The sequence below is a fragment of the Luteimonas yanweni genome (assembly GCF_039548475.1).
In the GTDB taxonomy this organism is placed as follows: Bacteria; Pseudomonadota; Gammaproteobacteria; order Xanthomonadales; family Xanthomonadaceae; genus Luteimonas.
Genome location: NZ_JBCLVC010000006.1, coordinates 1 through 113,098 on the forward strand (window position 1 = coordinate 1; position 113,098 = coordinate 113,098).

The 113,098-nt window shown below is 69.0% G+C and carries 102 protein-coding genes, 2 tRNA genes and 1 pseudogene (1 of these 105 cut by a window edge); 36 read left to right on the top strand and 69 right to left on the bottom strand.

Annotated features, from left to right (window positions below):
* The 6 genes from WCE39_RS01630 to WCE39_RS01655 all read right to left on the bottom strand — a co-directional run.
* A partial coding sequence (locus WCE39_RS01630) for an error-prone DNA polymerase (protein ID WP_343274974.1) occupies window positions 1-2,957 on the bottom strand: 2,957 nt, incomplete at its 3' end.
* Window positions 2,954-4,435, bottom strand: coding sequence for a Y-family DNA polymerase (locus WCE39_RS01635; RefSeq protein ID WP_343274975.1), 1,482 nt, complete (start codon window positions 4,433-4,435; stop codon window positions 2,954-2,956). The genes WCE39_RS01635 and WCE39_RS01630, both read right to left, overlap by 4 nt.
* A 7-nt stretch (window positions 4,436-4,442) precedes the next feature.
* Window positions 4,443-5,090, bottom strand: coding sequence for a translesion DNA synthesis-associated protein ImuA (gene imuA, locus WCE39_RS01640; RefSeq protein ID WP_343274976.1), 648 nt, complete (start codon window positions 5,088-5,090; stop codon window positions 4,443-4,445).
* Window positions 5,087-5,770, bottom strand: a complete 684-nt coding sequence (lexA, locus tag WCE39_RS01645) for a transcriptional repressor LexA (protein ID WP_343274977.1) — start codon at window positions 5,768-5,770, stop codon at window positions 5,087-5,089. Before lexA ends, imuA begins: the two co-directional genes overlap by 4 nt.
* 138 nt (window positions 5,771-5,908) lie before the next feature.
* Window positions 5,909-6,508 (bottom strand): YdeI/OmpD-associated family protein, encoded by a 600-nt coding sequence (locus WCE39_RS01650; protein ID WP_343274978.1) that lies wholly within the window; start codon window positions 6,506-6,508, stop codon window positions 5,909-5,911.
* A complete protein-coding gene (locus WCE39_RS01655; protein ID WP_343274979.1) occupies window positions 6,495-7,607 on the bottom strand; it encodes an alpha/beta fold hydrolase in 1,113 nt (370 codons plus the stop codon). Before WCE39_RS01655 ends, WCE39_RS01650 begins: the two co-directional genes overlap by 14 nt.
* A 196-nt stretch (window positions 7,608-7,803) precedes the next feature.
* On the opposite strand from WCE39_RS01655, the gene WCE39_RS01660 reads away from it, so the two are divergent.
* Window positions 7,804-8,127: a YnfA family protein gene (locus WCE39_RS01660; RefSeq protein ID WP_449283953.1), complete on the top strand. Its 324-nt coding sequence runs from the start codon at window positions 7,804-7,806 to the stop codon at window positions 8,125-8,127.
* Between the two features lie 4 nt (window positions 8,128-8,131).
* On the opposite strand, the gene arsH is transcribed toward WCE39_RS01660, so the two are convergent.
* Window positions 8,132-8,893: an arsenical resistance protein ArsH gene (gene arsH, locus WCE39_RS01665; protein WP_343274981.1), complete on the bottom strand. Its 762-nt coding sequence runs from the start codon at window positions 8,891-8,893 to the stop codon at window positions 8,132-8,134.
* Between the two features lie 17 nt (window positions 8,894-8,910).
* On the opposite strand from arsH, the gene WCE39_RS01670 reads away from it, so the two are divergent.
* The 3 genes from WCE39_RS01670 to WCE39_RS01680 are packed head-to-tail and all read left to right on the top strand — an operon-like array spanning window position 8,911 to window position 11,089.
* Complete coding sequence (locus WCE39_RS01670; protein ID WP_343274982.1) at window positions 8,911-9,243, top strand: ArsR/SmtB family transcription factor; 333 nt, start codon at window positions 8,911-8,913, stop codon at window positions 9,241-9,243.
* Between the two features lie 40 nt (window positions 9,244-9,283).
* Window positions 9,284-9,799 carry an arsenate reductase ArsC gene (locus WCE39_RS01675; protein ID WP_343274983.1) on the top strand — a complete coding sequence of 172 codons (516 nt, stop codon included), beginning with the start codon at window positions 9,284-9,286 and terminating at the stop codon, window positions 9,797-9,799.
* 3 nt (window positions 9,800-9,802) lie between these two features.
* Window positions 9,803-11,089, top strand: coding sequence for an arsenic transporter (locus WCE39_RS01680; RefSeq protein WP_343274984.1), 1,287 nt, complete (start codon window positions 9,803-9,805; stop codon window positions 11,087-11,089).
* Here WCE39_RS01680 and WCE39_RS01685 read toward each other — a convergent pair.
* On the bottom strand, window positions 11,049-12,350 hold the full coding sequence (locus tag WCE39_RS01685) for an amidohydrolase family protein (protein WP_343274985.1): 1,302 nt from the start codon (window positions 12,348-12,350) through the stop codon (window positions 11,049-11,051). The genes WCE39_RS01680 and WCE39_RS01685 overlap by 41 nt on opposite strands.
* Before the next feature lie 139 nt (window positions 12,351-12,489).
* On the opposite strand from WCE39_RS01685, the gene WCE39_RS01690 reads away from it, so the two are divergent.
* Window positions 12,490-13,539: an NAD(P)-dependent alcohol dehydrogenase gene (locus tag WCE39_RS01690; RefSeq protein ID WP_343274986.1), complete on the top strand. Its 1,050-nt coding sequence runs from the start codon at window positions 12,490-12,492 to the stop codon at window positions 13,537-13,539.
* A gap of 61 nt (window positions 13,540-13,600) precedes the next feature.
* Here WCE39_RS01690 and WCE39_RS01695 read toward each other — a convergent pair whose 3' ends face one another.
* Window positions 13,601-14,548, bottom strand: coding sequence for a glutathione S-transferase family protein (locus WCE39_RS01695; RefSeq protein WP_343274987.1), 948 nt, complete (start codon window positions 14,546-14,548; stop codon window positions 13,601-13,603).
* A 186-nt stretch (window positions 14,549-14,734) separates the two neighbouring features.
* On the opposite strand from WCE39_RS01695, the gene WCE39_RS01700 reads away from it, so the two are divergent.
* Window positions 14,735-16,327 (top strand): M20/M25/M40 family metallo-hydrolase, encoded by a 1,593-nt coding sequence (locus WCE39_RS01700; protein ID WP_343274988.1) that lies wholly within the window; start codon window positions 14,735-14,737, stop codon window positions 16,325-16,327.
* 16 nt (window positions 16,328-16,343) lie between these two features.
* Here WCE39_RS01700 and WCE39_RS01705 read toward each other — a convergent pair whose 3' ends face one another.
* Window positions 16,344-17,318 (bottom strand): NAD(P)H-quinone oxidoreductase, encoded by a 975-nt coding sequence (locus WCE39_RS01705; RefSeq protein ID WP_343274989.1) that lies wholly within the window; start codon window positions 17,316-17,318, stop codon window positions 16,344-16,346.
* Window positions 17,318-17,710, bottom strand: a complete 393-nt coding sequence (locus WCE39_RS01710; protein ID WP_343274990.1) for a hypothetical protein — start codon at window positions 17,708-17,710, stop codon at window positions 17,318-17,320. Before WCE39_RS01710 ends, WCE39_RS01705 begins: the two co-directional genes overlap by 1 nt.
* A 119-nt stretch (window positions 17,711-17,829) precedes the next feature.
* On the opposite strand from WCE39_RS01710, the gene WCE39_RS01715 reads away from it, so the two are divergent.
* Together WCE39_RS01715 and WCE39_RS01720 are read left to right on the top strand one after the other, a co-directional pair.
* Window positions 17,830-18,690 carry a hypothetical protein gene (locus tag WCE39_RS01715; RefSeq protein ID WP_343274991.1) on the top strand — a complete coding sequence of 287 codons (861 nt, stop codon included), beginning with the start codon at window positions 17,830-17,832 and terminating at the stop codon, window positions 18,688-18,690.
* 95 nt (window positions 18,691-18,785) lie between these two features.
* Window positions 18,786-19,361, top strand: coding sequence for a BON domain-containing protein (locus WCE39_RS01720; protein WP_343274992.1), 576 nt, complete (start codon window positions 18,786-18,788; stop codon window positions 19,359-19,361).
* A 132-nt stretch (window positions 19,362-19,493) separates the two neighbouring features.
* On the opposite strand, the gene WCE39_RS01725 is transcribed toward WCE39_RS01720, so the two are convergent.
* The 6 genes from WCE39_RS01725 to WCE39_RS01750 form a co-directional block, all read right to left on the bottom strand.
* On the bottom strand, window positions 19,494-21,332 hold the full coding sequence (locus tag WCE39_RS01725; RefSeq protein WP_343274993.1) for a DUF885 domain-containing protein: 1,839 nt from the start codon (window positions 21,330-21,332) through the stop codon (window positions 19,494-19,496).
* 78 nt (window positions 21,333-21,410) lie between these two features.
* Window positions 21,411-22,112 (bottom strand): ligase-associated DNA damage response endonuclease PdeM, encoded by a 702-nt coding sequence (gene pdeM, locus WCE39_RS01730; RefSeq protein ID WP_343274994.1) that lies wholly within the window; start codon window positions 22,110-22,112, stop codon window positions 21,411-21,413.
* Window positions 22,105-24,591, bottom strand: a complete 2,487-nt coding sequence (locus tag WCE39_RS01735; protein ID WP_343274995.1) for a ligase-associated DNA damage response DEXH box helicase — start codon at window positions 24,589-24,591, stop codon at window positions 22,105-22,107. The genes pdeM and WCE39_RS01735 overlap by 8 nt, the downstream gene beginning before the upstream one ends.
* On the bottom strand, window positions 24,591-26,282 hold the full coding sequence (locus WCE39_RS01740; RefSeq protein WP_343274996.1) for an ATP-dependent DNA ligase: 1,692 nt from the start codon (window positions 26,280-26,282) through the stop codon (window positions 24,591-24,593). The genes WCE39_RS01735 and WCE39_RS01740 overlap by 1 nt, the downstream gene beginning before the upstream one ends.
* A complete protein-coding gene (locus WCE39_RS01745) occupies window positions 26,282-27,277 on the bottom strand; it encodes a ligase-associated DNA damage response exonuclease (protein ID WP_343274997.1) in 996 nt (331 codons plus the stop codon). The genes WCE39_RS01740 and WCE39_RS01745 overlap by 1 nt, the downstream gene beginning before the upstream one ends.
* Before the next feature lie 11 nt (window positions 27,278-27,288).
* Window positions 27,289-27,774 carry a pyridoxamine 5'-phosphate oxidase family protein gene (locus WCE39_RS01750; protein ID WP_343274998.1) on the bottom strand — a complete coding sequence of 162 codons (486 nt, stop codon included), beginning with the start codon at window positions 27,772-27,774 and terminating at the stop codon, window positions 27,289-27,291.
* A gap of 215 nt (window positions 27,775-27,989) precedes the next feature.
* Between WCE39_RS01750 and WCE39_RS01755 the strand changes: the two genes are divergently transcribed.
* Window positions 27,990-28,262 (top strand): hypothetical protein, encoded by a 273-nt coding sequence (locus tag WCE39_RS01755; RefSeq protein ID WP_343274999.1) that lies wholly within the window; start codon window positions 27,990-27,992, stop codon window positions 28,260-28,262.
* Window positions 28,263-28,346: 84 nt separating this feature from the next.
* On the opposite strand, the gene WCE39_RS01760 is transcribed toward WCE39_RS01755, so the two are convergent.
* The 3 genes from WCE39_RS01760 to WCE39_RS01770 form a co-directional block, all read right to left on the bottom strand.
* Window positions 28,347-29,330, bottom strand: coding sequence for a ribonuclease H-like domain-containing protein (locus tag WCE39_RS01760; RefSeq protein ID WP_343275000.1), 984 nt, complete (start codon window positions 29,328-29,330; stop codon window positions 28,347-28,349).
* A complete protein-coding gene (locus tag WCE39_RS01765; RefSeq protein WP_343275001.1) occupies window positions 29,327-31,831 on the bottom strand; it encodes a DEAD/DEAH box helicase in 2,505 nt (834 codons plus the stop codon). Before WCE39_RS01765 ends, WCE39_RS01760 begins: the two co-directional genes overlap by 4 nt.
* Before the next feature lie 110 nt (window positions 31,832-31,941).
* Window positions 31,942-33,012 (bottom strand): sensor domain-containing diguanylate cyclase, encoded by a 1,071-nt coding sequence (locus tag WCE39_RS01770; protein WP_343275002.1) that lies wholly within the window; start codon window positions 33,010-33,012, stop codon window positions 31,942-31,944.
* 113 nt (window positions 33,013-33,125) lie between these two features.
* Here WCE39_RS01770 and WCE39_RS01775 point away from each other — a divergent pair, with 113 nt between their 5' ends.
* Together WCE39_RS01775 and dbpA are read left to right on the top strand one after the other, a co-directional pair.
* Window positions 33,126-33,395, top strand: a complete 270-nt coding sequence (locus tag WCE39_RS01775) for a hypothetical protein (RefSeq protein WP_343275003.1) — start codon at window positions 33,126-33,128, stop codon at window positions 33,393-33,395.
* A gap of 109 nt (window positions 33,396-33,504) precedes the next feature.
* Window positions 33,505-34,893, top strand: coding sequence for an ATP-dependent RNA helicase DbpA (gene dbpA, locus WCE39_RS01780; protein ID WP_343275004.1), 1,389 nt, complete (start codon window positions 33,505-33,507; stop codon window positions 34,891-34,893).
* On the opposite strand, the gene WCE39_RS01785 is transcribed toward dbpA, so the two are convergent.
* Together WCE39_RS01785 and WCE39_RS01790 are read right to left on the bottom strand one after the other, a co-directional pair.
* Entirely contained in the window at window positions 34,890-35,783 is an 894-nt protein-coding gene (locus tag WCE39_RS01785) for an ATP-grasp domain-containing protein (RefSeq protein WP_343275005.1), read from the bottom strand. The genes dbpA and WCE39_RS01785 overlap by 4 nt on opposite strands.
* 1 nt (window position 35,784) lies before the next feature.
* Complete coding sequence (locus WCE39_RS01790; protein ID WP_343275006.1) at window positions 35,785-37,293, bottom strand: amino acid permease; 1,509 nt, start codon at window positions 37,291-37,293, stop codon at window positions 35,785-35,787.
* 157 nt (window positions 37,294-37,450) lie between these two features.
* Between WCE39_RS01790 and WCE39_RS01795 the strand changes: the two genes are divergently transcribed.
* Together WCE39_RS01795 and WCE39_RS01800 are read left to right on the top strand one after the other, a co-directional pair.
* Window positions 37,451-38,224, top strand: coding sequence for a HipA family kinase (locus WCE39_RS01795; RefSeq protein ID WP_343275007.1), 774 nt, complete (start codon window positions 37,451-37,453; stop codon window positions 38,222-38,224).
* Window positions 38,211-38,606, top strand: coding sequence for a DUF3037 domain-containing protein (locus WCE39_RS01800; protein ID WP_449283945.1), 396 nt, complete (start codon window positions 38,211-38,213; stop codon window positions 38,604-38,606). The genes WCE39_RS01795 and WCE39_RS01800 overlap by 14 nt, the downstream gene beginning before the upstream one ends.
* Window positions 38,607-38,646: 40 nt before the next feature.
* Here WCE39_RS01800 and WCE39_RS01805 read toward each other — a convergent pair whose 3' ends face one another.
* The gene (locus tag WCE39_RS01805) at window positions 38,647-38,919 is read right to left on the bottom strand and encodes a hypothetical protein (protein ID WP_343275009.1); all 273 of its coding nucleotides are present in this window, start codon (window positions 38,917-38,919) and stop codon (window positions 38,647-38,649) included.
* A gap of 240 nt (window positions 38,920-39,159) precedes the next feature.
* Between WCE39_RS01805 and WCE39_RS01810 the strand changes: the two genes are divergently transcribed.
* Window positions 39,160-39,696 (top strand): hypothetical protein, encoded by a 537-nt coding sequence (locus tag WCE39_RS01810; protein ID WP_343275010.1) that lies wholly within the window; start codon window positions 39,160-39,162, stop codon window positions 39,694-39,696.
* A gap of 131 nt (window positions 39,697-39,827) precedes the next feature.
* The gene (locus WCE39_RS01815) at window positions 39,828-40,436 is read left to right on the top strand and encodes a flavodoxin family protein (RefSeq protein ID WP_343275011.1); all 609 of its coding nucleotides are present in this window, start codon (window positions 39,828-39,830) and stop codon (window positions 40,434-40,436) included.
* 21 nt (window positions 40,437-40,457) lie between these two features.
* On the opposite strand, the gene WCE39_RS01820 is transcribed toward WCE39_RS01815, so the two are convergent.
* The 4 genes from WCE39_RS01820 to WCE39_RS01835 all read right to left on the bottom strand — a co-directional run bounded on the left by WCE39_RS01820 (window position 40,458) and on the right by WCE39_RS01835 (window position 44,709).
* Complete coding sequence (locus tag WCE39_RS01820) at window positions 40,458-40,697, bottom strand: hypothetical protein (RefSeq protein ID WP_343275012.1); 240 nt, start codon at window positions 40,695-40,697, stop codon at window positions 40,458-40,460.
* Between the two features lie 99 nt (window positions 40,698-40,796).
* Window positions 40,797-42,461: a urocanate hydratase gene (hutU, locus tag WCE39_RS01825; RefSeq protein ID WP_343275013.1), complete on the bottom strand. Its 1,665-nt coding sequence runs from the start codon at window positions 42,459-42,461 to the stop codon at window positions 40,797-40,799.
* 153 nt (window positions 42,462-42,614) lie between these two features.
* Window positions 42,615-42,926 (bottom strand): hypothetical protein, encoded by a 312-nt coding sequence (locus WCE39_RS01830; RefSeq protein WP_343275014.1) that lies wholly within the window; start codon window positions 42,924-42,926, stop codon window positions 42,615-42,617.
* A gap of 82 nt (window positions 42,927-43,008) precedes the next feature.
* Window positions 43,009-44,709 carry a type IV secretory system conjugative DNA transfer family protein gene (locus tag WCE39_RS01835; protein ID WP_343275015.1) on the bottom strand — a complete coding sequence of 567 codons (1,701 nt, stop codon included), beginning with the start codon at window positions 44,707-44,709 and terminating at the stop codon, window positions 43,009-43,011.
* Window positions 44,710-44,794: 85 nt separating this feature from the next.
* Between WCE39_RS01835 and WCE39_RS01840 the strand changes: the two genes are divergently transcribed.
* On the top strand, window positions 44,795-45,292 hold the full coding sequence (locus WCE39_RS01840; RefSeq protein ID WP_343275016.1) for a hypothetical protein: 498 nt from the start codon (window positions 44,795-44,797) through the stop codon (window positions 45,290-45,292).
* Here the strand turns inward: WCE39_RS01840 and WCE39_RS01845 are convergent.
* Window positions 45,285-45,458, bottom strand: coding sequence for a DUF1328 family protein (locus WCE39_RS01845; protein ID WP_343253768.1), 174 nt, complete (start codon window positions 45,456-45,458; stop codon window positions 45,285-45,287). The two genes, WCE39_RS01840 and WCE39_RS01845, sit on opposite strands and share 8 nt — an antisense overlap.
* A 77-nt stretch (window positions 45,459-45,535) precedes the next feature.
* Window positions 45,536-46,393 (bottom strand): PA4780 family RIO1-like protein kinase, encoded by an 858-nt coding sequence (locus WCE39_RS01850; RefSeq protein WP_343275017.1) that lies wholly within the window; start codon window positions 46,391-46,393, stop codon window positions 45,536-45,538.
* Between the two features lie 168 nt (window positions 46,394-46,561).
* Here WCE39_RS01850 and WCE39_RS01855 point away from each other — a divergent pair, with 168 nt between their 5' ends.
* Together WCE39_RS01855 and WCE39_RS01860 are read left to right on the top strand one after the other, a co-directional pair.
* Entirely contained in the window at window positions 46,562-47,641 is a 1,080-nt protein-coding gene (locus WCE39_RS01855) for an Lnb N-terminal periplasmic domain-containing protein (RefSeq protein ID WP_449283944.1), read from the top strand.
* Complete coding sequence (locus WCE39_RS01860) at window positions 47,638-49,740, top strand: esterase/lipase family protein (RefSeq protein WP_343275018.1); 2,103 nt, start codon at window positions 47,638-47,640, stop codon at window positions 49,738-49,740. The genes WCE39_RS01855 and WCE39_RS01860 overlap by 4 nt, the downstream gene beginning before the upstream one ends.
* A gap of 112 nt (window positions 49,741-49,852) precedes the next feature.
* Here the strand turns inward: WCE39_RS01860 and WCE39_RS01865 are convergent.
* Together WCE39_RS01865 and uvrB are read right to left on the bottom strand one after the other, a co-directional pair.
* A tRNA-Val gene (locus WCE39_RS01865) sits at window positions 49,853-49,927 on the bottom strand.
* Between the two features lie 166 nt (window positions 49,928-50,093).
* Entirely contained in the window at window positions 50,094-52,130 is a 2,037-nt protein-coding gene (gene uvrB, locus WCE39_RS01870; RefSeq protein WP_343275019.1) for an excinuclease ABC subunit UvrB, read from the bottom strand.
* 196 nt (window positions 52,131-52,326) lie between these two features.
* On the opposite strand from uvrB, the gene WCE39_RS01875 reads away from it, so the two are divergent.
* Complete coding sequence (locus WCE39_RS01875; RefSeq protein WP_343275020.1) at window positions 52,327-52,854, top strand: GspH/FimT family pseudopilin; 528 nt, start codon at window positions 52,327-52,329, stop codon at window positions 52,852-52,854.
* 60 nt (window positions 52,855-52,914) lie between these two features.
* Window positions 52,915-52,991, top strand: a tRNA-Asn gene (locus WCE39_RS01880).
* Between the two features lie 76 nt (window positions 52,992-53,067).
* On the opposite strand, the gene WCE39_RS01885 is transcribed toward WCE39_RS01880, so the two are convergent.
* Together WCE39_RS01885 and WCE39_RS01890 are read right to left on the bottom strand one after the other, a co-directional pair.
* Window positions 53,068-53,991: a magnesium transporter CorA family protein gene (locus WCE39_RS01885; RefSeq protein ID WP_343275021.1), complete on the bottom strand. Its 924-nt coding sequence runs from the start codon at window positions 53,989-53,991 to the stop codon at window positions 53,068-53,070.
* A 302-nt stretch (window positions 53,992-54,293) separates the two neighbouring features.
* Window positions 54,294-54,494 (bottom strand): hypothetical protein, encoded by a 201-nt coding sequence (locus WCE39_RS01890; RefSeq protein WP_343275022.1) that lies wholly within the window; start codon window positions 54,492-54,494, stop codon window positions 54,294-54,296.
* 231 nt (window positions 54,495-54,725) lie between these two features.
* Here WCE39_RS01890 and WCE39_RS01895 point away from each other — a divergent pair, with 231 nt between their 5' ends.
* On the top strand, window positions 54,726-55,034 hold the full coding sequence (locus WCE39_RS01895) for a hypothetical protein (RefSeq protein ID WP_343275023.1): 309 nt from the start codon (window positions 54,726-54,728) through the stop codon (window positions 55,032-55,034).
* Window positions 55,035-55,068: 34 nt separating this feature from the next.
* Here the strand turns inward: WCE39_RS01895 and WCE39_RS01900 are convergent, their stop codons facing one another.
* A complete protein-coding gene (locus WCE39_RS01900; protein WP_343275024.1) occupies window positions 55,069-55,647 on the bottom strand; it encodes a COG4315 family predicted lipoprotein in 579 nt (192 codons plus the stop codon).
* A 130-nt stretch (window positions 55,648-55,777) separates the two neighbouring features.
* On the opposite strand from WCE39_RS01900, the gene WCE39_RS01905 reads away from it, so the two are divergent.
* Complete coding sequence (locus tag WCE39_RS01905) at window positions 55,778-57,466, top strand: ABC1 kinase family protein (protein ID WP_343275025.1); 1,689 nt, start codon at window positions 55,778-55,780, stop codon at window positions 57,464-57,466.
* A 40-nt stretch (window positions 57,467-57,506) separates the two neighbouring features.
* Here the strand turns inward: WCE39_RS01905 and WCE39_RS01910 are convergent, their stop codons facing one another.
* The 11 genes from WCE39_RS01910 to grxD form a co-directional block, all read right to left on the bottom strand.
* The gene (locus WCE39_RS01910; RefSeq protein ID WP_343275026.1) at window positions 57,507-57,974 is read right to left on the bottom strand and encodes a type IV pilin protein; all 468 of its coding nucleotides are present in this window, start codon (window positions 57,972-57,974) and stop codon (window positions 57,507-57,509) included.
* 8 nt (window positions 57,975-57,982) lie between these two features.
* The gene (locus WCE39_RS01915; RefSeq protein WP_343275027.1) at window positions 57,983-63,280 is read right to left on the bottom strand and encodes a PilC/PilY family type IV pilus protein; all 5,298 of its coding nucleotides are present in this window, start codon (window positions 63,278-63,280) and stop codon (window positions 57,983-57,985) included.
* Window positions 63,277-63,735, bottom strand: a complete 459-nt coding sequence (locus WCE39_RS01920; RefSeq protein ID WP_343275028.1) for a pilus assembly PilX family protein — start codon at window positions 63,733-63,735, stop codon at window positions 63,277-63,279. Before WCE39_RS01920 ends, WCE39_RS01915 begins: the two co-directional genes overlap by 4 nt.
* 14 nt (window positions 63,736-63,749) lie before the next feature.
* Complete coding sequence (locus tag WCE39_RS01925; protein WP_343275029.1) at window positions 63,750-64,982, bottom strand: PilW family protein; 1,233 nt, start codon at window positions 64,980-64,982, stop codon at window positions 63,750-63,752.
* Window positions 64,979-65,452: a type IV pilus modification protein PilV gene (gene pilV, locus WCE39_RS01930; RefSeq protein WP_343275030.1), complete on the bottom strand. Its 474-nt coding sequence runs from the start codon at window positions 65,450-65,452 to the stop codon at window positions 64,979-64,981. The genes WCE39_RS01925 and pilV overlap by 4 nt, the downstream gene beginning before the upstream one ends.
* On the bottom strand, window positions 65,449-65,988 hold the full coding sequence (locus WCE39_RS01935; RefSeq protein ID WP_343275031.1) for a GspH/FimT family pseudopilin: 540 nt from the start codon (window positions 65,986-65,988) through the stop codon (window positions 65,449-65,451). The genes pilV and WCE39_RS01935 overlap by 4 nt, the downstream gene beginning before the upstream one ends.
* A gap of 156 nt (window positions 65,989-66,144) precedes the next feature.
* Entirely contained in the window at window positions 66,145-67,536 is a 1,392-nt protein-coding gene (gene ppnN / locus WCE39_RS01940; protein WP_343275032.1) for a nucleotide 5'-monophosphate nucleosidase PpnN, read from the bottom strand.
* 145 nt (window positions 67,537-67,681) lie between these two features.
* On the bottom strand, window positions 67,682-70,897 hold the full coding sequence (locus WCE39_RS01945) for a TonB-dependent receptor (RefSeq protein WP_343275033.1): 3,216 nt from the start codon (window positions 70,895-70,897) through the stop codon (window positions 67,682-67,684).
* 155 nt (window positions 70,898-71,052) lie between these two features.
* Entirely contained in the window at window positions 71,053-71,652 is a 600-nt protein-coding gene (locus tag WCE39_RS01950; protein WP_343275034.1) for a YhgN family NAAT transporter, read from the bottom strand.
* Complete coding sequence (locus tag WCE39_RS01955; protein WP_449283951.1) at window positions 71,649-72,386, bottom strand: SDR family NAD(P)-dependent oxidoreductase; 738 nt, start codon at window positions 72,384-72,386, stop codon at window positions 71,649-71,651. The genes WCE39_RS01950 and WCE39_RS01955 overlap by 4 nt, the downstream gene beginning before the upstream one ends.
* A gap of 17 nt (window positions 72,387-72,403) precedes the next feature.
* Window positions 72,404-72,730, bottom strand: a complete 327-nt coding sequence (grxD, locus tag WCE39_RS01960; protein ID WP_343275036.1) for a Grx4 family monothiol glutaredoxin — start codon at window positions 72,728-72,730, stop codon at window positions 72,404-72,406.
* 73 nt (window positions 72,731-72,803) lie between these two features.
* Here grxD and WCE39_RS01965 point away from each other — a divergent pair, with 73 nt between their 5' ends.
* Complete coding sequence (locus WCE39_RS01965; RefSeq protein WP_343275037.1) at window positions 72,804-73,391, top strand: superoxide dismutase; 588 nt, start codon at window positions 72,804-72,806, stop codon at window positions 73,389-73,391.
* 241 nt (window positions 73,392-73,632) lie between these two features.
* Here the strand turns inward: WCE39_RS01965 and WCE39_RS01970 are convergent, their stop codons facing one another.
* Together WCE39_RS01970 and purE are read right to left on the bottom strand one after the other, a co-directional pair.
* Complete coding sequence (locus tag WCE39_RS01970; RefSeq protein ID WP_343275038.1) at window positions 73,633-74,790, bottom strand: 5-(carboxyamino)imidazole ribonucleotide synthase; 1,158 nt, start codon at window positions 74,788-74,790, stop codon at window positions 73,633-73,635.
* A gap of 40 nt (window positions 74,791-74,830) precedes the next feature.
* The gene (gene purE / locus WCE39_RS01975) at window positions 74,831-75,337 is read right to left on the bottom strand and encodes a 5-(carboxyamino)imidazole ribonucleotide mutase (protein ID WP_343275039.1); all 507 of its coding nucleotides are present in this window, start codon (window positions 75,335-75,337) and stop codon (window positions 74,831-74,833) included.
* 57 nt (window positions 75,338-75,394) lie between these two features.
* On the opposite strand from purE, the gene WCE39_RS01980 reads away from it, so the two are divergent.
* Together WCE39_RS01980 and nadC are read left to right on the top strand one after the other, a co-directional pair.
* Window positions 75,395-75,664, top strand: a complete 270-nt coding sequence (locus WCE39_RS01980) for a Trm112 family protein (protein ID WP_343275040.1) — start codon at window positions 75,395-75,397, stop codon at window positions 75,662-75,664.
* Entirely contained in the window at window positions 75,661-76,587 is a 927-nt protein-coding gene (nadC, locus tag WCE39_RS01985; protein WP_343275041.1) for a carboxylating nicotinate-nucleotide diphosphorylase, read from the top strand. The genes WCE39_RS01980 and nadC overlap by 4 nt, the downstream gene beginning before the upstream one ends.
* Here the strand turns inward: nadC and WCE39_RS01990 are convergent.
* Entirely contained in the window at window positions 76,584-77,090 is a 507-nt protein-coding gene (locus WCE39_RS01990; RefSeq protein ID WP_343275042.1) for an FHA domain-containing protein, read from the bottom strand. The genes nadC and WCE39_RS01990 overlap by 4 nt on opposite strands.
* A gap of 80 nt (window positions 77,091-77,170) precedes the next feature.
* Between WCE39_RS01990 and WCE39_RS01995 the strand changes: the two genes are divergently transcribed.
* On the top strand, window positions 77,171-77,503 hold the full coding sequence (locus WCE39_RS01995) for a DUF3301 domain-containing protein (protein ID WP_343275043.1): 333 nt from the start codon (window positions 77,171-77,173) through the stop codon (window positions 77,501-77,503).
* 40 nt (window positions 77,504-77,543) lie between these two features.
* Here WCE39_RS01995 and WCE39_RS02000 read toward each other — a convergent pair whose 3' ends face one another.
* The 6 genes from WCE39_RS02000 to WCE39_RS02025 all read right to left on the bottom strand — a co-directional run bounded on the left by WCE39_RS02000 (window position 77,544) and on the right by WCE39_RS02025 (window position 82,461).
* Window positions 77,544-78,089: a ClpXP protease specificity-enhancing factor gene (locus WCE39_RS02000; protein WP_343275044.1), complete on the bottom strand. Its 546-nt coding sequence runs from the start codon at window positions 78,087-78,089 to the stop codon at window positions 77,544-77,546.
* Between the two features lie 25 nt (window positions 78,090-78,114).
* Window positions 78,115-78,750: a glutathione S-transferase N-terminal domain-containing protein gene (locus WCE39_RS02005; protein WP_343275045.1), complete on the bottom strand. Its 636-nt coding sequence runs from the start codon at window positions 78,748-78,750 to the stop codon at window positions 78,115-78,117.
* Between the two features lie 16 nt (window positions 78,751-78,766).
* Entirely contained in the window at window positions 78,767-79,507 is a 741-nt protein-coding gene (locus WCE39_RS02010; RefSeq protein ID WP_449283943.1) for a cytochrome c1, read from the bottom strand.
* Between the two features lie 4 nt (window positions 79,508-79,511).
* Window positions 79,512-80,771, bottom strand: coding sequence for a cytochrome b (locus tag WCE39_RS02015; RefSeq protein WP_343275047.1), 1,260 nt, complete (start codon window positions 80,769-80,771; stop codon window positions 79,512-79,514).
* 3 nt (window positions 80,772-80,774) lie between these two features.
* Window positions 80,775-81,410, bottom strand: a complete 636-nt coding sequence (gene petA / locus WCE39_RS02020; RefSeq protein ID WP_343275048.1) for a ubiquinol-cytochrome c reductase iron-sulfur subunit — start codon at window positions 81,408-81,410, stop codon at window positions 80,775-80,777.
* A gap of 139 nt (window positions 81,411-81,549) precedes the next feature.
* Entirely contained in the window at window positions 81,550-82,461 is a 912-nt protein-coding gene (locus WCE39_RS02025; protein WP_449283950.1) for a lytic transglycosylase domain-containing protein, read from the bottom strand.
* Between the two features lie 299 nt (window positions 82,462-82,760).
* On the opposite strand from WCE39_RS02025, the gene miaB reads away from it, so the two are divergent.
* From miaB to WCE39_RS02070, 9 genes are all read left to right on the top strand, one after another.
* Window positions 82,761-84,236: a tRNA (N6-isopentenyl adenosine(37)-C2)-methylthiotransferase MiaB gene (gene miaB / locus WCE39_RS02030; RefSeq protein ID WP_343275050.1), complete on the top strand. Its 1,476-nt coding sequence runs from the start codon at window positions 82,761-82,763 to the stop codon at window positions 84,234-84,236.
* Window positions 84,237-84,353: 117 nt separating this feature from the next.
* Window positions 84,354-84,524, top strand: a complete 171-nt coding sequence (locus WCE39_RS02035) for a hypothetical protein (protein ID WP_343275051.1) — start codon at window positions 84,354-84,356, stop codon at window positions 84,522-84,524.
* 66 nt (window positions 84,525-84,590) lie between these two features.
* Window positions 84,591-85,616 carry a PhoH family protein gene (locus WCE39_RS02040; RefSeq protein WP_343275052.1) on the top strand — a complete coding sequence of 342 codons (1,026 nt, stop codon included), beginning with the start codon at window positions 84,591-84,593 and terminating at the stop codon, window positions 85,614-85,616.
* 9 nt (window positions 85,617-85,625) lie between these two features.
* A complete protein-coding gene (gene ybeY, locus WCE39_RS02045) occupies window positions 85,626-86,114 on the top strand; it encodes an rRNA maturation RNase YbeY (protein WP_343275053.1) in 489 nt (162 codons plus the stop codon).
* A 55-nt stretch (window positions 86,115-86,169) separates the two neighbouring features.
* Entirely contained in the window at window positions 86,170-87,048 is an 879-nt protein-coding gene (locus tag WCE39_RS02050; protein WP_343275054.1) for an HlyC/CorC family transporter, read from the top strand.
* A gap of 88 nt (window positions 87,049-87,136) precedes the next feature.
* Window positions 87,137-88,288, top strand: a complete 1,152-nt coding sequence (locus WCE39_RS02055) for a lipoprotein N-acyltransferase Lnb domain-containing protein (protein WP_343275055.1) — start codon at window positions 87,137-87,139, stop codon at window positions 88,286-88,288.
* Window positions 88,289-88,295: 7 nt separating this feature from the next.
* Window positions 88,296-89,294 carry a magnesium and cobalt transport protein CorA gene (locus WCE39_RS02060; protein ID WP_343275056.1) on the top strand — a complete coding sequence of 333 codons (999 nt, stop codon included), beginning with the start codon at window positions 88,296-88,298 and terminating at the stop codon, window positions 89,292-89,294.
* Between the two features lie 122 nt (window positions 89,295-89,416).
* A complete protein-coding gene (locus WCE39_RS02065; RefSeq protein WP_343275057.1) occupies window positions 89,417-91,492 on the top strand; it encodes a carbon starvation CstA family protein in 2,076 nt (691 codons plus the stop codon).
* The gene (locus WCE39_RS02070) at window positions 91,492-91,716 is read left to right on the top strand and encodes a YbdD/YjiX family protein (protein WP_343275058.1); all 225 of its coding nucleotides are present in this window, start codon (window positions 91,492-91,494) and stop codon (window positions 91,714-91,716) included. The genes WCE39_RS02065 and WCE39_RS02070 overlap by 1 nt, the downstream gene beginning before the upstream one ends.
* Here WCE39_RS02070 and WCE39_RS02075 read toward each other — a convergent pair.
* The 12 genes from WCE39_RS02075 to ssb form a co-directional block, all read right to left on the bottom strand.
* On the bottom strand, window positions 91,683-93,602 hold the full coding sequence (locus tag WCE39_RS02075; protein ID WP_343275059.1) for a hypothetical protein: 1,920 nt from the start codon (window positions 93,600-93,602) through the stop codon (window positions 91,683-91,685). The two genes, WCE39_RS02070 and WCE39_RS02075, sit on opposite strands and share 34 nt — an antisense overlap.
* A gap of 52 nt (window positions 93,603-93,654) precedes the next feature.
* A complete protein-coding gene (locus WCE39_RS02080) occupies window positions 93,655-94,371 on the bottom strand; it encodes a methyltransferase domain-containing protein (protein WP_343275060.1) in 717 nt (238 codons plus the stop codon).
* Entirely contained in the window at window positions 94,368-95,570 is a 1,203-nt protein-coding gene (locus WCE39_RS02085; RefSeq protein ID WP_343275061.1) for a glycosyltransferase family 2 protein, read from the bottom strand. Before WCE39_RS02085 ends, WCE39_RS02080 begins: the two co-directional genes overlap by 4 nt.
* Window positions 95,567-96,793: a DUF819 family protein gene (locus WCE39_RS02090; protein WP_449283949.1), complete on the bottom strand. Its 1,227-nt coding sequence runs from the start codon at window positions 96,791-96,793 to the stop codon at window positions 95,567-95,569. Before WCE39_RS02090 ends, WCE39_RS02085 begins: the two co-directional genes overlap by 4 nt.
* Before the next feature lie 207 nt (window positions 96,794-97,000).
* Complete coding sequence (locus tag WCE39_RS02095; protein ID WP_343275062.1) at window positions 97,001-99,079, bottom strand: dipeptidyl-peptidase 5; 2,079 nt, start codon at window positions 99,077-99,079, stop codon at window positions 97,001-97,003.
* Between the two features lie 102 nt (window positions 99,080-99,181).
* Entirely contained in the window at window positions 99,182-101,173 is a 1,992-nt protein-coding gene (locus WCE39_RS02100) for an OPT family oligopeptide transporter (RefSeq protein WP_343275063.1), read from the bottom strand.
* A gap of 123 nt (window positions 101,174-101,296) precedes the next feature.
* Complete coding sequence (locus WCE39_RS02105) at window positions 101,297-103,285, bottom strand: alpha/beta hydrolase family protein (RefSeq protein WP_343275064.1); 1,989 nt, start codon at window positions 103,283-103,285, stop codon at window positions 101,297-101,299.
* An 83-nt stretch (window positions 103,286-103,368) separates the two neighbouring features.
* Window positions 103,369-104,277, bottom strand: coding sequence for a dTDP-4-dehydrorhamnose reductase (gene rfbD, locus WCE39_RS02110; protein ID WP_343275065.1), 909 nt, complete (start codon window positions 104,275-104,277; stop codon window positions 103,369-103,371).
* On the bottom strand, window positions 104,274-104,831 hold the full coding sequence (gene rfbC / locus WCE39_RS02115; RefSeq protein WP_343275066.1) for a dTDP-4-dehydrorhamnose 3,5-epimerase: 558 nt from the start codon (window positions 104,829-104,831) through the stop codon (window positions 104,274-104,276). The genes rfbD and rfbC overlap by 4 nt, the downstream gene beginning before the upstream one ends.
* A complete protein-coding gene (gene rfbA, locus WCE39_RS02120) occupies window positions 104,828-105,715 on the bottom strand; it encodes a glucose-1-phosphate thymidylyltransferase RfbA (RefSeq protein ID WP_343275067.1) in 888 nt (295 codons plus the stop codon). The genes rfbC and rfbA overlap by 4 nt, the downstream gene beginning before the upstream one ends.
* The gene (rfbB, locus tag WCE39_RS02125; protein WP_343275068.1) at window positions 105,712-106,767 is read right to left on the bottom strand and encodes a dTDP-glucose 4,6-dehydratase; all 1,056 of its coding nucleotides are present in this window, start codon (window positions 106,765-106,767) and stop codon (window positions 105,712-105,714) included. Before rfbB ends, rfbA begins: the two co-directional genes overlap by 4 nt.
* Before the next feature lie 188 nt (window positions 106,768-106,955).
* The gene (gene ssb, locus WCE39_RS02130; RefSeq protein WP_343275069.1) at window positions 106,956-107,504 is read right to left on the bottom strand and encodes a single-stranded DNA-binding protein; all 549 of its coding nucleotides are present in this window, start codon (window positions 107,502-107,504) and stop codon (window positions 106,956-106,958) included.
* 169 nt (window positions 107,505-107,673) lie between these two features.
* Between ssb and WCE39_RS02135 the strand changes: the two genes are divergently transcribed.
* Complete coding sequence (locus WCE39_RS02135) at window positions 107,674-108,681, top strand: polyprenyl synthetase family protein (protein ID WP_343275070.1); 1,008 nt, start codon at window positions 107,674-107,676, stop codon at window positions 108,679-108,681.
* Window positions 108,682-108,753: 72 nt separating this feature from the next.
* Here the strand turns inward: WCE39_RS02135 and murD are convergent, their stop codons facing one another.
* The 3 genes and pseudogenes from murD to WCE39_RS02150 form a co-directional block, all read right to left on the bottom strand.
* On the bottom strand, window positions 108,754-110,193 hold the full coding sequence (gene murD, locus WCE39_RS02140) for a UDP-N-acetylmuramoyl-L-alanine--D-glutamate ligase (RefSeq protein WP_343275071.1): 1,440 nt from the start codon (window positions 110,191-110,193) through the stop codon (window positions 108,754-108,756).
* Window positions 110,174-111,553, bottom strand: coding sequence for a UDP-N-acetyl-alpha-D-muramoyl-L-alanyl-L-glutamate epimerase (gene murL, locus WCE39_RS02145; RefSeq protein WP_343275072.1), 1,380 nt, complete (start codon window positions 111,551-111,553; stop codon window positions 110,174-110,176). Before murL ends, murD begins: the two co-directional genes overlap by 20 nt.
* A gap of 74 nt (window positions 111,554-111,627) precedes the next feature.
* Window positions 111,628-113,098, bottom strand: a pseudogene (locus WCE39_RS02150) (bifunctional aspartate kinase/diaminopimelate decarboxylase); its annotated part runs 1,115 nt beyond the window's last position; the annotation flags it as partial.

Here is a 113,098-nt window from a genome sequence, read left to right on the forward strand (position 1 = left end):
GAACCATGGGCATAATTGTGGTTACGGGCCTCCTGATTGCGGCCGTGGCCGCTCCCACAGGAATCGCGGCCATGGCCGCTCCCACAGGAGAGGTTCGCGCGGGATTCCGGAGCTTCGACGAGGGTGCAGTCCCAGTCGCTGTGGACCACGTCCACCGGCAGGAACTCCACGCCGGGACGCGCGGCCTTGCCACGCCGCGCGTCCTGCACGATCTGGCTCGACGAGTAGAAGCCCATCGGCTGCGAGTTCAGCAGCGCGCAGGCGAAGGCCGCGGGCTCGTGGCGTTTCAGCCAGCAGCTGGCGTACACCAGCTTGGCGAAGGACGCGGCGTGGCTCTGCGGGAAGCCGTAGGAGCCGAAGCCCTTGATCTGCTCGAAGATCTGGTCGATGAACTCCGACGAATAGTTCTTCCTCTCCATCAGCTCGCGGATGCGCAGCCGGTGCGGCTCCATGTCGCCGCCGTGGCGCCAGGCGGCCATCGAGCGGCGCAGGCCGTCGGCTTCGCCGGGCGAATAGCCGGCGTGGATCACCAGCTCCATCACCTGCTCCTGGAACAGCGGCACGCCCAGGGTGGCCCCCAGGATCTCCTCGATGCCGGGCGACGGGTACGTCACCGGCTCCTGGTTCATGCGCCGGCGCAGGTAGGGATGCACCATGCCGCCCTGGATCGGCCCGGGCCGCACGATCGCGACTTCCACCACCAGGTCGTAGAAGGTTTTCGGCTTCAATCGCGGCAGCATCGTCATCTGCGCGCGCGACTCGATCTGGAACACGCCGACGGTGTCGGCCAGCTGGACCATGTCGTAGGTCGGCCCGTCTTCCCTGGGAATGGTCGCGAGCTCCAGGTCGCGGCCACGGTGCGCGCGCACCAGGTCCAGGGCCTTGCGGATGCAGGTCAGCATGCCCAGCGCCAGGCAGTCGACCTTGAGCAGGCCGAGCGCCTCCAGGTCGTCCTTCTCCCACTGGATGATGGTGCGCTCGGCCATGGCGGCGTTTTCAACCGGCACCATCTGCCACAGCGGTGCATCGGAGATCACGAAGCCGCCGACGTGCTGCGACAGGTGCCGCGGCCTGCCGCGCAGCATGGCCGTGACGGCCAGGATGCGCGCGATGAGCGGGTTGTCGATGTCGAAGCCCACGTCCGCCAGGCGCCTGTCCATCGGCGTTTCGCCGTTGCCCCAGCCGAAGCAGCCGGCCAGCAGCGTGACCTGGTCGGGCGGCAGGCCGAAGGCCTTGGCGACGTCGCGCACCGCGCTTTTTCCCCGGTAGCGGATCACCGTCGCGGCCAGCGCGGCGCGCTCGCGGCCGTACTTGGCATAGATGTACTGCATCACCTCCTCGCGCCGCTCGTGCTCGAAATCGACGTCGATGTCGGGCGGCTCGTTGCGCTCCTTCGACAGGAAGCGCGCCATCAGCAGGCGGCTCTCGGCAGGGTCGACCGCAGTGATGCCCAGCGCGTAGCACACCGCCGAGTTGGCGGCGGAACCACGGCCCTGGCAGAGGATCCCCTGGCTGCGCGCGAAGCGGACGATGTCCTCGACGGTGAGGAAGAAGGCTTCGTACGCGAGGTCGGCAATCAGCGCGAGCTCGCTCTCGATCTGCGCGGCGATCTTCGGCGGCACGCCCTGCGGCCAGCGCACATGCATGCCGGCTTCGGTCAGCGTGCGCAGGTGGCTGCTGGGCGTTTCGCCTTCGGGCACGAGTTCGGCGGGATAGCTGTACTTCACCTCGGCCATGGAAAAACGGCAGCGGCGCGCGAGCGTGACGGCGTTGTCCAGCAGCACGCGCGGATGGATGTTGCCGAGCGTGTAGCGGTGGCGCAGGTGGCGTTCGCCGTTGCGGAACAGGTGCGCGCCGGCCTCGGCCAGCGGCAGGACGTGGCGGATGGCGACCAGGGTGTCCTGCAGCACGCGCTGGCGGCGCGTGGCCATGTGCACGTCGCCGGCGGCGAGCGGCGTGATGCCGAGGTCCGCGGCCATCGCCAGCAGCTGCACCAGGCGCAGGTCATCGTCCTGCTCACGGTGCAGCTCGACGGCGAGGTGCGCGCGGTCGCCAAAGACGCGTCGCAGCCAGGCGCCCTCGCCCGCATCGGGCACGCGGCCCGGCAGCCACAGCGCGAACAGCCCCCCCGCGCACGCCAGCGCGGCCACAGCCACTGTGGGGCCTGCCACTGTGGGGCCTGCCACTGTGGGGCCTGCCACTGTGGGGCCTGCCACTGTGGGGCCTGCCACTGTGGGGCCTGCCACTGTGGGGCCAGCCACTGTGGGAGCGGCTATAGCCGCGATTGGGGGGAGCCTCTCACCCGGGTTGCTTCCATCGCGGCTATAGCCGCTCCCACAGTGGCCTTTACGGGGCAATCCAGGCTTGCAGGGCAGGCTTTCAATGTCGGCGCGGGAGAGGCGGTATTCGCCCTTTGGCGCCGCGCGGCGGCCGATGGTGATGAGCCGGCACAGCTGCGCATAGCCCGCGGCGTCTTCCACCAGAAGCACCATGCGCAGGCCGTCGTCGAGCTTGAACTCCGCGCCCACCACCAGCTTCACACCGCTGAGCTTCGACGCCTCGTGCGCACGCACGATGCCCGCCAGCGAGCACTCGTCGGTGATCGCCAGCGCCTCGTAACCGCACTGTGCGGCGCGGATGAACAACTCTTCGGCGCTGGCGGCGCCGCGCAGGAAACTGAAGTCGGACAGGCAGTGCAGTTCGGCATAGGGCGGCAACTCCGCCGCGGCCTGTGTGGCAGCGGCTACAGCCGCGCTATGCGTTCGACCGGCATCGCGGCCATGGCCGTTCCCACAGGAGCCAGCATCGCCGGGATCGTTGGCGGCATCGGCCGCCGATTCGAATTCCATCCGCAGCTGCATCTGCCGCTGCATGCGCACGATGCGCGAGGGACGCGCACCGGGGGTATCGGGCGCCACGCCCGGGGGCAGGTCATCGTGGTCGTCGTCGCGGCTCATGCGAACCAGCCATGCAGCATCCAGTCGCCCTGCACGCCCGGCGGGGCGAAGGCCCAGGCGCGCTGGCCGCGCGAGGTTTCCAGCACGTAGTAGTCGCGGCGCGCGTCGTCGCCGTCCCACCAGCCGCTTTCCAGGCGCTCGGGACCGGACACGATGCGCAGCCGCGGGTCGCGCAGCGGCACCGGACGCGGCAGCAGCCAGGCGGGACGCGGCGGGCGCAGCGGTGCGGGCGTGGTGCAGGCCGCATCGCCGTCCTCGCCCGAACCGGCGCGTCGCCAGGCGCGCTCGGGACGCGGGTCACCGGAAGGCGCGACGCGATGCACGGCCTCGTCGCCAAGCCGGGCGCGCAGGCGCTCACGCAATCGTGGCCAGGGCACCGCCTGTGCCGGGCGGCTGTCGAACAGGTCGCGTTCGGCCGGCACGAAGGGCGGCAGCTCGCGCGCGAGCAGGCGCACGCCGATCACCGGCGCCGGCAACGCCACCTGCTCAAGGCGATTGCGCGTGAGTTCGAAGAGCAGCGCCGCATCGCGTTCGGCCGCGAGCAGGCCCACCGGTACCTCGGTGAAGCGCACGGCGTCCTGCTGGACCTGGTCGGCCTCGTGCGAGGGCAGCGCGTGCCGTGCTTCGTGTTCAAGGCGCAGGGTGAAGCGTTGCACGCCACCGTCGCGGGCGGACAGGTACGTGGCCAGGTCGGCGATCAACCGGCGCAGCGGGAACAGCAGCGCCTGGTGGCTCTCGACTTCGAAACCGAGTTCGACGCGACTGTCGAAACGGTCCGGCGGCGCGTACAGCTCGAGCGGATCATCGGCCTCGCCGTGCAAGCGGTCGAGGTGCTGCAGCAGCTCCACGCCGAAGCGCCGCCGCAGGCTGTCACGCGGCAGCGTTCGCAGCGCGCCGAGCGTGCGCACGCCCATGCGCTGCAGGCGCTCGCCGGCATTTCCCGGCAGCGCCGCGCGGCGCACCGGCACCCGCGCCAGCGCATCGCGCATCGCGCCTTCTGCGGTGACCGCGAAGCCATCGCGCAGCCCTGCGAACACGAGTGCCGCGCGCGGCGTCGGCGCCAGGGCGATGCGGTGGCTGAAGCCAAGGCCGTCGAGCTCCTCGCGCAGCCGCGCTTCGAAGCGCGGCCACGGCCCGAACAGGCGGAAGCTGGCGCGCGCCTCGAACACGATCGCCCCCGCCCACTGCGCACTGACCTGCGAGCTGTGCCGATACGCCCAGGCGGCGAGGAAGCGCTGCCAGCGCGCCTCCGACGCCGGGTCGTATTCGACCATCGCCACGTCGGACAGCAGCGCGTGCGCGGCCGACAGCCGCATGCCCGGCTTCAGTCCAGCTTCGGACGCGCCCGCGTTGACCGCATGCAGATGCCGCAGCTGCGCCGGCCCCGAGACCAGCGCCAGCGGCCGCGACGGATCCGGCATCCGGCGGAGGACGGCGTCCAGCGCCAGCCGCGGCAGCGCAATGCAGGCCCAGAGCACGGCGGCCTCAGGACAGCTGGACGGCGCGGGTGGGCGGGTTGGCGCCGCGGCATTTGCGCACGTGCCAACCACCCTCGCCCGCCGCGACGTACTCCAGCCGCAGCGCCGCCGGCGAGGGATTGACCGCGTGCTTCGCATCGCGGAACGCGAATCCCAGGCAGTCGCCGCTGTCGGCCGCCACCTGCAGCCGCCGCAGCGCCTGCGCGTCGGCCTGCAGCGGCCAGCCCAGCACCGCCGCGCAGGCCGCACTGCGCAGGCACTGTTCGAAGGCCCACAGCGCGCCGCGCGCATCGGCCTCGATGATCTCCAGATGGCGCAGGTCCACGCCCGCCGCCTGCCACGCCGGCGCATACGGCAGGTAGGGCGGCGCCACCAGCGCCACGACGCCGCCGGCCAGGGTCAGCCGCGCCAGCGTGGGCAGCAGCAGCGACAGTTCGCCCACGCCGTCGGCCGGCAGCAGCAGTTCGGTCAGCGCCGCGCGCGGCCAGCCGCCCTGCGGCAGCAGCGCGTCGAGCGCGGCGTGCCCGGTCGGCTCGCCGTCTTCGGCCACCACCGGCGCCCGCGCCGCGCGCCACACCGTGCGCGTCGACAGCATCGCGTCGAGGTCGGGCGACGCCGCGGGAGCGTGCATCGCAGGGGCCGGCATCGCGTTCATTCCGCGCGCACCAGCCCGCAGTAGATGCCTTCGATGGCGAAGTCGCTGCCCGCCGGCACCTCGATCGGCGCGTAGTCCGGATTGCGCGGCAACAGCCGCAGCCGCGCGCGCGTGCGCTCCAGGCGCTTGATGGTGATCTCGCCGTCGATGCGCGCCACCACCACCTGGCCGTTGCGCGCGTCGCTGGCGCGCTGCACCGCCACCAGGTCGCCGTCGAAGATGCCGTCGTCGCGCATGGAGTCGCCCTTTACCCGCAGCAGGTAGTCGGGCCTGCTGGAAAACAGCGCGCGGTCGAGCAGCACGTGGCGCTCCACCCCGGCATCGGCCGCAATCGGGGAACCCGCGGCCACCCGGCCCAGCACCGGCAGGTCCAGGCGGTCATCGCGGACTTTCAGCCGTGTACCCGGGACGTGGCGCGTGCGCCCTGCCCGGTCCGCGCCCGTCGCGCCGATGCCCTGCGCCATGCCGCCCACCACCCGGATGCCGCGGGCCTCGTTCGGCCGCACCTCCAGGTAGCCCGCCTGCTGCAGCCGGCGCACGTGCTTGTGCGCCGCGCAGGCCTGGCGGAAGCCGAAGGCGTCGGCGATCTGCTGCAGCGTGGGCGGCGCGCCCTCGGCCCCGGCATGGGCCTGGATGAAGCCGAGCACGTCGCGCTGTCGGGGGGTGAGGTCGTCGGTCATGGGTAAAAATCTATTTACCTTGGCGGGAAAGGGCAAGCCCGGCTGTCGGACGGATTCCAGCCGGCTCCGGTCTCAGGGAGCGAGACTTCTCCGGGATCAACGACTTGGGCGAGACACCTCGGGCGGCGCGACAGGTCCTCAGCAGCCCGCGTACTTCCAGTTCCGCGTCTTGCCCTCCGCGATCCACTCCACCGCCTGCGCAACGCGCCGGGCGCGCGTGTCCGCGCCCTTGGCGCCGGTGATCCAGTCGGCGTACTCGTGCTGCTTGCCGGGGGTGAACGCATCCCAGTGGCCGCGCGCCGCCTGGTTGCCGCGCATCGCGGCGGCCAGGTCGTCCGGCAGCGACGGCGGCGGCTTGGCCTTGCGGCCGCCGACCGACGTCGCGCCGGCCTCGATCAACGCCATCGCGGCGCGCACGTGGGCGGTGGTCTCGCGCTTGGCCGGCAGGTCCTTGAGCGTGGCCAGGCGGCCGTACTGGCCCATGCCCTCGGCCGCGGCGGCATCCTCGCCGACCACCTGCTTCCCGTGCCACAGGTTGAAGGCCGCGTGCTGCTTGAAGCCCGCCATGACGCCGAGCAGCTTGTCCCTGTACGTGAACGCCGGCGCGCCCCACTTGATGGTCTCCACGGCCTCCGGGCAGGCCGCATGCACGCGGCGGCGCAGCTCTTCCAGGATCGGCCGGGCGAAGTCCGCCTGGCGGGCGATGTAGGCATCGATGCGCGGGTCATGGCTGGTCATGGTGGTCTCCGGACAGCGGCCGTACGTGCTCCAGCAACGCCTGCAGCGTCCGGCCCGGCTCTTCCCACGGAATCATGTGCGCGGAGTGCTCGAACCACACCGCGCGCTTGTGCGGCGCCTGCACCTGTTCCAGCCACTCCGCGGTCGGCGCCGAGGGCGTGGTGTAGTCGTGGCGGCCCAGGAACATCAGCACCGGGATCGGGAACTCACGCACGCCGCTGAAGTCCACCCGCAGGTACTCGTCGAGCACGTGCTCGAGCGTGAACACGTTGCCGGCGAAGAACGCGCGCCGGTCCTCGCAGTCGTAAGCCGGCGACAGCAGCGAGGCGCCGTAGTAGTAGTCCTGCTCCGCGTCGCGGTAGGCGTTGAGGCCGCCGTAATGCTGCGGCCACTTGCGCGCGATGATGATGCGATCGCGGGTGATCGGCGCATCGCCCGGATACGGCGCGATCGACTCCAGTTCCGCAATCGCCGCGGCATTGCCCTCCGCGCGCGCCCGTTCCAGCCCGTACTCGAAGCTCAGCCGTTCGTTGCGCCGGGTGTCAATGACCTGGCCGATGCCGACGTAGGCGTGGAACAGGTCCGGCCGCCGCAGCGCCGCGTGCATCGCCACCACCGTGCCCCAGCTGTGCGCCGCCAGCACCAGCTTGTCCTTGCCGTAGCGCGCGCGCAGGTGCTCGGCCACCTCGATGGCATCACTGACGAAGCGCTCGATCGCCATGTCGCCGGCGACCGCGTGCGGGTCGTTGGCGCGGTGGGTCTTGCCCGCGCCGCGCTGGTCGTAGTGGGCGACGGTGAAGAACTCCTCCACCGGCCGCTGCCACTGCCACGCGCTGGGCATCGCCGGCGACGACGGCCCGCCGTGCACGAACAGGATCATCGGGTTCGCGCGGTCCTTGCCGCGCACCTGGATCCACTGGTCGATGCCGCCGATGCGCTCGGCGTAGGTGTCCTGCACGCCGGCGGGCGTGACGATGCGCTGCAGGTCGGCGACCACCGCGCGCGCCTTGTCGAAGGATTCGCCCGAGGGACAGGCCGGCTGGGCGTTGGCGAGCACGGGCAGCGCGAGGAGCAGCAGGGCGGCAAGCAGTCGCGTCATCGTATTGTTCCTTTGCGTTGGAGCAGTGGCCCTACTGTCCCAGCACGCCGACCAGCCGCAACAGCCCCGATGGTCACGCCACGCGTGACGGCGACCGCGTTGGTGAGCATGTCGTAAGCAAAGGCTCGACAATGCCTCCGGGCCGCACCCGCTTCATGGCCCAGCGGCCACACGGAGTCGAACGCACTTGGACATCCTGAAAATCCTCGGCCTGTTCATCGCCACCGCGCTGGCGGAGATCATCGGCTGCTATCTCCCTTACCTGTGGCTCAGGCAGGACCGCTCGGCCTGGCTGCTGGTGCCGGCGGCGCTCAGCCTGGCGGCGTTCGCCTGGCTGCTCACGTTGCATCCGCAGGCCGCGGGACGTGTGTACGCGGCCTATGGCGGCGTCTACATCAGCGTCGCGCTGATGTGGCTCTGGGCGGTGGATTCGGTGCGGCCCACGCTGACCGACTGGGTCGGCGTCGTCTTCTGCCTGGTCGGCATGGGCATCATCATGCTAGGCGCGAGGCCCGCCTGACCGCTCACCGGACCGCGGTACCGCCCGCTTCTTCAACGGCACCGGACTCGCGGGCCAGGCGACGCGCCTCGTCCGCGCCCTTGCGCTCGCTGTAGCGATCGACCAGGTACTCGCTGCGCCCGCGCACCAGCAGGGTGAACTTCACCAGCTCTTCCATGACATCCACGACGCGGTCGTAGAAGGGGGACGCGCGCATGCGACCGGCGTCATCAAACTCCTGCCAGGCCTTGGCCACCGATGACTGGTTGGGGATGGTCACCATCCGCATCCAGCGCCCGAGCAGGCGCAGCGCGTTGACCACGTTGAACGACTGCGATCCGCCGCAGACCTGCATCACCGCAAGCGTGCGGCCCTGCGTCGGCCGCACGCTGCCGTCCTCGAGCGGAAGCCAGTCGATCTGGTTCTTGAACACGCCGGTGACGCTGCCGTGCCGCTCGGGCGACACCCACACCTGGCCTTCCGACCACTGCGACCACTCGCGCAGCTGCCGCACCTTGGGATGGTCGCGGTCGACGCTGTCCAGCAGCGGCAGGCCGTGCGGATCGAACACCCGGGTTTCGGCGCCGAGATGCTTCAGGATGCGCTCGGCCTCCAGCGCCAGCTTGTGGCTGAAGGACTGGGGCCGGAGCGAGCCATACAGCAGCAGGATGCGGGGCGCGGGCGCGGGCGGGCCGGCGCCAAGCAGGTCGTGCTGCGGGGCCGGGAGGAGACCGGGCACCAGGTTCGGGAGGGTGGCCGCTTGGGCGGCTTGCTGCTCGATATCCATTCGACTATTCTACAAATATGGAAACGAATCAGGCAATAGCCGCCCTGACCGCACTGGGCCAAGCCACGCGCCTGTCCGCCTTCCGCCTGCTGGTCGAAGCCGGTCCCCATGGCCGCATGGCCGGGGAGATCGCGGAAGCGCTTGCGGTGCCTAGTGCCACGCTGTCGTTCCATCTGAAGGAGTTGGTGCATGCCGGCTTGGTGAGCAGCGAGAACCGTGGCCGCAATGTCTGCTACCGCGCCAGCTTCGATGCCATGAACGGGCTTGTCGCCTACCTGACCCACAACTGCTGCGCGGATTCGGCCGATGAAACCTGTGCGCCCGGTCCTTTGGCGGTCCGCGCGTGCTGATCGCAACCACTGTCCATTCCTCACCACCTGGATCCAACCGATGAAGCGTCGCGTCCTGTTTCTCTGCACCGGCAACTCGGCCCGCAGCGTGTTGGCAGAGGCCACGCTTCGCGCGTGGGGCGGCCACCGCTTCGAGGTCTTCAGTGCCGGCAGCCAGCCTGCCGGCACGGTCAACCCGTACGCGCTCGGCCAGCTGGCGGCCGACGGCATTGCCACCGTCGGGCTGCGCAGCAAGTCCTGGGACGAGTTCGCGACAGCGAACGCGGCACCGATGGACCTGGTGGTGACGGTCTGCGACTCGGCCGCGGCCGAAACCTGCCCGGTCGTCTTCGGGGATTTCCTGCGGACGCACTGGGGGTTGCCGGATCCGGCGGCGGTCGAGGGTGACGATGGCGCCAAGCGCGAAGCCTTCCGCCAGGCCCACCGCATCGTCAAGGCGCGCCTGCAGGCGCTGCTGGCGCTGCCGGCCGATGTCTGGGACGACCGCGCAACGCTGAAGCAGGCGCTCGACCGCATTGGATTCGTGGAGCCCGACGACGCGGCCGCCGGGGCCTGATCCATGCTGACCGCACTGCTGATCTTCGTCGCCACGATCGTGCTGGTGATCTGGCAGCCGAAAGGCCTCGGGGTCGGCTGGAGCGCCACCTTCGGCGCGGCCCTTGCACTGCTGACCGGCGTGGTCGGCATTTCGGACATCCCGACGGTCTGGGGCTTCGTCTGGAACGCCACCTTCACCTTCATCGCCCTGATCGTGATCAGCCTGCTCCTCGACGAGGCAGGCTTCTTCGAATGGGTAGCGTTGCATGTGGCGCGCTGGGGCAAGGGCAACGGACGCCGGCTGTTCGCCCTGCTGGTGCTGTTCGGCGCCGCGACGTCGGCCCTGTTCGCCAACGACGGTGCGGCGCTGATCCTCACGCCGATCGTGATCGCCATGCTGCTGGCGCTGCGCTTCAGCCCCGCGGCCACGCTGGCGTTCGTGATGGCGGCCGGCTTCATCGCCGATACCGCCAGCCTGCCACTGGTGGTGTCCAACCTGGTCAATATCGTGTCGGCGGATTACTTCGGCATCGGCTTCGCGGACTACGCCTCGGTCATGGTGCCGGTGAACCTGGTCTCCGTCGCGGCGTCGCTGGGCATGCTGATGTGGTTCTTCCGCCGCGACATCCCGGCAAGCTACGAGGCTGCCGGACTGAAGGCGCCGCGCTCGGCGATCGTCGACACCATGACCTTCAAGGCCGGCTGGGCGGTGCTGGCCCTGCTGCTGGTGGGTTTCTTCGGACTGGAGCGGATCGGTATTCCCATCAGCGCGGTCGCGGGCGCCGGCGCGCTGCTCCTGTTCGGCGTGGCGGCACGCGGGCACCGCATATCGACGCGGAAGGTGATCAGGGAAGCGCCGTGGCACATCGTGGTGTTCTCGCTGGGCATGTACCTGGTGGTCTACGGCCTGCGCAACCAGGGGCTGACCGGCCACCTGGCGGCGCTGCTGGACCTGTTCGCCGGATACGGCGTGTGGGGCGCGACGTTCGGCACCGGCCTGCTGGTCGCCCTGCTGTCCTCGATCATGAACAACCTGCCGACGGTACTGGTGGGCGCGCTGTCCATCGATGCCAGCCACGCCGAAGGCACCGTGCGCGAGGCGATGGTCTACGCCAACGTGATCGGCAGCGACCTGGGGCCCAAGTTCACCCCGATCGGAAGCCTGGCCACCCTGCTCTGGCTGCACGTGCTGGCGCGCAAGGGGATCCGGATCACATGGGGCTACTATTTCAGGGTCGGCGTGGTGCTGACACTTCCGGTGTTGCTGGTCACCCTGGCGGCACTGGCGCTGCGCCTGGGTCCGGGATGAGCGGCGCAACGCTGCCCGGGACGTCGGCGCGATAGACCACCTTCCCGCTCCGGAGCACCTGTTCCACATCGCCGAACGCCGTCGCGCCCTCAGCGGGATCACTTCCCAGGATCACGAGATCCGCCTTCATTCCCGCGACGATGCGTCCCTTGTCCGTGGCCTGCCCGAAGCGCGCAGCCGGCGTCGTGGTCAGGCTTGCCAGGATTTCGCGCCAGTCCATCCCGGCCCGCGCCATCAGTTCGAATTCCCGCCGGGTGTCCACCTCGTCGATGTAGCCCACATCGGTCCCGAACAGCACCGGCCCGCCGGCGGCCGCGAACGCACGCACCTGCGCGATCGCATTGGCCAGCGCCCGCTGAAGGACTTCTTCGGGCACGTGCTCCTTCCTCAACTCCACTTCGAACAGGGTCAGCGTCGGCGTCAGCGCGACGTCCCCGGCGCGCAACCGCGCCACCAGCGTTTCGTCCCACGGCCCGGTCAGCGGCGTGGTGTGCGCCAACACGTCCACTCCACTGGCCAGTGACACTTCCAGGCCGGCGGCGTTGCTCGGGTGCGCGAACGCGGGCTTGCCCGCGCGGTGGGCCGCATCGACCACGGCGCGCGCAACCTCCACATCCATCGGCAAGACGCCCACGTCACCGCCGACGATCGCGCCGGCGAAGATCTTGACGCCGTCCGCCCCCGCCTCGAGCTGCCGTCCTGCGCGGGCGGCGGCCTCCCCGGCATCGGCCACTTCGCCGCTGGACACGCCGAGCTCCGCCAGCAGGTTGCGGATATAGACCGGCGTGCCGCCTTCCGGAAAGAAGGGGGCGTCAACGGTCAGGATGTCGGGGCCGGCGACTTCGCCGGCATCGATGCGATCGCGCAGGCGCGGCGCGTTGCCACCGAACGACGCGATGTCGAACACCGTGGTGAAGCCCCAGCGGGTGAACATCGCCTGGAGCGCGGCTTCGACCTCGGCGGCGGGCCGCGGGGGATCCTCGCGGAACGCGGGCGCCAGCAGGTGCACGTGACTGTTCCAGAAGCCGGCAGTGACCACCTGGCCGCGCGCGTCGATGACCTGGGCGCCTTCGGGCACGGGTACCGCCGCTTCGGTACCGACCGCCGCGATGCGGCCGTCGCGAACCAGGATCGTGCCGCGCTCGATCACGGCCGCATCCGGTGCGGGGTAGATCCGGGCGCCGACGAGGGCGGTGTCGGCGGCGAACACGGGAAAGCCGCAGAGCAGGCCGAGTCCCAGGCCCAGTATCCGGCGTGTCATGTGATGCTCACGGTGGCGGTCGATCCCATCAGCATAGATGGAAAGCCGGCGGCGGCGGCTTGCCGGTTGCACCGCGTGCTGGCACATGAAAAGTCCCAGGGCGCACAATCCAGGTACCCCGACATACGAGGACACCCCCATGCAGGTCAAAGCCTACGGCGCCCACGCCGGCGACAAGCCGTTGGAACCCATCGACATCACCCGTCGCGCGCCCGGCGCAGGCGACGTGCAGATCGACATCGCCTTCTGCGGCGTCTGCCATTCAGACCTGCACCAGGTGCGCGCGGAATGGGCGGGCACGGTGTTCCCCTGCGTGCCGGGGCATGAAATCGTCGGCCGGGTGTCGGCGGTGGGCGACGCGGTGTCGGCGTTCAAGGCCGGCGACCTGGTCGGCGTCGGCTGCATCGTCGACAGCTGCAGGCACTGCGAAGAGTGCGGGGACGGCCTGGAGAACTACTGCGACGGCATGGTCGGCACCTACAACTCGCCCACGCCCGATGCCCCCGGCCACACGCTGGGCGGCTACTCGCAGCAGATCGTGGTGGACCAGCGCTACGTGCTGCGCGTGCGCCACCCCGAGGACCAGCTGGCCGGGGTGGCGCCGCTGCTCTGCGCCGGCATCACCACCTGGTCGCCGCTGCGCCACTGGAAGGTCGGGCCGGGCCAGAAGGTGGGCGTGGTCGGCATCGGCGGGCTTGGCCACATGGGCATCAAGCTCGCGCACGCGCTGGGTGCGCACGTGGTGGCGTTCACGACGTCCGAATCCAAGCGCGATGCGGCGCTCGCGCTGGGCGCGGACGAGGTGGTGGTCTCGCGCAACCCGGGCGAGATGCGCGCGCACCGCAAGAGTTTCGATTTCATCCTCAACACCGTGGCCGCGCCGCACGACCTGGACGCCTTCCTCGCCCTGCTCAAGCGCGACGGTACGATGACCCTGGTCGGCGCGCCGGCCACGCCGCATCCGTCGCCGAATGTCTTCAGCTTGATCATGAAGCGGCGCTCGCTGGCCGGCTCGCTGATCGGCGGCATCCCGGAAACGCAGGAGATGCTGGACTTCTGCGCCGAGCACGGGATCGTCGCGGACATCGAGATGATCCGCATGGAGGAGATCAACGAGGCCTACGAGCGCATGCTCAAGGGCGACGTGAAGTACCGCTTCGTCATCGACAGCGCGTCGCTGGCAGGCTGAATCCGCGGAGAAGCGCGGGGGCCGGTGGCGGCCCCCGCAGGCGGGCGATACGCGCTTCCGCCTAGTACTGCTCGACTGGTCCCAGCGGCACGATCCCGGTCGGATTGATGGTCCGGTGGCTCTCGTAGTAGTGCCGCTTGATGTGGTCGAAGTGCACCGTCCCGCGGACGCCGGGGAGTTCCATCATCCGCGCGGTGAACGCATGCAGCGCCGGATAGTCGGCGATCCGCCGCAGGTTGCACTTGAAGTGGCCGTGGTAGACCGCGTCGAAGCGCACCAGGGTGGTGAACAGGCGGATGTCGGCCTCGGTCAGCCGGCCGCCGACCAGCCAGTCGCTGGCGGACAGGCGCGCATCCAGCCAGTCCAGCGTCTCGAAGAGCGGCCGCACCGCGTCTTCGTAGGCGGACTGCGTGGTCGCGAAGCCGGCGCGGTACACGCCGTTGTTGACCGTTGGATAGACGCGTGCGTTGACCGCATCGATGTCCGCGCGCAGCGCCTCCGGATGGAAGTCGCCCGGCTTCGCCCCCAGGCCGTCGTAGGCGGTGTTGAACATGCGGATGATCTCGGAGGATTCGTTGCTGACGATCGTGTCCGTGGCCTGGTCCCACAGCACCGGCACCGTCACCCGGCCGGTCATGCCGGGCTGCGCGCGGGTATAGAGCTGGTGCATGTACGCCGCACCCATGACCGGGTCCGGCGTGACCCCGGGCCCTTCCTCGAAGGTCCAGCCGTTCTCGAGCATGCGCCAGTGCACCACCGACACCGGCACCAGGTCCTCCAGTCCCTTCAGCGCGCGGACGACCAGCGTGCGGTGCGCCCAGGGGCAGGCGTAGCTGACGTACAGGCGGTAGCGGCCTGCTTCGGCGGGGTGGCCCGCCTGGCCGTCGGGGCCGGATCCGCCGCCAGCGCTCAGCCAGTCGCGGAACTTCGCCTCCTCGCGCTTGAATTCGCCGTCACCGGCGGTGTCGTACCAGGTGTCATGCCATTGGCCGTCGACCAGCAGTCCCATGGGTGTCTCCCGTGCGCGGTGCGCGAAGCGATGTGGCCAGCCTAGCGCGCACCCGTGGGCGCAGCGGTGACGCCAGCGGGACGCAGGGTTGCCGCCGCCCGTGACTAAAGGCCGGCGAGCCGGCGGGCCGCTGCCGCTAGAGTTTCCGGCTGCAGGCGCCCCACCGCGGCGCGAAAGGGATTCCCGATGTTGAAGCGTTGCGCACTGGTGGCCGGCCTGGCCCTTCTCAGCGGCCTGGCCGTGGCGAACGAGCCCGTTGACCTGGACATGGTCAGCCGGATCCGCCAGGAGGCCTTCCACAACTCGCAGGTGATGGCGACCTTCAGCCACCTGACCGAGAACATCGGCGCGCGCCTGACCAACTCGCCGCAGATGGCCGAGGCCAACGAATGGACCCGCGGCAAGTTCAACGAGTGGGGCCTGGCCAAGGTCCACGACGACGCCTTCGACGACTTCGGCCGCGGCTGGGAGTTCAGCTCCGCCAGCGTCGAGATGCTCAGTGACCGGGCGCAGCAGCTGCATGCACTGCCCAAGGCCTGGACCCCGGGCACCAACGGCCCGGTGGAGGGCGAACTGGTGCACGTGGAGATCAAGAAGCTCGAAGACATCGAGACGTATCGCGGCAAGCTCGGCGGCAAGATCCTGCTGCTGGGCGAGGCGCGCGAATACAAGCGCGGCACCGAGCCGGACTCGCACCGCCACGACGCCACCTCGCTGGAAGGACTGCAGCAGTTCACGGTGCCCAAGACCGCAGCCGCCGACCGTGCCAAGCGGGTCAAGGAGTATGGCGAGCGCCAGGCGCTGACCCGCGCGGTCAACGAATTCTTCGCCGGGGAAGGCGCGCTGGCCGCGATCAGCATCAGCAGCTGGGACAACGGCATCATCCGCGTGGCCGGCGGCGGTTCGCGCAAGGCCGGCGAGCCTGTGGGCATCCCCGAGCTTGCGATGATCGCCGAGCACTTCAATCCGCTGGTGCGCGCGCTCAAGGCCGACCAGACCGTGCGCCTGCGCGTCAACGTCGATGCGCGCTTCATCGACGAGGCCAACCAGCCCGGCTACAACACCATCGCCGAGATCCCCGGCCGTGGCCGCAAGGCCGCCGAAATCGTGATGATGGGCGCGCACATGGACTCCTGGCACACCGGCACCGGCGCCGCCGACAACGCCGCGGGCGTTGCGGTGATGATGGAGGCCATGCGCATCCTCAAGGCCGTGGGCGCGCGCCCCGAGCGCACCATCCGCGTCGCGCTGTGGAGCGGCGAGGAGCAGGGCCTGGTCGGTTCGCAGGACTACGTCGCGCGCAAGTTCGCCAGGTACCCGGAGCCCACCGACCCGGCGCAGAAGGCCCTGCCCGCTTCGCTGCGCGAGCCGACCGGCGCGCTGCAGAAAATGCCCGACTACGAGCGTTTCTCGGTCTACTTCAACATGGACAACGGCTCCGGCCGCTTCCGCGGGATCTACGCCCAGGAAAACCTGGCGGCGATGCCGATCTTCGAAGCCTGGCTCAAGCCCTTCCACGACGTCGGCGCGACCACCGTGGCCACGCGCAACACCGGCAGCACCGACCACATCGCCTTCGACCGCGTCGGCCTGCCCGGCTTCCAGTTCATCCAGGACCGGCTGGACTACTTCACCAACGTCCACCACACCCACCTGGACACCTGGGACCACATCGAGCCCGAGGACCTGAAGCAGGCCGCGGCCATCGTCGCTTCGTTCGCGTACCACGCGGCGATGCGGGAAGAGCGCATGCCGCGCAAGGTGCTGCTGGAGCCCTGAGCTGACGCCGGGCCGCTCAGGTCACCAGGACGACCTTGCCCGCATGCCGGCCGCTTTCCAGCCACGCATGTGCCTGCGCCGCCTGCTCCAGGGTGAAGCTGCGGTCGACCACCGCACGCACGGCGCCGGCCTCGATCCACGGCCAGACCACGCGCTCGACTGCCTCGGCCAGGCGCGCTTTCTGGTCGGCACTGCGCGGGCGCAGCAGTGAGCCGGTAACCACTGCGCGCTTGCGCATAAGCGTGACCAGCGGCAGTTCCAGAACGCCGCCGCCCTGCGCTGCGATGTAGACGATGCGCCCACCCGCGTTGAGCGCGTCCAGGGTGGCCGCGAGGTAGGACGCGCCGACCATGTCCAGGGCGACGTCGACGCCGCCGGCAGCCATGGCCGCGGCCCCGAAATCCTCGCATGTGGTGTCGATGGCGACATCGGCGCCGAGCTCCAGCGCCGCCGCGGCCTTCTCCGCGCCGCGACTGGTCGCGACCACGCGCGCACCGGCAGCCTTCGCCATCTGGATCGCAGCCACGCCGATGCCGGACGTGGCGCCGTGCAGCAGCAGCGTCTCGCCGGCCTGCAGCGCGCCATGTTCGAACACGTTGGCATAGACGGTGAACACGGTTTCCGGCAGCGCCGCGGCCTGGACGAAGTCGAGCCCGGCGGGAACGGGCAGCGCGTGGCGCGCATCGACCACGGCGTACTCGGCGTAGCCGCCGCCGCCCAGCAGCGCACAGACGCGATCCCCCGGCTGCCAGCGTCCGCTGCCTGCAACGACCTCGCCCGCCACCTCCAGCCCGAGGCCTTCCGGCGCACCCGGCGGCGGCGGATAGCGGCCTTCGCGCTGCAGGATGTCCGGCCGGTTCACACCCGCGGCGCGCACGCGGACCAGCAACTCGCCTTCACCCGGCACCGGCCTGGGAACCTGCACTGCATGCAGCGCTTCGGCGGGACCGGCGCCATCGCGGATCGCGATGGCGGTCATCAGCGCGGCCATCAGCTGCCAGCCTGGTACTGCTTCTCTTCGACGAACGCGGAACCCGACAGGCGGTTGATCTCGTTCTTGATCGCCACCCGCTCGCCGTTTCGCACCGCCACCGCGCGCGCGAGTTCGATGAATTCGTGGTCGAAGGTTTTCGCCGCCTCCCTGGCGCGAAGGCCGTCCTGCACGTCCCACATCAGCTCGTTGGCCGCCTTCAGGCGGTCGTAGCACCCGGCGAGCTCCGGCTGCCGATCGACCAGCCCCTGCCAGATGGGCCGCAGGCCACCGAGTTCGACTTCGACATGCGCGCGCTTGGCGGCGTCGTTGATTCGCTCATGCTTGATCTGCAGGATCGAGATCTTGTCGGCCAGCTCGCCGACCGAGACCGGCACGTTGATGGTCTGCATGTGGAACTCCGTCCGTTCGATGGCCGCCATCGTGGAACGCCGCTCCACGCGGGGCAAGCGGCCGGCTGAAACAATGCATGGCCTACACTCGCACGCATCCCTGCACCGGTATGGATGCCATGACCGCACTCGCCCCGCCACTGCTGTTCATCAGCGCGGCATTCGCGCTGCTCGCGCCGTCCGCCGCCCTTGCCCAGGCGCGCATCCCGCCGGCACCGCAGTGCCTGGACGCACGCGAAGTGCGCGAAGTGTTCCAGTCCGACGACCGGACCCTGGCGATGGTGCAGTCCGACGGCCGGCGCTTCCGCGTGGGGCTGGGCGCGGACTGCTCCGGCGCCACCGAGACCAGCGCGCGGCTGCTGGCCGCCAACGGCTGGATGTGCGGCACGGGCAACGAATTCGTGGCGATGGATGGACGGAACTGCCCGGTCAGCGAGGTCGAGCCGATCACGTCCGCCGAGTACGCCCAGCATGCGCGTGTCAGCCAGACCAGCGCCGACGGCAGCACCACGCTGGCGACGGTCGTGGTCAGGGGCGAGCGCCGGCACGGATTTGCGGCCTCGCACAGCTATTGCTTCAACCCCCGGCACGTGCGCGGCTGGTCGGAGGATCCAAAGGGCCTGGTGGTGGAGGTGAACCCGCGCCGCTCCGGTGGCAACCGCTATTACCGCGTGGAACTGGTGCAGTCCTGTCCGCATCTTGCGGGCCCGGTCGAGGTTGCTTTCCATTCGGGCATGGGCATCGGCCTGATCTGCGGGAATCCGGGCGACGACATCAGGACCGGCGTCGTGGGCAGCGGCGTGGGCAGCGGCGTGGGCAGCGGCGTGGGCAGCGGCGCGGGCGGCCGCGGCCAGCCGCTGATCGCGCACGATGGCCGCCCCGCGGACTTCCTGATGACCGGCTCCGCACGCCTCCAGATCCTTGGCGCCAGGTTCGGCTGCCCGATACGTGCGGTCTATCCAGTGGACGACGCCAGCTGAGCCTGTGCAAAACATGACGCCGCTTGAACGTCTCGCGGTGGACACTGCCTGCAGCGGGCCCCGCGCCCGCGCCTTCCCCCGATGGAGACATTCCCATGACCCGATCCACCACAGGCCCCGCCACTGACGAATTCCGCGAAGTCGCGCGCGACGCGATGAAGCTCGGTGGCCGCTGCGTCGGCGCCGCCCGGGACTGGCTGGGCGAGAAGCGTGAAGAATTCAACCTGGGCCGTGCCGCAGGCGGTGCCGGTGCTGCCGGCGCCGGCGTGACCGTGCACGGCTATCGCGGCATCGGCCCGCGTGGCTACCGGCGCGACGACGGACGCGTACGCGAAGATGTCTGCGATGCCCTCACCGACAGCGACGCCCTGGACGCCAGCGACATCACCGTCACCGTGCAGGACGGCGTGGTGAAACTCGCCGGCACCGTTCCGCACCGGATGATGAAGCGCCTGGCCGAGGACCTGGCCGATGACTGCGGCGGCGTGCGCGACGTGGAAAACGCGCTGCGGGTCGGCCCGCCGCCGTCGGTTGGTGCCGGATCGTCGACCGCAGGCGCGGCAGGCGCGGCAGGTGCGGGCGCTTCCACTGTCGGGACCTCGAGCGCGGGCACGTCCACTGCGGGCACGTCTACCGCCGGCGGAGCGTCCGGACCGTCGGCGAATCTCTGAGGGCCGGAAAGCCCTTGCGGGAGCCGCTCATGCTGCGATCGTAATCGACGTCATCGGCCGCGCTCCTGCACCATCGCGGCTATAGCGGCTCCCACGAGCGCGCTGTTGTAGGAGCAGCTGTTGTGGGAGCAGCTATAGCTGCGATCGTGATGATGGCTGCGGGCCCGGGGCCGCGGCCTGCTTCTGCGACTGGATGAACGCGCGGACTTCCTCGTCCAGCACCGGCAGCGGCACCGAACCCAGGCGCAGGATGGTGTCGTGGAACGCCTTCTGGTCGAAGCCGGTGCCCAGTTCGCGCTCGGCCTCGGCGCGCAGGTCGCGGATGGTCCTGTAGCCGATGTAGTACGACAGCGCCTGGCCCGGCCAGGAGATGTAACGGTCGACCTCGTTGACGATGTCGTGCCGCGCCAGCGCGGTATGGCTTGCCAGGTATTCGATCGCCTGCTCGCGGCTCCAGTCGTACTCGTGGATGCCGGTGTCGATCACCAGCCGCGCGGCGCGCCACATCTCGAAGGTGAGCCGGCCGAAGTCCTCGTACGGCGTCTCGTAGATGCCCATCTGCGTGCCCAGCCACTCGGTGTACAGCGCCCATCCCTCGCCGTAGCCCGAGAAGTACGTCCTGGCGCGGAACGCAGGACGCTCCGGCGCCTCCAGCGCGAGCGCCGCCTGCAGGCTGTGGCCGGGCGAACATTCGTGCAGCACCAGCGCCGGCAGGTTGTACAGCGGCCGCGACGGCAGGTCCCAGGTGTTGAACCAGCACGCGTCCAGGCCACCACGGCCGGCGGTGTAGTTGGGCGCGATGTCGTCGGCCACCGGCAGGATGGTGAAGCGGTAGCGCGGCAGCGTGCCGAGCACGTGCTTGAGCTGGCCGTCGACCTTCTTGGCAACATAGGCCGCGGTGGCCAGCAGCTCGCGCGGGGTCTGCGCGTAGAACTTCGGGTCCGAGCGCAGATAGGCCAGGAACTCCTCGAACGTGCCTTCGAATCCGGCGCGCGCCATGACCTCGCGCATCTCCGCCGATATCCGCGCGACCTCGGTCAGTCCCAGCTCGTGGATCTCGCGCGGGTCCATGTCGCGGGTGACGTATTCGCGGATCTGGGTGCGGTAGAACGCGGCGCCGTCGGGCAGCGCACTGGCCGCGATGCTGGTGCGCGTGCGCGGCAGGTAGTCCTCGCGCATGTAGGCGAGCAGCTGGCGGTAGGCGGGCACCACCTCCTCCAGCACGACCCGCCTGCCCTCTTCGCGCAGCTGCGTGCGCGCGGGCTCGGGGATCGAGAGCGGGATGGTGTCGAAGGCGGCGAGGATCGGGTTGCCCGCGTCTTCCAGCGTATAGCTCTCGATCGTATTGTCGCGGTCATCCAGCGATGCCCGCGGCACGCTCCAGCCACGTGCAAGCCCGCGCTCCATGTTGTCGATATGCTCGCGGAAGTGGCGCGGCACGTCATGCAGGCGGCCGATGTAGTTTCGCCATTCGGACTCTTCGCGCCAGGGTTCGCGCGGGGCGAAGCCGGTCCAGAAGAAGGTGTCGCTGTTGAACGGCGCCTCCCAGGTGCGGCGCACGGCGTTCACGTGATCGGCTTCGATGGTGGCGCGGAACACGGCGAGGTTGACCTGGTCCTCGCGCGAGAGCGTATCGACCGGGATCGCATCGAGCTCCGCCAGCGTGTCCGCCCAATAGGCGGTGCGGCGCGCCCAGGTTTCGGGAGTGTTCGATGGCAGGTAGCCAGGTGCGCGCCAGCGCCCGTCGACGAATGCATAGCCGTATTCCCGCTCGTTCCACGTGCCGTGGGCGTCGAACAGCGCATGCAGCGCACCTGCGGGCGTATCGGCGGCGGGCGCGTTCGCGATGGAACCATCGGCCGGTGCCGCGGTCTTGGCCTGCTCCTGCGCCAAGGTGGGGCCCGCGCATGCGAGCAGCGAAACAACCAGCAGCGCGCGAACGCGCAGGCGGATCCGACTCCTGGAAAGCATGCACGGGTCTCCTTCAACGGGACCCGGAGTATGCCCAATCCGTCGCATGACCGAAGCGGGCCGATCGCGACGGCATCATCACCGCCGCGGTCCAGCTCGCCATTCGCGGTCCATATGTCCCGCCAGGGTGCCATCGGCGCAGGCAATCCAGCTCTGCCCCGGTTCCAGCACCTGGCCGCCGGTGAACGCCGAGAACGCGGGCAGGATGGCCTGGTGCGCCGCGAGTGCAAGCGCCGGGTGGCGGCCCGGCAGGCCCGGCAGCCGCACCACCGGATGCACGTGGCCGCAGATCACATGGCCCGTCGACTGATCGACGCCGGCCTGGTCGCTGTCGGGCACGGGTACCGGCTCGTGGCGGAAGCGGAATGGTCCGTCGCGCACGTCATCGGGCAGGTGCACGATGCCGACGGCGTCAGGCGCCAGGCTGCGATCATGGTTTCCGGCGACCACGCTGGCCACGACGCCGGGATGCGCGGCGAGCAGCGCGCGCCAGGCGGCTTCAAAGCGCGGATGGCGGCGGCCGTGCAGGAAATCGCCCAGCACCCACAGCTCGCGGGACCCGGTGGCGCGCAGCAGCGCGTCCAGGCGCGCGAGGTCGTGGCCGGTGCCGCCGGTGGGTACGGGGATCCCTGCCGCGCGCAGGATGTCGCCCTTGCCCAGGTGTAGGTCGGCGATCAGCAGGCGCCCGCGCGCGGGCCAGTACAGGGCGCGGTCGGCATGCAGTCGCATTGGCTCGCCCGCGATGAGCAGATCGGCCACATCGCCCGGGGCCTCATCCATGGCGCTTCTCGAGTTGTCCGGCCGCGCGCCGCACGCGCGTGCGCCAATCTTCCGTGCTGAGCTGGCCACGCAGGGAATCGGCCCAGAGCGGGAAGGCCAGCGGCGTCAGGCCGCGCGGACGGTGCAGATCCAGCCGGCGCCCGCGGCAGCGCTCCAGCGCCTCGCCAAGCCGGCGGATCTCGAGCTGCGCCTCCAGCACTTCGCGCTCCGCCTGGGCCAGCAGCACGTGGCCGGGATCGTGGCGGCGCAGCACGTCGAACAGCAGGCCGCTGGAGGCCTGGAGCTGGCGCAGCGAGCGGATTGCGCGGCCGGGAAGCGACGGCGGCAGCAGGCCGGCCACGCGCGCGATCTCGCGGAACTGCCTGCGCGCGAGCTCGGCCAGGTTGAGGCTGGCGGTGAGGTCGTCCAGCAGGTGGTCGGGTGCGAGCATGCGTTCGAGCAGCCCCGGATCGGGCCAGGCTTCGGCTTGCGCGTTCAGCACCAGGCCGTAGTCGTTCACCGCCCAGGCGAAGGTGTTGGGCGCTTCGCGCGCCCAGCGCAGCGCGAGCAGCGGCGCCAGGCCTTCATGGACCGCGCGGCCGGCGAAGGGGAAGACGAACAGGTGCCAGCCCTGCCGGGTCTTCGCCGCCTCCACCAGCAGGCTGTCGGGCGTCGGCAGGGCCGAAAGCTTTGACTGCAGCGCGAGCAGCGGTGCCAGCGCGCGCATTTCCGGGCTGTCCGCGGGCTGCCCGATGATCGCCTCCACCTCCGCGGCCAGCTCGCTCGACAACGGCATGCGGCCGCCCTGCCAGCGCGGCACGGCACCATCACTGCGTTTTGCGATGCGCACGTAGGCGGTCATGTCCTTGAGCTGCACCAGCTCCAGCGTGCGGCCGGCGAACTGGAACCGGTCGCGCGGCCGCATGCGCGAGACGAACGCCTCCTCCACCGTGCCCAGGTGGCCGCCCTTGAGGAAGCGCACCTGCACGCCGCCGTCGCTGGTGATGGTTCCGATCGACAAGCGGTGGCGGAAGGCGACGCGGCGGTCGTGCACGCGGTAGCGGCCGTCGTCGTCGCGCAGCACGCGGCGGTAGTCGGGATAGGACTCCAGCGCGCTGCCGCCACGCACGATGAAATCGAGCACGGCCCGCCAGGCGGCATCGGACAGATCGGCGAAGGCATGCGTGCCGCGGACTTCGGCCAGGAGCGCATCCGCTTCGAAGCCGCCGCCCAGGGCCAGGGTGACGCAGTGCTGTGCCAGCACGTCGAGCGACAGCCGTGGCGGCGGCCGTGATTCGATGCGCCCGGACGCCAGCGCGCTACGCGCCGCCGCGTATTCGGCGAGTTCCAGCGCATGCGTCGGGACGCAGACCACGCGGCCCGCTTCGCCCGGTCGATGCCGCGCGCGGCCGCCGCGTTGCAGCAGGCGCGCCATGCCCTTGGGGCTGCCCACCTGCAGCACCTGGTCGACGGCCGGGAAGTCGACGCCCAGGTCCAGGCTGGAGGTCGCGACCACGCAGCGCACGCTGCCGTCGCGCAGGCCGGACTCGGCGGCGGCGCGCAGCGAGGCATCGAGCGAGCCGTGGTGCAGCGCGAGCGTGGACGGGTCGTCCAGCCACACCGACTGCAGCGCGCGGTGCCAGAGTTCGGCCTGCGAGCGGGTATTGGTGAACAGCAGGCTGCTGCGCGCGCGCTGCAGTTCGGCGGCGACGCGTTCGAGCTGCGACAGGCCGAGGTGGCCGGCCCAGGGGAATCGCTCGCCTTCGCCGGGCAGCAGGGTCTCGAGGATCATCTTCCGCCGCTTCGGCGCCGACAGGATGGCCGCGGCCGGCGCGTGCGGCAGCAGCACGTCGCGCGCTTCATCGAGGTTGCCCAGCGTCGCCGACAGGCCCCAGGTGCGCGCGCCCGGGGCCAGCGCGCGCAGGCGGGCCAGGCAGAGCTGCAGCAGCACGCCGCGCTTGCTGCCGAGCAGTTCGTGCCATTCGTCGACGACCACCGCGCGCACGCCGGACAGGATGTCGCCGGCATCCGGATACGACAGCGCCAGTGCGAACGATTCCGGCGTGGTGACCAGCACGTCGGCCAGGCCCCTGCGCGCGAGGCGGCGGTCGCGGGCGCCGGCGTCGCCGGTGCGCATGGCCACGGTCCAGGGCACGCCCAGCGCCTCGATCGGCTCGCGCAGCGCGCGCACGGTGTCGACGGCAAGTGCGCGCAGCGGTGTGATCCAGAGCAGGCGCAGGCGCGGCGGCGTGGACGCGGTGGCACGCTTCGGCGCCGCGGTGTCACCCAGGCGCAGCGCTTCCAGCAGCGGCCCGCCGGCTGCGGCCAGGGTCTTGCCGCTGCCGGTGGGCGTGACCAGCAGCCCGGACTCGCCGCGCAGGTAGCGGCGCCACGCGTCGCGCTGGAAGGCCGCAGGACGCCAGCCCTGGGCCGTGAACCATGCCTCCAGCGGCGCGTCGGCGCGCCTTCCGGGGCCGTGGGCACCGCGGCCAGCCGTCATCACCGCGCCAGCGCCCGCAGACTGTCCAGGCGGTCGGCTTCGCTGGCGGGCTTGTCCTCGCGCCAGCGCAGGATGCGCGGGAAGCGCACGGCGATGCCTGACTTGTGTCGCGCGGAGCGGTTCACGCCCTCGAAGCCGAGCTCGAACACCTGCACTGCCTCGACCGAACGCACCGGGCCGAAGCGCTCGAGCGTGTGCGCCCGGATCCAGCGGTCCAGGCGCAGGATCTCGGCGTCGTCCAGGCCCGAATAGGCCTTGGCCACGGGCACCAGCGCATCGCCGTCCCAGAGGCCGAAGGTGTAGTCGGTGAACAGCGTGCTGCGGCGGCCGTGGCCGGACTGGGCATAGATCAGCACCGCGTCGATGCTGAGCGGGTCGACCTTCCACTTCCACCAGTCGCCGCGCTTGCGGCCGTGGCGATAGGGCGAGTCGACGCGCTTGAGCATCAGGCCTTCGACGCCGCGCTCGCGGGACTGTTCGCGAAGCGTGGCGGCGTGGATCCAATCGTCGGCATCGACGGCGGGGGAATTCACGATGCGATCGGTGCCGGCATCGGGAATCAGCCCCCCGAGCAGCGCACGGCGCTCGTGCAGTGGACGTGCCCTCAGGTCTTCGCCTTCAAGCTCCAGCAGGTCGTAGGCAAGTACGCGGGCCGGCGCTGCGGCGAGGGACTTCGGTCCGGGCTTGAGCCGCTGGATGCGGGTCTGCAGTGCGCTGAACGGCATCGGGTCCGCTTCGCCCGGTTGCCAGGCAAGCAGTTCGCCGTCGATCACGCAGTCGCGCGGCAGCAGCGCCGCGGCGGCTTCGATTTCCGGGAAGCGGCCATCCATGCGCTCCTCTCCGCGCGACCACAGCGCGACCGCGCCGTCGCGGCGGATCAGCTGAAGGCGGATCCCGTCCCACTTCCATTCCAGCAGCCAGTCGTCGATCGGGCCGAGCGCATCCGGCTCGCCTTCCAGCGGCGACGCCAGGAAAAAGGGATAGGGCAGCGCGGTGTCACCGGCCTGTGGCTCCGCCGAAAGCAGGCCTTCGAGGAACGCGGCGCTGGGCGTCCAGCGGCCGAGCATGCGCTGCGCGATCAGCGCGATATCCACGCCGGACATTTCAGCGAGGGCCTTCTGCACCAGGCCCTGCGACACGCCCACCCGCAGCGCGCCGGTCAACAGTTTGTTGAACGCCAGGCGTTCGCGGAAGGCGAGGCCGTGCCACGCGCCGACCACCACCGCGCGGCGCGCTTCGGGTTCGGCGTTGGCGATCGGCGCGAGGCGGTGTTCGATCCAGTCGGCAAGGCTGGCTTCGTCCAGCGGGTCGGCGACGATGCCATCGCGGGTCTCGGCCGCACCGGGCGCGCGATCGCCGTCGCCGGCCTCGCCCGGCACGCCCAGGTCACCGACGGCAGGCGGGTCGTCCAGCAGCAGCGCCAGCGTCTCCGCGAGGTCGCCGACCTGGTGGTGGCAGGCCTCGACCAGCCAGTCCGGCGTACCGCTTTCCTCTCCGATCCACGCCCGCAGCTCACCCGTGCCCGCGATCTTCGCGCGTGCACCGCCGATCTTCCCGCCGGCCAGAAGCCACAGCGCCCAGGCGGCGTCGCGCGGCGGCGCATCGCGGAAGTACGCGACCAGCGCGCGGCGCTTGTCCAGGGTGCCGGTGCTGCGGTCGAGCCGCTCGTAGAGGGCGGCGAAGCGGCGCATCAGTCGTCCTCGCCGTAGTCCGTGGCGAACACGCCGGTGTCGATGCCGCGTTCGTTGAGCACGCGCACCAGTGCGTCGGTGTCGCCGTGGGTGGCGATCACCCGTCGCGCACCGGTCTCGTGCGCGGTGCGCAACAGCGCCGGCCAGTCGGCGTGGTCGGACACGACGAAGCCGCGGTCGTAGTTGCGCCGCCGGCGGTTGCCGCGGATGCGCATCCAGCCCGATGCGAAGCCCTGCTGGGCGCGCTTGAACCGGCGGATCCACGGGCTCCCTGCCGCCGACGGCGGCGCGATCACCAGTTCGCCGGCGAAGTCGGCGCCGCGCGCCTCGTCGGCCACGCGGCGGGTTTCGAGCATCGCCACGCCGGCGTCGCGATAGACCTGCACGCCGGCGTCGATCGCGCCATGCACGAATGCGGGCCGGTCGGTGAACGCGGCGAGCTCGGCCAGGACGCGCTGCGCCTTCCCGAGCGCGTAGCAGTACAGGATCGCGGCCTCGCCGTTGGCTGCGCACTCGTCGCGCCATTCGACCATGTCGCGGGCGACTGCCGACGCCAGCGGCCAGCGATAGATCGGCAGGCCGAAAGTCGATTCGGTGATGAACACATCGCAGGGCACGACCTCGAACGGGAGACAGGTCGGGTCGGGGTCACGCTTGTAGTCACCGGAGGCCACCCAGACCTCGCCGTCCACCTCGATCCGCACCTGGGTCGAGCCCAGCACATGCCCGGCAGGATGGAAGGACACCAGCGCGCCACCGATGCGCACACGTTCGCCACGCGCATGCACGCGATAGTCCTGGTGGCCGAGTCGCCATTGCAGGATGGGGAGACCTTCTTCGGCAACGTGGTAGCGGCCCATGCCCGTGCGCGCGTGGTCGCCGTGGCCGTGGGTGATCACAGCGCGCGGCACCGGCCGCGAGGGATCGATATGGAAATCGCCGGCCGGGCAGTACAGCCCGGCCGGCGTGGAGACCACCAGATCGCCCCGCGCCACCGCCGCGCCGCTCAGCGCAGGTCGACCTCGCCGACCTTGTCCGAGTATTCCTTCTTCGGGTCGATGCCGAGCAGCATCTTCACGCCCGCGACCATGCTGGAGGCGTCGACCCACACTTCGGCGTCTTCGGCATCCAGGCGCAGCAGGCGGATCTTCGGATCGTCCTTGCCCTCGTACCAGGCACCGACGAAGGGGTTCCACAGGCGCTCGACCACCGCGCGGTCGGTGTCCACGCGCAGGGTGCCGCGGATGCTGGCAAACAAGTCGTGGCCCTTGGAGGCGAAGCCGGCGATCGCCCGCCCGCTGCCTGAGCCGAGCTGCTTCACCAGCAGGTTGTCGGCGGAAGTGAAGAACCAGATCGGGGCGCGACGCTCTTCGGCGAGCCCGGTCATCGGTCGTGCGTGGCCGTCTTCCTTGCCATCCAGGCCGAGCATCACGGTGCGGTCGCTCTCAAGCGCCTTCCAGAATTTTTCTTCGAGTTCGCGGGGGTCGGTCACGATCAACTCCAGATGGGATTTGGAGCATCGATGTAATCACCGCGCCGGTGATAACCACGTGCGTGCCGGATCCGGACCCCCGACGCACCTTCGTGGGAGCGGCCATGGCCGCGATGCCGCGATGCCGCGGTGACCCCCCGCGCCCGGTTCACCCGCCGGGGACCCTCCTCCCCACATGATCGAACCATCCCTGTCATCCCGGACACCTCCAACCCATGAATCCCGACATCATCGGCTGGGTGGCCTCGGCCATCCTGCTCGCCACCCTCGGCCGCCAGATCGTCACCCAGTGGAAGGACAAGGACGCCAAGGGCGTGTCGCGCTGGCTGTTCATCGGCCAGATGGCGGCCTCGACCGGCTTCATCGTGTACAGCTGGATGCTCGACAACTGGGTGTTCATCGTCACCAACTCGCTGATCCTCCTGACGGCGGTGATCGGTGAAATCGGCCTGGTGATGCGGCGTAGACACGGCCCGGGCGCCGGATGAAACGGATCGGGACCAGGCCTCGGGGATTGAACGGCATCGCGCAGGGCCGGAAGCGCCGGGACGAGGATCGACTCCTGGCGATCCTCAGGCGATCTCCGGCAGCGGACAGACCGTGGACTCGCCTTCGCCCTGGTCCTGCAGCGCCTCCAGCAGGCCGCACAGGCTGCGCAGGTCCTGCGCGTTGTGCAGGCCGACGCGGCGCAGCTTGGAGGCGCTGCCGCCGCGGAGGTAACCCAGCCATGCACCGGGCGCTTCCGAACCCGGCAGGTCGTCCTCGCGCAGTACGCCGAGCAGCTCCTGCTCCACCGTCGCCAGCCGGCAGTTGGCCCACACGCCGCGGTAGCGCCGGCGCACCGGGTGCAGCAGGTCGATGTGGCGGCGCCCGAACACCGGATCCGGCAGGCGCGCGAGCCTGTAGCGCGTGGACAGCAGCGGGCGGTCGTAGCTCTTGCCGTTGTAGCTGACCAGCGCGGTCTCCTCGCCCAGCCAGCCGGCGAAGGCGCGCAGCATCGCCTCTTCCGCCGCCAGTTTCGTGATGCACAACTGGCGGATGCGCAGGCCGCCGTCGCGCCAGTCGGCGGCGCCGATCATGAAGGCGCGGGTGCCGGTGCCGCCGGCGAGGCCCGTGGTCTCGGTGTCGAAGGCCAGCAGGTGTTCGCGCGCGATGCTGTCCTGGCCGATGCCGTGCAGCGACAGCACGTCCTCGCCCGGCGACCAGGGCGTCCATTGCTCGTGGTAGCGCAGGCCGGCGGCGATCTCGTCACCGGGTAGCGCGCGGTCGATGCTTCGAGGGGCGGCCGAGACAACGGGCGCGCGGATCTTCAGCAGGGTGCGGAGGTGCGCGATGGTGGCGTCGCGCGCGGACCCCGCCGGTGCGCCTGCTCCGGCGGAACCGGGCTCGACCGCGGCCGCCAAACGCGACCCTGCGGCACGGCTGTCGCCATCGACCCGGTACGACGCACCGCCGTCCTGCACTGCAAGGGCGCGCGGTTTATCGGACGCGCCCGTACCGCCGGCAACCCCGGCCTGCCGCCGCAGCCCGGCCAGCTTCTTCGCCAGCGCGCTCACGCCGACGCCAGCAGTTCGAGCACGCGCAGGGCCAGCTGCCGTGGCGTTCCGCTCCCGTCCTCGTCGGCCTCGAGGATCGGGCCCACGCAGGCCGGACAGCCGGCGTGGCAGTCGCAGTCCGCGACCACCGCGCGCGCGCGCGCGACCAGCTCGTCGCGGCGTTCGTACAGCGGCGAGGACAGCCCCACGCCGCCCGGGTAGTTATCGTACAGATACAACGTGGGCGTGAAGCGTCCGGCGGCGTCGAGTACCTGCACGCCACGACCTGCATCGGCAGCGCCGTGTGCCGCATGGGCGCGCGCCTCGACATCGCCATCAGCGTCCGCGCGAAGCGCCATCCCGCCACCGTCGCCGGACGGCCCGCCGTCGCCCGCTCGCAGCTGGCCACGCCCGCGCGGGTTGCGCCCGGCGAACCACGCGCCATCGCCGCTGCCGACTGCCTTCATGAGGTCGCGCGATTCCGCCATCACCGAGACCTGGGCCACCAGGTGCAGCGCGTGCGCCGCGCCAAGGAAGCCGTCCAGCGCCTCGTGGCGCATCGCGAACGCGTCCTCCAGCACCCGCTGCGGCAGCTGCCACCAGACCGCACTGGTATGCAGCTCCTGGTCGGGCAGCGTCACCGGGCCGTAGCCGATGTTCTCGTGGGTGTGGAAGCGGATCTTCTTGTAGCCCGACACCCGCCGCAGCACGTGCACCTCGCCCATGTGCGCGGAGCCCTGCCCGGCCGGCGCCTGCTCCATGTCATCGAGCACCTTGAGTTTCGTGTAGTCGATGGCATCGGTGTAATAGTCGACCTGCGTGCGCTGCACATAGGCCTTGCGGCCCTCCCAGTCCAGGCGCTCCACCTGGAAGGGCTCGGACTGGATCATGTGGATCGCGCCCTCGTACAGCGTCAGCGCGGCGGCCGAGTAATCGACCTCGGCCACGATCACCTGGCGCCCGTCGGTGCGGTCCACCACCACGAAGTTTCCGTCGGCCACCGAGCGCAGGTTCACCGCCTGCGCCGGATAGCTGTCCGCGATCCACTCCCAGCGCTCGCCCTCCTGGTGCAGGACGCCGCTTTCGGCCAGAACCTCCAGCCACGGACCCGGGTCCACGGGACCGAAGCCGTCGCCGTCGCGGAAGGGCAGCTCGAAGGCGGCGCAGCGGATGTGGTCGAGCAGGATCAGCGGCTGGTCGGGTTCGATCCGCGCCTGCTCCGGATTGGCCGCGGCAAAGAACTCGGGATGCCGCACCACGTACTGGTCCAGCGCCTCCGAACTCGCCACCAGCACGCCCAGCGACGGCTGCTGCCGGCGCCCCGCGCGCCCGAAGCGCTGCCAGGTCGCCGAGATGCTGCCCGGATAGCCGTTGAGCACCACCACGTCCAGGCTGCCGATGTCCACGCCCAGCTCCAGCGCCGAGGTGCTGACGATGCCGTCGATACGCCCCGCGCGCATGTCCTGCTCCACCGCGCGGCGCTCGGTCGGCAGGTAGCCGCCGCGGTAAGCGCGGATGCGGCGCGGCTTGCGCGGGTCGTGGTCGAAGACTTCCTTCAGGTACTTCGTCAGGACTTCCACCATCGAGCGCGACTGGCAGAACACCAGCGTTTTCAGCCCGGCGCGGATCGCCAGCCGCGCGATGCGGTTGGACTGCGAACGCGCCGAGGCGCGGATGCCCAGGTCGGGATTGACCACCGGCGGGTTCCACAGCAGCACGTGCTTGTCGCCGCGCGGCGCGCCGCTGTCCTCGATCACCTCGAGCTCGTCGCCCGCCGCCTCGATCAGCGCGCGCCCGTGTTCGCCGGCGTTGCCGATGGTCGCCGAGCACAGGATGAAGGTCGGCGACGCGCCATAGAACGCACACACCCGCTTCAGGCGCCGGATCACGTTGGCGACATGGCTGCCGAACACACCACGGTAGGTATGGATCTCGTCGATCACCACGTAGCGCAGGTTCTCGAAGAACTGCGCCCACTTGGTGTGGTGCGGCAGGATGCCCTGGTGGAGCATGTCGGGATTGCTGACCACGATGTCGCCGCTGACGCGGATCGCGCGGCGCGCGTCGCCCGGGGTGTCGCCGTCGAAGGTGGCCGCCCGCAGGCCGAGGTCGCCGGCGGCGTTGAGCTCCAGCAGATCCGATACCTGGTCCTGCGCCAGCGCCTTGGTCGGGAACAGGTACAGCGCCTTGCCGCGCTCGCGCAGCGCGCCGGCGACCACCGGCAGCGTGTAGCACAGCGATTTGCCCGACGCCGTGGGCGTGGCCACGACCAGGTGCCGCCCGGCCTGCGTGGCCTTCCAGGCGCGGGCCTGGTGGCTGTACAGGCGATCGATGCCGCGCGCGCGCAGGGCGCAGGCCAGCGGCTCCGGAAGATCGTCGGGCAGCGGCGCGTAGTCACCGTCCTGGCCGCGCAGGAGCAGGCTGCCGGTGACCCGGCCCGGGTACTTGGCCTCGAGCCTCGCGGCCAGGGTGCTGCCGCCCACGGGTGCGATGGCCTGGACGGGCCGGGTGATGGCGTTCAATGCGGACTCCGGTACGGCGGTGGCGCAGCCTGCGCAATCGGCGTCTCACACCGTGCGACTGCGCGCCGGCACCAAGGGGTGCGACCGGTGCCACCGGGCCGGACCCGCCTTCAGGTCTGCACGGCAACCCGGTTGCGGCCGGACTGCTTGGCCCGGTAAAGGGCCTGGTCGGCACGGGCGTAGTTGCGTGACAGGTCGTCGCCTGCGGCGCAGCCGGTAATGCCGATGCTGATCGTGACCGGATGGTCGCCGCCGATCGAGGCCACCGCGTCGCGCATCGCCTCGCAGGCGGCCGTCGCGGCAACCAGGTCGTGGTCGGGCAGCAGCACCAGGAACTCCTCGCCACCCAGGCGCGCCACCATCGCGCCTTCCGGCGCCTGCGAGACGAGCGCCTGGCCCACGCGGACCAGCACTTCGTCGCCGGCCGGGTGGCCGTGGCGATCGTTGATGGCCTTGAAGAAGTCGATGTCGACGATGGCGATCGAGAGCGGAGCGCCGAGCGCGGCCGCACGCTCGCGTGCCTGCTCCAGCCGGATGCCGGCGGCACGGCGGTTCGGCAGCCCGGTCAGCTCGTCGGTCAGGCTGGTATGCGCGAGCTGTGCGTTTTCTTCGGCCAGCTGCCGCTGCGCCATTTCCATCTGCTGTTCGTACCAGGCGCGTTCGGCGACGTGGTGGCGCAGTTCCGCATTTGCACGACGCAGCTCGATCTGTGCGACGGCCTGCCGCGCAAGACCCTCCAGTGCCCGCAGCTGCCCGCTCGCCAGCTCGCGTGGCCGGTGATCGACCACGCAGAGCGCGCCCAGGCCATGGCCGGCGGGCGTCACCAGCGGCGCACCCGCGTAGAAGCGGACTTCGGGTGGTTCGAGGACCCACGGGCTGGCACGGAAGCGGGGGTCCTGAAACGTGTCCGGCACGACCAGCAGCTCATGCGGCATGAGCATGGCGTACGTGCAGAACGAGTCCTCACGACGACATTCCGCCGGATTCATCCCGAACGCCGCCTTGATCCACTGCCGGTCGCGGTCGATCAGGGTCACCATGGCCACCGGCGTATCGCAGACCGCCGCCGCGATCGCCACCAGGTCATCGAACGCCTGCTCCGGCGGCGTATCGAGGATGTCATAGCGTTCGAGTTCGGCCAGGCGATCGGCTTCGTCGGCGGGAACGCCGGGTGCGTTCATCGGCGGTCCGTATGTGGCATCCGGGACATGCGGGCAGTGTATCGACGCCCGTGTATGCCTCGCCTTGACGCCCCGGGGACCACAGTGGCGTTCCCCACGAAGCGGAGAGCCCCATGGCCAAGTCCAACCCCACCCGGCCCGACGCGCCCGCGGACGAATCCAGCCTGGACGACGGCGTCGACCTGCCGGAAACCCGCGGCCCGAAGCTCAAGGATCCCCGCGCGACCTCGGCCATGGACAACATCGGCGTCGATTCCGGCGCCGACCTGCTGGACGTGGCCCTGGACGACCAGCCGGGCGACGTCGATGCGGACGGACGATCCTTCGCGGACGACGTGCGTAGCGACACCCTCAGCGACGACGAGGGGCGGGAGCGCCGCTGACGGCGGCGACAGCAGTGGCCGGCACCGGCGCAAGCCGGCAGCCGCGGTCGACGTCGCCGAATCGCGGCCATCGCCACTCCCACGGCAGGAATGCTGCGATCATTGGGCCATGGATATCGATACCGCAGCCCCCTTCTCCACGCTCTCCCTGCCGCCGGCCCTGCTCCGCGGCGTCGAGGCACTCGGCTACACCGCGATGACGCCGGTGCAGGCGCAGGCGCTGCCCGCGATCCTGGACGGTCGCGACCTCATCGCCCAGGCGCCCACGGGCAGCGGCAAGACCGCCGCCTTCGGCCTGGGGCTGCTGCAGCGGCTGGATCCCGCGCAGGTGCGCACCCAGGCGCTCGTGCTGTGCCCCACCCGGGAGCTTGCCGAGCAGGTGGGTGCACAGTTGCGCAAGCTGGCCCTGGGGGTCCCGAACGTGAAGCTGTCGGTGTTGTGCGGCGGCATCCCGCTGGCGCCGCAGCTGGCCTCGCTGGCGCACGCGCCGCACGTGGTCGTCGGCACGCCGGGGCGCATCCTCGAGCTCATCGCCCAGGGCGCGCTGCAGCTGGACGGAGTCCAGGCCTTCGTGCTGGACGAGGCCGACCGCATGCTGGACATGGGCTTCGGCGACCAGATCCGCGAGGTTGCCCGCCACGTTCCCCGCAACACCCAGCGCCTGCTGTTTTCGGCCACGTTCCCCGATGCGATCCGCGCGCTGGCCAGGACCATGCTGCGCGATCCTGCCGAGGTCAGCGTCGGCGGCGCCGCGGGCGCGCCGGCCATCACCCAGGGGGTGGTGGACGCCGAGCCCGGGCGCAAGGCGCAGCAGCTGGCCGCGCTGCTGCTCGAGCACCGGCCGGAATCCTGCGTGGTCTTCTGCAACATGCGCCGCGACGTCGACGAGGTCGCCGCTTCCCTGGCCCACTACGGTTTCGACGCACTGGCCCTGCACGGCGACATGGAGCAGCGCGACCGCGCCGAGACCCTGATGCGCTTCGCCAACCGCAGCTGCAATGTGCTGGTGGCCAGCGACGTCGCCGCGCGCGGCCTGGACATCGACGACCTGGCCGCGGTGGTGAACTACGACGTGCCCTCGGACCCGGACACCTACATGCACCGCATCGGCCGCACCGGGCGCGCGGGGCGCGAGGGCCTCGCGCTGACCCTGTGCACGCCGCAGGAGCTGCCGCGCATGGAGGCGATCGAGGACCACCAGTTCCGCACCCTGCCGCGCGAGCGCGCGCAGCCGGTCGAGGGACGTCCGAAGGGCGTTCCCAAGGCCGCGATGGCCACGCTGCGCATCGACGCCGGCAAGAGCGACAAGCTGCGTCCCGGCGACATCCTGGGCGCGCTTACCGGCGACGCCGGCCTGTCGGCGAAGGCGATCGGCAAGATCGACGTACTGGCCACGCGCGCCTACGTCGCGATCGCGCGCGCGCAGGCGCCGCAGGCGCTGGCACGCCTGCGCGAAGGCAAGATCAAGGGCCGGAAGTTCCGGGTGGCCGCGCTCTAGCCGGGGACCTGCGCACGCAGCGCCCTGGCAAAGCCCGCGCCGCGCGCCGGATCCACGCCCAGGTAGAAGTCGGGCTCGATCAGCTCCGCTTCCATCAGCAGCCAACGGCCCTCCGCGTCGGGCACCACGTCGATGCGTGCGTACAGCAGCGGGGCGTCGATGGCCGCGAGCGTCGCTGCGGCCAGTTCAAGCGCAGCTGCCGGCGCCTCCCGCAGCAGCGTGTATTGCCCGCCGAAGGTTTCCTGCACGCGGAAATCGCCCGGCACGGGGCGCTTGTTCACCACGTGCGAAAGCTGGCCGCCGAAGTACAGCAACGAGGTTTCGCCTTCGCTGGCGATGGTGGACAGGTAGGGCTGCACCAGCATGTCGCCACCGCCGGCAGCGGCTGCCACGGCTTCATCGATGCTATGGCGGCGCACGCGCTGCGTTTTCCACGCACCTCCGGAGACCGAGGGCTTGACGATCAGCTCGTCGGCACCGGTCTCGTCGAAGAACTGTTCGAGCCGGGCGCGAGACGGATCCGGCGTCCACGCCGTGTGCGGGATCGCGACGCCCCGCGCCGCCAGTCCGGCGAGGTAGCGCTTGTCGGAATTCCACTCCAGCACCTCGGCCGGGTTGGCCATTGGCAGGTCCGTGCGCCGCCAGGTCGCGCAGGCCCGGAGCCAGCGCGCGTGGTCCAGGTGGTAGCTCCACGCCAGCAGCGGCAGCACCTGCGCGAAGTCGCGCAGCCCGGCAGCATCGTCGACGTGCGCCGTCCAGGGCGTCGGCGTTGCGCGGATGCCTTCGTTCCGCAGCGTGGCCTGCAGCCGTGCGAGCACCCGGGGCCACAGCTGCGCGTATTCGCCGACCGCGGGGTCGGGCGTGAGGATGGCGACCTCGACCTCGGCCACCTCAACCTTCCCCGGCCGTACCCGGACGTCCCACGCGCGCGTTGCGGCGCCCGTAGGCGAAGTAGATCGCCGCGCCCACCGCCAGCCAGACCGCGAAGCGGAACCAGGTCAGCGTGGTCAGGTTGAGCATCAGATAGAAGCAGAGCAGCGCCGATATGACCGGCAGCACGGGCGAGAACGGCACCCGGTAGCCACGCTTCAGGTCCGGCCGCGTGCGCCGCAGCACCACCACCGCCAGGCTGACCAGCACGAAGGCCGACAGCGTGCCGATATTGATCATCTCTTCCAGGATCTCGACCTGGGTGAAGCCGGCCAGCAGCGCCACCGCCGCGCCGCTGATCAACTGCAGGCGCACCGGCGTCTTGCGCGTTTCAGAGGTGACGCTGAGCCAGCGCGGCAGCAGGCCGTCGCGGCTCATTGCCAGCAGCACGCGCGACAGCCCCATCAGCAGCACCATGATCACCGTGGTCAGGCCCACCAGGATGCCGACCGAGATCACCTGCGCCGCCCAAGGCGCGCCCACGGCCACGAAGGCGGTGGCCAGCGACGGATTCTCGGCTTCGGCAAGCACCGTGTACGGCACCATGCCGGTCAGCGCGAACGCGACGCCGATATACAGCAGGGTGACCAGGGCCAGGCCGCCGAAGATGCCCAGCGGCAGGGTGCGCTGCGGATTCTTGACCTCTTCCGCCGAGGTCGCGACCACGTCGAAGCCGATGAAGGCGAAGAACACCAGCGCCGCGCCAGAGAGCACGCCCGCGATTCCGTATTTCGCCGGCGCCGCGCCGGTGAGCCAGGCCAGCAGCGACTGCGACCAGACATCGCCCTCCGCCCCGCCCGCGGGCTCGGACGGCGGCACGAAGGGCGTGAGGTTGTCGGCGTTGAAATAGGTCAGGCCGACCACGATCACGAACACCACGATGCCGACCTTGATCATGGTGAACACATTGTTGACCCGCGCCGACATCTTGGTACCGAGGATCAGCAGGCCGGTGAACACGCTGACGATGAACAGCGGGCCCCAGTCCATGGCCAGCCCGAACACGCCGATCGTGGTGGGTATGTGCACGTCGAACAGTTCGAACACCATCGCCAGGTAGATGCCCCAGTACTTGGCGATCACCGCGGCGGCGGTCAGCAGCTCCAGGATCAGGTCCCAGCCGATGATCCAGGCCAGGAACTCGCCGAGGGTAGCGTAGGTGTAGGTGTAGGCGCTGCCGGCGACGGGAATGCTGGATGCGAATTCGGCATAGCACATGATCGCGAGCGCACAGGCCAGCGCCGCGAGCATGAAGGACACCGAGACCGCCGGCCCCGCAAAGCTGCCCGCCGCGCGCGCGCCCACCGAGAAGATGCCCGCGCCCACCGCCACCGCCACGCCCAGGATCATCAGGTCCCAGGCCGTCAGCGAACGCTTGAGCTCGCGACCCGGCTCGACGGAGTCGGCGATGGTCTGCTCGATGGACTTGGTGCGGAACAGGCTGCGGGACGGACGGGGCTGCTGGCTCATTCGGTCGCTCGTGCGGAAACGTCGGCCGTCCGCGTTCCAGGCTGCGTTGGCCCGGCCGCTGAACGAGCCCGCAGACTACGCCGCCCGGCGCCGCGCGGACAATGCCGAAAGGGCCGGGCCTGGCCGCCTCTCGGAGCCCGGGCGCTATGCTTCACCCATGCAACCGCGCACGGTCACCGCCACCCGCTACGTCACGCCGCTGCGTGAAGGCGGCTCGATGCCCGCCATCGTCGAGGCCGACGACGACGGCATGTACGTCCTCAAGTTCCGCGGCGCGGGCCAGGGGCCGCGTGCGCTGGTGGCGGAGCTCGTCGCCGGCGAAATCGCACGCGCGCTCGGGCTGCCCGTGCCCGAGATCGTGTTCATCACGCTTGACGCCGAACTGGCGCGCACCGAGGGCGATCCCGAGATCCAGTCGCTGATCAAGGCCAGCGCCGGCCTCAACCTGGCGCTCGACTACCTTCCCGGCGCGATGAACTTCGATCCCGTGGCCGAACAGCCATCGCCGGACCTCGCCTCCGCCATCGTCTGGTTCGACGCCTACACCAGCAACGTCGACCGCACCGCGCGCAATCCGAACCTGCTGGTCTGGCACCGCCAGCTCACCCTGATCGACCACGGCGCATCGCTGTACTTCCACCATGGCTGGGACGGCGACACGGCGGGTGCGGGCCGGCCGTTCCCGCTGATCCGCGACCACGTGCTGCTGGCGTGGGCCAGCGGACTCGCCGAGGCGGATGCCCGCCTCACGGCGCTGCTGCCACCGGAACGCCTGGCCGACATCGTGGAAGCGATCCCCGATGCGTGGCTGCAGTCCGAAGGCGCCTTCGGCACGCCCGCCGTGCAGCGTGCGGCCTACACGCGCTACCTGCAGCAACGCCTCGCGCTGCCGCATGCCTTCGTCAAGGAGGCCGAACGTGCGCGCGCCTGACAGCTACGACTACGCGGTGATCCGCGTGGTGCCACGCGTCGAGCGCGGCGAGTTCATCAACGTGGGCGTGATCGTGTCCTGCGAGAAGACCGGCTATCTCAGGGCCGTGATCGAGTTCGACGACGCGCGGCTGCGGGCGCTGGACCCGCAGGTGGACCTGGCGACGCTGCGACGCCACCTCGGCGCGATCCAGCGCATCTGCGAAGGCGGGCCGGATGCAGGCCCCATCGGCCAGCTGCCGCAGCGCGCCCGCTTCCACTGGCTGACCGCGAAGCGCAGCGCGATCATCCAGACCTCGGCGGTGCACATGGGCCGCTGCGGCGACATGGACGCCATCGTCGAACACCTGATGGACCGGATGGTGAGGATTGCGCCGGAGTGAGTGCACGCGTGGCGCGTACGCGGGGCGGTTGCGCCCCTGCTCAGCTGATGCGGAACATCGGCTGGCCCACGCGCGAATCGCGGAGCGGCCGGGACAGATAACTGGCGTGGGTATAGCCGGGGAGCGAGCGGCGGCGGCGGTACGCCATCTTGACGTGGGCAGGCACGGAATGCGCCTGCGGGATGCCCGCCTGGATGCGGGTGATGCTTTGAGCGGGAGCCGCATGGCTGCGCGTGCCCTGGTGGCGGCGACGGCTGCCGGGGATCAGGGACAGGAATGACTGCTTCAGGTAATTTTTGATTTGTTCCTCCATAAATTCAATGTTTACAACAACTTACGACGCGTATTGTAGCACGTCCGGTCGTTTATGAATAGGCAGCTGGTTCCATGTGTACCGGCTACCTGCAAAGCCATGCGTTGCCGTGATGCCGCTCCGTACCGGGCGCCGGCAGGCTTGACCCGGGTCATGGCCCGCTTCGAGCGCCGCTCCTAAGATGTCCTCTCGAACGCTCGGATGTGACATCCAGGCAGTCATCGCCCACCAGGAGATCCCATGAACCTGAAGCAGATTCCCCTCGCCCTCGCGCTCACGCTGGCGATCGCCGCCATGGCCGGCTGCGCCCAGGACAGCACCCCGGCCGCCAACGCCGCGGACGCCGGCGCCATCGAGCAGGTCGCACATGCGGAAGACGACGCGCACGACGCAGCACATGATGCCGACCACGCACACGCAGCCGCGGCCGCCCTTGGCGTCGACTTCCCGGTGCCCGACAACCACGAGCCCTGGGCCCCGGATGCGCCCCTGATCGAAGGCATGTCGCGCGTCCGCACCGCGGTCGCCGGCCTTGAGGCCCGTCCGGACGAAGCCACCGTGATCGCCCGGGCCGCGGACGTCGACGACGCGGTCGAATACATGTTCGCCAACTGCAGCCTGCCCACCGAACCCGACATCGCCCTGCACGCGATCCTGGCGCGGCTGATGGCCGGCACCCAGGCGCTGCAGGAGAACCCGGCCGACGCCGCGGCGGTCGCCGACATGCACGCTGCGCTCGAGAACTATCGGACCCTGTTCGACGACCCGAACAGCTGACCGCGAAGGCACGGGCCGTTGCCGCCGAACCGGCGCAACGGCTCGGACTTGCGCCAGTCGACCCGCCGGCGACATGCTCTGCACCCCATGGCTGCCAGGATGGGCCGCTCCCCGTCCACCCGGAGCCTCCCATGGCACTGCGCGCTTTCGGCCTCAACTGCACCCTCAAATCCTCGCCCGGCGAATCTTCCACGCAGAAGATGCTGGACCTGCTGCTGCAGGCCCTGGGCAAACACGATGTGACCTCGACCAGCACCCGCGTCGCCGATCACGACGTGAAGCCGGGCGTCAGCGTGGATGAAGGCGACGGCGATGCCTGGCCCGGCCTGCGCGGCAAGGTGATGGAGGCCGACATCGTCGTGCTCGCCACGCCCATCTGGCTGGGGCAGCCTTCCAGCGTCGTCAAGCGCGTGCTGGAACGCATGAATGCCTTCCTCGGTGAAGGCGACGACCGCGGCCGCTTCCCGACCTTCGGCAAGGTGGCCGTGGTCGGCGTGGTCGGCAACGAGGACGGCGCCCACCACGTCACCGCCGAGCTCTACCAGGCGCTGGCCGATGTCGGCTTCACCATTCCCGCGTCAGGCGGCGCCTACTGGGTGGGCGAAGCGATGCAGAAAACCGATTTCAAGGACCTGCCGGAGGTGCCGGAAAAGGTCACGCAAAGCGTGGAGATGGCGGCGAGCAATGCCGCGCACCTGGCGCGGCTACTGAAGGCGGAGTGCTATCCCGGCGTCGGATGACGCATTCGTGCGGCGGGCACGCTAGTGGGCGAAGGGTCGCCGGTACACCGCGGCGCTGATGCACGAAAACAGGCTGACCAAGAACCAGCCGAACGGGAACAGCGTTAACGTCAGCAGCCAGGTCACGCCACCGGCGATGCAACCGGCGACGAACCACAGGACCGCCGAAACCACGCGCCCCTGCACCAGCTGGCCGAGACCGGGGATAAAGAGACTGCAGATGGCGGCGATGACGTTGCCGGTGGAACCTTGTCCGCTCATCACTGGTACTCCGTTCGGATCTGGGGAAAGGGGCGCAAGCCGCGGAATCCGCGCTCATGGACAGGGACGCCTGCCAGGCGCGAAGTGTGACTGTGGCAGTCAGGACATCGGCAGCTTCAGGCCCTGCTCTTTCGCGCACCGCTTCGCGATCTCGTAGCCGGCGTCGGCATGGCGCATCACGCCGGTACCGGGGTCGTTCCACAGCACCCGCGCCAGCCGGCGGTCCGCCGCCTCGCTGCCGTCGCAGACGATGACCACGCCGCTGTGCTGCGAATACCCCATGCCGACGCCGCCGCCGTGGTGCAGGCTGACCCAGGTCGCGCCGCCGGCCACGTTCAGCATGGCGTTGAGCAGCGGCCAGTCGCTGACGGCGTCGCTGCCATCCTGCATCGCCTCGGTTTCGCGGTTGGGCGAGGCCACGCTGCCGCTGTCCAGGTGGTCGCGGCCGATCACCACCGGCGCCTTCAGCTCGCCGTTGCGGACCATCTCGTTGAAGGCCAGGCCCAGGCGGTGGCGCTGGCCCAGGCCGACCCAGCAGATGCGTGCCGGCAGGCCCTGGAATTCGATGCGCTCGCGCGCCATGTCCAGCCAGTTGTGCAGGTGCTCATCATCGGGGATCAGCTCCTTGACCTTGGCATCGGTTTTGTAGATGTCTTCCGGGTCTCCGGACAGCGCCACCCAGCGGAACGGGCCGACCCCACGACAGAACAGCGGGCGCACGTAGGCCGGCACGAAGCCCGGGAAGTCGAAGGCGTTCGCGCAGCCCTCGTCCTTCGCCATCTGGCGGATGTTGTTGCCGTAGTCGACCGTCGGGATGCCCTGGGCGTGGAAGGCCAGCATCGCCTCCACGTGCACGCGCATGGATTGCTTGGCGGCGTCACGCACCTTCTCCGGGTTCGCCTCCTGCTCCGCCAGCCACTGCTCCACCGTCCAGCCGACCGGCAGGTAGCCGTGCACCGGATCATGCGCGCTGGTCTGGTCGGTGACGCAGTCCGGGCGCACGCCGCGCTTCACCAGCTCGGGCAGGATCTCGGCAGCGTTGCCCAGCAGTGCGATCGACTTCGCCTCGCCGGAGGCCGTGTACTTCGCGATCCGCGCCAGTGCGTCGTCGATGCCGCTCGCCTGCTCGTCGACGTAGCGCGTGCGCAGGCGGAAATCGATGCTCGCCTGGCGACACTCGATGGTCAGCGAACTGGCGCCGGCCAGCGACGCCGCCAGCGGCTGCGCGCCGCCCATGCCGCCCAGGCCCGCCGTCAGGATCCAGCGGCCCTTGAGGCTGCCTCCGTAGTGCTGGCGCCCCATCTCCACGAAGGTTTCGTAGGTGCCCTGCACGATGCCCTGGCTGCCGATGTAGATCCACGAGCCGGCAGTCATCTGCCCGTACATCATCAGGCCCTTGCGATCGAGCTCGTTGAAGTGCTCCCAGTTGGCCCAGGCCGGCACCAGGTTGGAGTTGGCGATCAGCACCCGCGGCGCATCGGCATGCGTCGGGAAGATGCCGACCGGCTTGCCGGACTGCACCAGCAGGGTCTCGTCGTCGCCCAGGTTGCGCAGCGATTCCAGGATCGCGTCATAGCTCTCCCAGTCGCGCGCGGCGCGGCCGATGCCGCCGTACACCACGAGGTCCTCCGGCCGCTCGGCCACGTCCGGATCCAGGTTGTTCTGGATCATCCGGTACGGCGCTTCGGTCAGCCACGAGCGGCAGCTGAGCGCCGTGCCGCGCGGCGCGCGGACGGTGCGGGAAGGATCGTGGCGCGTGGACATCGGCGGCTCCGGGGTGGACTGGACGCCGGATTATCGCATCGCCCGGAAAGAAGACGCCCGGCACGGAGCCGGGCGCCGCGGAAGCCAACGCTGGGCTTCCAAACCGAGGACGCCCGGCGCGTGCCGGGCGTCCGGATGTCGCGTGCGTGAACCTCAGCGCAGCGAAGGATCCAGCCGACGCAGGGCATCCTGCAGGTCGACCGATCCGGAGCGCTCGATATCCTCGCGGGTGTACACACGGCCGCCCGCGGCCACGCATTCCTTCTGGTCGGACTTCGATCGCGCGTTGCGCGCCGCGGTGATCCGCGAGCCGGTCTGCTCGATGCAGAAGCGGTCGTCGACCTTGCGGGCGTCCTTGGCCCGCGAACGCGCGGCCTCTTCGGGCTCGTCCTGGGCGTGGACGACGACGGGCACCGCGGCAACAGCCATCGCGGCGAACGCGGCGGTGAGGAAGACAATCTTCATGGGGCACCTCGACTTGCTGGGAACGCAGCCTGCAACGATACGCCGCGTGCCGGGGCGCGCCCACGCCCGGGCGCACCCGTGTTCACGGCGTCGTCAGGCTTGTGGACATCGTCGGCACCCCGGCCGGCGGCAACAGCCGCGCGCGGTAGCGGCCGTCCGCGTAGTAGCGGATCTTGCTGCAGCGGACCGGATGCGCGAGGCCTTCACAGAACAGGATCTCGCGCTCCGGACCCATCGCCTTGAGTTCCTGGGGCAGCATCAGCGCGCGCCGCTCATCGCTCTCGCTGCGGCTGACGTCGCGGCGGCGGCGGCCGCGCGTCAGGTTGCGGCGGCGCAGCGTGGTGTAGCCGAGCATCTCGGAATAGTCGTTGGCATCCTGTTGTTCGCGCGGCGCGAACACCACCTGCATGGCGTGGTTGGTGACGATCGCGCGCGCCACGTCCTTGCCATAGACCGCGTCGAGCTGCGCCATGCTCTGCACCACCGGCAGCAGGCGCAGGTTGTAGCCGGCCATGTAGGCCATGGCGGTGGCGATGATGTCGACGCGCCCGAGCGCCGTGAACTCGTCCATCAGCAGCAGGCAGGGGTGGCGCAGCGCGGGATCGTCCTGCGGCAGGGTCCGCGTGTTGAGGTTGACCAGCTGGCTGAAGAACAGGTTGAGCAGCGGGCGCGCCTCGGCCAGGCGATGCGGCTGCACGCCGACGTAGATCGTCATCGGCCGGCGCCGCAGGTCGTCCAGCAGGAAGTCGTTGCCGCTGGTCGCGGCGTCCAGCACCGGGTCGATCCAGGGATTGAGTGGTTCGCGGAAGCTGCCGAGGATCGAGGCGAAGGTTTCGTCGGCCTGCGACAGCAGGTTGCCGAAGGCGCGCCGCGCGTGCCCGCCCAGGAACGGCCGCGCAGCCAGGTCCTGCAGGTGCTGCCGCGCAGGCACGCCCTCCGCCGAGGACAGCCGGAACACGTGGCCGATGGTCGGGAACAGCTGCAGCGCCTCCGGCACGCCATCGCGCCGCTGCGCCTCGTAGTGGTCGAAAAGATACAGCGCGAACGCCATGAACGCGCTGCGCGCCTGACTGGTCCAGAACTTCTGCTCGGCCCCGGCATCGGGGTACAACAGGTTGGCGATGCCCTGCAGGTCGGACACGCGCTGCGCGGCTTCGGTCGAGGCGTACGACAGCGGATTCCAGCGATGCGTCCGGCGGTCCTCGGCGAACGGATTGAACAGGTACACGGCCTGCCCCTGCGCCGCGCGCCAGCCGCTGGTAAGCGCGAAGTTCTCCTGCTTGATGTCGAGCACCACCACCGAGCCGCGGTAGTCCAGCAGGTTCGGCACCACCACGCCGACGCCCTTGCCCGAACGCGTGGGCGCCGCCAGCAGCACCGACTGCTGCCCGTCCAGGCGCAGCAGGCGCCCGAACCGGCGGCCGACGACGATGCCGTGGCCGGACCGGGTGAACAGGCCACGACGCGCGAGTTCGAAGGCATTGGCGAAGCGCGCCCGGCCATACGTCGACCGTCGCGACGGCCGCAGCAGCAGGAACAGCGGACCGCCCGCCAGCAGGAGCGGCAGGCCCATGCCGAGCCCGCCCGCGAGGTGGATCCGGCCGGCATGCGGCGCCACCCTTGGGTGGTCGATGGCGCGCAGGTAGCGGAAGTAGGTATCCCACCCGGCGCCCGCACCGCCGGTGCCCAGCAGCTGCAGCACCAGCACACCCGAAAGCCACACACCGGCGGCCAATGCCGCGCACAGGCACGCGAGTGCCAGCGTCATCCTGATCCTGTCCATGTCACCTTCCGTGGTGTCGCCGAACCTGGCTGACGAAAGCTTAGCGTAAGCTCGATGCCAGGTCCCCTGCCGAGGAGTCGCAGCGATGGAGTGGCCCGGATTCCGCGAAGACGGCAGCCTGGCGCTACCGCTTGATCCGCTGCCGCTGCTGCCGACCGGCTCGCCGCTGCGCCTGCGCCTGGACGGCCATGTGCTCGAACGCAAGCGCGAACTGCACATGACCTTGCTGGGCCGCGACGCCGGCGCTGCGCTGCGCACCAGCATGGGGGAGGCGCGCATCCGCGCGCTGTTCGAATCCCTCCACTGGCGCCCCCGCGGTACCGGGCGCTACGCCCTCTTGCACAAGACCAAGGACGAATGGAACGGCCCGCTGAAGGCCTGGTCGCTGATCGAGCACCTGCAGGCGCCCGCCTTCGCCGCGTTCCGGCACGAGCTGGCGCAGGCCAGCTCCAACACCCTGGACTGCGGTGTTCCCCATGTCACCCTGTACGTGGCCGGTGATCCCCATGGCATCGGACTGCCCGACATCGGCAGCTACCGGGCCTGCTTCGTGCGCGAGGTCGCCGCATCCGAGGTCAGGTGACCTTCTTGTAGATGGTCATGCCCAGGACGAACAGGATCACGGCGATGATGATCGCCGCGAAGAACAGGAACTTGGCGATGCCCATGGCCGCGCCCGCCGCACCGCCGAAGCCGAGCGCGCCGGCGATGAGGCCGATGACGGCGAAAATGATGGCCCACTTGATCATGTCTTGCTCCGTCCGCCCGCGGATGGGGGGCTTGCGACGAGGCTAGGCAAGGCGTGGTGTGACCACCGTGAAGCCGCTCACTCCTGCGCTTCGGCCGCCTCCCGTCCCTGCTGGCGGATCAGCGCTTCCTCGCGCGCGTCGTTGATGGCGTCGCGCACGCCGTCGATGTCGGGCACCGATTCGTCATGGACGAACACGCCGGTGAGTTCGCTGTCGGGCCGCAGCTCGCCGGCCTCGAACAGCGCCCACATCTCCTCGCCATACCAGGTGTCGAGGAGCTCGGGTGCGAACGCGCCCAGGCTTGCGGTGAGGTTGTTGACGTCGCGCAGCAGCATCGCGCGCGCCGCGTTGTTGCCGGCTGCGTCCACCACTTGGGGGAAGTCGATGATCACCGGGCCGTCGGGCGCCACCAGCACGTTGTACTCCGACAGGTCGCCATGGATCAGGCCCGCGCAGAGCATCTTCACCACCTGGCGCACCAGGAAGCGGTGATAGCCGCGGGCCTGGTCAGGCGACAGCTCCACCTCGCCCAGTCGCGGCGCGGAATGGCCGTCGGCGTCGACCACCAGCTCCATCACCAGCACGCCGTGGAAGTAGCCGTGCGGCTCGGGCACGCGCACGCCGGCATCGCGCAGCGTGTACAGCGCATCGACCTCGGTGTTCTTCCACTCCGCTTCCTGCTGCCTGCGGCCGTATTTCGTGGCCTTGCCGATCGCGCGCGCCTCGCGGCTGCCGCGAACCTTGCGCCCCTCCTGGTATTGCACGCGCTGCTGGAAGCTGCGGTGCGCCATGTCCTTGTAGACCTTCGCGCAGCGGACGTCGTCGCCGGAGCGGACCACGTACACCGCGGCCTCCTTGCCGCTTTTCAGCGGCCGCATCACTTCGTCGATCACGCCGTCGTCGATCAGCGCTTGCAGGCCACCCGGGGTCTTCATGACGCGCAGGAATCTCGTTTGAATGACCGCGCAGTCAATCATGCGCGGGGCCCGGGCGCCACTCCGACGCGGCCGGCCAGGCCATGATCGGCGGTGCCGACAGGCCCGCTGCAGCCCCTTCCCGCGCGGCAAGGTACCCTTCCGCCCTCTCTCCGGCCCGTGGTTCCGATGCCCGAACACGCCTTCCGCGCATCCGCGCGCCAGCGCCGCCCCTGGCTGACACGCACCGGCAGGTCGCTGCTGGCCGTGGCCATGGCCGCGGCCATGGGCTGGGGCGCCCTCCTGCTGGTCTATCAGCTGCCGGGGCCCGGGATATTGCGTGGCATCGTGATCGCCGCCTGGTCGCTGCTCGGAATCGCGGCCATCGCCTCGCTCGCGGGCCGGCGCCTGCGCCCCGCCCGCGGCCTGCTGCTGGCGGCGTTCGCCCTGGGACTGGCGGGGCTACTCGCCTGGTGGGCAAGCCTCGCGCCCTCCCGCGATCGCGACTGGGCCGATGACGTCGCGCGGCTGCTCGAAGCCGAGGTGCATGGCAATACTGTGGTGCTGCACAACGTGCGCAATTTCGAATGGCGCACCGAAGAGGACTACACGCCGCACTGGGAAACGCGGCGCTACGACCTCGCTGGTCTGGCCAGCGCGGACCTGGTGATGTCGTACTGGATGGGACCGCACATTGCCCACACCCTGGTCTCTTTCGGCTTCGAGGACGGCAGCCGGGTGGTGTTCTCGCTGGAAATACGCAAGGAGCGCCACGAATCGTTCTCCGCGCTGGGCGGCTTCTTCCGCAGGTTCGAGCAGGTGCTGGTGGCCGCCGACGAGCGCGATATCGTGCGCACGCGCAGCAACGCACGCGGCGAGGATGTGTACCTGTATCGGCTGGACGTGCCGCGCGAAGCGCTGCGCTCGATGTTCCTCGGCTATGTCGCCAAGGCGGATGAACTGCAGCGTCGCCCCGCCTTCTACAATTCGCTGACCAGCAACTGCACGACCATCATTTTCGAGATCGCACGCCACATCGCCCCGGGACTTCCCATGGACTATCGCCTGCTGCTGTCGGGACACTTCGCCCGCTACGTCCACGACCAGGGGGCGCTGGTGCCTGGCCATGACTTCGCCGAGCTGGAGGCGCGTGGGTACATCAACCCGCGTGCGCTGCGCGTGCCGGCGGATGCGCCGGATGCGCAGGCGTTCTCGCGGGCCATCCGGCAGCAGGTGCCCGGCGTCACGGCGGCGGAGTTGGCGCAATGACCGCCGTGCAGGCCTCGACCACCATGACAGGGCGCGCGCACGGTGCGGCCCGCGCGCTCGCATTGGCCGGCTGCCTACTGCTGCTGGGCGGCTGCGCGATCCTGAAGGAGTTCGCGCCGCGCGTGGAGGCCGAGCAGCTGGGCCCGGGCGAGTACATCGCCCTCAAGCGCAGCGACATCCTCACCACCGATGAACTCAGCCCGGCCAGCCAGGCGACCCTTCGCGTGGCCGGGCTCGACGACAACGCCTGCCTGGAGCCGCCCGCGCCCGCCTGCATGGCCGCGCTGGCACAGGTGCAGGGCCTGACCGACGAGCGCCGCCTGGCGTCGCTGGCCGAACTCTGGACGCAGCAGGCCATCGCGCTGACGCCGGCGGGCCAGGTGCCCGCCGCCGACGCCCAGATCGACGCCTGGCTGGAAGCCGCGCGCCACGCCTACGCCTACCTGTTCTTCAGCGAGCGTGCTCCCGGCGAGCGCGCGTTCGAGGATCGCCAGACCCAGGTGCGCGACTACTACAACTACGCCGTGCAGCAGGCGGCGTCGGGCCTGTTCGAGCGCTGGCAGGTATTGCCCGAGGACAATGCCGCGACAGACGGTGCCGCAGGCAGCCGCACCGCCACCGATGCGGGACGTCGCGCTGACGTTGATGCCGGCCCCGCGCTGTCGATCGCCGGCTGGACGATCAGGACCGACATGTCCGGCATGCGCATGCCCGAAGGGGTGGATCTGCCAAGGGAGCTGGTGCCCGCGTCGTCGATTTCCTTCGCAGGGCTGCACAGCATCTACAGGCGTGACGGCTTTGGCGCCGAGGTGGTCGCGGTGATGGGTGACGATCCGGTGACCTCCGCGGCCGCGCAACCACTGTCCACCGAACCGGCCTCCGGCGAGCGCAGGCGCGGCGACCGACCCGACCATCGGCGCAACGACCGGCCACGTCCTTTCAGCGAGATGCCCTCGCCGACGCTGACCCTGCTGATCCGCTTCCCGGGGGACGATCTTGCGAGCGTGCTGTCGACGCGCGAACTGCTCATCAGCGGCCACGATCCATACGTCGAAGACGCGATCGACCTGCACGGCCTGCGCGTCCCCCTTTCAGCCAACTACAGCGCCGGCTACGGCCTGTGGCTGGCCCGCTCCGGCTTCAACAGGCAGTCGCTGCAGACCCTGTTCGGCCGTGAACAGGGCATCACCCGTCCGCATCTCTATCTGATGCAGCCCTACGACCCCGACCGCCGGATCCTGCTGATGATCCACGGCCTGGCAAGCAGCCCCGAGGCCTGGGTGAACGTTGCCAACGAGGTGCTCGGCGACGACGTGCTGCGCCGCGAATTCCAGATCTGGCAGGTCTACTACCCCACCAACATGCCGCTGGTCCTCAACCAGTCCGCGATCCGCCGCATCATCACCGACGCGATGCGGCACTTCGATCCCGAAGGCAGCGCGCGCGCCTCGCATGGCACGGTATTGATCGGTCACAGCATGGGCGGCGTGCTGTCGCGGCTGCTGGTGTCATCCGCCGACGACCAGCTGTGGACGTGGGTGCACGAGAACTACGAGCTGGATGATGGCCGCATGGAGCGCATCGGCCCGAGACTGGACAGGATGCTGCGCTTCGAACCGCTGCCGAGCGTGGGGCGCGTGGTGTTCATCGCCTCTCCGCATCGCGGCACGAAGGTGGCCGGGAACCGGCTGGGGCGCCTACTCGGGAAGCTGGTCCGGCTGCCGCTGACGGTGCTGGAGGAGATGGGCGAACTCCTGGTCGGGGACGACGGAACGGCGGAGCCGATCGCACTGCCCAACAGCATCGAAAACCTCAGTGAAAACGACCCCTTCGTCCGCGCCGCCGCCGACCTGCCGATATCGCCCGGGGTGCGGTACCACAGCATCATCGCGCAGGCCGACCCGGCCGTGCCGCTCGAGGCGTCCGATGACGGACTGGTGCCCTACCCCAGCGCGCACCTGCCCGGCGCGCTGTCGGAGAAAGTGATCATTGGCGGGCACAGCATCCAGGAATCCGCGCCTGCGATCCTGGAGATCAGGCGGATCCTGCATCGGGATATCAGCGAAATTGCCGGCGCGCGGGATGCCGGCGGCGACTGAGCCCGCCTTTGACATCAGGCCGTTCCGTCGCCTTGCAACGGACACGAAAAACCCGGCGCAATGGCCGGGTTTCGTTCCTTCGTCACTTAATCCCGTTAACAGGGGTCTTAAGTGGTGGGCGGTGAGGGTTTCGAACCCCCGACCCCTACCATGTCAAGGTAATGCTCTACCACTGAGCTAACCGCCCGAAGGGACGGGAATTCTAGCCGCTGCCCCGGCCCACGGCAAGCCCGGGCGCATCCGCCCCGTGGGGGCGCCATGCCCCCGACCGGGACTGTCGGCGGGACCGATCGCGGCCATGGCCGCTCCCACGCGACGCTCGGCTATGCCGCGTAGTTCATGCATGTCCAGCCCTAGCGGACGGCCAGCATGGCCTCCTTGAGCTGGTGGATCCGGTCCCGGACGGCGGCGGCCTCCTCGAACTCGAGGTCGCGGGCGTGCTGGTACATCTGCTGCTCCAGCGCCTTGAGCCGGGCCGCGGCCTTGGCCGGATCCAGCCTGGCGTAGTCGTCCGCCGCCTCGGCCACCTTGCGGACGCCCTTGCCACGGCTCCCACGGGCCTCCGAGGCCTCGCTGCGCGCGCCCTCCATGATGTCCATGATCGGCCGCGCCACCGAACGCGGGGTGATGCCGTGCTCGGTGTTGTATTCGACCTGCCTGGCGCGGCGGCGGTCGGTTTCCTCGATCGCGCGCTTCATCGAATCGGTGACCTTGTCGGCGTACAGGATCGCCTTGCCGCGCAGGTTGCGCGCCGCGCGGCCGATGGTCTGGATCAGCGAGCCGGTGGAGCGCAGGAAACCCTCCTTGTCGGCGTCCAGGATCGCCACCAGCGACACCTCGGGCATGTCCAGGCCCTCGCGCAGCAGGTTGATGCCGACCAGCACGTCGAACTTGCCCAGGCGCAGGTCGCGGATGATCTCCACCCGCTCAACCGTGTCGATGTCGGAGTGCAGGTAGCGCACGCGCACGTCGTGCTCGCCGAGGTATTCGGTGAGGTTCTCGGCCATGCGCTTGGTGAGCGTGGTGATCAGCACGCGATCGCCCATCTTCACCCGCTGGTTGATCTCGCCCAGCACGTCGTCGACCTGGGTCGCGACCGGCCGGATCTCGACCTCGGGATCGATCAGGCCGGTGGGGCGCACGACCAGCTCCACGATCTCGTCGCCCGAATGCTCGAGTTCATACTTTCCGGGCGTGGCCGAAACGAAGATCTTGCGCGGCGCGCGCTCCTCCCACTCTTCGAAGCGCAGTGGCCGGTTGTCCAGCGCCGATGGCAGGCGGAAGCCGAATTCCACCAATGTTTCCTTGCGCGCGCGATCGCCGCGGTACATCCCACCGATCTGCGGCACGGTCACGTGCGACTCGTCCACCACCAGCAGCGCGTCGGGCGGCAGGTAGTCGAACAGCGTCGGCGGCGGCGCGCCGGGCTCGCGCCGCGTCATGTGCCTGGAATAGTTCTCGATGCCGTTGCAGAAGCCGACCTCGGCCATCATCTCGATGTCGAAGCGCGTGCGCTGCTCCAGGCGCTGCGCCTCGACCAGCTTGTTGTTCGCGTACAGGTATTCCAGCCGCTCCTTGAGCTCGACCTTGATGGTCTCGATGGCGTTGAGCACGCTCTCGCGGGTACTGGCGTAGTGGGTCTTCGGATACACGGTGAAGCGCGGCACCTTGCGCTGCACCTCGCCCGTCAGCGGGTCGAACAGCGCCAGGTTGTCGACCTCCCCGTCGAACAGCTCGATGCGCAGCGCTTCGGCCTCCGATTCCGCGGGGTGCACGTCGATCACCTCGCCGCGCACGCGATAGGTGCCGCGGCGGAGTTCGGTGTCATTGCGCGTGTACTGCAGCTCGGTGAGGTGGCGGATCAGCGCGCGCTGCTCGATGCGCTCGCCGCGGGCGAGGATCAGGCGCAGCTTGAGATAGTCCTCCGGATCTCCCAGGCCGTAGATCGCCGACACCGTGGCCACGATCAGCGCGTCCGGCCGCGACAGAAGCGCCTTGGTCGCCGACAGCCGCATCTGTTCGATGTGCTCGTTCATCGCGCTGTCCTTGTCGATGAACGTATCGGACGACGGGATGTAGGCCTCGGGCTGGTAATAATCGTAGTAGCTGACGAAGTACTCGACCGCATTGTGCGGAAAGAAGGACTTGAACTCGCCGTAGAGCTGCGCCGCCAGGGTCTTGTTGGGCGCCATCACGATGGTCGGCTTCTGCACCGCCTCGACCACGTTGGCGATGGTGTAGGTCTTGCCCGACCCGGTCACGCCGAGCAGGGTCTGCTGGGCAAGGCCGTTCTCGAAGCCCTGGATCAGGCGCGCGATGGCCTGGGGCTGGTCACCGGCGGGCTGGTAGGGGGAGACGAGCTGGAAAGGCGTGTGTGCGGCTGCTCTCATCCGGCCATTGTAGGTGGGCGGCGCGAACGGTCCGCGAACGCGGGCTGACGCGCCGGCGCGGTTCCACCTGCGCCTGCGCGGACGCCTTCCTCCGCGCTTTCCCGACGCCGGCCGGCGCTGGGCGCCGACAGCCGTGGCCGGGCGTACGGCCTAGCGTGGGTCCCCCAGACAGACATGACCGGCAAGGAGGCTGGACATGCCCAGGCACCATTCGCGCGGGTTCACCCTGATCGAGGCGATGGTGGTGGTGGCCATCGCCGCCATCACCCTCACCATCGGCCTGCCGGCATTCAGCAGCACGCTGGAGCGCCAGCGCCTGGCGACCAGCCTGCATCTGCTCACCGCCGACATGGCCACCGCACGCAGCAGCGCGATCATGCGCCGCGAGCAGATCGTGGTCTGTCCTGGCCGCGCGGACACCGGCTGCGCTGGTGACCAGGACTGGAGCCGTGGCTGGCTGGTGTTCCGGGATCCGGATGGCAACCGCCAACCGGACGTCCCGGGCGACATCCTGCGTGCGACCGACGCCCCCGCTGGCGGCGCGGAACGGCTCCGCCTCACCTCCACGCGCCCCTGGCTGCGCTACCAGGCCAACGGCATGGCCGCCCACAGCAACCTGAGCGTGAACGCCTGCGCCCGCGGACTGCTGCGCGGAAAGGTGGTGGTGAATCGCCTGGGGAGGGTGCGCAGCGAGCGGATACGGCAGGAAACGGGGTGTCCCTGAGCAGGGTTCGGTGTTTCCCTCCTTGACCCGGCCGGAACAAGCACTAAAATGTGCGTCCCCGCCCGAATAGCTCAGCTGGTTAGAGCACTTGACTGTTAATCAGGGGGTCGTTGGTTCGAGTCCAACTTCGGGCGCCAAGAATTCAAGGGCTTGTGGAGCAATCCGCAGGCCCTTTTTCTTTGTCTGGCCCACCCGGCCGGTTCCGGCTACCCGCTACAGCCAGTCGCGTGCTCGTGCCAGCACCAGCGAACCTCCGCCGAACAGCAGCATGCCGCCGACGGCGAGCAGGAAGCCGGCGTCACCGGATCCGAAAAAGTCCGCCTTGAAGTTCATGCCCAGTATCCCGGCCACCGTGGCCAGCAGTCCGGTGATCACGGTGACGAAGGTGAGCACGCGCATCGAGCTGTCGGTGCGCAGCGCGGTCTGGCTGGTGAAAAGTTCGAAGCTGCCGACGACCAGGTCGCGGGCGTTTTCCACGATGTCCATGGCGCGCTCGAATCGCGTGTCCAGCGCTGCGAAGTGCCGCTCGGCCTCCGGCCGGTCGTCATGGCGGAAGTCCGGACGCGACAGCGCGCCGAACACCGCCCGGTGGGGCGCCAGCATCTTCCGCAGCAGCGACGCCGACTTCCTCAGGCGCCGGAGTTCGGGCAGGCAGGACTTTGCGTTCTCGGCAAGGATGTCCTCCTCCAATTCGTCGAGACCGGCCTCGAACGCGCTCACCGCGTCGAAATAGGTGGACAGCTGCCAGTCCAGCAGCGCAGCGACGAAGCTGTCCGCGCCCAGCCTGCCGATGTGCGACGCCACCGCTTCGCGGCTCATGAGGTCGTCGATGAAACCGATAGGGCCGTCATGCACGCTGATCACGATGTTGTCGCCCGCGACGAGCGTCAGCGGTGCACCCTGCGCGCCGTCGAGGTCATCGTCGACAACTGCGATCGCGCAGACCAGGAAGTGTTCACCGAACCGCTCAAGCCTGGGCGCGGGCTCGGCATCGAGACTGTCGAGAGCAGCCTTTGGCAGTCGGCATTCCGCCCACACCTGCCGCAGCGTGGACTCGTCCGCGCGCAGTACGTCGACCCACAGCATGGCGTCGGCGTTCTCGCCGGGACAGGCCGATCCGAGTGCGTTGCAAGCCACTTCGCGAACGGATGCGTCCGGGAGGAACAATCTCGCGCGACATGGTTCCTGCGGCGTTGTCCCGCTCACTACAGGCCCCGGCGCGCGACGGCCGGCACCAGGGGCTCGAAGCAGGTGCTGCAGTGTCGCTCTCTTCCGGAAGTGCGCGTCGGGTCCATCGAATTTCTCGTGCCGGCAATACCCGGGGATTTCATGGTTTTCCACGCGAACACGACGTGAACCCGTGAAGAAACCAACGTCCGGAAGGCGCGCAAAAAAAGGGAGTCTCGTTACGAGACTCCCGTCAGCTCACATCGGTGCGATCAGCGACGCGGTTCCTGGTCGCGCGGCTGGCCTTCGCGGCCCTGCTGCCCCTGTCCCTGCTGATCCTGCTTGCCTTGTTGCCCCTGCTGGCCCTGTCCCTGCTGATCCTGCTTGCCCTGCTGTCCCTGCTGGCCTTGGCCCTGCTGCTGGCCGCCCTGCTGCTGGCCGCCCTGCTGATTACGCTGGTCCTGGTTACCCATGATCTTGACTCCATGCCGGCCGATGCCGGTGAATCGATCATCCGCGCTCCATCGTCAATCCGATGTCGACAATTCGTTCGACGGAAATCACATTGATGACTCCGCCAGGCAGTCGCCTGAATGCGCATTTCGCGAAGGCGCGCACGCGCTCACGTCGAAAGCCAAGCGCTTTGAGGTTTCACGTTGCGTATCCCGGCGCACGATAACTTCGCCATACGCAGGAGATACGACATGCCCAGACGACCCGAAGATGCACAAGACGCGCGCAGCAGTGTTCCAACCGCTGCCGATGCCGAGCCGGAGACCCATCCGGACGCGGCCCGGGATCTCGACCAAGACCAGGACCACAGCGGCTACGCGGAGCGTGGCCCGGGGCGCGGCGACCATGCCGGCCGCGCCGCAGGCGAACGCATAGACCGGCACTCGCCCGCCGAACAAGAAGCTTCGGACCGCAGCCGATGGCGCAGGGACGACCGCGATGAGCGCAGCGAACGCTGGAGCGGCAATGAAGGGCCGGACAAGAACGATGCAGGCGACTAAACTGATGACGCACTTGCACCACTGATGCGTTGCCCTACCGGGGATCGGGCAACGCCTGGCCGTCCAGGCCCACCAGCGACCATTTTCCCCACTGGTCATCCACACCCGCACCGCTGGTGCGGCCCACTCCGGCATCGCCCGAATAGCGATACAGCGGCTCGCCACCATAGGTCACATGGATGCGGCCTTCGCGCTCAAGGGTGCCGATCCGCGCCGACTCCACTCCTGCGGCTCCCGTGGGCTGCACGTCGTGCGCCATGACCGGCGGCCAGACCTCCTCGCAGACCGCGTCGCATTTGCTGCCATCGGTATTGCCGGCCAGCACATAGACCGCACTGCCAGCGCCATCCACCAGGTGCGAGGACGGCGAGCCGGACATCGCCAATGTCGCATTCTCGTTGCCGGCGCCCGCCTGCATCCCGGAGCCCTGGATCGGCGCAGGTGTGCCGGTGGGACGGCCCTGCTCCGCGGGCAGCGACTCCTGCGGCATGCGTCCGTCCTCCGCCTGGCTTCGCGCCTCGCCCGCATCGGTGCGCATGTCGCTGCGATCGTTGCAGCCCGCGAGGGCCAGGGCGCCGACGCACAACGCAAACATCATCGTATGGCGACTCATGGCGTGCCTCCGAAGGGGTAGGCGTCGACACTAGAACGCGGTCCGTACGAGGTGCGTGAACAGGCCCCTGCGGCCCTCAGGCCACCTTGACATCGCCCCCGCTACCTTGGCCCCATTCAAGGAGGGGTCCATGGCCGGAAACAGCAGCATGGCGCGCGGCGCGCAGGTCTTGCGGTTCGTGTTGAAGCATCGCGGTGCCGGCCTGTTCGGCGGTGCCGACGTGGACATCGCCGATCTGGACGCAGAGGTGGTGCCCTCCAAGGACGAGGCCACCGGACCGGAGGCATTCGTCGACGACCTTGAGGGCCTGGGGCCGACATTCATCAAGATCGGCCAGTCGCTTTCAACCCGTCCGGACATGGTGCCTGCGCCGTATCTCGTCGCACTGGAACGCATGCAGGACGACGTCCTGCCGGTACCCGCTGCCGCGATCCGCGAGCTGATCGAGGCCGAACTGGGCGTGCGTCTGGGCAAGCTCTTCCGCGAGTTCGACGACGTGCCGCTGGGCTCCGCCTCGCTGGCGCAGGTGCACCGTGCCGTGCTCAACGACGGCCGCGAGGTCGCTGTGAAAGTGCAGCGACCGGGCGTGGACCTCGACATCCGCTCCGACCTCGACACCCTTGCCGGCATTGCGCGCCGCGCCGACGCCAGCACCCGCATCGGCCGCCGCCTGCGCTTCTCCGACTGGGTCGACGAATTCCGCAAGACCCTGCTGGCCGAACTCGACTACCACCTTGAAGCCGACAACCTCGAACGGTTCCGCGAACGCCTGGCCGACTACCCGGAACTGCTGGTGCCCGCCCCGCTGCGCGACCTGAGCACCCGCCGCGTGCTGACCATGGAACTGATTCGCGGCACCAAGGTCACCGCACTCAGCGGCCTTCGCCGTACCGAGCACGATTACGCAGCGCTCACCGCCGCACTGATGCGCGGCTATCTTGACCAGGTCTTCGTGCACGGCGAGATCCACGCCGACCCGCACCCCGGCAACATGCTGGTGACGGAAGACGAGCGGCTCGCGATCTTCGACCTCGGCATGGTCGCGCACGTACCGCCGAGGCAGCGCGAGCATCTTCTGAAGCTGCTGTTCTCGGCGATCGACGGGCGCGGTGAAGAGGTGGCGGACGAGACCATCGTGATGTCGATCCGGCTCGAAGACTTCGACGAAGTCCGCTACGTGCGCGAGGTGAGTCATCTGGTTGCGCGCTATGCCGCACATGGCAGCTCGCAGGCGCTGTCGGAAGGCCGCTTGATGATGGAGCTGGCGCGACTGAGCGTGGCTTGCGGACTGCGCTCTCCTCCCGAACTTCACATGCTGGGCAAGACCCTGCTGAACCTGGAAGGCGTGTGCAATGCGCTGACGCCGGAACTTGACGTCAAGCGCGTGGTGGAGGGCCACCTACAGGCGCTGATGCAGCAGCGCGTGCGGCAGGCGTTCTCGCCGGCGCGGCTGGCCGGCGACGCGATCGAATTGCAGAACCTGCTGCAGGAAGCGCCACGCAAGCTTTCTACGATCCTGTCACTGGTATCCGAGAACAAGCTGCAGGTTCGTATGGTGGGGCTGCAGGAGTCCCGTCTGACGGAGAACTTGCAGAAAATCGCAAACCGCGTGGCGGCAGGCGTCATCGTTGCTGCGCTGATCCTGGCCAGCGCAATGCTGATGCGGGGTGACGTGGCCGGACCAACGCTTTTCGGCTATCCGGCGGTGGCGATGGCCATGTTCCTGCTGGCTTCCGCGCTGGGGTTCGGAATTGTGCTGAGCGTGCTCTTAAGTGACCGGCGACCGAAGGTACGGGACGAGAGCGGCCCACGTCCCTAGCATGGGTGCACCTCCGGCCTTTCCACCCAGGCACGTCAACTCATGGGGCAACCGTTCCAAACGCACATTGGGTCTCGGTGCCCTTTTCGTGCCAGCGCGTGCCTGCTTGATTGATGGTCAACACCCCACAGCGATCTTCTTCCTGCGCGGAGCCCGCCAATGGCGTGGCAGTCGCCTCGAAGGTTGACCCATCCTCGGCAACCTCCACGGACAGCGCGTAGTACGCCGTGCCCGTTGCCGGGGATGAGGTGCTCGCAAGCACGAATCCGTCATAGGTGTTGTTGACGGTCCTGTAGCGCTCCGCCAACTGCCCGACCTCGACCAGATCGCCCTTAGCTTGCCCTCGCCGACCCTTCCGCACTGCCTCGTGATAAGAAGGCAACGCGATCGCCGCAAGGATGGCAACCACGGCCACCACCACCATCAGCTCGATCAGAGTGAAGCCGCGCTGCCCGCGTGGCAGGACAAGCGCTGCTTCCCTGCATCCCACCAGATGTTGCTTCGACATAGCACCTGTCACCTCAATTGACGCCAGGACTGCCGACCGCAAGGCCGGGGCAGGACGAACGCACCTGGGTAGATCACAACCTCGCACTGCTCGAACGTCGCGCAACTCGCGCCAGTACAGGTGGGATCGACCTTGCGCACAGGGTTGATCGCAACCGCGGATGTAGCCGTCACAGGCGGCTGGGTCGCAGGCGCGCCGGAAGCGCTTTGCTCTCCGATCGCCACTGCACCACATGCGCCGCCGGTGCATGCAGGCTCGTCACTTCCCAGCAGTTTGACGTCTGAAAGCGCACCCGCGCCCGACAACAGATCTAGGCCATAGACGAAATTCACTCCGCCCGGGCTGCAGCTGTCGTCGAGTGGCGTATAGGAGGTGAGGAATACCCGTCCACTCTGGATTCGCGGCGTCGCGATGAACCTCTCACCACGCGCATCAATGCTGACCCCACCGTCCGAACTTGTTTCGAGGGCCAGATCGAGATACCAGCCACGTCGTGCATTCGCGCCGTAATAGGCGACCACGTTGCGTGACAGGTTGCGATATGTCTGGCCCTCTGCGGTCGCCTGACTCGTGATCGATTGCTTGCCCAGCGAGTCACGACCACCGTTGTCCCCCACGGAGGCAACGGGGCTGCCTTCGGCGTATGTAGCTCCGAAGTAGGTTCCGTTGTCGTGGATTCCATACAGCGACTGCAACTGCGGATTCTCCGGAACCGTGTTGTCGGGCTGGTACTGATAGCGCCCGGTACCAAAGAACACCATGACACCAGCGCCAGGCCCGGCTGAAACGCGGATTCCGCCCGTGATGGGCTGCCGCTCCCCATCCACCTCGGCGGTGAACAGCGGCTCACCGCTGAAGGCCACCTTCCAGGCGGTCGTGTTGGAACCGGACAGGTTGAACTTCCACAGGTTGCCCTGCAAATCCGCGCCATAGACCGTGTCCACCCGACCATCGCCGTTCTTGTCGATCGCGGTAATCTGGCCTAGCCCATTGAACGGCTGCTCCCTCCGGGCGCAGATGAACGTCGTCTCACAAATCCAGTCCGTTACGGAAGTGGATTCGCTGGCCTGCGCACCGTCGTCGGCCGTGATCTTCTTGATCAGGTTACCGGTGAACGCGTCGAGGATATACAGGGACGGGTCGCTTCGATTCCCGCCAAAGCCATTACCGAAGAGAACACCCCAGCTCCCGTTCTCGAGCGGAACAATAAGCGGCTTGCCTTGCAGGTAGCCGATATCCTGATCCACCTTGTCATTGCGCTCCCAAAGCACATGGGATGCCGCGAAGTTGCCGGGGTCGCTGACGTCGAGCATGAAGATCGACCGTCCGCCGGCACCGGTGGTGCCTGCAAGCAACGTCTTCCAGACGGTCCCATCTCTGGCATCGCTGATGGCGAGCTGACCATCCACGTAATAGTGGTGGTTGAAGTGATCATCCGGCAATGCAAGGTCGCCCAATTTATTGCCCAGGCCTCCCGGAGAGTTCAGTAGTCCGTTAGGAATGAACGCGAACTCTTCCTGTCCGGCACCCGGTGCCGCGCAGGTCCGGTTGAGCTGGCTCGGGCAAGGCTCGGTCCCTGCATCGAACGCGTGCAACATGCCATCGTTCGCACCGAAGTAAACATGCGTGTTGTCAGCCGTCCGCTTGGCGGTCAAGAAGGTTTCATAGCCCGAGAACATGCTGTTCGAATGCATCGCATAGCCGAAGTTCGACCGGGGCGAGCTGATGATCGGTTCGGAGTTGATGATGCTTCCCAGCACGGAACTGCGTTCGCGAAGAGTTCCGCCCTGCCCGTGCTCGTTCTCCTTGGACCCTGCGATGTACTCGATGAAGTCTGCTGATGAATAGTTGCCTCCGAACCGGGAGGCGACGTTCAGCGGATTGATGCCGAGCATGCGAAGCTTCGCGTCCTCGTCTCCAGGCAGGGCGCTGAACTCGGACTTCTGGATGCTTCCCGCCACCCCTGACCCGATGGTGTGGATGGTGTAGATCGAGCGCGAGCCGTAAGCCGGGATACCGCCCGCCGCGTTCCACAATGCCGGAGTGTCGAGCGTGGCGTCTGTGTTGACGCCATACGCGGTGATGTTGCCGGTCCAATCCTTGCCATTGCGATCGCGCCGGAACGTGGGCTGCAAGGTGAAGGAAGCCCCACCGCCACCGACACGAGCGCCGCTCATGTTCTGGCTGCCCGGATCAAGACCCGTGTCCTCAGCCAGGTCGAACGCCTTCGACAGCTGCGCGCGCATATTCAGCGGATTGGTGACCAGGAAGTAGTTCTCCGGCTCAGCGGCCGCGGCGGGCTCGAGCTTGGGCGTGCCGTATTTCGCCGCGTACCAGAGCGGGTCCCTGAGCCGTTCACCCACACCGGCGCTTCCGGGTTCGAACACTCGCGTCGAGTTGAAGTCGAGTCCGGCATTGCAAGGTGACGAGCCTGTCTGGCCAATGCACCCTCCGGCCCAGACGCCCGAAGGGGTGTTCAGCGCATAAGCGGATGAGCTCTTGTTAGTGTTGTCCCTGTCACGCACCTCCAGGTAGACACCATCCTTGGTGGTTCCCGAGATCACGTAGCCGATGTTCTGGTTCGCGCTACCCGCTGCATATTCGGAATCCAGATTGACCGTGACGGTGCCGTTGGAATTGGCGGTGATCGTGTAGCGCACGATCGCGTCCATGTCGTGGTCGTTGCCCTGTTCGACATCTTCGTAATTGATGCGGAACACGGCGTGGGGACGACCCCCGTTCTCGCTGATATTGATCGCACCGCCTGGGAAGTTGACGATCTCTTCAACAAAGAAGTCGACGATCGTATTGACGGGCTTTCTAGTTTCACCGCCGAACGTACCGCTCACGGTCATCGCGAACGGAAGCAGCTCCACGGTCCTGCCATCCACCGGAATCTCCATGCGCGGCAGAGGCGAAGCCAAAGCAACCGCGAAGGTCGTCATGTTCGGATAATCGGACAGTGGATTCAGGTTGTTCCATGCCGCATAGCGGGCGACAGAGGCCGCATAGTAGGTGCCGCCCTTGGTCGGCTCTTCCGGCGACAGGCCGCGGATGTTGCCGAAGCTCGAGGCCGCCTTGGCCGTCGGCACGCCATCGGTGACCCCATTAACGTCGCCGATGAACACGTTGCGCGTTCCGCCGAGTTCGTTGTTCCAGATCTCCTGTCCGAGATTGGCTGCGTTGAAACCAGGGAGCGCGCTATCGCTTGCAACGGTGGCGAACGCGCTACCCGGGAGGTCGCCGTCGTAGCTGGGATTGATGTCGCTGATGACAGTCATCACCGGACGCGAACACGCGGGATAGCCGCCGCCAGCAGGGCTCGCGCGATAGGGGTCGACCCACGTGGGGGTCGCAAGTCCAAGTCGCGTATCTTCAGCCTGCCCTTGGGTACTGCCTCCACTTGAAAAGGCCGACGTAGGTGAGGCAGCGCCCGCAAAATAGCGCACGCCCTCGAACATCATCTCCGCGATAGGATTGCCCCACATCCGGCATTCGCCGTTGTCGATCATCCTGTGGCCCTGGGACTCGCAATTGCCGCCGAGCCCACCCTCCGAGTAGTTCCAGCCCCAGTTCTTGCTGTGGCCGATATTGTCACCGCCGCCGTTGTAGGCACCGCCGATCATCCTCAGCCGATCGATACTACGGACGATGCCGTTGACGCTCGTCCACTGCCCGGTAGTCGCGTTCACTTCAAGGGCGAAGTTCTCGATGTTGCGGCGCAGGACGCCGCCTTGCAGGTTGTTGGCCTGGCTGCCGGTGATCAGGCCGAAGTACATCCTCTGCCGCTCGCCGTAGTCATGCAGGATGCCCGTGGGCTTATGGCTGCCGCCCGGATAGGTCCTGCAGACGGAGTCACGGTGCGCATCATTGGCCGGACAGGCCTCCACGCGCACGAATTTGTCGGCGTCGAACGAGGCCCCGCCGGTGCTGAGCGTATAAGTCTTGCGCGTCAGGTTCCTCAGCCCGGCATCGTTGCCCGCGGCGGCGGGAGCAACGCCCCAACTATTACCGGGGAAGTTACCGCCGTTATTGGCTTGCCGCATGCGAAGTTCATAGTTGTCGTCGCCACCACCCTCCTCGTGGCGGAAGACGATCCGGTACGTACGCCCGCCGACCAGATTGACCTCGGCACTGGAATGCGTATCGCAACCCCCGCAATTGCCGTGGCCATTGTACCAACCCGCCTCCGCCACGACTGTTGTGCCGTCCAGCAACTTAAAGTCCACGGCGTCGTCACCATCGACCGCGAACTGGAATTTACGGCTGTCGGGGACGTAGAGTTCCCCCTCGATCACGGTCATGTGGTTGTCGTTCTGGCCCGCACCGCTGCAGTTCGCACCGCAGTCGATCTGCGCTGGATTCCCCGACGAAATCAAAAACTCTGGCCGTGCCCAGTTAACTTCAAGCGCGTCGAACGCAGCACGGTTTGCTGGATGTCCCGGGTGCGCACTCCCGCCAGTACCGACGCCGCAGCTTCCGTTGTTGAAGCAGGAGTCGTTGGCGACTGGCCCTTCCTTCGCAACCCATTCCCACACCCGTGCCGTGGTGTTTCGCAGGACCCTGAACCGCGGAGCCTCGTAAGCCGGATAGGTGGCCAGGTTTCCGGAACGCGTTGTGACCGCGAACAAGTGGTAGCGATTAGCCGGTGGCAAGGGCAACGGCGTGTAGTCGCGAATGTCGTACCCATCGCGGTCGACGCTCGCGTACTCCTTGCCCCAACTGTGGGCATCCTGGGGAAAGAATGCGCCCTGCAGCACCGTCTTGTTCTCGGTATCGAGGGAGCGGTAGCCGCCATACAGCACTCGCCGCAAAGCATCCATGCGCGACATGGTGGCGTAGTTCAGGAAATCACCGCTCCAGTTGCCCGAGCACCTCTTGTTGGTGGTGCGACCACCGGTTGGCTGGAACTCGGTGCCGTTCCACATGTAGCAAAGATACGAGTCGAAGTAGCCGTAGTAGTCGATCTTGTAGGCCGAACTTCCGTCGGTCGGCGCCGGCGACTTCAACTCCCAGCCACGGTAGCCGACGTCCACCACGCCGTCACCGTCGAGATCCGACGCGTCGTTATAGGCCTCGTAGTAGATCTTGTGGTCCTTGCCCATGACCAGCATGTTCAGCGGCGGCACGGAGTCACGCATGTAAAGCGGCACCTGCGCCGGCACGGGGCTGTCGGCGGCCAGGAAGGTCGGATCCGATTTCACGACAAGAGTTGCCGCAAGACCAACCACCGCGAGTGATCCCACGGCCCCGATCCTCTTCAAGGTTTTGCGCTTCATGCTCGTCGCCTTCTTGGTGTCGCTCACGGGATGAACACGGTGTCCACCACCGCCTCGGATGTCGACAACAGCGCGCGATCCTTCGCGAATGCCGTTACCTGGTAGATCTGGTCGGTACGCTCCGCCTCGTCGCTGGGATAGTCCATGCCACCCCAGGAGAAGCAAAGGTCAAGCCGGCGCACGTACGCGCTGGAACCCGTCCATCCCGTCGCGTCGTGCGTGGAGACACAGTCGGTTGGCGGAACGTTCGTGGCGGGGAGGAGCTGAGCTTCCACATCCGACTTGAGGTCAGCCTCTTGGCTTCGCGCCACGCCTTCCGCGTTCTGGAACGCCAGGTTGACCGCTTGGTAATTGGCGGCCATCCGCTCCTGCTGGCCCGCAACCTGCATTGCCACGATGCCGATCAGCGTCAGCAGGATCAGCATGATGAGTGCCACGTAGAGCACCGCGCCGGATTGTCCTTTTCGGGACTGGTTGATCATGCTCAAGTACCTGCTCAGTTGCCGAAAAGCCGATTTCGAAGCGCGATCGAATCTTCATAGACGCTTCGATAGAACGTGTCGTCGGGCGGTGTAATGGTCAGACCCAGCATCGAAAGAGGAGGGGTGACGTCCGACGCCTGGCGCTGGCCGGCGGCCGCCGGTTCGGTGCTCCTCGCAAGAAGGCCGATCTGGGCCATGCCCACCCGTCGCCATGCCTCTTCAGACGTCGCCCCGACGAGCGCGTTGGCAGTGGTGGCGGTACCGATATTGCCCGACGGCCTTTGCGACCCGGTAAAACTGTCCTGCCCGAAACGCAGTTGCATGGACTCGATCCCCTCTACCAGTTCTTCGTTGATGCTGGTCAGTCCGCCGGTAGCATTGACCGAATAGCGCAGGCGATAGAGAGAGGGGACGTCCTGGGGATTGAGTCCGACGTAGTACACCAGGCTGTCGGCGCGATAGAGCATCGCCTGGCCGGTCGCTACTGGCAGCGTGGCCAACGATGACAAGTTGCCGTTGCCGCCAGCCACTTGAATTTCTCCTGCGGCGAGACTGGTGTAGTCACCCTTGAACACCGCCGCGCCCATGCAATCGGCAATCGCGAAGAGGCGCGGATCGGGAACGCCTTCCGTCAGGCGCCCCGAGTGCGATGCCGTGAATCGCACCGTGGCCGGGTCCCCGGGCGTGAAGCTCGTGATTTGGGCCCCGCTTGCGGTGAAAGTCCGGAGCACGAGAATGTCGCTGCCAGGCACCGGCTTGTTGAGCGACGAGAAAAGCGTAGCCGGCAGCGCCGGGGACCATTCGCTGCTGTTCTCCGCTTCCTCCGGAACCGCAGGCAGCACCAAGGTGCCGCCTGTGTTGGTCCCATTTGCCTCATACGCCTCTATCGGCATGTCGAAACGCAGCGCGTGCGAGAGGCCGGCGGGTGAGTAGTTCCCTGCGCTCTGATCGGCGGGACTCAAGAACGTCGAAACCAGGGCGGGCCTGGAAGGAGTGACGTTCTCGGGTAGAAAGCGCGCCTGGTCGTTCACGCAGCCGGCATGACCCGCCATCCGCATGTCGCGCTGCAGGAAATCGATCGCGAAACGCCCGTTCTCCTGCGAGCGCGCGAGCCCCGAAGAGAGCTGGTACGCCGTGCGAGAAGCCGAGAACACCTCGACCAGGCCCAGGATCAGCAATGTACCTATCCCGAGTGCGATCATGAGTTCGATCAGGGTGACGCCTGCTTGCTGTCGGCAAGAAGTCATAGCACGGTCTCCAACACGATCTCGGCACCACCAGCGAGCGACGGCAGGTTGTCCTCGGACCAGCTGAGCTCCACCCTCACGGCGGAGTTGTTGATCGTGATCGAACCTTCGGCCTCCGGACCCAGCGCCTCGCGCACCTCGCACTTCCAGCGCGCCAGGTTTCCGCTCGCGGTCAACGCGTCGTCTCGCGCGCAGCCACCAATGGTGACCACGCCATCGAAACCGCCTTCGCCCACCGCATAGGCGGCCAGTTCGCTGCGGTTTGTCCGCATGGTGTCAAGGATCGAGCTGGCGAGGTTGATGGCTTTGGTGCGCTGCTCCGCGCTCTTGGTGTAACGCAGGTTCATGGTCTGCAACAGCGCCAGTCCCAGCAGCCCCACGGCCAGGATCACGAGAGCGATGAGTACCTCGATCATCGAGAAGCCGCGCTGGGCGCGTTTGCCACGCCGGATGATTCCCAACCCCGTCATGGGCAGTTCCCCTTCAGCGTCTTGGCTTGGCCCGCAAGCGTGATCTCCACGTTGCGCACAAGTTGAGCGGTCGCGGGACAGTTGCTGGGCGTCAACGTCCATGAAAGGGGCGTACTACCTGCGAGTGGCCGTCCGCGAGTATCGAAGCCAAGTTGCGTCAATGCGACGTTCGATGTGTTCCTGAGGTCGACCGTGATGTCCGCCTTGCCTTCAACATGACGGACCACGAGGTCGTCCGCATCAAACGCCCCGCTGGTGCCTCCATCCAAGTCCTGCCAGACGATCCAGCCATCGGACCATCCACCTGAGCAACTGGTGCCGTCCTCGCTCGCGCAGATACCGGCACCCCGGACGCTGCGCATGGCTTCTGAGCGCGTAAGCGAGATGCTGGCGATGAGTTCATTATTGGTCGTTGCCATTCGGTTGGAACGGAGCGACGACTGAAAACTGGGAAAGCCGATGGCGACCAGAATCGCCACTATGGCAATCGTCACCAACAGCTCAACCAGCGTAACGCCCCTGCAGCGCTTGCTCACGACATATCCTCCCCTAGGCCTGAACAGCCTACCCCGAGACCTTTCGCCCGCAACAGCGGACAGACGAGCGGTCGAATGATGTCCGTGAACGTCAGCGTTGGCGACCCCCGTCCACCACGGTTGTGACCTTGTTCGCGCCTTGGCCGGCGCCTGTCCTCAGGTCACCACCTCATAACAAGGCCGATACTCCCCACTGATCTTCATCCGCCTCTGCACCACAAACGCCCTCAACAGCGCATCCAGCGACTCCATCATGTCCTTGTCGCCATGGATCTGGAACGGCCCATACGCCTCGATCCTGCGCATCCCATCCTCCTTCACATTCCCCGCCACGATCCCGGAGAACGCCCGCCGCAGATCCGCCGCCAGCTCATGCGGCTTCCGCCCATGGTGCAGGTCCAGCCCCGCCATCGCCTCATGCGTGGGCACGAACGGCTGCTGGAACGGCAGCGGGATATCCAGGCCCCAGTTGAAGTAGAACGAGTCCTTGTGCTCGATCCGCGCCTCACGCACGCGCTTCACGCCCGCCGCCATGCGCCGCGCGACGGCCTGCGGATCGCCCACGATGATCTCGTAGCGCTCGGTCGCGGCCTCGCCCAGCGTCAGCCGGATGAACTTGTCGATCTGCTCGAAATACGGCGCCGACGCCACCGGCCCGGTCAGGATCAGCGGGAACGGCAGCCCGGCGTTCTCTTCGCGCAGCAGCAGGCCCAGCAGGTACAGGATTTCCTCGGCCGTACCCACGCCACCCGGGAACACGATGATGCCGTGGCCGACGCGGACGAAGGCTTCGAGGCGCTTCTCGATGTCCGGCATGATCACCAGCTGGTTGACGATCGGGTTCGGGCTCTCGGCGGCGATGATGCCGGGCTCGGTGATGCCGATGTAGCGCGGGCGGCGCTGGCGCTGCTTGGCGTGGGCGATGTTGGCGCCCTTCATCGGGCCCTTCATGGCGCCGGGGCCGCAGCCGGTGCAGATGTCCAGGCCGCGCAGACCGAGCTCGTAGCCCACCAGTTTGGTGTACTCGTACTCGACGCGGTTGATGGAGTGTCCGCCCCAGCAGACCACGAGCTTGGGCTCGATGGGGTACAGCAGGCGGGCGTTGCGCAGCTGGCCGAACACGGCATCGGTGATGCCGGCGGAGGATTCGAGGTCGGCGGCGTTCTCGGGGCCAAGCTCGATCGCCATGTAGGCGAGGTCGCGCACGGTGGCGAACAGCAGTTCGGCCACGCCGCGGATGATCTGGCCGTCGACGAAGGCCATGGCCGGGGCTGCCACCAGTTCGATGCGCAGGCCGCGGTCCTGCTGCAGCACCTGGATGTCGAAGTCGGGGTACATCTCCTGCGCGGCGCGCGGGTCGTCGTTGGCGCTGCCGCTGGTCAGCACGGCCAGCGCGCAGCGGCGCAGCAGGTCGTGCAGGCCGCCGGAGGAGGCGTCCTTGAGCCGGGCCACTTCCTCGCGCGACAGCACGTCCAGGCCGCCGCGCGGGTAGATGCGGGCGTCGACGGTGGGCAGGGTGGTGGTTTCTGGCGCTGTTGCCTGGGTCATCGCTGTCCTCTTCTTCTTGTTGTCGTCGTCGTTTTCGGTGGTCGACTCTAGCGCAAGCGGGTGCCCTGCGGACACGCCGGCGGGCCCCAAACGGAAACGGCCGGGGCATGCCCCGGCCGTTCCGTGTATCGCTGTGCGTCGCCGCTTAGAACTTGTACTTCACGCTCAGCATGACCGACCAGCGGGAGACGGCCGTGTTGATGCCGTCGCCGTTGTTCTCCTGGATACCGGAGTTGTCGGTGGAACCGGTGAAGTTGTAGACGTACTTGCCGGTCTCCGGGTTGATGCCCGCGTAGTTGGCCACGCGGCGGGTGGAGAAGAAGCCGTAGTCGTCGATCAGGCCCCAGTCCTTGTTGATCAGGTTGCCGATATTCATGATGTCCAGGGCCACTTCAGCCTTGTGGCCTTCGAAGAACATCGGGACTTCCTGGCTCACGCGGACGTCGAAGCTGTTGGTCCAGCCGCTGCGGAAGGCGTTGGCCGGGGCCACCTGGCCGCGGAAGCGCTGCAGCTCGGGGGCTTCGCTGGCCATCCAGTCGAAGAAGCTCTGCTCCATCGCGTCGCCACCCACCCACTCGACGTCGCCAAGGCCGGCCGGCACGTAGAACAGGTCGTTGGTGCCGGCGCTGTCGCCGTTGAAGTCGTTGTAGTAGATGTAGCTGAACGGACGGCCCGAGCGACCTTCATAGAACAGGCCGGCCGTGGTCAGGTTGTCGCCGAACAGGGCCTTCTGCCAGGTCAGGGCCGCGGTGAAGCGGTCCTTGATCGCATAGCGCGAGTTGTAGCCGACCGGCTGGTTGGAGTTGAACACCATGGTGTTGTTCCAGTTCGACGAGTTCTGCGAGCTCGTCGCCGGGCTGAATTCCGTGGCGTCGGTGTAGGTGTAGCCAAGGGTCCAGGCCCACTGGTCGACCATCGGCTTGGACAGCGCCAGGGTGAGCTGGCGGGCCGAGCCCTTGTCGGTGTTGCGGATCACGATGGCCTGGTCGACCTCGGGGTGCTTGTTGGCGCGGTTGCCTGCGCCGTTGCGGCCGTTGCTGATGCCGTTGCCCGAGATGTTGTCCGGATCATAGCCGGCCGGATTCCAGTACATCGCGCGGCCGTCCTGGCCGTAGCGGGTCGGGGTACCGATGTCGATGCGGTCGAACCAGAGCGCGTTCTTGTTCTTGGTCACCAGCAGCTCGGCCGAGGCCACGAGGCCGTTCCACGGCAGCTCGTGGTCGAACGCCAGGTTGGCCTTCCAGATCGACGGCAGGGCCAGGCCCGGCTCCATGATGTCGGCGGTGATGCGCGGCGCCAGGGCACCGCCACCGGCGGGGACGCTCGGCGGGACGCTGGGATCGAAGTCCGGCACGGCCGCGCCGGTGATGTTGTAGGAATCGAAGTTCAGGCCGGTGTTCTGGAACGGGCCGGCGAGCCAGACGTTCGGATTGCCGCCCTGGAACAGGCCGACGCCGCCGCGCAGCTGGGTCGGGCGCTCGGTGTCGAAGGTGTAGTTGAAGCCGAAGCGCGGCTGCCACAGCTTCTTGTCGACCGTCACCGAGTTGTCGAGGCCGTAGATGTCCTGGATGCGCTGGTTGTAGATCGGCGAGTCGCCGAAGTCGGGCATGTCCACGCGCACGCCGAACATCAGGGTCAGGTTGTAGTTGAGCGCCCACGAGTCCTGCACGAACAGGCCCAGGTTCTCGAACGAATAGGCCGCCGGGATGTCGGCCATGCTGCCGCCGGCACGCGGCGCACGCAGCTGGTAGTTGCGCGCCCTGCCCGCCTCGAAGTCTTCGAGGCTGTCGAAGGTCCAGGCGCCGTTCACGTCACGGCCGTAGAAGTTGAGGATGTCGTTGTCTTCGTAGTCGAAGCCGAACTTCAGGGTGTGGTCGCCGACGTACCAGGTACCGGCGCCGAACAGGGTCAGCTGCTCGGTGTCGACCACGTTGACGTGGCGGTTGCGCTCGGTGCCCAGGTTGATGGTGTCCTGGCCCGGGCCGACGTTGTTGATGAAGATCGCCGGGAGGTCGGCATAGGTCGCCGCGACCGATGAATAGTCGCGCTGCGAGACCTTGAACTCGGTGGAGAAGTTGTCGCTCCAGTCGCTGAACAGCTCGACGACGGTGCTCTCGAAGGTCTTGTTCTGGTCGTACCAGTAGCTGGACAGCGAGACGCTGCTGCTGCCGAAGCCGACCAGCTTGGGCACGATTTCCTCGGTCTTGCTGTAGCGCAGGGCCGCACGGTGGCTGTCGTTGATGTTCCAGTCGAGCTTGACCGCGTATTCCTCGATGTCGGTCTCGGAAACGCTCGGCGGGTTGAAGCTGCCGGGATCGAAGCCGAAGCTGTTGGCCGCGGCGATCACGCGCGCGATGTCGGCATCGGTGATGTCGCCGTCGCCATACGGGGTGCCGGACAGGCTGGTGCCCGGGCGCTCGCGCTTGAACTGCTCGTAGTTGGCGAAGAAGAACAGGCGGTCCTTGATGATCGGGCCGCCGAAGGTGAGGCCGTAGGTCTCTTCCTTGTCGAAGCCGTTGAACTCGATGCCGCGCAGGTCGCTGCGCACCCAGTCGCCGTCGCGCATCGTGTAGTACGCGCTGCCGTGGAATTCGTTGGTACCCGACTTGGTCACGGCGTTGACCACCGCGCCGGTGCCACCGGAGATGGTGGTGTCGTAGTTGGCCAGGTCGATCTGGATCTCTTCGATCGCGTCCATGGAGACCGGCTGGCGCTCGGTCGGCATGTTGTTGGCTTCGAGGCCGAACGGGTCGGAGTTGCTGACGCCGTCGATGCGGATCACGTTGAAGCGCGAGTTCTGGCCACCGGCCGAGATCGAGCCATCGGCCTTGCTGACCTGCGAGATGCGGGGATCCAGGCGGATGTAGTCCTGGATGTTGCGGCTGGCCGAGGGCAGCGCTTCGATGGTCGCGTTGTCGAGGTTGGTGCCGGTGCCCATCTTGTTGGCGCTGAAGATCTCCGAGCCGCCGGCGACGCCGACCGCGGTCACCGTGGCGAGCGTGGTCACGTCGCCGGTGAGCTGGGCGTTGACCGTGTTGCTCTGGTTCAGGCCGAGGAAGACGTTGTCCTCGGTCTTGGTGCCGGCGCCGGCCTTGGTGATGATGATTTCGTACGGGCCACCCACGCGCAGGCCGCGGGCGCTGTAGCGGCCGCTGGCATCGGTGGTTACGCGGCTCGTGGTGCCGGACTCCACGTGGACGATGGTGACCTCTGCATTGGTCACCGGCAGGCCGTCGCTTCCGAGGACGACACCGCCCACGCCCGCAGACGTGGAGCTCTGGGCAAAGACGGGTGCGGCGGCAAGCGCGGCGATCAGGCCGAGCGAAAGTTTCGACACACGGAAGACGTTGCGACGGGTCATGGCTGGACTCTTGGTGGCAAAGTAAACGGACCGCGCCCCGGGGCACGGCAGGAAAGAATTCGGGTTGTCCCTGGTCACGCCGCGACCGCCGGAGCGGCAGCGGTTAACAACAGATTAACACGGTAGCCCCGCCATGTGACAGCGGGATGACGACTTCAGGCCGGGCGCATGCTCACGAGATAGCTCGCGACCCCGTCCAGCAGCATCTGCACCGAAATCGCCACCAGCAGCATGCCCATCAGGCGCTCGACGGCGGTCAGCGCGCGGGCGCCCAGCAGCCGGTACAGGTAGGGGGCGCAGAACAGGATGGTCGCGGTCGCGCCCCAGGCGATCATCAGCGCCAGGCTCCATTCCCAGAGGCGGTCGGGTTCGCGGGTGCCCATCAGCATCACCGCCGCCATGCCCGATGGTCCGGCAACCAGCGGCACGGCCAGCGGGACGATGAACGGCTCGCCGCCGGGGATCTCGCCCATCAGGCCCTCGGGTGGCGGGAAGATCATCCGCAGGCCGATCAGGAACAGGACGATGCCCCCAGCGATCGACACCGACTCCTGGCGGAGGTGCATGACCTCCAACGCGTGCTTGCCCGCCCAGAGGAAGACCATCAGCACGACCAGGGCGATCAGCAGCTCGCGCGCCAGCACGATCCGCTGCCGCTTGGGCGGCAGGTGGCGCAGGATGCTCAGGAACACCGGGATATTGCCCAGCGGGTCCAGGATCAGGAACAGCAGCAGGGCCGCGGAGGCGATGGTCACGCGGGCGGCGTCCAGGCCTGGCCGCGATGGGCCGCCCCCGCCGGCGACAGCAGCGTGACGCAGGCCGCGGCCGCGGCGGCGGGATCACGCGCCCGACGGTCCTCGTCCACCGCGTGCGAGCGCGCCCGCAGCGGCGTGCGCAACGGGCCGGGCCGCAGCCCGTGGATGCGTACCGTGCTGTTGCGGTGCTCGGCGTGCAGGGTGTCGAGCAGGGCGCGCTGGCCATGCTGCGCGATGCCGTAGGCACCGCGGTAGGCCGCCGGGACTTCGTCGTCGAGCACGAACACCACCGAGGCGTCGGGCGCCTTGCGCAGCAGCGGCAGGCACGCCTGGGTCAGCCACCAGCGCGCGCTGAGGTTCACGTGCAGTATCCGCGCGAAGTTCCCCGGGTCCGTGTGCTCCAGCGGAGTCAGGCCCGCGAAATCGGCGGCGCAGTGGAGGATGCCGTCCAGGCGCCCGAGCTGTGCCTCGATGCGCCCGGCGAGTTCGGCATGGTCGCCATAGTCCGCACCGGCCAGGTCGAATGGATAATTGACCGGCTCGGGCAGCCCGGCCGGGTCGCGAACGATCGCGTCGTACACCCGGTTGAGCCGGGGCACCTTGCGCCCGAGCAGGACCACGGTCGCTCCCGCGCGCGCGCAGGCGTGCGCGGCCGCCGTGCCCAGCCCGCCATGGGCGCCGGTCACCAGCACGACGCGCCCGGCCAGCGGAGCCCGGTCGGCGGGCGCCTCCACGGCGGCCGGGGGCGTACTCACGCCTTCTGTGTCTCCGCGACCATGCGCGCCAGCTCGCCGGACTCGAACAGCTCCATGGTGATGTCGCAGCCGCCAATCAGCTCGCCGTTCATGAAGAGCTGCGGGAAGGTCGGCCAGTTGGAGATGCGCGGCAGGTTGGCGCGGACTTCGGGGTCCTCCAGCACGTTGACGCTGCGCAGGGTCGCCATGTCGGCGCCGGCTTCGCGCAGCGCGCCCACGGTGCGGCTGGAGAAGCCGCACATCGGGAACTGCGGCGTGCCCTTCATGAAAAGGACGATGGGGTGGCCGCTGATTTCGGCCTGGATGCTTTCGACGATGGCCATGGAGGCTCCGACGTGATGCGCGACGGGCCGAGGCCACGCGGCGCGTGATGGGGATCGCGCTATTGTAGCGTCCATGGCCATTGAACTTGCCGCCCTGCCCTGGGATCGCACCGCGCTCGAGCCGCACATCTCGGGCGATACGCTCGACCTCCACCACGGCCGCCACCACCGCGCCCAGGTCGAGGCCGTCAATGCCCGTGCGCCGGCAGCCGGGATGGCTTCGGCCACGCTCGAAGAACTGGTGCGCGGCGCCCAGGGCGCGCTGCAGCAACACGCGGCCCAGGCCTGGAACCTCGCGTTCCAGTGGCGCTGCCTGAAGCCGGCCGCGGCGGGCGGCGGCGGCGAGCCGCAGGGCGAACTCGCCGAAGGACTGGCGCGGCGTTTCGGCGACATGCCGCGCTTCCGCCAGCGCTTCTCGGCGCTGGCCTGCGCACTGCAGGGCTCGGGCTGGATCTGGCTGCTGCAGCGGCCGGACGGCTCCCTCACGCTGGCGCTGACCGCCAACACCGCATCGCCCATCACCGGCGACGACCGCCCGCTGCTGGGCCTGAGCCTGTGGGAACATGCCTACGTACTCGACCACCGCGAATCACGCGCCCGCTACATCGAAGCGACCTGGAACATCGTTGACTGGACGTTCGTCGCCTCGAACCTGCGCTAGCCGCGGAGCGCCAGCAGCAGGGCATGGACGCTGCCATTCGGCCATCGCGGCCATGGCCGCTCCCACAGAACGCGCGCCATCGCGGCCTTGGCCGCTCCCACGAAAGCGCGTACGAGCGGCGGTCTACAGCTGCGATCGCGGCGATGGCCCTGGTCGCTCCCACAGCAGCTTTTGTGGGAGCAGCTACAGCTGCGATTGCGGCCCCGTCGCCATCTGATCGCCGCCGTGGCGGCGCACGCGTTTACCGGTGCAGTGGCCGTTCCCGCAGGCGGGCGATGACGGGTTCGACCTGGGCCTCGCGGCCCAGCGCTGCGCCGACGCGCTCGAGCGCTTCGGCCAGCTCGCCGTCCCCATCGGCCCGCAGGGTGGCATGGCCGACCTTGCGCCCGGGGCGCGCCGTCTTGCCGTAATCGTGCCAGTGGCCACCGGCTTCGGCCAGGACCGCGGCCGGATCCGGCATGTCGCCGATCCAGTTGAGCATGCAGCTCCTGCCCAGCGCATCCGTCGCGCCCAGCGGCAGCCCCAGCACGGCGCGCAGGTGGTTGCCGAACTGCGAGGTCTCGGCGCCTTCGATCGTCCAGTGGCCGGAGTTGTGCACCCGCGGGGCCATTTCGTTCGCCAGCAATTCGCCGTCGCGGCAGAACAGCTCCAGCGCGAACACGCCGACATAGTCCAGCGCTTCGGCCAGGGCGCGGGCGTACCCGATCGCGCGGGCTTCCAGCGACGGCGCCACGCGTGCGGGCGCAAGGCTGGCCGAGAGCACGCCATCGACGTGCCAGTTCTCGGTCAGCGGCCAGGTGCGGAATTCGCCGTCGCGGCCGCGCACGGCGACCACGCTCAGCTCGCGCTCGAAGGGTACGAAGGCCTCCAGGACCAGGCCGCCGGTGCTCGCCTGGGCGCCCAGCGCGTCCCAGGCCGCTGCGGCATCCGACGCCGCGCGGATCCGGAACTGGCCCTTGCCGTCGTAGCCCAGGCGCCGGGTCTTGAGGATGCAGGGCAGGCTGAGCCCAGCCACCGCCGCATCGAGGTCGTCGCGGGTATCGACGGCGACGTAGCCGGGCACAGGGATGCCGAGCTCGCCGAACAGGGTCTTTTCGGCCAGGCGGTCCTGGCTGGTGCCCAGGGCACGCGGGTTCGGGAACATCGGCACCCGCTCGCTCAGCCACTGCGCCGATGCAGCGGGGACGTTCTCGAAATCGAAGGTGGCGATATCGATGCCCGAGGCGAACTGCGCCAGCGTGCCGGCATCGCGGTAGTCGCCTACGACCAGCGGCGCGAACTGGCCGGCGCAGGCCTCGGCGCTGGTGTCCATCACCGAGAAGCGCAGGCCGAGCGGAGCGCCGGCCAGGGCCATCATCCGCGCCAGCTGGCCGCCGCCAAGGATGCCGACGGTGGTCATCGGACGCACTCCGCGCCGGCATGCGGCTGCAGGCACGCGCTCATCGGCGCGGGTCGTCGCCGGCGGCGACGTCTTCGGTCTGGCGCTGGCGGAAGGCATCCAGCGCTGCCGCCACGCCGGCATCGCCCGCGGCGGCAAGCTGCGCGGCGGCGAACAGCGCCGCGTTGGCCGCGCCGGCACTGCCGATAGCGAACGTGGCCACCGGTACGCCGGCGGGCATCTGCACGATCGACAGCAGCGAATCCATGCCGTTGAGTGCCTTCGACTGCACCGGCACGCCCAGCACCGGCAGCGGGGTCTTCGACGCGATCATCCCCGGCAGGTGCGCGGCGCCGCCGGCGCCGGCGATGATCACCTTCAGGCCACGGTCGCGCGCGCCGGCCGCGTACTCGAACAGCACATCGGGCGTGCGGTGCGCGGAAACAACGCGGACCTCGTGCGCGATGCCGAGCTCTTCGAGCTTCTGCACGGCGTGCTGCATGGTGTCCCAGTCGGATCGCGATCCCATCACGACGCCGACGACGGGCGGGCTGTTGGTGGCGGTCATTGGCCGTCCCCGGTGGCAAAGACGTATTCTAGCGGCCCCACGCCGCGACGTACCGCCATGGACCGCAAGCTGCTCGACATCCTCGTCTGCCCCGCCAGCCGCCAGCCGCTGGCACTGCTGGAACCCGCCGGGCTGGAGGCGCTGAACCGCGCCATCGCCGCCGGTGGCATACAGCGTGGCGACGAAGCCGTGCAGGCCGAGCCGCTGCGCGAGGCCCTGGTGACCCGCGACCGGCGCACCGTGTACCGCGTCGACGACGGCATCCCGGTGCTGCTGGCCGAAGAGGCGATCGCCACCGCGCAGGTCGGCGGCTTCCCGGGCGCATGAGCGCCGTCGGCCCCGGTCCGGACGCCGCGCCAACGGGGGCGGCCCCGTCGAATGCGTCCTGCGAAGGGCGATCGGCCGCCGTTGCCATACCACCGGCCGCCATCGTCTCCGCCGACGTCGGGCGCGCGCTGGCCGAGGACATCGGCAGCGGTGACGTCACCGCCGCCCTGCTTCCGGACGCGCCGGAGTCGGCGTACCTGCTGTGCAAGGAGGACGCCGTGGTCTGCGGCCGGCCGTGGTTCGACGCCTGCCACCGCGCGCTGGACCCGGAGGTCGCCATCGACTGGCGCGTCGCCGAAGGCGCCCACGTGCGCGCCGGCACCGTGCTGGCCATACTCCGCGGCCGCACCCGCGCCCTGGTCAGCGCCGAGCGCACCTCGCTCAATTTCATGCAGACGCTCTCGGGCACCGCGACCACGGTGGCCGCCCACGTCGACGCGGTACGCGGCACCGGTGCGCGCATCCTCGACACCCGCAAGACCCTTCCCGGCCTGCGCATCGCCCAGAAGTACGCGGTCCGCGTGGGCGGCGGCGACAACCACCGCATGGGCCTGCACGACGCGGTGATGCTCAAGGAAAACCACGTCCGCGCCGCCGGCTCCATCGCCGCGGCCATTGCCGCCGCGCGCGCAAGCCAGCCGGGGCTACCCCTGATCGTGGAGGTCGAGACCCTGGCCGAGCTGCGCGACGCGCTCGAGGCCGGCTGCGACCGCATCCTCATCGATGACTTCGACGCCGATGCCCGCCGCGAGGCGGTCCGCATCGCCGCCGGCCGGATCCCGTTGGAGGTCTCGGGCGGCGTGGACCTGGATTCGCTGCGCGCGATCGCCGCCGACGGCGTCGACTGCATTTCCGTGGGCGCCCTGACCAAACACGTGCGCGCTGTCGACCTTTCGCTGAAGCTGGGGCCGCCCCCCGCCTAGCGCAACAGCAGCAGCGCCGTCGCGCCGAGCACGGCGAGTGCAGCTATCCACCACCACGCGGACGCCCCCTTCGTCGCCCCGGGCATGCGCACCGGCTGCGGGCGTTCCGCCGCGGCGCCCGGCGCGACCACCCGGAACCTCAGCACGTCGAAGCCAAGCTCGTCACCGTGCTGTGCCCAGGCACGTTCGCGCGGCGTTTCATTGAGCAGCCAACCGTTGGTGGAATCCAGGTCTTCCACCAGCAGGCCCTGCGCAGTCGGCGTCAGGCGCACGTGTTCGCGCGACACGCCCGGGTGGTCGAGGTGGATCCCGCAGTCCGGTCCGCGGCCAAGCACCGTGGGCCCGACCAGCGGAAAGGTGCGGCCGAAGCCCGCCCCGCCCACGCCGCGAAGCACGTAGCGCGGCAGCGCCGGACGCACCACGGTGGCTGCCGTAGCGGCGCGGATGCCGGGCTGCGGCGGCCGTGGATCAAGGGCCTCGTCGGCCTGGCGGATGCTGTTCATGCGGGGGAAATTGCGATGTCCTGCGTGAAGCCCACGCAAAGGCTTGCCGAAAACGCGGGTTGGCCCCAGATTGCACAGCCATGCCCAGTCTGATCCTGCTGATGATAGCCGGCGCACTCGCCTATGCATGGTGGAACGCGGCGCGCGCGGCCAGCGAACACGCCATCGACATCGGCCGCGCCGCCTGCCGCACCGCCGGCGTGCAGCTGCTTGACCAGACCGTGCACGCCATCGGCCTGCGCCTGCGCCGCCGCAGCGACGGCCGGCTGGGCCTGGAGCGCAGCTTCCGCTTCGAGTATTCGCACGATGGCACCGACCGCCAGCGCGGCCGCATGGTGTTCCACGGAAGCCGGCTGGTGTCGTTCACCGGGCCGGCGCCGGCAGTGGCGTCCAGCCTTCTCGGCGAAGACTGAGCCGGCAGCGCCAGGCGGATACGCCTTGCTGGAGTGGGGCCTACTTGATTACGCGCAGGTGGGCGCCGCGACGCGGCGTCGGCGCGCCATCGCCATCGTCGTCGCCGTCGCCGTCATCACTGTTCTCGCGCTCCGCGCGCGGGGTCGCGTCATCCACGCCACCCGGCACCACGCCGAGCACGACATCGCCACCCGGCGTCCGGTCGGCGTCGTCTCCGCCTTCCGGGTCATCGCCCGCCTCGCCGCCGCCGGCGGCCATCTGGTCGTCCGGCAGCGCCATGCCCTGCCCGGTTTCACGGGCATAGATGGCGAGCACCGCGCCCACCGGCACGGTGACCGGATGGCTGACGCCGCCGAAGCGCGCGGTGAAGCTGACCGCCTCGTTGTCCATGTGCAGCCGGGCGACCGCGCGGTCGGCGACGTTGAGCACCACCCGGCCGTCTTTCACCGTATGCGGTGGCACGCGGACACCGGGACCGAGCGCGTCCACCAGCAGGTGGGGCGTCATCCCGTTGTCCACGATCCATTCGTACAGCGCCCGCAGCAGGTAGGGGCGATGGCTTGTCATCCGGGCCATGTCGTTCATGCCCGGATTCTACCGCGAGGCGGCGTCAGGCCGGCAGCTCGCGCAGGTGCCGCTCCTGCGGGGTCAGGCTGCGCGTGAATCCCGGATTGCGAAAGATCCGGCTGCCATAGTCCTCGATCGCCTTGCCGTCCTTCGGAAGCGGCACGCCCAGTGCCTCCAGGCGCCAGATGATCGGCGCCATCGCACAGTCGGCCAGGCTCATTTCCGGGTTCAGGAAGAACTTGAAGGCCTTGAACAGCGGCACCGATGCGGTCAGCAGCTCCTTCAACCGCTTGCGCGCGGCATCGGCCTGCGCCTTGGTGCCGGTCTGGATCGAGCGCACCTCGGGGACCCAGTCGTGCTCGAGTCGGAGCATGGCCAGCCGCAGCCGCGCGCGCGACAGCGGATCGACCGGCATCAGCGGCGGGTGCGGATAGCGTTCGTCCAGGTACTCGGTGACCACGCTCGAGGCGTAGAGCACCAGGTCCCGCTCGACCAGGGTCGGCACCGAATGGTAGGGATTCAGGTCGAGGAGGTCCTCGGGCGGATCCTTGGGGTCGACGGTGATCAGGTCGTAGGTGACGCCCTTCGCCGCGAGTACCAGCCGCACGCGGTGGCACAGCACGTCATCGGCGGAGGAAAAAAGCGTGAGTGCGTTACGCATGCGTGGACTCGCTGCCATCATCGGACAACTCCCTTCAGTGCACGTCCTTCCAGTATTCCTTCTTCAGCAGCCACGCCAGGAAGGTGAAGAATGCGAGGAACAGCAGGACCCACACGCCGATCGCCTCGCGCTTGACCGCCACAGGCTCGCCCGCGTACTCGAGGAACGCGGTGATGTCGCGCGCGGCCTGGTCGAACTGCAGCGGATCCATGGTGCCGGGCGATGCCACTTCCAGGCGATCGATCAGCGGATCGCCCGTGGCCTCGTCCTTGCCACCGTAGATCGGGCGCTGGATGCCCTGCATCTGCCACAGCACGTTCGGCATCGACGCATTGGGGAACACGGTGTTGTTCCAGCCAAGCGGACGCTCCTCGTCGATGTAGAAGGCCTTGAGGTAGCTGAAGATCCAGTCTCCGCCGCGCACGCGCGACGTCAGGCTGAGGTCTGGCGGCACGATCCCGAACCAGTCGCCGGCGTGCTCGGCCGGCATCGCGGTCAGGATCTGTTCGCCGAACGCGGCGCCGGTGAAGTTGAGGTTGGTCATCACCTCGTCTTCGGTCAGCCCGAGGTCCTCGGCCATGCGCGAGTAGCGCAGGTATTTCAGCGAATGGCAGGACGAGCAGTAATTCATGAACAGCTGCGCGCCACGCTGCAGCGACGCCTTGTCGCTGAGGTCGGTGCCGGCGTGCTGGACCGGGCCACCGGCCGCGGCCAGCGCCGAGAACGAGAGCAGCATGGAGGCCGCAAAGACTGCGACGCGGCTGATGAGGGTCATGGGCTTAGTCATGCGTGGTCACCCGATCCGGCACCGGCTTGGTCTTGTCGAGCTTCGTCCACAGCGGCATGGTGATGAAGAAGGCGAAGTAGAAGAAGGTCAGGAAGCGGCCGACGATGGTTTCGACCGGGTCGGTACCCGGGCCGGCGCCGATCTTGCCCAGCCAGATGAAGGCGAGCGCGAACAGGCCGAGCAGCACCTTCGACATCAGGCCACGGTAGCGGTAGGACCTGACCTTGGCGCGGTCGAGCCACGGCACCAGGAACAGGATCGCGATGGCGCCGAACATCACCAGCACGCCGCCGAGCTTGTCCGGCACCACGCGCAACATCGCGTAGTAAGGCGTGTAGTACCACACCGGCTTGATGTGCGCGGGCGTCACCAGGTGGTTGGCCTCGGTGAAGTTGTCATGCTCGAGGAACCAGCCGCCGAAGGCCGGCGCGAAGAAGATGATGAAGGCGGCGATCATCAGGAAGAAGCCCACGCCCACCAGGTCCTTGACCGTGTAGTAGGGGTGGAACGGGATGCCGTCGGCGGGCTTGGTCGCGTCCCAGCGATTGCCCTTGGGTCCCTTCTTGATCTCGACGCCGTCGGGGTTGTTCGAGCCGACCTCATGCAGCGCGCCCAGGTGCAGCACGACCAGAAGCAGCAGCACCAGCGGCAGCGCGATCACGTGCAGCGCGAAGAAGCGGTTGAGCGTGGCGTCCGAGGGCAGGTAGTCGCCCATGATCCATTCGACCAGGCCATTGCCGACGATCGGGATCGCGCCGAACAGCGAGATGATCACCTTGGCGCCCCAGAACGACATCTGGCCCCAGGGCAGCACGTAGCCCAGGAAGGCCTCGGCCATCAGCACCAGGTAGATCAGCATGCCCAGGATCCACACCAGCTCGCGCGGCTTCTGGTAGCTGCCGTACATCAGCCCGCGGAACATGTGCAGGTAGACGACGATGAAGAACAGCGAGGCGCCGGTGGAGTGCATGTAGCGGATCAGCCAGCCCCACTCGACGTCGCGCATGATGTACTCGACCGAGCTGAACGCCTCGGCCGCGGACGGCTTGTAGTGCATCGTCAGGAAAATGCCGGTGACGATCTGGTTGACCAGCACCAGCATGGCCAGCGAGCCCATGTAGTACCAGAAGTTGAAGTTCTTGGGCGCGTAGTATTCGGTCATGTGCTTGCGGTACATCGGCATCATGCCGGGCGCCCGCTCGTTGACCCAGTCCGCCACGTTGTTGGCGGTGCGCGTGATCAGGTTCGACATGGCTTACACGGCCCCCTGCGGATCGACGCCGATGACAATCGTGTTGTCGTCCGCGAAATGGTGCGGCGGCACCACGAGGTTGGTCGGCGCCGGCACGCCCGAATACACGCGGCCGGCCATGTCGAACTTCGACTTGTGGCAGGGGCAGAAATAGCCGCCCTTCCAGTTGGCGTCGAACGGCGCCGGACGGATCTCGGCGACCATTTCCGGCGAGCAGCCGAGATGGGTGCAGATGCCCACGAGCACCGAGATTTCGGGCTTCAGCGAACGCAACTCCGGATTGGCCTCGCGGACGTATTCCGGCTGCTGCTCCGGGTTTTCCGACATCGGGTCGCTCAGCTGGTCGTCCAGCGTCGGCAGCAGCTGCAAGACCTCCTGCGAGCGCTTCACGATCCAGATCGGCTGGCCGCGCCACTCGAACACCAGGCGCTCGCCCTCGGCCAGCGCGCTGATGTCCGCGGTCACCGGCGCGCCCGCAAGCTGCGCGCGCTGGCTCGGGAACCAGGTCTTGACGAATGGAACCACGGCCACGCCGGCGCCAACGGCGCCCACGACCGCGGTGGTGGCTGTCAGGAAGCGCCGCCGGCCGTGATCGACCGTGCCCCCCTCGACAGGATCCAGAACCCCTTCATTGCCCATCCGCCACTCCGAAATCGTACGGTCGCTATGTGTAATTCGCTGCCGCGGACCTGACTCCCGTGGGAGGCCAGCCGCCAAAAGACAATCAAGTGTAGCGGAACGCCGATTCAGGCGACAACGTGGGACGCGCCCCGAGGGCTCAATTGGCGGCCACGTGGCCCCGGTAGCGATCGGCCAGGATGGCCACGCGCTCGACGTAGCGCCGGGTCTCGTTGTACGGCGGCACGCCCTTGTGGCGGTCGACCGCGCCTTCGCCGGCGTTGTAGCCGGCCGCGGCCAGGGTCAGGTCGCCGTTGAAGCGCTTGAGCAGCCAGGCGAGATACCTGACGCCGCCGCGGATGTTCTGCGCCGGGTCGAAGGCGTTGGTGACCCCGAAGCGGTCGGCGGTGGCCGGCATCAGCTGCATCAGGCCCTGCGCGCCCACCCGCGACAGCGCATTCGGGTTGAACGCGGATTCGGCGTGCATCACCGCGCGGATGACTGCCTCTTCGACGCCGAATTCCGTCGCCGCCGCCTTGACCTCGGCATCGTAGGCACTGGTATTGAGGCGCACGTTGCCGAAGTTGAGGCCCGGCGAGCCGCAGGCGTAGCAGGTCTCGAAAAAGCTGTAGCGGATGGTGCGCAGCGCCGAGGCACCCCCGCCGGCGGGCTTGCGGCTGGTGTAGTGCCGCACGCCGTCCTTGACGTACGAATAGACCTGGCCCTGGACCAGGCGCCGCGAGCCGCTGCCAGACGAGGGTGCGGACGGGACCTGCACGGCCGCGGGCGTCGCGGAGCCGGCGCCCATGAAGGTGGCCGGGGCATTGGCATCCAGCGAGGCCGGCGAGCCCTGGACCGCGGTCGATGCATTCACCGCGCCAACCGCGCCCGGCGTGGTGGACGGCTGGCTGGGGCGGGACGGCCGGCTGGGCCGGTAGGTGCTGGCCACCGAGCAGCTCGCGCCCTTGATGCGCTTGCTGACGTAGCTTGCGACCCCGTCGCCGACGTCGCAGCGGTAGATGGTGCCGGCCACGACCGGGCCGGCCGCCGCCATGCAGGCAAGGCCGATCATCGCCGCGCAGGCGAAACCCGTGAATTTGCCGTAGCGATTCATCCCCGCCCCTCCATCGCGCGCAGTCTCCATGCTTGAGGCGGTCTTGCCAAGGGCTGAAACCGTGACCATGCCCGGGAAAACGCCCAGCCGCCGCGTCTCCGGCCAACACCCGGAGTGCCGGCGCCCCCCGGCACGGCGTGGCACCCCGCCCCGCCGCCATGGCCGCGGACTGCAATGCCGGGGTGCGCGGACGGGTTTAGACTGGCGGCTCCCATCTTCGATCCGGCCCGGACTGATCGCCGCGCCCCGGAACCGCCATGACCACCAAGACCCTGCCGGGCTCCGCGCCCGAAGCCGCCGCACCGCCCGCCCGCAAGCTCTTCATCCAGACCCACGGCTGCCAGATGAACGAGTACGACTCGGCGCGCATGGCCGACGTCCTGGCCGCCTCCGATGGACTCGAACTCACCACGAACGTCGACGAAGCCGACGTGATCCTGGTCAATACCTGCTCGATCCGTGAAAAAGCGCAGGAGAAGGTGTTCAGCCAGCTCGGTCGCTGGAAGTCCCTCAAGCGCGACCGCCCGGTGCTGATCGGCGTCGGCGGCTGCGTCGCCAGCCAGGAGGGCGCGGCTATCGTGAAGCGCGCGCCCTACGTCGATCTGGTGTTCGGCCCGCAGACCCTGCACCGGCTGCCCGAGATGCTCCGTGGGCGCCGCGAGACCGGTCTCCCCCAGGTCGACATCAGCTTCCCTGAAATCGAGAAGTTCGATCGGCTGCCGGAACCGCGCGCCGACGGCCCCAGCGCCTTCGTCTCCATCATGGAGGGCTGCAGCAAGTACTGCTCGTTCTGCGTGGTGCCCTATACCCGCGGCGAGGAGGTCAGCCGGCCGTTCGAGGACGTGTTGGTGGAGGTCATGCAGCTGGCCGCGCAGGGCGTGCGCGAGGTGAACCTGCTGGGCCAGAACGTCAACGCCTATCGCGGGCCGATCGCAGACCCCGGCGCAGGTGCCGACGTCGCGGACGGCACGCCAGGCGACCACGCAGCGCCGGGCGCGTCCCAGTTCGCCGATCTCGGCCTGCTGATCCGGACCATCGCCGAGATCGACGGCATCGACCGCATCCGCTTCACCACCTCGCATCCGCTGGAGTTCTCGGATTCGCTGATCGAGGCCTATCGCGACGTGCCGCAGCTGGCCAACTACCTGCACCTGCCGGTGCAGTCGGGCAGCGACCGCATCCTGACGGCGATGAAGCGCGGCTACACGGCGCTGGAGTTCAAGCAGAAGATCCGCAAGCTGCGCGCGGTGCGGCCCGACATCTCGATCTCGTCCGACTTCATCGTCGGTTTCCCGGGCGAAACCGATGCCGACTTCGAGAAGACCATGAAGCTGATCGAAGAGGTTGGCTTCGACCAGTCGTTCTCCTTCATCTATTCGCGCCGCCCCGGCACGCCCGCCGCCGACCTCGAAGACAGGGTCACCAGCGAGGAAAAGCACGCTCGGCTGTCGCGGCTGCAGGCGCGCATCAACGACCACGCCGCGGGCATTTCGCGGGCGATGCTCGGGAGCGTGCAGAAGGTGCTGGTCACCGGGCCGTCTCGCAGGGATCCGAACGAGCTCACCGGCAAGACCGAGAACATGCGCTCGGTGAACTTCGCCGGCCCGCCGCGGCTGGTCGGGCAGTTCGTCGACGTGCTGATCACCGGCGCGCTCAGCAACTCGCTGCGCGGCCGGGTGGCCACGGTCGACGCATCGGCCGAAGCACGCGCCGAAGCGCCCGTCGGCGCCTGAGGCGACGCCGTGTCACCACGGCGCCGGCACGCGCATGCTCCGCCACCGCGCAGGCGGTTCGACCCGCTGGGGCTGTGGCTTTGCGGGCTGGCCGTCCTGGGCCTGGCGCGCACCTGGATGTATCTGGTGCGCGACGGCGGAACGGCCGGTGTCGTCGGCTGGATCTGGTTTGGCGGATCACTGCTGATGGCCGGGATCGGCGTCGTCCTGCTGGCACGCGGCCTGGCGGGCATCGCTCCGCGCCAGCCGGAACGGCCGGACCAAGCGGACCAGCTGCCGCCGCGCTAGGCATCGGCCGGAGCGTGGACCGGCGATCATGGTCCCGGGACGGGCGGCGCGCTACCCTTCCGCACTATGTCCAGCCCACACCAGCGCGACTTCACCCTCGAACCCGCCGATACCGAACGGCTGGCCAACCTCAGCGGACCCTTCAACGGCCACCTTCGCCAGATCGAACTGGCCCTGGGCGTCGAGATCGCCAATCGCGGCAACGTGTTCCGGGTCACCGGCGACGATGCCGGGCGCGTCGACGGCGCCGAACGCCTGCTGCGCGACCTGTACGGCGAGGCCGGCGCCGAAACCTTCGACGGCCACGGCATCAACCTGCGCCTGAACGCCGTTCGCGCCGCGGCGGACGACCTGGACGCCGGCAGCGGCGCAGGGGCGGCGCGCGACGCCGATCCGGACTACGTGCCGCAGGAGGTCGCGATCCGGGTCAAGCGCGGCACCATCCGCGGCCGCGGTGCGAACCAGCAGAAGTACCTGCACGCGATCGCGACCCACGACATCAACTTCGGTATCGGCCCGGCGGGCACAGGCAAGACCTTCCTGGCCGTGGCCAGCGCGGTCGAGGCGCTCAACGAATCCCGCGTGCAGCGCCTGGTGCTGGTACGCCCGGCGGTCGAGGCCGGCGAGAAGCTCGGCTTCCTGCCCGGCGACCTCTCGCAGAAGGTCGATCCCTACCTGCGCCCGCTGTACGACGCGCTGTACGAGATGCTGGGCGTGGAAAACGTGCTCCGGCTGCTGGAGAAGAACGTCATCGAGATCGCGCCGCTGGCCTATATGCGCGGACGCACCCTCAACGACGCCTACGTGATCCTCGACGAGGCCCAGAACACCACCATCGAACAGATGAAGATGTTCCTGACCCGGCTCGGCTTCGGCAGCACCGCGGTGGTCACCGGTGACCTCACCCAGATCGACCTGCCGAAGTCGGTGAAGTCGGGCCTGCGCGACGCGGTTGAGGTGCTGCACGATGTCGAGGGCACAAGCTTCACCTTCTTCGAGTCACGCGACGTGGTCCGCCATCCGCTGGTGGCGCGCATCGTGAACGCGTACGAGCGCCGCGACGCGCAGGACGCGTCCACCGGCGCGGCGTAGACTGCCGGCATGACCAAGGGCCCGGTCCGCCTCGATGTCGCCGTCGGCTATGCCCTGCCCCGCGCCGGGCTGCCGGCGGCGGTGAGCTTCCGCAAGTGGGTGGCCGCAGCGCTGGCCGGGCGCATCCGCGAGGCCGACCTCGCCATCCGCCTGGTGGACGAGAAGGAAGGCCGCTCCCTGAACCGCCATTACCGCGGCAAGGATTACGCGACCAACGTGCTCAGCTTCCCGGCCGAGCTCGACGAGGACATCAAGCTGCCCGCCGGCGTGCGCATGCCGCTCCTGGGTGACCTGGTGCTCTGCGCCCCGGTCATCGCCCGCGAGGCCCTCGAGCAGGGCAAGTCCCTGGCCGCACACTACGCCCACCTGACCGTCCACGGCAGCCTGCACCTGCTGGGCTGGGACCACGGCAACGACGTCGAGGCCGAGGCGATGGAGCAGCTGGAGCGGGAAATCCTGGCCGGGCTGGGCATCGACGATCCCTACCGCGTGGCCTGAGCGGACGCGGTAAACTGCAGGGCCGCCCTTCCCCCAGGGCGATGACACGAGCGAGATGTCCGAAGACGACAGTAGTAGCCAGGGCAACAACGGTGCGACTCCGGATCACCCGGAACGGCGCCGCGGCTGGCTGGAGCGCCTGAGCTCCGCGATTTCCGGTGATCCCACCACCCGCGACGACCTGCTGGAGCTGCTGCGCGACGCCCAGGCCGACGGCCTGGTGGAGGCCGACACCCTGCGCATGATGGAGGGCGCGATCGCGGTGTCCGACATGACCGTGGGCGACGTCATGGTGCCGCGTTCGCAGATGGTCTCGCTGCCGGTCGAGTCGCGCTTCATCGACCTGATGAAGGAGGTGGTGGAATCCGGCCATTCGCGCTTCCCGGTGCACGGCGAGGACAAGGACGAGATCCTCGGCATCCTGCTGGCCAAGGACCTGCTGCGCGGCGTGGTGGCCGACAACGGCCCCGGCACGGTGCGCGAGCTGCTGCGCCCGGCGGTGCTGATCCCGGAATCGAAGAAGCTCAACGTGCTCCTGCGCGAGTTCCGCCAGTCGCGCAACCACATGGCGATCGTGATCGACGAATACGGCGGCGTGGCCGGCGTGATCACGATCGAGGACGTGCTGGAAGAGATCGTCGGCGAGATCGATGACGAACACGACGACGCCGAAGACCCCGAAGCCCTGATCGCCGCCCAGGCCGACGGCCAGTACGTGATCGACGCACTCACCCCGATCGACGACTTCAACGAGCGCTTCGGCGCCGACTTCGACGACGACGAGTACGACACGATCGGCGGCCTGGTCACCGCGGCCATCGGCCACCTGCCGGAAACCGGCGAAGAGCTGACGCTTGGTCGCTTCAGCTTCCGCGTCGCCAGTGCCGACGCGCGCCGGCTGCACGCGCTGCACCTGTCGATCCATGGCGACTGAGCCCCGCCGGGCACCCGCCGGCATGTCCGCGGGCCCGGTTCGCGCGCCACACGCCAGGCACACCCTTGCCCGGCGCCTGGCCCTCACCATGCTGCTTGCCCTCCTCGCCTGCGCGCTGCCGGCGCTGGCGGCGCCGCGCATCGGCGTGGTCACCATGCAGCCCGGCGAGATCTTCTTCGAACGCTTCGGCCACAACGCGATCGTGGTCGATGACCCGGAGGCCGGCCCGCCTCTCTCCTACAACTTCGGCTTCTTTGATCCGGACGAGCCGGACTTCGTGGCCCGGTTCGCGCGCGGCGACATGCACTACCGCCTGGTTGTCCTGCCCCTCGCCGACGACCTTGCCTACTATCGCGACGTCGGCCGTGGGGTTTCGATCCAATGGCTTGATCTCGACGCCACCCAGGCCGCCGGCCTCGCCGCCCGGCTCGCTGAAAACGCGCGCCCCGAGAACGCCGGCTACGCCTACGACTACTTCACCGACAACTGTTCCACGCGCGTGCGCGATGCGCTCGACGACACTCTCGGCGGTGCGCTGCGCCGGCACATGCAGGGCCGCTCGCAGGGCAACACCTACCGCAGCGAAGCCGTGCGCCTTGCGCGCCCCGCGGCGTGGATGGCGCTGGGCTTCGACCTCGGCCTGGGGCCGGCCGCCGACCGCCCGAACGCGCTCTGGGACGACGCCTTCGTGCCGATGCGCCTGGCCGCCGCGCTGCGTGACGTGCAGCGTGCCGACGGCCAACCGCTGGTGGCGTCCGAGCAGGCACTGCTGCCGCACCGCCTGGACCCGGAGCCGGAACCGCGCCGCGTGGCCTGGATCCCGTGGCTCGTCGCCGGACTCGCGCTGGCCGCACTCGCCTGGTCGCAACGCGGGCACCCTCGCGCCGTGGCCTGGGCGGCGATGGCAACCTGGCTGGCCTGCGCCCTGGTCGGCGCGCTCATGCTGTACATCTGGCTGGGCACCGCGCACCGCTTCGGCTGGGCCAACCACAACCTGGCCCTGTTCAACCCGCTGTGCCTTTTGCTGCTTCCTGGTGCGTGGCGCATCGCGCGCGGCGGCGACGGCGGCGCGGCGTTCCGGGTCCTGTCGGGCATCGTCGCCGTGCTCGCCCTGCTGTCGCCGTTCCTGCTGTGGATGCCGCTGCAGTCGCAGCGCAATGGCCACTGGATCGCCTTGATGCTGCCGCTGCAGCTGGCACTGCTGGCGGTCCTTCGACGCCCCAGGCGCGAAGGGGCATGATGCGGCGATGACCGCCCCCGCGCCGCCGCTGCCCGCCTGCGTCATCAACAACGCCGCCTACGATCGCCAGGGTCGGCGGCGCGACATCAGCCTCGACGAAATCAGCGACGTGCTCGCCGTCGACGACGGCAGCTTCGTCTGGGTGGGGTTGTTCGAGCCCGACGAAGCGGTGCTCGCCAAGCTGCAGGAAGAGTTCGGCCTCCACGCGCTGGCCGTCGAGGACGCCCACCACGCCCACCAGCGTCCCAAGCTGGAAGCCTATGGCGACTCGCTGTTCGTGGCGGCCAACACCGCGCAGGTGGTCGACGAACACATCCGCTACGGCGAAACCCATGCCTTCCTCGGCCCCCGCTACCTCGTGACCGTGCGCCACGGCGCCTCGGTGTCCTACGCACCGGCGCGGGCCCGGATGGAGCGCGACCCCGAGCTGCTGGGGCTGGGCCCGGGCTTCGCCCTGTACGCGGTGCTCGACGCGATCGTCGACGACTACGTGCCGATCGTGGACGAGTTCAAGGCGACCCTGCTGGCGCTGGAACAGGACATCTTCCGCGACACCTTCCACCGCGGCATCCTGCGCCGCCTGTACGACCTCAAGCGCGAGCTGACGTACATGCGCGTATCCCTGACTCCGATGCAGGACGTGCTGTCGCAGCTGCTGCGCAGCAACACGCCCCTGCTGCACGACGAGATCCGCCTGTACCTGCGCGACGTCCTCGACCACTCGGTGCGGATCAACGACAGCATCGACATGCTGCGCGACATGCTTGGCACGGCGCTCAGCGTCAACCATGCGATGGTGACCCTGGCCCAGGGCGAGGTCGTGAAGCGGCTTGCCGGGTGGGCCGCGCTGCTGGCTGCGCCCACCCTGATCACCAGCTGGTACGGCATGAACTTCGCGCACATGCCCGAACTGTCGGGCCGCTGGAGCTATGCGGTGCTGGCGGGAGCGGTGGTGGTGGTGGTGGCCGCGCTCTACGCGTACCTGCGCAAGGTGAGATGGCTCTGAGGGGGGCCGCCGCCTGCGACCAAAGTCCCAGGCGCGATGATGCCGCATTGCAGCATAGGTGATTGACCGCGGCCCGCCGCGGGTAGACGCTTGTCCCGCCTGCAACCTGGAAGGGGAATCGCATGAAGGGTGGACTCGGAAAGCTGGCCTGGGCGGTACTCGCGCTGCTCGGTGCGTTCTGCCTCGGAACGATCGCCCTGCGTCGCGGCGAACCCATCAACGCGCTTTGGATCGTCGTCGCCGCGGTCTCGATCTACCTCGTGGCATACCGCTTCTATGCGCGCTTCATCGGCGACAGGGTGTTCGCTCTGGACGCCAGCCGCGCCACGCCGGCGATGCTCAACAATGATGGCCTCGACTACGTGCCCACCAACAAGCACGTGCTGTTCGGCCATCACTTCGCAGCGATCGCCGGCGCCGGCCCGCTGGTCGGCCCGGTACTGGCGGCGCAGATGGGCTACCTGCCCGGGACGCTGTGGCTGATCATCGGCGTGGTGCTTGCCGGCGCGGTGCAGGACTTCATGGTGCTGGTGGTGTCCAGCCGCCGCGATGCACGTTCGCTCGGCGACCTGGTGCGCGAGGAGATGGGCCAGGTGCCCGGCACCATCGCGCTGTTCGGCGCCTTCCTGATCATGATCATCATCCTGGCGGTGCTGGCCATGATCGTGGTGAAAGCCTTGGCCGAGAGTCCCTGGGGCATGTTCACCGTGATCGCGACGATGCCGATCGCGATCTTCATGGGCATCTACATGCGCTACCTCCGGCCCGGCAGGGTCGGCGAGATCTCGGTGATCGGGCTGGTGCTGCTGGTGGCGGCGATCTGGTACGGCGGCCAAGTCGCCGCGCACCCGACCTGGGGCCCGGCCTTCACCTTCACCGGCATCCAGATCACCTGGATGCTGATCGGCTACGGCTTCGTGGCGGCGGTGCTGCCGGTATGGCTGCTGTTGGCACCGCGCGACTACCTGTCCACCTTCCTGAAGATCGGCGTGATCCTGGGCCTGGCGGTCGGCATCCTGATCGTGATGCCCGAGCTGCGCATGCCCGCGCTGACCCAGTTCACCGACGGCACCGGCCCGGTGTGGAAGGGCTCGATGTTTCCCTTCCTGTTCATCACCATCGCCTGCGGCGCGGTGTCGGGCTTCCACGCGCTGATCGCGTCGGGCACCACGCCCAAGCTGATGGCCAACGAGCGCCACGCGCCCTACCTGGGTTACGGCGGCATGCTGATGGAATCGTTCGTGGCGATCATGGCCATGGTCGCGGCCTCGATCATCGACCCGGGCGTGTACTTCGCCATGAACAGCCCGGCGGCGATCATCGGCACCGACCCGGCCGCGGTCGCGCAGGTCGTGTCGAGCTGGGGCTTCGTGGTCACGCCGGACGTGCTGGTCCAGACCGCCAGCGACGTCGGCGAGGCTTCGATCATCTCCCGCGCCGGCGGCGCGCCGACGCTGGCGGTGGGCATCGCCCAGATCTTCCACGCGGTGATCCCGGGCGATGGGATGATGGCGTTCTGGTACCACTTCGCGATCCTGTTCGAGGCGCTGTTCATCCTCACTGCGGTCGACGCCGGCACCCGCGCCGGGCGCTTCATGCTGCAGGACCTGCTCGGCAATTTCGTGCCGGTCATGCGCAGGACCGACGCGTGGGTGCCCAACCTGCTCGCCACCGCGGGCTGCGTGGCGCTGTGGGGCTACTTCCTCTACCAGGGCGTCACCGACCCGCTGGGCGGCATCAACATGCTGTGGCCGCTGTTCGGCATCGCCAACCAGATGCTGGCCGGCATCGCACTGATGCTGTGCACGGTGGTGCTGTTCAAGATGAAGAAGGACCGCTACGCCTGGGTGTCGATCGTGCCCACGGTGTGGCTGCTGCTCTGCACGCTCAGCGCAGGCTGGATCAAGATCTTCGACGGCAATCCGGGCGTGGGCTTCATGGCCCAGGCCAACAAGTACCGCGCGGCGCTCGATGCGGGCGAACTGATCGCGCCGTCGAAGGACTTCGGCGGCATGCAGCAGATCATGATCAACAACTACGTCAACGCGGGGCTGACGGCGCTCTTCATGTTCGTGGTGCTGGCGGTGCTGTTCTACTCGGTGCTCGCGGTCCGCAAGGCGCGCGCCAACCCGGTGCGCAGCGATCGCGAGACGCCCTACGTCGCGCTGACCGAAGAACAGCAGAAGGTCTGGCTCTGATGGCCGGGCAGCTGGTCACGCTGGACGACTTCGCCACGCACAGGCGCGTGTGGCGGAGGATGGTGCAGACCGCCCGGCTGTGCTGCGGGATCCCGGACTACGACAACTACGTGCGCCACGTGCTGGAGAAACACCCGGATCGGGAGCCGATGGACTACCCGACCTTCTTCCGCGAGCGCCAGGAGGCCCGCTACGGCGGGCGCGGGGGGTTCCGCTGCTGCTGAGGCCGGCCGTCTCCAAGCGCGGCCAGCGAAGCGATGGCCGCGAGCAGCAGCAGCGGGAACGCCGGCTGCAGGTAGTCGATGCGGATTGCCGCGAACGCCGACATGTCCACCAGCACCAGCAGGCCGACGCGCGCGGCCACCAGGCACCAGGCCGACGCCGCCAGCGCCTGCAGCGGTGAAAGCCACAGGCGGCCCGCCGCACGCAGCATGTTCCAGGCGAAGGCCAACAGGCCTGCGGCGACCAGCCACGGCAGGATCCGCGCATGGATTTCCCAGACGACATGCCTCGCTGCGCGCGGCCAGGCCTCCTCGCGCGCCGCCAGGGGGATGCCCGTGGACATCGCATCGATGTTCAAGGTTCCCGACCCCAGGCGTGACGACGTGGGCGTCGCCGCGAACGACGTGAGCGGCACTTCGCCTGGACCGGCGGTGGACTGGAATGCGCAGCCCTCGATGGCCGGCGCGGCCAGGTCGAAGCGGTTCATGCCCGCGCCCGGGTCCTGGAAGTGCCGGGCGACGTCGGGGCTTGGCCTGCGCTCCACGGCCACGCGTGCGTCGGGCGCCGCGCAGCGCAGCACCAGCCATTCCGTGGGCGCGCCATGGAACCATCCGCCCACCCGCACGCCCAGGGCCCCGGGTGGATCGCGCACCGGCGGCTCGCCGACGAAGCGCCACATCGCCCCGGCATGGCCGACGGCCGTGTCGCTCGGCGGCTGGCCGCCGCCTACGCCCTGCCAGGCAAGCAGCGCCGCCGCCGTGCCGATGCGCCCCGGAACGGTCTTCCACTGCGCCTGGTCCACAGGCGGGATGCTGGCGACAAGCGGGCTCGTGCACGCCAGCGTCCCGACGCCGCAGGCGGCGCCGATCTCATCGGCCACACGGCGGAAATACGCGTCGGCCGCGGGTGCGGACCGGTATTCACCGATGGACGCGGCGGCTGCGCGCAGCACCCACAGGAACCGTCCGCCGCTGTAGTCGATGCAGGCGTCCGGTGCCTGCCGGCAGGCATCGCCGCCGCGCCGCGCCGGGTCCTCGAGGTAGGAACGCAGGCGCGCGAACGAGGGACTCGCACCGTAGACCGCTTCCCGCACCGGCCCCGGCACGGGCACGTATGGCACCGGCGGCCCCACGCGCACGCGGTGCAGCGCCGAGAGGGTGTCGCGGTAAGGCGAGGCACGGGTGTCGACCGTGGTGAACACGCCGTAGCTGGCCAGGTTGATGCCCGCCAACAGCGACATCCATGCGGCGAATCCGAGCCCGACGAGCGCGATGCCGATTCCGTTACGCCGTCGTTCCCCGGCACTGCGCCAGCCCGTCGCGACATGGGCCAGGAGCAGCAGCGCGAAGCCGGGCACCACCCACACCGCATCCTCGCGCGTGGACCACAGCCATCCGCACGCCAGTCCGGCCAGCACCGCCCAGCGCAAGCCGCGGCGGGCCCGTCGCGGCGCGTACATGAAGAGCAGCAGGCAGGCGAGCGCGAGCATGACCTGGGCGCCGCCGATGTTGTCGCGGATCACGCGGTTCCAGCCCAGTGCCGCCGGCTGCCACTGCAGGGCGACCACCAGCAGCGTCGACAGCTGCGGACGCCCGCACATGCGGTGCACCGCGACGCCAAGCAGCAGGCACGCGAGACAATGGAGCACCGCCTGCATCGTCGTGCCCGGCAGGCCCAAGGCGTGGCTTGCGGCGAGGAACAGCGGATAGCCCGGGCCCTTGATGAGGGTCATCTGGTCGAACGCGCCGAGCCACTGGCCGGCGGCAATGCTCTCGGCCCGCTGCCAGAACCATGCGTCGTCGTGGCCCGCGCCGGCCAGGATCGACACCGGCAGGTGGTGGACCAGGGTGATGAACAGGAGCGATGACGCCGCGACGACCGCGGCCAATGCCCACCCCCGCTTCGCGTCGATGCCGGCCCCGACCGTCACCCGTCCGCCCTCACTGCCGCTGTCCCGCCACCGATGCCGGTCGGGGACGGTGCGCGACCAGCAGCAGGTTGCTCGGCCAGCCCAGCAGCGAGACGCTGTCGATCTCCCATGCCGGCAGCCTGGCCTGCGCACATGCCTCGGCGAGCTCGCGCCGCCCCATGAGGTTGAGGTTTTCCTCCAGCGACAGCGCGTGGTGCCCGAGCCGCCGCAGCAGCGCCCGGAACCAGGGCCTTGGCAGCCAGTGCAAAAGCGGCAGCACGGTGTGGAACTCGACAGGGAACCAGCGGTTGGGCGTGGTCAGGAACATGCCCTTCCTGCTCACCCGGTGCAGTTCGGCGATGAACCTGGCCTGCTCGGCCGCCGAACCCACGTGCTCCAGGACCGCGCTGGAATGCACCCAGTCGAAGCTTGCGTCGGGAAATGGCAGGTCCTTGCCGTCGCCGCGCACGAAGCGCATGCCCGGGTACACCTCTTCCAGGAACGAGGCATCGTCGAGGCCGCAGGCGGTGATCGTGTCCTTGCGCGGGTGCCATGCCTCCAGGTAGTTGGACGCGAGCTGCTCGCGGTCGCTGGTGACGCCGACATCGAGGATCCGGTCATCGTCGGCCACGCCGGCGGCGATGAAGCGCGCATACATCCGGCGCCGCATGAAGGTGGAGACGCGATCGGTGGCTCCCCCGCCACGGGCGGCGTTGTACTGCGCGCCGATGCCGCGCGGGCCGCTCACCTCGCGGCGTCCGGCAGTCGCAGCGCCTCCAGGAAGAACGCGGCCAGGCCGACCTGGCCGCCGACGCCCATAAGCGTGACCGACGGAATCACCCAGCGCATGGTGGTGCTGGGGTCCAGCACGCCGAAGTCGCGCTCGGCCCACAGGTACACCGCGTAAAGCGACATCGCGACGCCGGCGAGGAACATCAGCAGCGCCGCGACCAGGCAGCGCTCCAGCGTGAAGGCCGCCAGCAGTCCCCTGCGGCGGCCATCGGCCGGCAGCCAGCCATGGCGGATTCCCATCGAGGTGGTGAGCACGGCGAACAGCACCATCTGCACGCCCAGCACGATCGCCGCGCCGGCATAGGACAGGGTGTGCACGTCGAGGTTCAGGCCGCCGATCTCCACGCTGCTCACGCCGATCACAGCCATGGCCGCCATGCCCACGGCCGCCAGCGCCGCGCCGGGCAGCAGGAACAGCCAGCGCGGGCTGTGGACCAGCAGGAAGCGCAGGTGCCGCCATCCGTCGCGCCAGGTGCGCAGGTGCGGCGCCCGGGACCGCCCGTCGGGCTGCAGGGTGGTCGGCACCTCGCTGATGCGGTAGCCGGCGAGCGACGCCTTCACCACCATCTCGCTGGCGAATTCCATGCCGCGCCCCGCAAGCCCGAGCGCAAGGAACCGGTCGCGATCGAAGCCGCGCAGGCCACAGTGGAAATCGCCCACCTTGACGCCGAAGAACAGCCGCCCGAGGAAGCTCAGCACGGGATTGCCGAGGTACCTGTGCAGGAAGGGCATGGCGTCCTTCGCGATGCCGCCGCGGAAGCGGTTGCCGATCACCAGGTCGCTGCCGCCGCGAAGGCCTTCGACGAACGGCATGATCCGCGAAAAGTCGTAGGAGTCGTCGGCGTCGCCCATCACCACGAAGCGGCCGCGCGCATGTGCGATCCCGGCCAGGAGCGCGGCGCCATAGCCGCGCTCGGGAACCTCGACCACGCGCGCGCCCTCGGCGAGCGCGATCTCGCGGGAACCGTCGACGCTGCCGTTGTCCGCCACCAGCACTTCGCCCTGCACGCCGGAGCCCGCCAGGAAGGCCTGCGCCTTGCGGACGCAGGTGGCCAGGGTTTCCGCCTCGTCGAGGCAGGGCATGAGGATGGTGAGCTCGAGCCCGGGCCCCGCCGCGGCCATGCCTGGCGCCGTCGTGGCGGGCCCGGTGCTCATGCCCCGGCCATCACCCGCAGGACCTGGCCGATGCCATAGGCGATCACGGTGCCCGTGGCGTAGCCCACCGTGCCCAGCAGCACGCCTACCGGCGCGAGCGTGGGATGGAAGGCGGCCGCCACCACCGGCGCGGACGCCGCGGCGCCGATGTTGCCCTGCGAGCCCACAGCAAAATAGAACAGCGGCGCGCGCACCAGCTTCGCCGCCGCCACCAGCACGATGATGTGCACCGACATCCAGATCAGGCCGATCACCACCAGCTCCAGGCGCTCGGCGAGCTTGAAGAAGTCCATCTGCATGCCGATGCAGGCGATCAGGAAGTAGAGGAACACCGTGCCCATCTTCGACGCGCCGGCGTTCTCCAGCCGCCGCATCGGCGTGAAGCTGAGCAGCAGGCCGCCCAGCGTGGACAGCACGATCACCCAGACGAAGGGCGCGTCGAGGCTGAACTGGCTGGACCATGGTGCGTTGGCCTTGAACCAGGCCGAGGCCGGGTCGGCGACGAAATGCGCCAGGCCGACCAGGCCGAAGGCCACGCCCACGATCACCATCAGGTCGGTGAGCGACGGGATGCGGGAATTGGCGGCCTCGTAGGCCGAAATGCGGTCCTTCATCTCGTCGATGGCGCGCGTGTCGGCGCCGGTGCGGGCGTCGATCTGCGGGGCGCGGTTGGCCAGGAACAGCAGCGTGGCCAGCCACAGGCTGGCGATGGCGACGTCGACCACGGCGAACTGGCCGAACAGGGTTGCGTCGACCTCGTAGATCTCGCGGATCGCCACCATGTTGGCGCCGCCGCCGATCCAGCTGCCCGACATCGCGGCCATGCCCTTCCAGGTGTCGCCGGCCACGGCCTCCGGCCAGAACCACTCCATCAGCTGGAAACTGGTGAAGGCACCCAGGGCGATGCCCAGGGTGCCGGCGCAGAATACGAACAGCAGCCGCGGCCCGAGCTTGAGGACGCCCTTGAGGTCGATCGACAGCGTCAGCAGCACCAGGGCCGCCGGCAGCAATACGCGACTGGCAACCGGGTTATAGAGCGCGCTGCTTTCGCCATCGATCAGCCCGGCCGTGTTGTAGATCGCAGGCACGAAGTAGCAAAGCAGGAGCGCCGGCACCCATGCGAAGAACTTCTTCCAGAACGGGGTCGGCCCCGAGGCCAGCCAGAAGATCAGCCCCAGCGACGAGGCGATCAGGCCGAACACCACGATGTCGTTGGTGATCAGCGGCGCGACGGTATCGATCGCATCGGCGGCGCCGAGCGGATCCAGGGCGTCGATGGCGGCGGCTTCGGCGGAGGCGCCGGGCGCGGTGGAGGCAGGGGCCATCGGCAGGTTCCTGTCGGTCATGGAGGCGCAGCGATGGCTGCGGCCAGGATAGGTGGATGCAGGATGACGCGCGGCCGGCAGGGAGCCGGCCGCGCGCGGGTGCGCTTACCGGCCGATGTGCTGCTTCAGCCAGGCGTTGACGGTGTCGTGCCAGAGGATGCTGTTCTGCGGCTTGAGCACCCAGTGGTTCTCGTCGGGGAAGTACAGCAGCTTCGACTCGATGCCCCGGCGCTGCAGCGCGGTGAACGCGGACAGGCCCTGGTCCACCGGCACGCGGTAGTCCTTCTCGCCCTGCACCACCAGCATCGGCACCTTCCACTTCGACACGTGGTTGACCGGGTTGAACTTCTCGTAGGCCTCCGGGTTGTCGTACGGCGTGCCGCCGTTCTCCCACTCGGTGAACCACAGCTCCTCGGTCACGTAGCCCATCGAGCGGGTGTCGAACACGCCGTCGTGGTTGACCAGGCACTTGAACGGCGCGTTGCCCTGGCGGTCGAACCAGTTGCCGGCCAGCCAGTTGATCATGTAGCCGCCGTAGCTGGCGCCAAGCGCGCAGGCGCGGTCGCCGTCCAGGTAGTCGTACTTTTCCTGCGCGGCCGCCCAGCCCTTCTGCAGGTCGACCAGCGGCGCATCGCCCCAGTTGCCGGTGATTGCATCGGTGAAGTCCTGGCCGTAGCCGGTGGAGCCGTGGAAGTCGATCATCACCACCGCATAGCCCTGGCCGGCATAGGTCTGCGGGTTCCAGCGGTAGCTCCAGCCGTTGCCGAAGCTGCCCTGCGGGCCGCCGTGGATCAGGAAGGCCACCGGATACTCGCGGCCCTCCTCGAAGTTCCAGGGCTTGACCACGTAGCCGTGCACGGTGGCGTCGTCCGCACCCTTGAAGCTGAACTGTTCGTAGGCGCCGAAGTCGACCCCGGGCAGGCGCTCGGACGCGGTCGGGGTGATCGCGCGCTGGCCCTGGCCGTCAAGCGAGGCCGTGTAGATGACATCGCCGGTGTCGAGCGCGTTGCGGCTGAAGACCAGGCTGTCACCGGCGATTTCGAACGCGGACACGCTGCCGCCATCGACCAGGCGCGTGACCCCGCCGCTCGCGATGTCGACGGTGAACAGCGGGTATTCGCCGGTGTCCTGCGCCGCCACGTACAGCGTGCGGCCGTCGGGCGACGGCGTGATGCTGCTGGGCGAACGGTCCCAGTCGGGCGCGATTTCCCGGCGCTCGCCGCTGGCGAGGTCCAGCGCCATCAGTGCATGGCGGTCGGCCTCGAAGCCGGGGCGCGCCATGGCGCGGTAGAACAGGGTGTCGCCGTCGGCGCTGAACACCGGGCCGGCGTCCCAGGCCTTGTTGTCTGCAGTCAGGTTGACTGGCGCCGCGGAACCCGCGGCGTCCAGGCGGAAGAGGTCGTAGTTGGTCGACCAGGCCTCTTCGCGGCCGGCCACGTTCACGCTGGCCACGATGCTTGCGCCGTCCGGTGCCCAGGCGTAATCACCGGCGCCGCCGAACGGCTTGCCAGGCACGTCGCCGTCGAGTGCGCCGCTCACCGCGGTGGCGGCGGCCACCGGCTTGCCGTTGCCGCCCGGCAGGCTGGCGACGAAGAGGCGGTTGCGGCGGCCATCGGCCCAGGTGTCCCAGTGGCGGACGAACAGCTGGTCGTAGACCACGCCGGTGGCCTTCGACGCGTTGCGTTCGTCCAGTCGCGCGCTGGTGCAGGCGAAGTCCGCGCCACAGTCGCCGAAGGTGTCGGCACTGAACGCGATGCGGCTGCCGTCGGGCGAGACGTGGTAAGTGCCGACATCGGCTTCGAACGCGGTCAGCTGGCGCGGCTCGCCGCCGGCCAGCGGGATCGCGTACAGCTGCTGCGAGCCGTTCTTCGCGCTGAGGAAGTAGACCGTGGCGCCATCCGGCGAGAACGAGGGCGAATTGACGTTCCAGCCCTCCGGCGTGAGCCGGTGCGGCGGCGCCAGGTCGCGGGTCACCAGGTTGCGCGCGTACAGGGCGGAAGACGCGCTGTTGGCTTCGAGGTCGACCGTGCGCTGCGCGAATACCAGATGCCTGCCGTCCGGCGACAGCGTCGGCGATGACACGCGCTCCATGGCGGCAAGGTCGCGCGCCTCGAGGCCGCGGGCATCGGCGACCGCGGGCAGCGCGGCGAACAGGCACAGGCTCAACAGGGCGATGCGCGGCATGGATCGGGACTCCGGACGGAAAGGCCCGATGGTAGGGGCCGGCGGCGGCGGGCGCAAAGGGCGGTGCAGCCGCGGGCCGCGCGCGCGGGGCCCCGGCGTGCCTCAGCGGGGACCCTGCTCCACCGGCGCCGCCGTGGTGTCCTGCCGGGCACCGCTGCGGTACAGCAGCCAGCCGACCACGGCCAGCACGGCCAGGCCCACCAGCTGGTTGAAGTGCAGGTACGCCGGCAGCGCCAGCACGTCGGCGCGCTTGCTGACCACGATCGGCACGGCGATGGCGATGCCCATCAGCGCCTCGCCGGTGATCAGGCCCGCGGCGAACAGCGTGCCCGGGCGGTGGATGCGGTCACGGGCGGCTTCGTCATCGCGATCGATGCGGTGCCTGCGCTCGACCAGGTGCGCCAGCAGGCCGCCGACGAAGATCGGCACCATCAGCTCCAGCGGCAGGTAGATGCCGATGGCGGCCGCCAGCACCGGCACCCGGAAGGCCGAGCCTCGCGCCTTCAGCCATTCGTCGAAGGCGATGATGGCCGCGCCGACGCCCGCGCCGATCGCGATCATCGTCCACGGCAGGTCGCCGCCGAACATGCCCTTGGCGACTGAGGCCATGAGCGTCGCCTGCGGTGCCGCCAGCGAGTTCGGCTGCTCCGGCGTCGGCGGGCCGATGCCATAGGCCTGGGCCAGCAGGTTCAGCACCGGCGCCATGATCAGCGCACAGGAGAAGGCGCCGATGGCCAGCATCAGCTGCTGTTTCCACGGTGTCGCGCCAACGATGTAGCCGGCCTTCAGGTCCTGGAGGTTGTCGCCGCCGACGGCGGCGGCGCAGCAGACCACCGCGCCGATCATGATCGCGGCGACCGCGCCGATCGGCGATTCGCGCCCGAGCAGCAGCACCAGCACCACCGAGGCGAACAGGATGGTGGCGATGGTGATGCCTGAGACAGGATTGTTCGACGAACCGACCAGGCCGGCCAGGTAGGCCGACACCGACACGAACAGGAAGCCGGCGACGATCATGATGATCGTCATCAGGATGCCGATCGCCCACGGGTTGCCGACCGCGGGATCCGACGAGACGATCGCGTGGTACAGGACGGCCAGCGGCAGCACGAAGGCCACCAGCGCCACCAGCATCCACTTCATCGGCAGGTCGCGATCGGTGTCCGCGACCATCTCGCCGCTGCCCTTGCGCGCGGCGGCGATGCCGCTCCTCACGCCCGACAGCAGCGACCTGCGCAGCGAGAACAGCGTCCAGATGCCGCCGATCAGCATCGCGCCGACGCCGAGGTAGCGGATCTGCGTGGACCAGATCGCGCCGGCGGCGTCGGCCGCGGGCGCGCCGGCGATCGACGCCGCCAGCGCCGGCTCGCTGCCCAGGAAGAACGCGTGGTAGACCGGGATCGCGATATGCCACGACAGGATGCTGCCCGACAGCACCACGATGCCGATGTTGAGCCCCACGATATAGCCCACGCCCAGCAGCGCCGGCGACAGGTTGGTGCCCAGGTAGCCCAGGTACTTGCCGAGGAAGCCCGAGGCGACCGCGTTGTCCGGGATCATGCGCATGCCGCTCTGCGCGGCGAGCTTGACCAGGGCGCCGATGGCCGCGGCCAGGGCGAGGATCTTCAGCCCCGGGCCGGGGTTCTCGCCGGCCTTCAGGACCTCGGCGGCCGCCTTGCCCTCGGGGAACGGCAGCGGGTCCTCGACGATCATCGTGCGCCGCAGCGGCACCGAGAACAGCACGCCCAGCAGGCCGCCGAGGCCCGCGATCGCCAGCACCCAGGAATAGCGGAAGTCGTCCCAGTAGCCGAGGATCACCAGCGCCGGGATCGTGAAGATCACGCCGGCGGCGATCGAGGAGCCGGCCGATGCGCCGGTCTGCACGATGTTGTTCTCGAGAATGGTGCCGCCGCCCAGCAGGCGCAGCACCCCCATCGACACCACCGCCGCCGGGATGGCGGTGGCGATGGTCAGGCCTGCGAACAGGCCGAGGTAGGCGTTGGCCGCCGACAGCACCACCGCGAGGATGATCGCCAGCAGGACCGCGCGGATGGTGAGTTGGGGCACGGCCCCGATGCGGCTTGCCTTGTTCATCGACGCCACCCCCATTCCGCCGCGGAGGCGGACACGCTAATGGCTGGAGCCATGGCGTGTCCAGCGGTCCGTGGGCGCGGCCTGCCGGGGGCCGCGTGCCCTGCCGGAGGCGCGGCGGCGGCCCTAGTTTGCGGCGGTCATCGGCGGCGCCGCGGTGGCGCCGCCCAGGTGCTCGCCGAGGAAGGCGAGCAGCCGGGTGTAGTACTCGCGGCGGTTCGCCTCGACGTAGAACCCGTGGCCCTCGGTGTCGTAGTACAGGGTCTGCACCGGCACGCCCGCGGCCACCAACGCCTTCTCCATGCGGTGGCTGTGCTCGATCGGCGCCACTTCGTCCTCGCCGCCCGCGGCCAGGAACACGGGCACCCTGATGCGGTCGGCGATGCGGTTGGGCGACGCCGCGGCCAGCGCCGCCGCATCCTCGCCCACCCATTCCTTCGACCACTTGCCCAGGCGCCTGCTCTGGCGGCCGGTGTTGGCCTGCATCATCGGCAGGTCGTACACGCCGACATAGCCCGACGCGCACCTGTACAGCGAAGGCTCCCTGGCCGCGCCCATCAGCGCGGCGTAGGCGCCGTAGCTGCCGCCGTGGATGCACACGCGGCGCCCGTCGGCGATGCCCTGCGAAACTACCCAGCGGGTGGCATCGGTCAGGTCGTCCTGCATCTGGCCGCCCCACTCGCGCGCACCCGCCTGCTGGTAGCTGCGGCCATGGTTTCCGGAGCCGCGGAAGTTCAGGCGCAGCACCGCATAGCCCGCGGCCGAAAGCAGCTGCGTGTCGACATCGAAGAACCAGCCCTCGTAGACGCCGTAGGGGCCGCCGTGCGGCATCACCACCATCGGCAGGTCCTTGCCGGTCGAGCCGTGCGGGATGCTGACATAGCCCGTCAGCTGCAGCCCGTCGCGCGCCGCCAGGGTGATCGGGCGGACCTCCGCCATGCGCTCGGGGTCGATCCAGGCGCGGCGGCTCAGCACGTGTGCGGCACTCTTCCGCTCGGTGTCGAACAGGTAGTAGTCACCGGGATTGCGGTCGCTGGCGACCTGCACCAGGGTCAGCTTGCCATCCCTGGTCTGCGAGGTGACCAGCGGCGACTGCCCGGGAAACGCAGCCTCCAGGCTGCGGTACTGGCGGGCATCGCTCGAGGCTTCGTCGAAGAACGCGGTGCGCGCCTTGCCGTCATGGTAGAGGGCGCCAACCGGCGTGCCGTCGATGGTGCTGCGGATGATCGCCGACGGATCGCGGTCGTCGTCGCCCAGCACGTCCTTGCGTTCGCCGCTTTCCACGTCGTAGGCCACGATGACATCCGGGCCCTGCGCGCGCTCGGACTGCAGGTAGAGGGTGCGGTTGTCGGCCGAGAAGCCGATCGGGGAGTCCACGCGGTTGCTGATCGCCTCGTTGTTGACCAGGGTCCACTCGTCGCCCCTGCCCTTGCGCAGGTACAGGCGCCAGGCGTTGTCGGTATGGAAGCCGTGCGCGACCCGCACCTCGCCGGCGTGGTCGGTGAGGAACCTGGCGTTGCGCACGGGCGCGCGCGCCACCGTGGTGCGGCGCCCGGTGCGGATGTTCATCCGGTCGACGCGCGTGAAGGGATCCTTGGTGAAGGGTTCCACCGAAACCAGGACCTCTGTCTCGCTGTCGCGCAGGGTATCCACCAGGAACGCCGCGACGCGCTCCATCTTCTTCGGCTTGATGTGGCTGCCGGTGGTCATCACCCTCAGGCTCTGGCCGACCAGGATCTCGGTGCTGCCGGTGACGCTGGTGGCGTACAGGTCGCCGGTGGCCTGGGGTTCGTCGAGCTGGCCGATCTTCTCGGCGCCGCTGAACAGCACGTGGCCGTCGCTGACCCACCAGAAGTCTGCGACATGCTTGTTGCGGCCGAGGTTGGCGGTCGCGACCAGGGTGTTGTCGCTGCGGCGCAGGATCGCAAGGCCGGTGCTGTCGGCCAGCGGCACGGCGGCGGCGAAGTAGTCGCCGGTCGGCGAGATCTTGATCTGGGTGAAGCTGTCAGGCTTGACGAAGGCGTCGACGTCGAGGCCGGCCGCGATGGCCACGGGCATCGACGAGGCGACCAGCAGGGCAGCCCCGATGCAGGCGGCCTTGGCGAGTCGGAACATGGTTTTCCCCTTGTGTCGGACCACGCGCGCAACCGGCGCGCTGGCGGCCGTGCTCCCCACGGCGTCCGCATATGGTCCCGCACTCAGGCCGCGCTTGCCACCATCCGGTCCAGCACGGCGTCCAGCGCGTTGCGCCACTCCGGAAGTTCGACCCCGAACGCGGCGCTGAACGACGCGGTGTCCAGGCATGACCACGCGGGCCGCCGGGCCGGCGTCGGATAGTCGGCCGTGGTGATCGCGGTGACCCGCGGCATGGACTGCAGCAGGCCGCGGGCGTGCGCGCCGGCCACGATCGCTTCCGCGAATCCGTGCCAGCTGGTCTGGCCGGTCGCGGTGAGGTGGTAGAGGCCGCCGCGTGGCCCGTCGCCCGCCTGCAGCGCGGCGGCCGTGGCCGCGGCGATCAGCCGCGCCGGCGTGGGCGTGCCCACCTGGTCGCCGACCACGCGCAGCTCGTCGCGCTCGGCGGCCAGCCGCAGCATGGTTCGCATGAAATTGTGGCCGTGGGCACCGTAGACCCAGGCGGTGCGCAGCACCAGGTGCCGGTCGCCCGCGGCGAGGACCGCGCGTTCGCCGGCCAGCTTGCTTTCCCCGTACACGCCGAGCGGCGAAGTGGGGTCGTCCTCGCGCCAGGGTCGCGTGGCGCTGCCGTCGAACACATAGTCCGTCGAGTAATGGACCAGGCGCATGCCGCCACGCGCACAGGCCTCGGCCAGCACGCCGGGGGCTTCGGCATTGGCACGGAAGGCGATCGCGGGCTCCTGCTCGGCACGGTCCACGGCGGTATATGCCGCCGCGTTCACCACGATGTCCGGCGCAAGCCGCGCGAGCAGCCGCGGCAGGGAGGCCGGATCGTCGAGGTCCGCGCGCTCCGCCGGGGTGCCATCGCCAAGCGTGCCGCCACGCGTCGCGCACAGCACGTCGCCCAGCGGCGCCAGCGCGCTGCGCAGCGCATGACCGACCTGGCCGTTGGCGCCCAGCAGGAGCAGCCTCAAGGCGCGTAGACCGGTAGCCGGTCCTCGGGCACGTCGGCCAGGAACGGCGCACGCGTGTCCTTGTCCGACAGCGAGGGCGCCGCCACCGGCCAGTCGACGGCCAGCGTGGCGTCGTTCCAGCGGATGCCGGCATCGGCCTCGCGATCGTAGGTGGCGGTGCAAAGGTAGGTAAACACCGCGCGTTCGCTGAGCGTCACGAAGCCGTGCGCAAAGCCTTCCGGGATCCAGAAGTGGCGCTTGTTCTCGGCGCTCAGCACCACCGCCGTCCACTTGCCGAAGGTCGGCGAGCCGCGACGGATGTCGACGGCCACGTCCCAGACCTCGCCTTCGGTCACCGACACGAACTTGCCCTGCGGCTTCGGCCACTGGTAGTGCAGCCCGCGCAGCACGCCGCGCGAGGACGAGGACACGTTGCCCTGGACGAACGTCGGCGTGAGTCCGTGCCGGGCCAGCTTGTCGGCGTTGAAGGATTCGTAGAAGAAGCCGCGTTCGTCGCCGAACACCTGCGGCTCGAGTACCAGGCAGCCCGGCAGGCCGGTCTCCACGACTTTCATCGCACGACTCCGCGCTTGGCCAGGGACAGCAGGTACTGGCCGTAGCCGTTCTTGGCCAGCGGCGCGGCAAGGCGCTCCAGGTCCTCGTCGCCGATCCAGCCGTTGGACCAGGCGATCTCCTCGGGACAGCACACGCGCAGGCCCTGGCGGGCTTCGACGGTCTCGATGAAATTCGATGCCTCGATCAGCGACTGGTGGGTGCCGGTGTCGAGCCAGGCATAGCCGCGGCCCAGTTGCTCCAGGTGCAGGCTGCCCTCGTCGAGGTAGCAGCGGTTGAGGTCGGTGATCTCCAGCTCGCCGCGCGGCGAGGGCTTGAGCGAGGCGGCGAAGTCGCTGGCGCGGCCGTCGTAGAAGTACAAGCCGGTGACGGCGTAGTTCGAGCGCGGGTTGACGGGCTTCTCTTCCAGCCCGACCACTTTGCCTTCGGCGTCGAAGTCGGCCACGCCGTAGCGCTCCGGATCGCTCACCCAGTAGCCGAACACCGTGGCGCCATCCTGGCGGGCATCGGCGCGCTTGAGGATCTCGGTGAAGCCATGCCCGTGGAAGATGTTGTCGCCCAGCACCAGGCAGCTCGGCTTGCCGTCGACGAACTCGCGGCCGATCAGGTAGGCCTGCGCCAGCCCGTCCGGGCTCGGCTGCACCGCGTAGCGGATGTCCATGCCCCACTGCGAGCCGTCGCCCAGCAGCTGCTGGAACAGGGCCTGCTCGTGCGGGGTGTTGATGATCAGCACCTCGCGGATCCCGGCAAGCATCAGCGCGCTCAACGGGTAATAGATCATCGGCTTGTCGTACACCGGCAAGAGCTGCTTGCTGATGGCGCGGGTGATCGGATACAGCCGGGTGCCGGAGCCGCCGGCCAGGATGATGCCGCGGCGCGCGGTCATGCCGCGCCGCCGATGCGTTCAAGCCGGTAGCTGCCGTCGAGCACGCGCTGCACCCAGGGCTGGTTGGCCAGGTACCAGTCGACGGTCTCGGCAATGCCGCGCTCGAAGGTGTACTTCGGCTCCCAGCCCAGCTCGTCACGCAGCTTGGAGGCGTCGATTGCATAGCGGCGGTCGTGGCCCGGGCGGTCGGCGACGAAGGCGATCTGCGATTCGCGCGGCTGGCCATCCTCGCGCGGGCGGCGCTGGTCGAGCAGCGCGCAGATGGTCTTCACCACCTCGATGTTCTGCATCTCGGCGTTGCCGCCGACGTTGTAGGTCTCGCCCACGCGACCCTTGGCCAGCACGGTGCGGATCGCCTCGCAGTGGTCGGTGACGAACAGCCAGTCACGCACCTGTTTGCCGTCGCCATAGACCGGCAGCGGCTCACCGGCCAGGGCCTTGGCGATCACCAGCGGGACCAGCTTCTCGGGGAAGTGGTAGGGACCGTAGTTGTTCGAGCAGTTGGTGGTCAGCACCGGCAGCCCGTAGGTGTGGTGGAAGGCGCGCACCAGGTGGTCCGAGGCGGCCTTCGACGCCGAGTACGGCGAATTGGGCGCGTAGGGCGTGGTTTCGGTGAAGAGTCCCGTCTCGCCCAGCGTGCCGTAGACCTCGTCGGTGGAGACGTGCAGGAAGCGGAACGCGTCCTTGGCTTCGCCGTCCAGCGCCTTCCAGTAGTCGCGCACGGCCTCGAGCAGCGCCAGCGTGCCGACCACGTTGGTCTGCACGAAGGCCGCCGGGCCGTCGATCGAACGGTCGACGTGGCTCTCGGCGGCGAAGTTGATGACCGCATCAGGCCGGTGCTCGGCCAGCAGGCGCGCGACCAGCTCACCGTCGCCGATGTCACCCTGGACGAAGACGTGGTCGGGGTTGCCTTCCAGCGTGGACAGCGTGTCCAGGTTGCCGGCGTAGGTGAGCACGTCGAGGTTGACGACGCGCACGCCCGCGGCGACCGCTTCGAGCACGAAGTTGCCGCCAATGAAACCGGCACCGCCGGTGACTAGCCAAGTGGGCATGGTGGGGAAATCCTCCGGGAACTCCAGCCACCCCGGCCTGCTCCTGCGGCCGCGGACGATGGCTCGATCCGCCTAGGATAGCGGGCAGGCCCTGCCCGACCAAATCCGCGCCCGGCTCCGGGAGGCCTGCCTGCATGGCGCATGCCACCGGGCCCGGGATTGCCCGGGCGGACCGGGTCGGGCGCGGTTCAGAACGGGATGTCGTCGTCCGAAAAGCCACCATCGTCGAAGGGCTGCGCCGCCGGCACGGCCGCCGGCGCCTGCCGCGCGGGACCGGACGACTCACGCCCACGCTGGTAGTCCCCACCGCCGCCGCCACCACCGCCGCGCTGGTAATCCCCGCCACCGCCACCGCGCTGATAGTCACCGCCGCCACCGCCGCGCTGGCCTCCACCCTCGCCACCGCCGCCGAGCATCTGCATCTCGTCGGCGATGATGTCGGTGCTGTAGCGCTCGATGCCGTCCTTGCCGGTGTACTTGTCGGTTCGCAGCGATCCCTCGATATAGACCTGGCGACCCTTCTTCAGGTACTCGCCGGCGATTTCCGCCAGGCGGCCGAAGAACTTCACCCGGTGCCACTCGGTGCGCTCCTGCTGCTGGCCGGACTGCTTGTCCTTCCAGGCATCGGTGGTGGCCACGCTGATCGTGGTGATCGTGGTGCCGCTCTGGGTGTACTTGACGTCGGGATCGTTGCCGAGGTTGCCGACGAGGATGACCTTGTTGATTCCGCGGGCCATTGTCTTGGGTTCCTTGCGCTCTCCGCCGGGATTGGCAGAGGAAAAGGATGAGTATACCCGCCACCCCGTGGCCATCCGCCCGACGCCCGGCGCTCCGTCGGGCGAGTGCCGCCCGGCCCGTAGTCCGGCGCAGGACCCTATAATGACGGCCCCCAGAACCGCGCATGACATGGATCCGACCCCCCTGGCCGCCCCGCCACGCCCCGCCCTGCCCCTGCCGGACACCCAGGCCTTCGCGGCGTCCGACATGGCCGCGGTCGACGCCCTGATCCGCCGCCGCCTGGCGTCCGACGTGGTGCTGGTCAACCAGGTGGCCGAGCACATCGTCGCCGGTGGCGGCAAGCGCCTGCGGCCGATGCTGCTCCTGCTCGCCGCACGCGCGCTTGGCCACCAGGGCGCCGACGCGCACCAGCTGGCGGCAGTGGTCGAATTCATCCACACCTCCACGCTGCTGCACGACGACGTGGTCGACGAATCCGACCTGCGCCGTGGCCGCCGCACCGCCAACGCCGTGTTCGGCAACGCCGCCAGCGTCCTGGTCGGCGACTTCCTGTACTCGCGCAGCTTCCAGCTGATGGTCGAACTGGGCTCGATGCCGGTCCAGGAGATCCTGGCCGACACCACCAACCGCATCGCCGAGGGCGAGGTGCTGCAGCTGCTGCACGTGCGCAACCCGGACGTGGACGAGGCCGCCTACCTGAGCGTGATCGAGCGCAAGACCGCGATCCTGTTCGCCGCCGCCACCCGGCTGGGCGCACTCCTGGCTGGCGCCGACGAGAAGGTGCAGCAGCGCCTGCACGACTTCGGCCTCAACCTGGGCATCGCCTTCCAGATCGCCGACGACGTGCTGGACTACAGCGCCGACGAGGCCGCGCTCGGCAAGCACCTGGGCGATGACCTCGCCGAAGGCAAGATGACGCTGCCGCTGATCCACGCCATGGCGCACGCCGACGATGGCCTTCGCGCGCGCCTGCGCACGATCGTCGAGGAAGGCGACGTGGACGCGTTGGACGAGGCGATCGGCGCGATCCGGACCAGCGGCGGCCTGGAATACAGCATCGGCCGCGCGCGCGAATACGCCGCCCTGGCGGAAACCGCGCTCGACGGGCTTGGCGACAACCAGGCCATCGCGGCCCTGCGCGGGCTGGTGAGGCACGCAGTGGACCGCGGCGCCTAGGAATCCCGGCAAGGGATTTGCCGGCGCAGGCCCTGTGGGAGCGCCTACAGCCGCGATCGATGTGTCCGGGCTTCAGCGAGGATTCGACGAGGCGATGCCGAGTCCCGCGATCGCCGCGATCGCATCCGGATCGAAGCCGCCGAGTCGCGCGAAGTCGCGACCGCGTTCGACGTAGTCGCGGTAAGGGCCGAAGCTTGGCGCGCCCGGCGACAGCAGGATGACGTCGCCGCTGGCCGGCCGTCGGCTCGCGGCGAGCGCCGCGCGCGCCGCGTCAATCGCGCCGGCCAGATCGACGGCTTCGCGCAGGTCGAAGCCGACCTCGCCCGCCACCGGCGCCAGCAGCTCATGGATGCGCGGCCCGTTGCGCCCCATCGTCACCACCGCCGCGGGCGCATGGCTGCGCATCATCGAAGCGAAGTCCGACCAGTCCAGTCCGCGGTCGTGTCCGCCGACCAGCAGCGCCACGCGACGATCCCGATAGACCTCCATCGCAGCCAGGCTCGCGTGCGGCGTGGTGCTGATCGAATCATTGACCCAGGTGGCGCCATCGCGCACGCCAAGCACCTGCAGCCGGTGCGGCAACGGACGGAAGCCGCGCGCCGCCGGCGCCAGCGCCACGGCGTCGTGCCCCAGCGCCTCGATCGCCGCGAGCGCCGCGCACAGGTTGCCGCGGTTGTGGCGTCCCGGCAGCGGCACGTCGCGGGTGTCGAACAGGGCCTCGCCGCCGCGATGCAGCACGTCGCCGCGCAGGTGCCAGCCCTCTTCGCGCCCGTACCAGCGCACTTCGGTATCGGGGTGCAGCCGGGCGCCCAGCGCCGCCAGCCGCGGGTCGGCGGCGTTGAGCACGGCGATGCGCGGTCGCGCACGCGTCACCAGCGCCAGCTTGTCCTCGATGTAGCGGTCCTCGCTGCCATGCCAGTCCAGGTGCTCGGGGAAGATGTTGGTCACCACCGCCACGTCCGGGCGCACGCCGCCGCCGGCGACGTCGCCGGTCTGGTAGCTCGACAGTTCGATCGCCCAGGCCTCGGCGGCGTCGTCCAGCAGTTCCAGCAGCGGCAGGCCGATGTTGCCGGCAAGCGCGGTGCGCACGCCGCCCGCGCGCAGCAGATGGGCCAGCAGCGCGGTGGTGGTGCTCTTGCCCTTGGTGCCGGTGACGCAGGCAACGCCGCGCGCCACCGCGCCCGCGTCCGCGCGCTCGCCGAACCACAGCGCGGTACCGCCGATGAAGGCGGTCCCGGCGTGCGCGGCAAGCATCGCCTCGGGCCGGTAGGGACTGATGCCCGGCGATTTCACCACCACGTCGAAGGCGGAGAGGCGGCCGGCGCCGGCGTCGGTTTCGACCGTCAGCAGCCCGTCACCGAGCGCGTCCGCCGACGCGGCCTCTTCGGCGCTGCAGAACAGCGTCAGCGCCTGCGCCGGAAGCCGGGCGCGCAGCGCATGCCAGGCGGCGCGACCTTCGCGCCCCCAGCCCCACAGCGCGACCCGGCGGCCCTCAAGCTGCGAAATACGCATGCAGCCGGCTCCAGACCGCGTCGGGAATACCGTGTTCCGGGTCGGGCACCAGCAGCGGCGCGATCGCCAGCTCACCGGCGTCGATCTGCGGCAGGATCTCGCGGCCGAAACGCTGCACGACCGCGTCCTCGCGCCACTCCGGGCGCGCCGCCAGCGCCGCCATCGCCGCGCGCGATTCACGCGCCTCGCCCACGCATTCGAAGGGTTTGTGGTCGCGGTACTCCATCAGTGCGTCATAGCCCGGGATCTGCGCCGGGTCATCGAGCAGGTTACGGCCGAGGATGCCGACCAGGCGCGGCTTGGGCATGAACGGCGCCAGCGCCAGGAACACGAAATGACACTTCGGGCAGACCCCGCACCAGCGGCTGGTGGGACGCTCGCCCAGCAGGTGGAAGTTGCGGTTGCAGCTCGAGAACCAGGCGTCATAGCGGTCGCTGCGCGCGAACTGGCGCGCCACCGCCAGCTCCGAGAGCGGGCGCAGCAACGAGTAGTAGCCGAGGTCGGCCGCGACGTGCCGCTTGAGGTGACCGGCAAAGGCCTGCTCGAAGGCCCAGCCCTTGGACCACTGGTGGTTCACCTCGCCCGTGCCCTCGATCAGGCTGCCATAGCTTGCCGAGCGCTCGTTGGAGAACACCACCTGGTCCACGCCCAGCACCACCGCGGCCAGGGCCAGGATCGCCGAGTTGATGGCGGTGACCGGGATGTGGCCGTTGTACGCGCCCTGGCGGTTGTACTCGAACAGTTCCGCCGCAAGCTGGCGCTGGATGTTGAGCGTCGGCAGGCCGGTGCGTTCGGCGCAGGCGCGGATCAGCTGCGAGCCGCCGATCCAGGACACCGTCTGGTCGATGCCGGCGGCGCGCAGGGCCTCGATGGACACGAGCGAATCCTTGCCGCCGCCGATGGCGACCAGGGCGTGGCGGCGGAGTCCCAGCGCCGGTGCGTCGGCTTCGCCATCGGCGCTTCGGGCATCGTCCGCCGCCCGCCGCGGGAAGCGGATCCGGCCATGGAGGTCGAGCCCGTTCCGGTACGCGAACTCGCCGAGGCCCTGCAGGTAGATCTCGTCAAGCAGCGTCGCAGTGTCGCCATCGATGGCGTATCCGTCGATGCGGATGTCCTCCGGGACCGCCGCCTTGTAATAGCTCACGCCGGCGACCAGGTGCAGCAGGCGAAGCGCCTGCGTGACCGCTTCCATCCGCGCGCCTTCGAGCACGAACGGCGCGCCCGGCACGACCACCGTCTCCACCAGTTCCGGCCCGTTGTCGAACGCGTAAGCAAGCCGCGCGACGCCGGTGCCGGGATCGAAGCTGCAGTCGACGAAGCGGAAACATGCCACCGCCCCGCGATCGAACACGATGCTCATTCCCTGCTCTCCGTGTGCGCGCCTTCCGGGAGCGCGCTTTCCAGGGGCGCGCTTTCCAGGGGCACGCTTTCCAGGAGCACGCTTTCAGCCGGCAGCGCGCGCAGGTTGTAGGTATTGGCCATGGTCATGCCGTAGGCGCCGGCATCGGCGACCAGCAGCACGTCGCCCGGCGCGGTCTCGCGCGGCAGCGGCCGCTGGTGGCCGAGCACGTCGCCGGATTCGCAGATCGGGCCCACGACGTCGAAGGCCAGGGTGTCCTCGCCCTCCGGCCGCGACAGGTTGTGGATGTCGTGCCAGGCCTCGTACAGCGCCGGCCGCATCAGCACGTTCATGCCGGCGTCGGCACCCACGCGGCGCACGCCGCCCTTCTCCACCACCTGGGTGGCGGTCAGCAGCAGCACGCCGGATTCGGCGACCAGGAAGCGTCCAGGCTCGATCGCCAGGCGATAGCCGGGATAGGCCGCCTTCACTTCGGCAAGGCCCGCGGCCCAGGCATCGAGGTCGAAGGGCTCGTCGTCCGCGCGGTAGGGGATCGGCAGCCCGCCGCCGATGTCGATGGTGTCGATGCTGCCGATGCGCTCGGCGATCCCGCCCAGCGCGTCGCAGACCTCGCGCCAGTGGTCGGGCGTGTCGACGCCGCTGCCCAGGTGCGCATGCAGGCCGGTGATGCGCACGTCGATCCGGCGCGCCGCGGCGACGAACTCCTCGAGCCGGTCGACCTGCAGCCCGAACTTGGACGCCAGCCCCCCGGTGCGCACCTTCTCGTGGTGACCTTCGCCGCGGCCCAGGTCCACGCGCAGCCACAGCGCGCGCCCGCGGAACACGTCGGGCCGGCCCTCCAGCGCCTCGACGTTGTCCAGGGTCACCGTGGCGCCGCGCTCGAACGCCAGCGCGTATTCGTCCATGGGCGCGAAGCTCGGCGTGAACAGAACCCGCGCCGGATCGAGCTCCGGCAGCACCGAGAACACGTGCGCGATCTCGCCGGCGGACACGCATTCCAGGCCGAAGCCTTCCTCCACCAGCAGCCGCAGGATGGCCGGGTGCGGATTGGCCTTGATCGCATAGAAGCGGCGGTCGACGGCGGCCACCGCCGCCAGCTGGCGGGCACGGGTGCGCACCGTGGCAAGGTCGTAGGCGTAGCGCGGCGTGCCTTCGGCGGCCAGCGCAAGCAGCGCGTCGCGGCGCCCATGCCACCACGGCGCCGGGCGCCGGCGCAGGCCGCCCTGGATCTCGCGCCAGCGCGGGCCGAACACGTCGGCTTCGCGCACGGGCATCGCGCCGCTGGCGATGAGTTCATCGTGGAGTTCCTGCATGAGTCCCTCTGCGTCGGCTTCGTCGATGACGAAGGTCAGGTTGAGATCGTTGGACGACTGCGAAATCAGGTGCACCCGTTCGCGGCCGAAGGTGGCCCAGACATCGGACAGTTTGTGCAGCAGCGAGCGCATGCCGCGCCCGACCAGGGTGATCGACGCGCAGGGCGCGATCACCTTCAGCCGGCAGCTGCGGGCAAGGTCCGCGGACAGGCGCTCGAGCACGTCGGTGCTG

Bases quoted from the DNA above. Each gene is read 5' to 3' on its own strand.
- WCE39_RS01995 (WP_343275043.1), top strand. From the start codon at position 77,171: ATGCCCAGTCTGATCCTGCTGATGATAGCCGGCGCACTCGCCTATGCA.
- WCE39_RS01980 (WP_343275040.1), top strand. From the start codon at position 75,395: ATGGACCGCAAGCTGCTCGACATCCTCGTCTGCCCCGCCAGCCGCCAG.
- WCE39_RS01990 (WP_343275042.1), bottom strand. From the start codon at position 77,090: ATGAACAGCATCCGCCAGGCCGACGAGGCCCTTGATCCACGGCCGCCG.
- WCE39_RS02065 (WP_343275057.1), top strand. From the start codon at position 89,417: ATGAAGGGTGGACTCGGAAAGCTGGCCTGGGCGGTACTCGCGCTGCTC.
- ssb (WP_343275069.1), bottom strand. From the start codon at position 107,504: ATGGCCCGCGGAATCAACAAGGTCATCCTCGTCGGCAACCTCGGCAAC.
- rfbB (WP_343275068.1), bottom strand. From the start codon at position 106,767: ATGCCCACTTGGCTAGTCACCGGCGGTGCCGGTTTCATTGGCGGCAAC.
- WCE39_RS02060 (WP_343275056.1), top strand. From the start codon at position 88,296: ATGACCGCCCCCGCGCCGCCGCTGCCCGCCTGCGTCATCAACAACGCC.
- WCE39_RS01840 (WP_343275016.1), top strand. From the start codon at position 44,795: ATGGAGTGGCCCGGATTCCGCGAAGACGGCAGCCTGGCGCTACCGCTT.
- WCE39_RS02005 (WP_343275045.1), bottom strand. From the start codon at position 78,750: ATGGCAGCGAGTCCACGCATGCGTAACGCACTCACGCTTTTTTCCTCC.
- WCE39_RS01655 (WP_343274979.1), bottom strand. From the start codon at position 7,607: ATGACGCGACTGCTTGCCGCCCTGCTGCTCCTCGCGCTGCCCGTGCTC.
- WCE39_RS01795 (WP_343275007.1), top strand. From the start codon at position 37,451: ATGCAACCGCGCACGGTCACCGCCACCCGCTACGTCACGCCGCTGCGT.
- WCE39_RS02100 (WP_343275063.1), bottom strand. From the start codon at position 101,173: ATGAACAAGGCAAGCCGCATCGGGGCCGTGCCCCAACTCACCATCCGC.
- WCE39_RS01685 (WP_343274985.1), bottom strand. From the start codon at position 12,350: ATGACACGCCGGATACTGGGCCTGGGACTCGGCCTGCTCTGCGGCTTT.
- ybeY (WP_343275053.1), top strand. From the start codon at position 85,626: ATGACCAAGGGCCCGGTCCGCCTCGATGTCGCCGTCGGCTATGCCCTG.
- WCE39_RS02085 (WP_343275061.1), bottom strand. From the start codon at position 95,570: ATGAGCACCGGGCCCGCCACGACGGCGCCAGGCATGGCCGCGGCGGGG.
- WCE39_RS01690 (WP_343274986.1), top strand. From the start codon at position 12,490: ATGCAGGTCAAAGCCTACGGCGCCCACGCCGGCGACAAGCCGTTGGAA.
- WCE39_RS01770 (WP_343275002.1), bottom strand. From the start codon at position 33,012: ATGAACGCACCCGGCGTTCCCGCCGACGAAGCCGATCGCCTGGCCGAA.
- WCE39_RS01905 (WP_343275025.1), top strand. From the start codon at position 55,778: ATGGCCGGAAACAGCAGCATGGCGCGCGGCGCGCAGGTCTTGCGGTTC.
- WCE39_RS01805 (WP_343275009.1), bottom strand. From the start codon at position 38,919: ATGGAGGAACAAATCAAAAATTACCTGAAGCAGTCATTCCTGTCCCTG.
- nadC (WP_343275041.1), top strand. From the start codon at position 75,661: ATGAGCGCCGTCGGCCCCGGTCCGGACGCCGCGCCAACGGGGGCGGCC.
- WCE39_RS01920 (WP_343275028.1), bottom strand. From the start codon at position 63,735: ATGATCAACCAGTCCCGAAAAGGACAATCCGGCGCGGTGCTCTACGTG.
- WCE39_RS01725 (WP_343274993.1), bottom strand. From the start codon at position 21,332: ATGCTTTCCAGGAGTCGGATCCGCCTGCGCGTTCGCGCGCTGCTGGTT.
- WCE39_RS01900 (WP_343275024.1), bottom strand. From the start codon at position 55,647: ATGAGTCGCCATACGATGATGTTTGCGTTGTGCGTCGGCGCCCTGGCC.
- arsH (WP_343274981.1), bottom strand. From the start codon at position 8,893: ATGGATATCGAGCAGCAAGCCGCCCAAGCGGCCACCCTCCCGAACCTG.
- WCE39_RS02135 (WP_343275070.1), top strand. From the start codon at position 107,674: ATGGATCCGACCCCCCTGGCCGCCCCGCCACGCCCCGCCCTGCCCCTG.
- WCE39_RS01705 (WP_343274989.1), bottom strand. From the start codon at position 17,318: ATGGCCGCGCTGATGACCGCCATCGCGATCCGCGATGGCGCCGGTCCC.
- WCE39_RS01775 (WP_343275003.1), top strand. From the start codon at position 33,126: ATGGCCAAGTCCAACCCCACCCGGCCCGACGCGCCCGCGGACGAATCC.
- WCE39_RS01720 (WP_343274992.1), top strand. From the start codon at position 18,786: ATGACCCGATCCACCACAGGCCCCGCCACTGACGAATTCCGCGAAGTC.
- WCE39_RS01695 (WP_343274987.1), bottom strand. From the start codon at position 14,548: ATGGGACTGCTGGTCGACGGCCAATGGCATGACACCTGGTACGACACC.
- WCE39_RS01925 (WP_343275029.1), bottom strand. From the start codon at position 64,982: ATGACTTCTTGCCGACAGCAAGCAGGCGTCACCCTGATCGAACTCATG.
- rfbA (WP_343275067.1), bottom strand. From the start codon at position 105,715: ATGACCGCGCGCCGCGGCATCATCCTGGCCGGCGGCTCCGGCACCCGG.
- WCE39_RS02055 (WP_343275055.1), top strand. From the start codon at position 87,137: ATGCTGCTTGCCCTCCTCGCCTGCGCGCTGCCGGCGCTGGCGGCGCCG.
- uvrB (WP_343275019.1), bottom strand. From the start codon at position 52,130: ATGAGAGCAGCCGCACACACGCCTTTCCAGCTCGTCTCCCCCTACCAG.
- WCE39_RS01855 (WP_449283944.1), top strand. From the start codon at position 46,562: ATGCCCGAACACGCCTTCCGCGCATCCGCGCGCCAGCGCCGCCCCTGG.
- WCE39_RS01670 (WP_343274982.1), top strand. From the start codon at position 8,911: ATGGAAACGAATCAGGCAATAGCCGCCCTGACCGCACTGGGCCAAGCC.
- WCE39_RS01820 (WP_343275012.1), bottom strand. From the start codon at position 40,697: ATGAGCGGACAAGGTTCCACCGGCAACGTCATCGCCGCCATCTGCAGT.
- WCE39_RS01965 (WP_343275037.1), top strand. From the start codon at position 72,804: ATGGCCATTGAACTTGCCGCCCTGCCCTGGGATCGCACCGCGCTCGAG.
- WCE39_RS01860 (WP_343275018.1), top strand. From the start codon at position 47,638: ATGACCGCCGTGCAGGCCTCGACCACCATGACAGGGCGCGCGCACGGT.
- WCE39_RS01815 (WP_343275011.1), top strand. From the start codon at position 39,828: ATGGCACTGCGCGCTTTCGGCCTCAACTGCACCCTCAAATCCTCGCCC.
- WCE39_RS01835 (WP_343275015.1), bottom strand. From the start codon at position 44,709: ATGGACAGGATCAGGATGACGCTGGCACTCGCGTGCCTGTGCGCGGCA.
- WCE39_RS01810 (WP_343275010.1), top strand. From the start codon at position 39,160: ATGAACCTGAAGCAGATTCCCCTCGCCCTCGCGCTCACGCTGGCGATC.
- WCE39_RS01740 (WP_343274996.1), bottom strand. From the start codon at position 26,282: ATGCGCCGCTTCGCCGCCCTCTACGAGCGGCTCGACCGCAGCACCGGC.
- miaB (WP_343275050.1), top strand. From the start codon at position 82,761: ATGACCACCAAGACCCTGCCGGGCTCCGCGCCCGAAGCCGCCGCACCG.
- WCE39_RS02000 (WP_343275044.1), bottom strand. From the start codon at position 78,089: ATGAACGACATGGCCCGGATGACAAGCCATCGCCCCTACCTGCTGCGG.
- grxD (WP_343275036.1), bottom strand. From the start codon at position 72,730: ATGGCCATCGTCGAAAGCATCCAGGCCGAAATCAGCGGCCACCCCATC.
- WCE39_RS02040 (WP_343275052.1), top strand. From the start codon at position 84,591: ATGTCCAGCCCACACCAGCGCGACTTCACCCTCGAACCCGCCGATACC.
- WCE39_RS01890 (WP_343275022.1), bottom strand. From the start codon at position 54,494: ATGGGTAACCAGGACCAGCGTAATCAGCAGGGCGGCCAGCAGCAGGGC.
- WCE39_RS02035 (WP_343275051.1), top strand. From the start codon at position 84,354: ATGTATCTGGTGCGCGACGGCGGAACGGCCGGTGTCGTCGGCTGGATC.
- WCE39_RS01895 (WP_343275023.1), top strand. From the start codon at position 54,726: ATGCCCAGACGACCCGAAGATGCACAAGACGCGCGCAGCAGTGTTCCA.
- WCE39_RS02025 (WP_449283950.1), bottom strand. From the start codon at position 82,461: ATGATCGGCCTTGCCTGCATGGCGGCGGCCGGCCCGGTCGTGGCCGGC.
- WCE39_RS01970 (WP_343275038.1), bottom strand. From the start codon at position 74,790: ATGACCACCGTCGGCATCCTTGGCGGCGGCCAGCTGGCGCGGATGATG.
- WCE39_RS01710 (WP_343274990.1), bottom strand. From the start codon at position 17,710: ATGCAGACCATCAACGTGCCGGTCTCGGTCGGCGAGCTGGCCGACAAG.
- WCE39_RS01650 (WP_343274978.1), bottom strand. From the start codon at position 6,508: ATGACCAGCCATGACCCGCGCATCGATGCCTACATCGCCCGCCAGGCG.
- petA (WP_343275048.1), bottom strand. From the start codon at position 81,410: ATGGGCAATGAAGGGGTTCTGGATCCTGTCGAGGGGGGCACGGTCGAT.
- lexA (WP_343274977.1), bottom strand. From the start codon at position 5,770: ATGACCGACGACCTCACCCCCCGACAGCGCGACGTGCTCGGCTTCATC.
- WCE39_RS01755 (WP_343274999.1), top strand. From the start codon at position 27,990: ATGAATCCCGACATCATCGGCTGGGTGGCCTCGGCCATCCTGCTCGCC.
- purE (WP_343275039.1), bottom strand. From the start codon at position 75,337: ATGACCGCCACCAACAGCCCGCCCGTCGTCGGCGTCGTGATGGGATCG.
- WCE39_RS01875 (WP_343275020.1), top strand. From the start codon at position 52,327: ATGCCCAGGCACCATTCGCGCGGGTTCACCCTGATCGAGGCGATGGTG.
- WCE39_RS02050 (WP_343275054.1), top strand. From the start codon at position 86,170: ATGTCCGAAGACGACAGTAGTAGCCAGGGCAACAACGGTGCGACTCCG.
- murD (WP_343275071.1), bottom strand. From the start codon at position 110,193: ATGCGTATTTCGCAGCTTGAGGGCCGCCGGGTCGCGCTGTGGGGCTGG.
- WCE39_RS01680 (WP_343274984.1), top strand. From the start codon at position 9,803: ATGCTGACCGCACTGCTGATCTTCGTCGCCACGATCGTGCTGGTGATC.
- WCE39_RS02070 (WP_343275058.1), top strand. From the start codon at position 91,492: ATGGCCGGGCAGCTGGTCACGCTGGACGACTTCGCCACGCACAGGCGC.
- WCE39_RS02010 (WP_449283943.1), bottom strand. From the start codon at position 79,507: ATGACCCTCATCAGCCGCGTCGCAGTCTTTGCGGCCTCCATGCTGCTC.
- WCE39_RS01850 (WP_343275017.1), bottom strand. From the start codon at position 46,393: ATGAAGACCCCGGGTGGCCTGCAAGCGCTGATCGACGACGGCGTGATC.
- WCE39_RS02105 (WP_343275064.1), bottom strand. From the start codon at position 103,285: ATGTTCCGACTCGCCAAGGCCGCCTGCATCGGGGCTGCCCTGCTGGTC.
- WCE39_RS02095 (WP_343275062.1), bottom strand. From the start codon at position 99,079: ATGCCGCGCATCGCCCTGTTGAGCCTGTGCCTGTTCGCCGCGCTGCCC.
- WCE39_RS01845 (WP_343253768.1), bottom strand. From the start codon at position 45,458: ATGATCAAGTGGGCCATCATTTTCGCCGTCATCGGCCTCATCGCCGGC.
- rfbC (WP_343275066.1), bottom strand. From the start codon at position 104,831: ATGAAAGTCGTGGAGACCGGCCTGCCGGGCTGCCTGGTACTCGAGCCG.
- dbpA (WP_343275004.1), top strand. From the start codon at position 33,505: ATGGATATCGATACCGCAGCCCCCTTCTCCACGCTCTCCCTGCCGCCG.
- imuA (WP_343274976.1), bottom strand. From the start codon at position 5,090: ATGAACGCGATGCCGGCCCCTGCGATGCACGCTCCCGCGGCGTCGCCC.
- pilV (WP_343275030.1), bottom strand. From the start codon at position 65,452: ATGACGGGGTTGGGAATCATCCGGCGTGGCAAACGCGCCCAGCGCGGC.
- pdeM (WP_343274994.1), bottom strand. From the start codon at position 22,112: ATGGATGAGGCCCCGGGCGATGTGGCCGATCTGCTCATCGCGGGCGAG.
- WCE39_RS01715 (WP_343274991.1), top strand. From the start codon at position 17,830: ATGACCGCACTCGCCCCGCCACTGCTGTTCATCAGCGCGGCATTCGCG.
- WCE39_RS01945 (WP_343275033.1), bottom strand. From the start codon at position 70,897: ATGACCCGTCGCAACGTCTTCCGTGTGTCGAAACTTTCGCTCGGCCTG.
- WCE39_RS01790 (WP_343275006.1), bottom strand. From the start codon at position 37,293: ATGAGCCAGCAGCCCCGTCCGTCCCGCAGCCTGTTCCGCACCAAGTCC.
- WCE39_RS01910 (WP_343275026.1), bottom strand. From the start codon at position 57,974: ATGTCGAAGCAACATCTGGTGGGATGCAGGGAAGCAGCGCTTGTCCTG.
- WCE39_RS02015 (WP_343275047.1), bottom strand. From the start codon at position 80,771: ATGTCGAACCTGATCACGCGCACCGCCAACAACGTGGCGGACTGGGTC.
- murL (WP_343275072.1), bottom strand. From the start codon at position 111,553: ATGAGCATCGTGTTCGATCGCGGGGCGGTGGCATGTTTCCGCTTCGTC.
- WCE39_RS01700 (WP_343274988.1), top strand. From the start codon at position 14,735: ATGTTGAAGCGTTGCGCACTGGTGGCCGGCCTGGCCCTTCTCAGCGGC.
- hutU (WP_343275013.1), bottom strand. From the start codon at position 42,461: ATGTCCACGCGCCACGATCCTTCCCGCACCGTCCGCGCGCCGCGCGGC.
- WCE39_RS01735 (WP_343274995.1), bottom strand. From the start codon at position 24,591: ATGACGGCTGGCCGCGGTGCCCACGGCCCCGGAAGGCGCGCCGACGCG.
- WCE39_RS01830 (WP_343275014.1), bottom strand. From the start codon at position 42,926: ATGAAGATTGTCTTCCTCACCGCCGCGTTCGCCGCGATGGCTGTTGCC.
- ppnN (WP_343275032.1), bottom strand. From the start codon at position 67,536: ATGACCCAGGCAACAGCGCCAGAAACCACCACCCTGCCCACCGTCGAC.
- WCE39_RS01675 (WP_343274983.1), top strand. From the start codon at position 9,284: ATGAAGCGTCGCGTCCTGTTTCTCTGCACCGGCAACTCGGCCCGCAGC.